The 115,343-nt window shown below is 41.9% G+C and carries 97 protein-coding genes, 10 tRNA genes and 1 pseudogene (1 of these 108 running past the window's edge); 58 read left to right on the top strand and 50 right to left on the bottom strand.

What is annotated here, in order from left to right; all coding sequences use genetic code 11:
- The 3 genes from L4D78_RS08455 to L4D78_RS08445 form a co-directional block, all read left to right on the top strand.
- Positions 1-19, top strand: a tRNA-Gly gene (locus L4D78_RS08455); it begins 57 nt to the left of the window's first position.
- Between the two features lie 81 nt (positions 20-100).
- A tRNA-Leu gene (locus L4D78_RS08450) sits at positions 101-187 on the top strand.
- 9 nt (positions 188-196) lie between these two features.
- Positions 197-270 (top strand) — tRNA-Cys (locus L4D78_RS08445).
- A gap of 60 nt (positions 271-330) precedes the next feature.
- Here the strand turns inward: L4D78_RS08445 and L4D78_RS08440 are convergent.
- Positions 331-1,353: a PTS sugar transporter subunit IIC gene (locus L4D78_RS08440; RefSeq protein ID WP_428466498.1), complete on the bottom strand. Its 1,023-nt coding sequence runs from the start codon at positions 1,351-1,353 to the stop codon at positions 331-333.
- A gap of 1,020 nt (positions 1,354-2,373) precedes the next feature.
- Here L4D78_RS08440 and L4D78_RS08435 point away from each other — a divergent pair.
- The 10 genes and pseudogenes from L4D78_RS08435 to L4D78_RS08390 all read left to right on the top strand — a co-directional run bounded on the left by L4D78_RS08435 (position 2,374) and on the right by L4D78_RS08390 (position 10,364).
- Positions 2,374-5,265 (top strand): pyridoxal phosphate-dependent class III aminotransferase, encoded by a 2,892-nt coding sequence (locus L4D78_RS08435; RefSeq protein ID WP_428466497.1) that lies wholly within the window; start codon positions 2,374-2,376, stop codon positions 5,263-5,265.
- Between the two features lie 80 nt (positions 5,266-5,345).
- A complete protein-coding gene (locus tag L4D78_RS08430) occupies positions 5,346-6,590 on the top strand; it encodes a carboxynorspermidine synthase (RefSeq protein ID WP_428466496.1) in 1,245 nt (414 codons plus the stop codon).
- 341 nt (positions 6,591-6,931) lie between these two features.
- Positions 6,932-8,071, top strand: a complete 1,140-nt coding sequence (nspC, locus tag L4D78_RS08425) for a carboxynorspermidine decarboxylase (protein ID WP_428466495.1) — start codon at positions 6,932-6,934, stop codon at positions 8,069-8,071.
- A 218-nt stretch (positions 8,072-8,289) separates the two neighbouring features.
- Positions 8,290-9,231 carry an MBL fold metallo-hydrolase gene (locus L4D78_RS08420; RefSeq protein WP_428466494.1) on the top strand — a complete coding sequence of 314 codons (942 nt, stop codon included), beginning with the start codon at positions 8,290-8,292 and terminating at the stop codon, positions 9,229-9,231.
- A 17-nt stretch (positions 9,232-9,248) separates the two neighbouring features.
- A pseudogene (locus L4D78_RS08415) lies at positions 9,249-9,581 on the top strand (carboxynorspermidine decarboxylase); the annotation flags it as partial.
- A gap of 189 nt (positions 9,582-9,770) precedes the next feature.
- Positions 9,771-9,844 (top strand) — tRNA-Cys (locus L4D78_RS08410).
- Positions 9,845-9,865: 21 nt separating this feature from the next.
- Positions 9,866-9,941, top strand: a tRNA-Gly gene (locus tag L4D78_RS08405).
- Between the two features lie 81 nt (positions 9,942-10,022).
- Positions 10,023-10,109 (top strand) — tRNA-Leu (locus L4D78_RS08400).
- Between the two features lie 9 nt (positions 10,110-10,118).
- A tRNA-Cys gene (locus L4D78_RS08395) sits at positions 10,119-10,192 on the top strand.
- An 85-nt stretch (positions 10,193-10,277) separates the two neighbouring features.
- Positions 10,278-10,364: transfer RNA gene (locus L4D78_RS08390), tRNA-Leu, on the top strand.
- Between the two features lie 138 nt (positions 10,365-10,502).
- Here the strand turns inward: L4D78_RS08390 and L4D78_RS08385 are convergent.
- Together L4D78_RS08385 and L4D78_RS08380 are read right to left on the bottom strand one after the other, a co-directional pair.
- Entirely contained in the window at positions 10,503-12,212 is a 1,710-nt protein-coding gene (locus L4D78_RS08385) for a pyridoxal phosphate-dependent decarboxylase family protein (protein ID WP_428466493.1), read from the bottom strand.
- Positions 12,213-12,368: 156 nt separating this feature from the next.
- Positions 12,369-14,279, bottom strand: coding sequence for a methyl-accepting chemotaxis protein (locus tag L4D78_RS08380; protein ID WP_428466492.1), 1,911 nt, complete (start codon positions 14,277-14,279; stop codon positions 12,369-12,371).
- A gap of 456 nt (positions 14,280-14,735) precedes the next feature.
- Between L4D78_RS08380 and L4D78_RS08375 the strand changes: the two genes are divergently transcribed.
- Both L4D78_RS08375 and L4D78_RS08370 read left to right on the top strand, forming a co-directional pair.
- On the top strand, positions 14,736-15,539 hold the full coding sequence (locus tag L4D78_RS08375) for a MetQ/NlpA family ABC transporter substrate-binding protein (protein WP_428466491.1): 804 nt from the start codon (positions 14,736-14,738) through the stop codon (positions 15,537-15,539).
- A 255-nt stretch (positions 15,540-15,794) separates the two neighbouring features.
- Positions 15,795-16,757 (top strand): DHH family phosphoesterase, encoded by a 963-nt coding sequence (locus L4D78_RS08370; RefSeq protein WP_428466490.1) that lies wholly within the window; start codon positions 15,795-15,797, stop codon positions 16,755-16,757.
- Between the two features lie 176 nt (positions 16,758-16,933).
- On the opposite strand, the gene L4D78_RS08365 is transcribed toward L4D78_RS08370, so the two are convergent.
- From L4D78_RS08365 to L4D78_RS08350, 4 genes are all read right to left on the bottom strand, one after another.
- Entirely contained in the window at positions 16,934-17,530 is a 597-nt protein-coding gene (locus tag L4D78_RS08365) for a hypothetical protein (protein WP_428466489.1), read from the bottom strand.
- 331 nt (positions 17,531-17,861) lie between these two features.
- Positions 17,862-20,075 carry a heparinase II/III domain-containing protein gene (locus L4D78_RS08360; protein ID WP_428466488.1) on the bottom strand — a complete coding sequence of 738 codons (2,214 nt, stop codon included), beginning with the start codon at positions 20,073-20,075 and terminating at the stop codon, positions 17,862-17,864.
- A gap of 1 nt (position 20,076) precedes the next feature.
- On the bottom strand, positions 20,077-20,628 hold the full coding sequence (locus tag L4D78_RS08355) for an acyltransferase (protein WP_428466487.1): 552 nt from the start codon (positions 20,626-20,628) through the stop codon (positions 20,077-20,079).
- 59 nt (positions 20,629-20,687) lie between these two features.
- Positions 20,688-22,466: a sodium:solute symporter family transporter gene (locus L4D78_RS08350; protein WP_428466486.1), complete on the bottom strand. Its 1,779-nt coding sequence runs from the start codon at positions 22,464-22,466 to the stop codon at positions 20,688-20,690.
- Between the two features lie 176 nt (positions 22,467-22,642).
- Here L4D78_RS08350 and L4D78_RS08345 point away from each other — a divergent pair, with 176 nt between their 5' ends.
- A complete protein-coding gene (locus L4D78_RS08345) occupies positions 22,643-23,554 on the top strand; it encodes a LysR family transcriptional regulator (protein ID WP_428466485.1) in 912 nt (303 codons plus the stop codon).
- A gap of 40 nt (positions 23,555-23,594) precedes the next feature.
- On the opposite strand, the gene L4D78_RS08340 is transcribed toward L4D78_RS08345, so the two are convergent.
- The 8 genes from L4D78_RS08340 to L4D78_RS08305 all read right to left on the bottom strand — a co-directional run bounded on the left by L4D78_RS08340 (position 23,595) and on the right by L4D78_RS08305 (position 30,473).
- Entirely contained in the window at positions 23,595-24,434 is an 840-nt protein-coding gene (locus L4D78_RS08340) for a LysR family transcriptional regulator (RefSeq protein WP_428466484.1), read from the bottom strand.
- Positions 24,435-24,712: 278 nt separating this feature from the next.
- The gene (locus tag L4D78_RS08335) at positions 24,713-24,877 is read right to left on the bottom strand and encodes a hypothetical protein (RefSeq protein WP_428466483.1); all 165 of its coding nucleotides are present in this window, start codon (positions 24,875-24,877) and stop codon (positions 24,713-24,715) included.
- Complete coding sequence (locus L4D78_RS08330; protein WP_428466482.1) at positions 24,874-25,950, bottom strand: DUF3179 domain-containing (seleno)protein; 1,077 nt, start codon at positions 25,948-25,950, stop codon at positions 24,874-24,876. The genes L4D78_RS08335 and L4D78_RS08330 overlap by 4 nt, the downstream gene beginning before the upstream one ends.
- Before the next feature lie 364 nt (positions 25,951-26,314).
- Positions 26,315-27,811 carry a tripartite tricarboxylate transporter permease gene (locus tag L4D78_RS08325; protein WP_428466481.1) on the bottom strand — a complete coding sequence of 499 codons (1,497 nt, stop codon included), beginning with the start codon at positions 27,809-27,811 and terminating at the stop codon, positions 26,315-26,317.
- A gap of 9 nt (positions 27,812-27,820) precedes the next feature.
- Positions 27,821-28,273, bottom strand: coding sequence for a tripartite tricarboxylate transporter TctB family protein (locus L4D78_RS08320; RefSeq protein WP_428466480.1), 453 nt, complete (start codon positions 28,271-28,273; stop codon positions 27,821-27,823).
- A 72-nt stretch (positions 28,274-28,345) separates the two neighbouring features.
- Positions 28,346-29,272, bottom strand: a complete 927-nt coding sequence (locus tag L4D78_RS08315) for a tripartite tricarboxylate transporter substrate binding protein (protein WP_428466479.1) — start codon at positions 29,270-29,272, stop codon at positions 28,346-28,348.
- A 14-nt stretch (positions 29,273-29,286) separates the two neighbouring features.
- Positions 29,287-29,766, bottom strand: coding sequence for a hypothetical protein (locus L4D78_RS08310; protein WP_428466478.1), 480 nt, complete (start codon positions 29,764-29,766; stop codon positions 29,287-29,289).
- Positions 29,767-30,281: 515 nt separating this feature from the next.
- A complete protein-coding gene (locus tag L4D78_RS08305) occupies positions 30,282-30,473 on the bottom strand; it encodes a hypothetical protein (RefSeq protein ID WP_428466477.1) in 192 nt (63 codons plus the stop codon).
- Between the two features lie 333 nt (positions 30,474-30,806).
- On the opposite strand from L4D78_RS08305, the gene L4D78_RS08300 reads away from it, so the two are divergent.
- Entirely contained in the window at positions 30,807-31,655 is an 849-nt protein-coding gene (locus tag L4D78_RS08300; RefSeq protein WP_428466476.1) for an enoyl-CoA hydratase/isomerase family protein, read from the top strand.
- A 9-nt stretch (positions 31,656-31,664) separates the two neighbouring features.
- Here L4D78_RS08300 and L4D78_RS08295 read toward each other — a convergent pair whose 3' ends face one another.
- Complete coding sequence (locus L4D78_RS08295) at positions 31,665-32,273, bottom strand: LysE family translocator (RefSeq protein WP_428466475.1); 609 nt, start codon at positions 32,271-32,273, stop codon at positions 31,665-31,667.
- Between the two features lie 366 nt (positions 32,274-32,639).
- On the opposite strand from L4D78_RS08295, the gene L4D78_RS08290 reads away from it, so the two are divergent.
- The gene (locus L4D78_RS08290) at positions 32,640-34,121 is read left to right on the top strand and encodes a YfcC family protein (protein WP_428466474.1); all 1,482 of its coding nucleotides are present in this window, start codon (positions 32,640-32,642) and stop codon (positions 34,119-34,121) included.
- Between the two features lie 283 nt (positions 34,122-34,404).
- Here L4D78_RS08290 and L4D78_RS08285 read toward each other — a convergent pair whose 3' ends face one another.
- Positions 34,405-36,648 carry an acetyl-CoA hydrolase/transferase C-terminal domain-containing protein gene (locus tag L4D78_RS08285; RefSeq protein ID WP_428466473.1) on the bottom strand — a complete coding sequence of 748 codons (2,244 nt, stop codon included), beginning with the start codon at positions 36,646-36,648 and terminating at the stop codon, positions 34,405-34,407.
- A gap of 325 nt (positions 36,649-36,973) precedes the next feature.
- Here L4D78_RS08285 and L4D78_RS08280 point away from each other — a divergent pair, with 325 nt between their 5' ends.
- The 3 genes from L4D78_RS08280 (at position 36,974) to L4D78_RS08270 (ending at position 41,015) form a co-directional block, all read left to right on the top strand.
- A complete protein-coding gene (locus L4D78_RS08280) occupies positions 36,974-37,333 on the top strand; it encodes a phasin-related domain-containing protein (RefSeq protein ID WP_428466472.1) in 360 nt (119 codons plus the stop codon).
- Positions 37,334-37,408: 75 nt separating this feature from the next.
- Positions 37,409-39,076 carry a wax ester/triacylglycerol synthase family O-acyltransferase gene (locus tag L4D78_RS08275; protein WP_428466471.1) on the top strand — a complete coding sequence of 556 codons (1,668 nt, stop codon included), beginning with the start codon at positions 37,409-37,411 and terminating at the stop codon, positions 39,074-39,076.
- Positions 39,077-39,287: 211 nt separating this feature from the next.
- Complete coding sequence (locus tag L4D78_RS08270) at positions 39,288-41,015, top strand: hypothetical protein (RefSeq protein WP_428466470.1); 1,728 nt, start codon at positions 39,288-39,290, stop codon at positions 41,013-41,015.
- Between the two features lie 66 nt (positions 41,016-41,081).
- Here the strand turns inward: L4D78_RS08270 and L4D78_RS08265 are convergent, their stop codons facing one another.
- Complete coding sequence (locus L4D78_RS08265; RefSeq protein ID WP_428466469.1) at positions 41,082-41,348, bottom strand: acyl-CoA-binding protein; 267 nt, start codon at positions 41,346-41,348, stop codon at positions 41,082-41,084.
- Positions 41,349-41,701: 353 nt separating this feature from the next.
- On the opposite strand from L4D78_RS08265, the gene L4D78_RS08260 reads away from it, so the two are divergent.
- From L4D78_RS08260 to L4D78_RS08215, 10 genes are all read left to right on the top strand, one after another.
- A complete protein-coding gene (locus L4D78_RS08260; protein WP_428466468.1) occupies positions 41,702-43,339 on the top strand; it encodes a GMC family oxidoreductase in 1,638 nt (545 codons plus the stop codon).
- Between the two features lie 220 nt (positions 43,340-43,559).
- Positions 43,560-44,672 carry a PGAP1-like alpha/beta domain-containing protein gene (locus L4D78_RS08255; protein ID WP_428466467.1) on the top strand — a complete coding sequence of 371 codons (1,113 nt, stop codon included), beginning with the start codon at positions 43,560-43,562 and terminating at the stop codon, positions 44,670-44,672.
- 61 nt (positions 44,673-44,733) lie between these two features.
- Positions 44,734-45,492 carry a metalloregulator ArsR/SmtB family transcription factor gene (locus tag L4D78_RS08250; protein WP_428466466.1) on the top strand — a complete coding sequence of 253 codons (759 nt, stop codon included), beginning with the start codon at positions 44,734-44,736 and terminating at the stop codon, positions 45,490-45,492.
- Positions 45,493-45,547: 55 nt separating this feature from the next.
- Complete coding sequence (locus L4D78_RS08245) at positions 45,548-46,042, top strand: phosphatase domain-containing putative toxin (protein WP_428466465.1); 495 nt, start codon at positions 45,548-45,550, stop codon at positions 46,040-46,042.
- Between the two features lie 219 nt (positions 46,043-46,261).
- Positions 46,262-47,263, top strand: coding sequence for an ArsJ-associated glyceraldehyde-3-phosphate dehydrogenase (locus L4D78_RS08240; protein WP_428466464.1), 1,002 nt, complete (start codon positions 46,262-46,264; stop codon positions 47,261-47,263).
- Positions 47,264-47,365: 102 nt separating this feature from the next.
- Positions 47,366-48,598 (top strand): organoarsenical effux MFS transporter ArsJ, encoded by a 1,233-nt coding sequence (arsJ, locus tag L4D78_RS08235; protein ID WP_428466463.1) that lies wholly within the window; start codon positions 47,366-47,368, stop codon positions 48,596-48,598.
- Between the two features lie 85 nt (positions 48,599-48,683).
- Positions 48,684-49,337: an HAD family hydrolase gene (locus tag L4D78_RS08230; RefSeq protein WP_428466462.1), complete on the top strand. Its 654-nt coding sequence runs from the start codon at positions 48,684-48,686 to the stop codon at positions 49,335-49,337.
- A gap of 66 nt (positions 49,338-49,403) precedes the next feature.
- On the top strand, positions 49,404-49,670 hold the full coding sequence (locus L4D78_RS08225) for a hypothetical protein (RefSeq protein ID WP_428460513.1): 267 nt from the start codon (positions 49,404-49,406) through the stop codon (positions 49,668-49,670).
- 508 nt (positions 49,671-50,178) lie between these two features.
- Positions 50,179-51,294: an alanine dehydrogenase gene (gene ald / locus L4D78_RS08220; protein ID WP_428466461.1), complete on the top strand. Its 1,116-nt coding sequence runs from the start codon at positions 50,179-50,181 to the stop codon at positions 51,292-51,294.
- A gap of 359 nt (positions 51,295-51,653) precedes the next feature.
- A complete protein-coding gene (locus tag L4D78_RS08215) occupies positions 51,654-52,040 on the top strand; it encodes a universal stress protein (RefSeq protein ID WP_428466460.1) in 387 nt (128 codons plus the stop codon).
- 176 nt (positions 52,041-52,216) lie between these two features.
- Here L4D78_RS08215 and L4D78_RS08210 read toward each other — a convergent pair whose 3' ends face one another.
- Both L4D78_RS08210 and L4D78_RS08205 read right to left on the bottom strand, forming a co-directional pair.
- Positions 52,217-52,864: a murein L,D-transpeptidase catalytic domain family protein gene (locus tag L4D78_RS08210; protein ID WP_428466459.1), complete on the bottom strand. Its 648-nt coding sequence runs from the start codon at positions 52,862-52,864 to the stop codon at positions 52,217-52,219.
- 532 nt (positions 52,865-53,396) lie between these two features.
- Complete coding sequence (locus tag L4D78_RS08205; RefSeq protein ID WP_428466458.1) at positions 53,397-56,564, bottom strand: chitinase C-terminal domain-containing protein; 3,168 nt, start codon at positions 56,562-56,564, stop codon at positions 53,397-53,399.
- A gap of 428 nt (positions 56,565-56,992) precedes the next feature.
- Between L4D78_RS08205 and L4D78_RS08200 the strand changes: the two genes are divergently transcribed.
- Positions 56,993-58,225, top strand: coding sequence for an EAL and HDOD domain-containing protein (locus L4D78_RS08200; protein ID WP_428466457.1), 1,233 nt, complete (start codon positions 56,993-56,995; stop codon positions 58,223-58,225).
- A 111-nt stretch (positions 58,226-58,336) separates the two neighbouring features.
- Here L4D78_RS08200 and L4D78_RS08195 read toward each other — a convergent pair whose 3' ends face one another.
- Complete coding sequence (locus L4D78_RS08195; RefSeq protein ID WP_428466456.1) at positions 58,337-58,999, bottom strand: YccT family protein; 663 nt, start codon at positions 58,997-58,999, stop codon at positions 58,337-58,339.
- Positions 59,000-59,176: 177 nt separating this feature from the next.
- Between L4D78_RS08195 and L4D78_RS08190 the strand changes: the two genes are divergently transcribed.
- Positions 59,177-59,935: a sulfite exporter TauE/SafE family protein gene (locus tag L4D78_RS08190; RefSeq protein WP_428466455.1), complete on the top strand. Its 759-nt coding sequence runs from the start codon at positions 59,177-59,179 to the stop codon at positions 59,933-59,935.
- A 76-nt stretch (positions 59,936-60,011) separates the two neighbouring features.
- Here the strand turns inward: L4D78_RS08190 and L4D78_RS08185 are convergent, their stop codons facing one another.
- On the bottom strand, positions 60,012-61,202 hold the full coding sequence (locus L4D78_RS08185) for a class I SAM-dependent methyltransferase (RefSeq protein WP_428466454.1): 1,191 nt from the start codon (positions 61,200-61,202) through the stop codon (positions 60,012-60,014).
- A gap of 401 nt (positions 61,203-61,603) precedes the next feature.
- Between L4D78_RS08185 and yccX the strand changes: the two genes are divergently transcribed.
- Entirely contained in the window at positions 61,604-61,876 is a 273-nt protein-coding gene (yccX, locus tag L4D78_RS08180) for an acylphosphatase (protein WP_428466453.1), read from the top strand.
- A gap of 61 nt (positions 61,877-61,937) precedes the next feature.
- On the opposite strand, the gene tusE is transcribed toward yccX, so the two are convergent.
- Positions 61,938-62,267, bottom strand: a complete 330-nt coding sequence (gene tusE / locus L4D78_RS08175; RefSeq protein ID WP_428466452.1) for a sulfurtransferase TusE — start codon at positions 62,265-62,267, stop codon at positions 61,938-61,940.
- Between the two features lie 137 nt (positions 62,268-62,404).
- Positions 62,405-63,058: a Bax inhibitor-1/YccA family protein gene (locus L4D78_RS08170; protein WP_428466451.1), complete on the bottom strand. Its 654-nt coding sequence runs from the start codon at positions 63,056-63,058 to the stop codon at positions 62,405-62,407.
- Between the two features lie 356 nt (positions 63,059-63,414).
- Here L4D78_RS08170 and L4D78_RS08165 point away from each other — a divergent pair, with 356 nt between their 5' ends.
- Together L4D78_RS08165 and brnQ are read left to right on the top strand one after the other, a co-directional pair.
- Entirely contained in the window at positions 63,415-64,131 is a 717-nt protein-coding gene (locus L4D78_RS08165; RefSeq protein ID WP_428466450.1) for an SDR family oxidoreductase, read from the top strand.
- A 289-nt stretch (positions 64,132-64,420) separates the two neighbouring features.
- Positions 64,421-65,695, top strand: a complete 1,275-nt coding sequence (brnQ, locus tag L4D78_RS08160) for a branched-chain amino acid transport system II carrier protein (protein WP_428466449.1) — start codon at positions 64,421-64,423, stop codon at positions 65,693-65,695.
- A gap of 36 nt (positions 65,696-65,731) precedes the next feature.
- Here brnQ and L4D78_RS08155 read toward each other — a convergent pair whose 3' ends face one another.
- The 5 genes from L4D78_RS08155 to L4D78_RS08135 all read right to left on the bottom strand — a co-directional run bounded on the left by L4D78_RS08155 (position 65,732) and on the right by L4D78_RS08135 (position 71,223).
- Positions 65,732-66,478: an amino acid ABC transporter ATP-binding protein gene (locus tag L4D78_RS08155; protein WP_428466448.1), complete on the bottom strand. Its 747-nt coding sequence runs from the start codon at positions 66,476-66,478 to the stop codon at positions 65,732-65,734.
- Between the two features lie 34 nt (positions 66,479-66,512).
- Positions 66,513-67,634 carry an amino acid ABC transporter permease gene (locus tag L4D78_RS08150; protein ID WP_428466447.1) on the bottom strand — a complete coding sequence of 374 codons (1,122 nt, stop codon included), beginning with the start codon at positions 67,632-67,634 and terminating at the stop codon, positions 66,513-66,515.
- Positions 67,624-68,790, bottom strand: coding sequence for an amino acid ABC transporter permease (locus tag L4D78_RS08145; RefSeq protein ID WP_428466446.1), 1,167 nt, complete (start codon positions 68,788-68,790; stop codon positions 67,624-67,626). The genes L4D78_RS08150 and L4D78_RS08145 overlap by 11 nt, the downstream gene beginning before the upstream one ends.
- Before the next feature lie 87 nt (positions 68,791-68,877).
- Positions 68,878-70,074 carry an amino acid ABC transporter substrate-binding protein gene (locus L4D78_RS08140; protein WP_428466445.1) on the bottom strand — a complete coding sequence of 399 codons (1,197 nt, stop codon included), beginning with the start codon at positions 70,072-70,074 and terminating at the stop codon, positions 68,878-68,880.
- Between the two features lie 222 nt (positions 70,075-70,296).
- Entirely contained in the window at positions 70,297-71,223 is a 927-nt protein-coding gene (locus tag L4D78_RS08135) for an SPOR domain-containing protein (RefSeq protein WP_428466444.1), read from the bottom strand.
- A gap of 271 nt (positions 71,224-71,494) precedes the next feature.
- On the opposite strand from L4D78_RS08135, the gene L4D78_RS08130 reads away from it, so the two are divergent.
- The 4 genes from L4D78_RS08130 (at position 71,495) to L4D78_RS08115 (ending at position 74,146) form a co-directional block, all read left to right on the top strand.
- Positions 71,495-71,582, top strand: a tRNA-Ser gene (locus tag L4D78_RS08130).
- A 126-nt stretch (positions 71,583-71,708) separates the two neighbouring features.
- A tRNA-Asp gene (locus L4D78_RS08125) sits at positions 71,709-71,785 on the top strand.
- A 369-nt stretch (positions 71,786-72,154) separates the two neighbouring features.
- Positions 72,155-73,165: a patatin-like phospholipase family protein gene (locus L4D78_RS08120; RefSeq protein ID WP_428466443.1), complete on the top strand. Its 1,011-nt coding sequence runs from the start codon at positions 72,155-72,157 to the stop codon at positions 73,163-73,165.
- Positions 73,166-73,171: 6 nt separating this feature from the next.
- Complete coding sequence (locus tag L4D78_RS08115) at positions 73,172-74,146, top strand: alpha/beta fold hydrolase (protein WP_428466442.1); 975 nt, start codon at positions 73,172-73,174, stop codon at positions 74,144-74,146.
- Positions 74,147-74,234: 88 nt separating this feature from the next.
- Here the strand turns inward: L4D78_RS08115 and L4D78_RS08110 are convergent, their stop codons facing one another.
- The 8 genes from L4D78_RS08110 to ebgR form a co-directional block, all read right to left on the bottom strand.
- A complete protein-coding gene (locus tag L4D78_RS08110; protein WP_428466441.1) occupies positions 74,235-76,520 on the bottom strand; it encodes a cytochrome c peroxidase in 2,286 nt (761 codons plus the stop codon).
- 507 nt (positions 76,521-77,027) lie between these two features.
- Positions 77,028-78,251 (bottom strand): L-lactate MFS transporter, encoded by a 1,224-nt coding sequence (locus L4D78_RS08105; protein WP_428466440.1) that lies wholly within the window; start codon positions 78,249-78,251, stop codon positions 77,028-77,030.
- 338 nt (positions 78,252-78,589) lie between these two features.
- Positions 78,590-78,826 carry an HP1242/YdcH family protein gene (locus L4D78_RS08100; RefSeq protein ID WP_428466439.1) on the bottom strand — a complete coding sequence of 79 codons (237 nt, stop codon included), beginning with the start codon at positions 78,824-78,826 and terminating at the stop codon, positions 78,590-78,592.
- A gap of 127 nt (positions 78,827-78,953) precedes the next feature.
- Entirely contained in the window at positions 78,954-80,177 is a 1,224-nt protein-coding gene (gene gltS, locus L4D78_RS08095) for a sodium/glutamate symporter (protein WP_428466438.1), read from the bottom strand.
- Positions 80,178-80,810: 633 nt separating this feature from the next.
- Complete coding sequence (locus L4D78_RS08090; protein WP_428466437.1) at positions 80,811-81,146, bottom strand: hypothetical protein; 336 nt, start codon at positions 81,144-81,146, stop codon at positions 80,811-80,813.
- Positions 81,147-81,269: 123 nt separating this feature from the next.
- Positions 81,270-84,416 (bottom strand): putative bifunctional diguanylate cyclase/phosphodiesterase, encoded by a 3,147-nt coding sequence (locus L4D78_RS08085; protein ID WP_428466436.1) that lies wholly within the window; start codon positions 84,414-84,416, stop codon positions 81,270-81,272.
- A 220-nt stretch (positions 84,417-84,636) separates the two neighbouring features.
- Positions 84,637-86,058, bottom strand: coding sequence for an amino acid permease (locus L4D78_RS08080; RefSeq protein WP_428466435.1), 1,422 nt, complete (start codon positions 86,056-86,058; stop codon positions 84,637-84,639).
- Between the two features lie 422 nt (positions 86,059-86,480).
- Positions 86,481-87,455 (bottom strand): transcriptional regulator EbgR, encoded by a 975-nt coding sequence (gene ebgR, locus L4D78_RS08075; RefSeq protein ID WP_428466434.1) that lies wholly within the window; start codon positions 87,453-87,455, stop codon positions 86,481-86,483.
- Between the two features lie 586 nt (positions 87,456-88,041).
- Between ebgR and galE the strand changes: the two genes are divergently transcribed.
- The 10 genes from galE to L4D78_RS08025 all read left to right on the top strand — a co-directional run bounded on the left by galE (position 88,042) and on the right by L4D78_RS08025 (position 97,855).
- Positions 88,042-89,052 carry a UDP-glucose 4-epimerase GalE gene (gene galE / locus L4D78_RS08070; RefSeq protein ID WP_428466433.1) on the top strand — a complete coding sequence of 337 codons (1,011 nt, stop codon included), beginning with the start codon at positions 88,042-88,044 and terminating at the stop codon, positions 89,050-89,052.
- A gap of 138 nt (positions 89,053-89,190) precedes the next feature.
- Positions 89,191-90,246: a UDP-glucose--hexose-1-phosphate uridylyltransferase gene (locus L4D78_RS08065; protein ID WP_428466432.1), complete on the top strand. Its 1,056-nt coding sequence runs from the start codon at positions 89,191-89,193 to the stop codon at positions 90,244-90,246.
- Positions 90,247-90,270: 24 nt separating this feature from the next.
- The gene (gene galK, locus L4D78_RS08060) at positions 90,271-91,446 is read left to right on the top strand and encodes a galactokinase (protein WP_428466431.1); all 1,176 of its coding nucleotides are present in this window, start codon (positions 90,271-90,273) and stop codon (positions 91,444-91,446) included.
- A 30-nt stretch (positions 91,447-91,476) separates the two neighbouring features.
- On the top strand, positions 91,477-92,538 hold the full coding sequence (galM, locus tag L4D78_RS08055; protein ID WP_428466545.1) for a galactose-1-epimerase: 1,062 nt from the start codon (positions 91,477-91,479) through the stop codon (positions 92,536-92,538).
- A gap of 458 nt (positions 92,539-92,996) precedes the next feature.
- Complete coding sequence (locus L4D78_RS08050; protein WP_428466430.1) at positions 92,997-94,169, top strand: MFS transporter; 1,173 nt, start codon at positions 92,997-92,999, stop codon at positions 94,167-94,169.
- Complete coding sequence (locus L4D78_RS08045; protein ID WP_428466429.1) at positions 94,162-94,920, top strand: ferritin-like domain-containing protein; 759 nt, start codon at positions 94,162-94,164, stop codon at positions 94,918-94,920. The genes L4D78_RS08050 and L4D78_RS08045 overlap by 8 nt, the downstream gene beginning before the upstream one ends.
- Positions 94,913-95,515, top strand: a complete 603-nt coding sequence (locus L4D78_RS08040; protein ID WP_428466428.1) for a hypothetical protein — start codon at positions 94,913-94,915, stop codon at positions 95,513-95,515. The genes L4D78_RS08045 and L4D78_RS08040 overlap by 8 nt, the downstream gene beginning before the upstream one ends.
- Positions 95,508-95,807 (top strand): pyrimidine/purine nucleoside phosphorylase, encoded by a 300-nt coding sequence (locus L4D78_RS08035; RefSeq protein WP_428466544.1) that lies wholly within the window; start codon positions 95,508-95,510, stop codon positions 95,805-95,807. Before L4D78_RS08040 ends, L4D78_RS08035 begins: the two co-directional genes overlap by 8 nt.
- Positions 95,800-96,816, top strand: coding sequence for a Gfo/Idh/MocA family protein (locus L4D78_RS08030; RefSeq protein ID WP_428466427.1), 1,017 nt, complete (start codon positions 95,800-95,802; stop codon positions 96,814-96,816). Before L4D78_RS08035 ends, L4D78_RS08030 begins: the two co-directional genes overlap by 8 nt.
- A 10-nt stretch (positions 96,817-96,826) precedes the next feature.
- Positions 96,827-97,855, top strand: coding sequence for a sterol desaturase family protein (locus L4D78_RS08025; protein WP_428466426.1), 1,029 nt, complete (start codon positions 96,827-96,829; stop codon positions 97,853-97,855).
- A gap of 95 nt (positions 97,856-97,950) precedes the next feature.
- On the opposite strand, the gene L4D78_RS08020 is transcribed toward L4D78_RS08025, so the two are convergent.
- The 3 genes from L4D78_RS08020 to L4D78_RS08010 form a co-directional block, all read right to left on the bottom strand.
- Positions 97,951-99,279 carry a heavy metal sensor histidine kinase gene (locus L4D78_RS08020; RefSeq protein WP_428466425.1) on the bottom strand — a complete coding sequence of 443 codons (1,329 nt, stop codon included), beginning with the start codon at positions 99,277-99,279 and terminating at the stop codon, positions 97,951-97,953.
- Positions 99,280-99,289: 10 nt separating this feature from the next.
- Positions 99,290-99,970: a heavy metal response regulator transcription factor gene (locus L4D78_RS08015; RefSeq protein WP_428466424.1), complete on the bottom strand. Its 681-nt coding sequence runs from the start codon at positions 99,968-99,970 to the stop codon at positions 99,290-99,292.
- Positions 99,971-100,040: 70 nt separating this feature from the next.
- The gene (locus L4D78_RS08010; RefSeq protein ID WP_428466423.1) at positions 100,041-100,418 is read right to left on the bottom strand and encodes a DUF3316 domain-containing protein; all 378 of its coding nucleotides are present in this window, start codon (positions 100,416-100,418) and stop codon (positions 100,041-100,043) included.
- A gap of 223 nt (positions 100,419-100,641) precedes the next feature.
- Between L4D78_RS08010 and L4D78_RS08005 the strand changes: the two genes are divergently transcribed.
- A complete protein-coding gene (locus tag L4D78_RS08005) occupies positions 100,642-101,406 on the top strand; it encodes a DUF481 domain-containing protein (RefSeq protein ID WP_428466422.1) in 765 nt (254 codons plus the stop codon).
- A gap of 16 nt (positions 101,407-101,422) precedes the next feature.
- Here the strand turns inward: L4D78_RS08005 and L4D78_RS08000 are convergent, their stop codons facing one another.
- Entirely contained in the window at positions 101,423-102,037 is a 615-nt protein-coding gene (locus L4D78_RS08000) for a LysE family translocator (protein ID WP_428466421.1), read from the bottom strand.
- Between the two features lie 277 nt (positions 102,038-102,314).
- Between L4D78_RS08000 and L4D78_RS07995 the strand changes: the two genes are divergently transcribed.
- On the top strand, positions 102,315-103,232 hold the full coding sequence (locus tag L4D78_RS07995; RefSeq protein WP_428466420.1) for a DMT family transporter: 918 nt from the start codon (positions 102,315-102,317) through the stop codon (positions 103,230-103,232).
- A gap of 93 nt (positions 103,233-103,325) precedes the next feature.
- Here the strand turns inward: L4D78_RS07995 and soxR are convergent, their stop codons facing one another.
- Positions 103,326-103,790, bottom strand: coding sequence for a redox-sensitive transcriptional activator SoxR (gene soxR, locus L4D78_RS07990; RefSeq protein WP_428466419.1), 465 nt, complete (start codon positions 103,788-103,790; stop codon positions 103,326-103,328).
- A 201-nt stretch (positions 103,791-103,991) separates the two neighbouring features.
- On the opposite strand from soxR, the gene L4D78_RS07985 reads away from it, so the two are divergent.
- The 3 genes from L4D78_RS07985 to L4D78_RS07975 all read left to right on the top strand — a co-directional run bounded on the left by L4D78_RS07985 (position 103,992) and on the right by L4D78_RS07975 (position 105,270).
- Entirely contained in the window at positions 103,992-104,225 is a 234-nt protein-coding gene (locus L4D78_RS07985; protein ID WP_428466418.1) for an RNA recognition motif domain-containing protein, read from the top strand.
- 188 nt (positions 104,226-104,413) lie between these two features.
- On the top strand, positions 104,414-104,590 hold the full coding sequence (locus L4D78_RS07980) for a CCGSCS motif protein (RefSeq protein ID WP_428466417.1): 177 nt from the start codon (positions 104,414-104,416) through the stop codon (positions 104,588-104,590).
- 152 nt (positions 104,591-104,742) lie between these two features.
- A complete protein-coding gene (locus tag L4D78_RS07975; RefSeq protein ID WP_428466416.1) occupies positions 104,743-105,270 on the top strand; it encodes a chorismate mutase in 528 nt (175 codons plus the stop codon).
- Positions 105,271-105,395: 125 nt separating this feature from the next.
- On the opposite strand, the gene L4D78_RS07970 is transcribed toward L4D78_RS07975, so the two are convergent.
- Both L4D78_RS07970 and L4D78_RS07965 read right to left on the bottom strand, forming a co-directional pair.
- Entirely contained in the window at positions 105,396-105,989 is a 594-nt protein-coding gene (locus L4D78_RS07970) for an HD domain-containing protein (RefSeq protein WP_428466415.1), read from the bottom strand.
- 30 nt (positions 105,990-106,019) lie between these two features.
- The gene (locus tag L4D78_RS07965; RefSeq protein ID WP_428466414.1) at positions 106,020-107,018 is read right to left on the bottom strand and encodes a substrate-binding domain-containing protein; all 999 of its coding nucleotides are present in this window, start codon (positions 107,016-107,018) and stop codon (positions 106,020-106,022) included.
- A gap of 203 nt (positions 107,019-107,221) precedes the next feature.
- Here L4D78_RS07965 and L4D78_RS07960 point away from each other — a divergent pair, with 203 nt between their 5' ends.
- Entirely contained in the window at positions 107,222-107,554 is a 333-nt protein-coding gene (locus L4D78_RS07960; protein ID WP_428466413.1) for a tRNA-binding protein, read from the top strand.
- A gap of 214 nt (positions 107,555-107,768) precedes the next feature.
- Positions 107,769-109,031 carry a DUF5666 domain-containing protein gene (locus tag L4D78_RS07955; protein ID WP_428466412.1) on the top strand — a complete coding sequence of 421 codons (1,263 nt, stop codon included), beginning with the start codon at positions 107,769-107,771 and terminating at the stop codon, positions 109,029-109,031.
- A 66-nt stretch (positions 109,032-109,097) separates the two neighbouring features.
- On the opposite strand, the gene artM is transcribed toward L4D78_RS07955, so the two are convergent.
- The 5 genes from artM to punC all read right to left on the bottom strand — a co-directional run bounded on the left by artM (position 109,098) and on the right by punC (position 113,490).
- Positions 109,098-109,769 carry an arginine ABC transporter permease ArtM gene (gene artM, locus L4D78_RS07950; protein ID WP_428466411.1) on the bottom strand — a complete coding sequence of 224 codons (672 nt, stop codon included), beginning with the start codon at positions 109,767-109,769 and terminating at the stop codon, positions 109,098-109,100.
- Positions 109,766-110,437, bottom strand: coding sequence for an arginine ABC transporter permease ArtQ (gene artQ / locus L4D78_RS07945; protein ID WP_428466410.1), 672 nt, complete (start codon positions 110,435-110,437; stop codon positions 109,766-109,768). The genes artM and artQ overlap by 4 nt, the downstream gene beginning before the upstream one ends.
- 3 nt (positions 110,438-110,440) lie before the next feature.
- Complete coding sequence (locus tag L4D78_RS07940; protein WP_428466409.1) at positions 110,441-111,172, bottom strand: arginine ABC transporter substrate-binding protein; 732 nt, start codon at positions 111,170-111,172, stop codon at positions 110,441-110,443.
- Between the two features lie 81 nt (positions 111,173-111,253).
- Entirely contained in the window at positions 111,254-111,982 is a 729-nt protein-coding gene (gene artP / locus L4D78_RS07935) for an arginine ABC transporter ATP-binding protein ArtP (protein ID WP_428466408.1), read from the bottom strand.
- Positions 111,983-112,281: 299 nt separating this feature from the next.
- Entirely contained in the window at positions 112,282-113,490 is a 1,209-nt protein-coding gene (punC, locus tag L4D78_RS07930; RefSeq protein WP_428466407.1) for a purine nucleoside transporter PunC, read from the bottom strand.
- Positions 113,491-113,595: 105 nt separating this feature from the next.
- Between punC and punR the strand changes: the two genes are divergently transcribed.
- Positions 113,596-114,498, top strand: coding sequence for a DNA-binding transcriptional activator PunR (gene punR / locus L4D78_RS07925; protein WP_428466406.1), 903 nt, complete (start codon positions 113,596-113,598; stop codon positions 114,496-114,498).
- 93 nt (positions 114,499-114,591) lie between these two features.
- Here punR and L4D78_RS07920 read toward each other — a convergent pair whose 3' ends face one another.
- Positions 114,592-114,825, bottom strand: coding sequence for a DUF2986 domain-containing protein (locus L4D78_RS07920; protein ID WP_428459051.1), 234 nt, complete (start codon positions 114,823-114,825; stop codon positions 114,592-114,594).
- Positions 114,826-115,343: the final 518 nt, after the last annotated feature.

Genomic DNA, 115,343 nt, shown 5'->3' with positions numbered 1-115,343 from the left:
AACCCGATGTGTCGCTCCAAATTAAAATCTCATTGCTCATGTGGCAGTAAGATACAGATGGTGTTTAACTTTTCAGTTAGCGCATCGCGAGAAATTGCGTGCCCTGGTGGTGGAATTGGTAGACACAAGGGATTTAAAATCCCTCGACGTTCGCGTTGTGCCGGTTCAAGTCCGGCCCGGGGCACCATCTATTAAAGGCGCGTTGGCAGAGTGGCTATGCAGCGGATTGCAAATCCGTGTACCTCGGTTCGACTCCGGGACGCGCCTCCATATATAAGAAAGCCCGATACGAAAGTATCGGGCTTTTTTGAATTTTATCTAGAACGAATATTAGCCATTTGCAAATTGTTGTAGTGGTACCCTTTTGGCCAATAGGCTGCTATAGATACGGCTCCCGATTACACCACCTATTAACCCTGCTATTGCCGCGGCACAAACAGCAATGAACAGTGTTTGTGGCTCATTGAAGGCAATAGAGGCCAGTAACCCTGGTATAGGGGCTGCACTGCCTGGCGCATCATTAACAATGCCGAAATAGGCGGCAATTGTGCCCGCTAATGCACCACCGATAAAGTTAGACATAAAGATAGGCACAGGGTTTCGAGTAACAATGTGGGCTTGGGTTAAAGGTTCAAGCATGACACTGATCGTATTGCTGGATTTGCCCAGTTTTAATGTGTGGAATATATAACCGTTAGTAAAAGAGCCACCGACACATGCAATGGCCGCTATCCCCATCGGCAGGCCTGTGAGCCCTAGCATGGCTGTCAATGCCATTGAACTTAGTGGTGAAGTGCAAACCATCTTAATTAAGCCACCTAACAAAAAGCCCATCGCAAGTGGTGATAGCAGTGTTGCCTCTGTGATCATGCTTGCGAGCGTGCCCATTAATAAATCAAGCCCTGGGCTGATGAAAATACCCAGTAGCCTTGCTAGTGGGGCCAAGGTGAGTACGCCTAAAATGACGTCAACGCCTTCAGGTAGGTATTTTTTGAAAAGTGGGGCAGCAAACGAGAATAGGTAGCCTACAATAAAGCCTTCTAGAATGCCCAGATTCGCCATTGCTAAGCCAGTTACGATTGCAAATACGGGCTGAACACCCACACGCAGCATGACCAATGTTGCGGCCGCAACCCCGCCCATACCACCAACCATATTGCCAAATTCGGCAAGGTAAGTGATCCCTAAAAGGTTACCCATAACATATTTATGAATTGCTTCAACCAAAAAAGTCGCAATAGCGGCATCCGCGAGCCCACTCATGGCAGCACTACCATTTGGGGCTTTAAAGCTGAATAAAGAAAATAAGCATAATGCTGCAATCAATGCAGCAATTCCCAGAATAATTTCCATATTAATTCCTTGCTAATAAAAACAATGTAATAACAGGTGCTAATAAAGGTTAACCGCCAGGATCAGGGGTAGATAAGAGGTTATATATACTAATAGGGTGGGAGAGGGTATTGCTTAGCAGACCGCAAGCAAGTAGATATCCTCAGGGTTGCGTATTAATGTTCGAGCGAAATTGCGCAAAATTAACGTATAACGATGTCATAACTAAATCATCCCGTTAAGCAAACAATTATTACGGTAGCATAATAACTCAGGCTGAATTTTGAACTACTTCATGTTGTTTTGCTTATGGAAGGCTTTGTGGTTAATCAATCTAATTATTCAACCAGTTTCAATGTCAAATCTTGGCGTTGAATAGAGTTGTAACATTTGTAAATAACACTTGGCATGCACATTCTCAATGTGTTAGTTTTCGAACCAATCTCAGACTTGAATGATCTGAGGCATAGGTACTGTGTTGTATTCAGGCTGATTGCCGCATAGTACGCCGTAGGTACTAACAATATGATTCTTGAACCAAGAACATATTTTAGTAGAAGGGCATTAATGCGCTGTCCTGCAAAATGAGCAGGGGCATATTGAAGGAACCCAACGTGAAAGCGATGACATTATCTATATCTATTAAAATCAGCTCTGTCTTACCCAATTACAGTATTATTACTGAGCCTTGATCTTCCTGATCACAAAGAATATGAATTCCAATGTACTGAAATGATAGCAGTTATCGATTTTTGACATTTAAATTATGTCTTTAAAAGTGTTTGCTCGTTATCCGTTCGTAGATTGAACTTTATGCTGTGAGCCACAATCGTATGATGGAACAGCATTATTCCCTGTATTGCATGTAAACGTTGCATTTATATCACAATGAGTTTTATGTAAAACATCTACTTTCAGATGCTTAGCCTCTGCTTAATAGCGTCTGGAATGGTGAGTATTGAGAAATATCACCGATAAGATGATGTTTATTTATGTGAAAATCATTGATAGATATGTGCAACATGATGAAACGGAAAAATCATGAGCAACGTATTAAACCTTGATGAATTGAAGCTGGCCTCGAATGTGCCTGTCGTCCATGGGATCTACGATTTAACACCAGATGAGTTACTTCTTAGTCAAGAGCACTATGAATCAGAAGTGCGTTCATATCCGCGTCGATTACCATTAGCGATTGCTAAAGCATCGGGCGTTTTAGTTGAAGATACGCGTGGTCAGTTGTTTTTAGACTGCTTGGCCGGTGCGGGTACTTTGGCTATGGGGTATAACCACCCTGAAATCAATCAAGCGATCATCGATCAGTTACAGGCGGGTCTTCCTTATCAAACGCTTGATATGACGACACCTGCAAAAGATAAATTCATTAAAGAAGTGATTGGTTTTCTACCCGATTATTTCTCGAAAGATGCGTGCATTCAATTTTGTGGCCCGTCAGGTGCCGATGCGGTAGAAGCGGCCATCAAACTGGCTAAGCAGACGACAGGTCGTAACACCATGGCTGCATTCCATGGTGCATACCATGGCATGACAAATGGCACGATGGCGATGATGGGCAACCTGAACACCAAAGCACGTCGTCAGGGTTTGATGTCAGATGTACACTTTTTACCTTTCCCATACAGTTTACGTTGTCCGTTTGGCATGCATGGCGATGAAGGGGCTAAACAAAGCCTTCGCTATATTGAACGCATGCTATGTGATGATGAAAGTGGTGTACAAAAGCCAGCAGCGATCATTGTTGAACCTGTTCAAGGTGAAGGGGGGGTGATCCCTGCACCAGCGTTCTGGTTGCAAGAGTTACGTCGAATCACCAAAGAGCACGGTATTTTACTGATCTTTGATGAAATTCAATGTGGTATTGGTAAAACGGGTTATAACTTCGCCTTTGAAGAGGCCGGTGTCGCACCGGATATCCTGTGTTTGTCTAAAGCTGTCGGCGGTGGTCTGCCGATGTCGATTTTGATTTTTAATAAATCAATTGATACATGGAATCCGGGTGAACACACAGGCACATTCCGTGGTAACCAGTTAGCTATGGCGACGGGTGCAAAAGCACTTGAAATTATTCGCCGTGATAACTTAGTGGAGCACGCACAGAAAGCTGGCCAGTATTTCCGTGAAGGGTTAGAACGTATTGCACAGTACACTAGCTGCATTGCAGAAGTACGTGGTAAAGGCCTAATGCTTGGCATGGAAATAGTTAAAGCAGATGGCGCTAAGAATAAATTTGGTGAGCCAGAAGCCGATCCAGAGCTAACAATCGCTATTCAGCGTGCAGCACTAGAGCGTGGATTGATTATTGAGAAAGGCGGCCGACAAGGTTCGGTATTGCGCTTCCTTCCTCCGCTGATTATTAGTTATGAGCAGATTGACTTTGCACTAGAGGCATTAAGTCAAGCCGTCCTTGCTACGGCAGGTCCTGCAACCGTGAATGACATTCACGTTGAGAGTAATGATTGGCATCAACACTTTATTCAAACGGGTAAGGGTGGTTCAGATGCGTTTGAATCGGCTTTAAACCAAACAACTCAAGCATTAAAATCAGTATTTGAAAATACCGATACCCCATACTCAGGTATCGAACCACAAGTATTGAAGTCAATGATTAACAATATTGACTTAGACAACTCACAGATGCCTTTGGATCTCGTGATTGAGCAAGTGGGTGAAGTGATCGCCAAAAACTCAATCATGGTACAGCACCCACATTGTATCGCGCACCTTCACACGCCGCCGTTACTGCCAGCGATTGCTGCTGAAGCATTCATTGCTGCATTAAATCAGTCAATGGATTCTTGGGATCAGGCGAGCGCTGCAACGTTTGTTGAGCAGAAGGTTGTCGACTGGCTTTGCGGGCTTTATCAGCTTGGTAATGCGGCTGATGGTGTATTCACCAGCGGGGGAACGCAAAGTAACCTGATGGGCCTCTTACTTGCTCGTGATTGGGCGGCAGACACCATCTCTGGTCACAGTATCCAACAACTAGGCTTGCCTGAGTATGCTGCAAAAATGCGTATTCTGTGCTCTAAAAAATCACACTTTACGGTTCAAAAGTCGGCTTCTCTAATGGGGCTGGGTGAGCAAGCTGTTGTTTGTGTTGATACCAATCCTGATGGCACTATTAAATTAGCGTCTTTGGTCAAAACCGTTGAAACCCTAAAACAAGATGGCTTATTGCCGTTTGCGTTAGTCGGTACTGCAGGTACGACCGATCACGGTGCTATCGATGATATAGCGGGTATGGCCGATATCGCACAGCAGCATAACCTATGGTTGCATGTCGATGGCGCATACGGTGGCGCACTTATCTTAAGTCGTCACAAGTCTCGATTGAATGGCATCGAACTGGCTGATTCAGTCAGTGTTGATTTTCATAAAATGTTCTATCAGCCGATCAGCTGCGGTGCTGTTTTGGTTAAAGATAAAGAGCATTTTAAATACCTACTGCACCATGCAGATTACTTAAATCGTGAAGATGATGTACTGCCGAACTTGGTGGACAAATCGATTGCAACAACCAAGCGTTTTGATGCATTAAAAGTGCTGATGACTATGCAATGTGTTGGCCCTAAAGCACTAGGGGCAATGTATGATCACTTGTTGAATCAAACGCAGCAGGTTGCTGATCTTATAAATACATCAGCAGAGTTTGAATTGTTGGCCGATCCGGCATTGTCGACGGTGCTATTCCGCTACATTGGTCTTCAGCAAGAAGCGAATATCGACCAGTTAAATAAACAACTACGCATTGATGCACTCGTGCAAGGGAAAGCAGTATTGGGTGAAACGGTGGTAGACGGTAAGGTTGCACTGAAATTTACCATTTTGAACCCTTGTCTGACGATGTCAGATTTTGAATCATTACTGAAAGAAATTAATAACGTTGCAGCTCAAATCGAGCAAGTAGCTTAAAAATGAACTGAGCCAAGTCGCCATCGATGAATTTGGCGTCTTGGTTTATTGATAGATTTTACAAACGGAAAATAGATACTATGGCAATTCTACAGATTGGTGCTGGTGGTGTTGGTTGGGTTGTTGCGCATAAAGCAGCTCAAAATAATGAAGTATTAGGTGATATTACGATTGCCTCTCGCACACTTTCAAAGTGTGACAAAATTATCAACTCCATCAAGGGTAAGAATAACCTTAAAGACCCATCGAAGAAGCTTGAATCTCGTGCTGTTGATGCAGATGATGTTGATGCATTAGTGGCATTGATTGAAGATGTAAAACCTGATCTTGTGATCAATGCTGGTCCTCCATGGGTAAACATGACCATCATGGAAGCGTGTCTTCAGGCTAAAGTATCTTACCTAGATACATCTGTTGCTGTTGACCTTTGTTCAGAAGGTCAGCAAGTACCACAAGCTTACGATTGGCAATGGGCTTACCGTGAGAAATTCGCTGAAGCGGGTATTACTGGTATTCTAGGTGCTGGTTTCGATCCGGGCGTGGTAAGTGTATTTGCTGCATACGCTGTGAAGCATTTGTTCGATGAAATCGACACCATTGATGTTATGGATGTGAACGCAGGTGATCACGGTAAGAAGTTCGCAACTAACTTTGACCCAGAAACAAACATGCTAGAAATCCAAGGTGACTCGTTCTACTGGGAAAACGAAGAGTGGAAACAAGTACCTTGTCACTCACGTATGCTTGAGTTTGATTTCCCTAATTGTGGTTCTCATAAAGTTTACTCAATGGCGCACGATGAAGTTCGCTCAATGAAAGAGTTTATTCCTGCTAAGCGCATCGAATTCTGGATGGGCTTTGGTGATGCTTACCTAAACTACTTCAACTGCATGCGTGATATCGGCCTATTGAGCCCAGATCCACTCACATTGCACGACGGTACTGTTGTTCAACCGCTACATGTACTAAAAGCATTGCTGCCTGACCCTACATCACTGGCGCCGGGTTACACTGGCTTAACGTGTATCGGTACTTGGGTGCAAGGTAAGAAAGACGGTAAAGAACGCAGCGTGTTCATCTACAACAATGCCGACCACGAAGTAGCTTACAAAGATGTAGAGCACCAAGCGATTTCTTACACGACGGGTGTACCGGCGATCACGGCAGCATTACAATACTTCCGTGGTAAGTGGGCAGAAGCTGGTGTGTTCAATATGGAACAGCTAGACCCAGATCCGTTCCTAGAAACAATGCCTGAGATTGGTCTTGATTGGCATGTTCAGGAATTAGAAGTCGGTCAGCCTGACATCAAAATCCTGAAATAATTCTGGTTATTTGAGGCAATAGCGGTGTCAATCGTGCTCATTTACGTTCGTAAACTCCGCGCGATTTCCTTGCTCTTGTCTCAAATTCCTACGAATTATAATCAAAAAATATAAATAGGCGGTTTATGTTTACTGCCTTATTTACAAAGTAATATCAGAAGGGAGCAGTTATTGCTCCCTTCTTGGTGAGACTCTTAATTCGGTTGTTCTGTCGATCGGAATGAGGGACTGTTGAGAGTCGATATTTTCCTGTTTTGTCCTGTCTGAACGCAGTGAGTTACAAAATAGGGAAATATTGAATCCAACATCCTTACAGACACAACTTGAGTGTGTGAGAAAAAATGACATTTAAGAAAGAAGAATTAAAAACCCCTTACTTCATGATCAATGAAGATAAGCTGATTGCTAACTTGGAAAAAGCCAAGCTGCTCAAAGAGCTTTCAGGTGTAAAACTGGTATTGGCCCTGAAGTGTTTCTCGACTTGGGGTGTGTTTGACATCATTAAGCCTTATCTAGATGGCACCACAAGCAGTGGCCCAAATGAAGTCAAGCTTGGCTACGAAACCTTCGGGGGCGAAACACATGCCTACAGCGTGGGTTACAGTGCCGATGACGTAAAAGAAGTGGCTGATATCTGTGATAAGTTAATTTTTAACTCTCAAACCCAGTTAGCCGCTCATCGTCATCTTGTTGAAGGTAAATCATCAATTGGTTTACGTTTAAACCCAGGAGTTAGCTATGCAGGGCAAGATCTAGCAAACCCTGCACGTCAGTTTTCCCGACTTGGGGTACAAGCTGATCATATTAACCCTGAAGTATTCGATTCAATCAACGGCGTTATGTTCCACATGAACTGTGAGAATAAAGATGTTGATGCATTCACAGGCTTGCTAGATTCGATTTCAGAAACGTTTGGCGAGTATTTAAATAAGTTAGACTGGGTGAGCTTAGGCGGCGGTGTATTCTTCACATGGCCGGGTTATGACATTGAAAAACTAGCGGCTGCCCTGAAAGCGTTTTCACAAAAACATGGCGTACAGCTTTACCTTGAACCGGGTGAAGCAATCATCACGAAAACGACAGATTTAGTGGTGACTGTTGTTGATGTGGTAGAAAACGGTATGAAAACCGCCATTGTTGATTCAGCGACTGAAGCACACCGACTAGATACGCTAATTTACAATGAACCAGCATCAATAGCAGAAGCTGCAGATAACGGTGAACATGAGTACATTATTGGTTCGTGCTCTTGTCTTGCTGGAGACCAATTCTGTGTCACTCAGTTTGCACAGCCATTGGAAATCGGCCAGCGTCTGCATATTTTAGACAGTGCAGGCTATACCATGGTGAAGCTGAACTGGTTTAATGGCCTGAAAATGCCATCGATTTATTGTGAACGTAGTACGGGTGAAGTCCAACGCTTAAATGAGTTTGGCTACGACGATTTCAAGCGTTCGCTGTCACAGTGGTCGGTCCACTAAATTTAAAATCAATTTCGTTTACAGCTTTATATAGTGCCAGCATTTTTTCATGTGCTGGCATTTTTTTTTGCTTATTTTGATTTAAGTGCGATTTAAATCTGTAATTTGCTCGAAACTAATTAATATATTAATTAAATCTGATTGCCTGTTGTAATGTTAAATTTTTGTAAATATAGTAGTTAATATATTAACTACTATGATATCAAAGAGGAATTTACGTGAAAACACTACTCATCTCATTAGCTTTCATTATCGGCTTGGCTTCGGTACCAGCTGTCGCCCGAGAGGAAGCGGCACCAACGGTAAAGTTGATCACTTTGGGTACGAAAGGCGGACCGTCTTTACTAACGAGTAAGCGTTTGGCTCAGTCAAATGTACTTATGGTTGGCGAGGATGCATATTTGATAGATGCAGGCTACGGGGCTAGCTTACGTTTACTAGAGGCTGGGATTCCACTCAGGAACATCAAGGGTATTTTTCTAACCCACCTACATTCAGATCATATTTTGGATTACCCAGCATTGTTAGTAAACGCATGGTCAACGGGCCTCAAGACGCCTATTCAAGTATTCGGTCCTGAAGGCATCGAGAAAATGCATGAGGCATCATTGAGTGCATTTGAAATTGATATTGACCAGCGGATTGACTTTGAAAAACGCCCGAATCTATACAATTTGGTAACTGTTGCTGAAGCCACGGCAGGTGTCGTATTTGATAATGGGACGCTAAAGGTCAGCGCGATGGCCGTTCCACACAGCCCATTCGAGATGGGAGAGGCATTCGCCTTTAAGTTTGAGGTTGGCGGGAAAACAATCGTGTCTTCTGGTGATACTTCGTACTACCCTCCATTGGCAGAGTTTTCAAAAGGGGCAGATATCTTGTTGCATGAAGTTGTTTACCCTGAAGGCGTTGCAAGGCTTGTAAACCGTATTAATGGCTCGGGTGGCGAAGATATCGCGAAAGCAATTCTTGTTCACCATACGTCTGCTAAAGATGTTGGAAGAATCGCCCAGCTAGCCCAGCCCAAGAAGCTGGTTCTGACTCACTTGATCCCTGCTGATGATCCAAACATTACTGATCAGATATGGATTGATATGGTTAATGAAGAATACCAAGGTGAGGCTATCGTAGCTAAAGATGGTATGGAGTTTGAGCTGTAAGAAATAACACTGCATATGAGCTTAATGAGGCAATTCTTACGAAAATAACGGATTTAGTAGTGACTGTCGTTGATGAGGTGGATAACGGTGAACATGAGTACATCATTGGTTTGAGCTCTTGTCTTGCTGGAGACCAATTCTGTGTCACTCAGTTTGCACTGCCATTGGAAATCGGCCAGCGCCTGCATATTTTAGACAGTGCAGGCTATACCATGGTGAAGCTGAACTGGTTTAATGGTTTGAAGATGCCATCGATTTATTGTGAACGTAGTACGGGTGAAGTCCAACGCTTAAATGAGTTTGGCTACGACGATTTTAAGCGTTCGTTATCACAATGGTCAGTAAGCTAATACAGCGATCAAAATTCAATGAAATCAATGAGTGGTGATATGTTAGCCATTCATTGGTGTTATTTTGTGTTGATGTGATGGAAATTGACCGTTTAATATTTTTTATTGTGTTTTTCGTTGACTCGCCGCGTAAAATCAGTAAATTACACCACATACCGCAGCGGGGGAGACCTCACTGGGTGTTAAAATGGCGCGTTGGCAGAGTGGCTATGCAGCGGATTGCAAATCCGTGGACCTCGGTTCGACTCCGGGACGCGCCTCCATTCTCTTATTGAGAATATAAAGCGACACTAGCTCAGTTGGTAGAGCGCAACCTTGCCAAGGTTGAGGTCATCGGTTCGAACCCGATGTGTCGCTCCAAATTAAAATCTCATTGCTTATATAGCAGTAAGATACAGATGGTGTTTAACTTTTCAGTTAGCGCATCGCGAGAAATTGCGTGCCCTGGTGGTGGAATTGGTAGACACAAGGGATTTAAAATCCCTCGACGTTCGCGTTGTGCCGGTTCAAGTCCGGCCCGGGGCACCATCTATTAAAGGCGCGTTGGCAGAGTGGCTATGCAGCGGATTGCAAATCCGTGTACCTCGGTTCGACTCCGGGACGCGCCTCCATTCTCTTAGTGAGAATCAAAATTTGGATGTATTGCTTTTGTGATACATAAAGATGGTGTCTTATCATCGCAAGAAAGAATTGCGTGCCCTGGTGGTGGAATTGGTAGACACAAGGGATTTAAAATCCCTCGGCGTTCGCGCTGTGCCGGTTCAAGTCCGGCCCGGGGCACCATCTATATAAAAAGGCTTACCGAAAGGTAAGCCTTTTTTGCATCTGGCTTATAAACACCTTCATTAATCCAACTTATTATAAGTAAGCCGTTGATCATCGAATCGATTAGAAACGATGACCAACGACAAATGTCCTACGTTAGGATTTACGCTGAATATTCCGAATAAACTCATCGATTTGAGTGCGGCTGGTGGCCGGGTTCATGAATACGGCTTTTTCGCCAGGGATATACGAATACTTACCGTGGCGGTTGTAGGCTGAGCGAGAAATAAATTCCACCCAGTTTGTATAAAGACCGACTTTTCCGCGCTGATTAAATACCTCACGGTGCCATTGACTATTACGCTTGAGTAATTCGCCATACTCTGGATTGGTCATACAGTGTTGTTCTTTAGCAAACTCGGCATCGACATCGCTGACCCACTCAGGGTTGTACAGCTTGAACCCAACACTTGGTCCTTGATTTTCAGGCACCATGACCTTTGCGTTACCTAAGCCGAGTAGTTGCTGACGGAAGTAGTTTGCGTTTTGCAGGCAATGAGCAAGAATGATTTGGTAACCCTCAATGCCCATATACTCAAGAGCGGCGTAGGCACCAAAGACCCCCACAGCGCCACGAGAACATTCGATCGTAGACTGTAAGTGGGTTTGGCCTTGAAGATCATGTTCGAAGTACGAGAAGTTTTCTGGGTCGTTTTCCAGCGCTTTCATGTCGTCTTTGTTTTTGATCATCACCAAACTCGACGTATACGGTACATAACCCCACTTATGAAAATCAACCGTGAACGAATCAGCGTACTTCATTTCGCTGAATTTTCTGACAGTTGACTCCAAGCCTTTGAGAGTTACAGGGTTAATGTCGAGTGGATTACGTGAAAAATCATAATCAAAGAAGAACATCATTGACCAACCGACCGCTGCATCAACATGGATATGGGGTTTAACGTCTACCTGATATTCTTCACATAATTGATTACGTAGGTCATAGACTTGCTTAACGCTATCAACGGCAAACGTGTCTGTTGTACCCGTGGTCAGCATGATAGTCGGCACACGACAGTTAACGGCAAAACAAGCACGAAGTTGACGTTCAAGATCATTGATGTCCATTTCATGGCTGTCTGTCACTTTAATTCGAATCGTTTTATCGCGAATATCGATACCAAGTAGTGAAAGGTTGGTGATGTTAGAATAATGACCACCTTGAGAGTTCAGAATACGGTAATCGGGGCTTGAAGCGAGCCCATTGAATTTCGCATTAGGTAACGATTTACGAATACCGAGCAGGTAGCCGTAAAGATTACAAAAAGTACCCCCTTGAGTGAAAAGGCCGGTGCATTGCTCGGTATCATAGCCAACTTGTGTTGCGATCTGGCGAATGACTTTCTTCTCTAATTGATCCGCCATGCCCGCATATTCGCTGTAGGCTAAGTTAGGATTAGCAAGCGAGCAAAGCATTGAACCATAGATGGCAGGATCCGCAGGCATGGTGACAACGTTTTCTACCGATGATGGGTTCTCCCAATCTTTCGATAGTGCAGCCGCAAAGGCGAGAAGTTCGTCACCTTGACCGTTCGGTTGAATACGCTGCTGCGGTATCGATGATTCCGTCAAGATACGTTGGTGAAGAGCATTACCATTAGGATAAGCATTGATACGATCGCCGGGTAAGAGTCGGCTGCGACGAAATTCTGTCATAGCGGCAAAGCCGGGCTCAGCAAAGACAGGCCATTTATTTGGATCGCGGGAAAAGTAATCCGAAAAGACATCTTGGTGAAGTTTTTGGAAAGTAGGGGAAAGCAAGTTTGCGTCGTGTTCTCCGAGGAGCGACAAACAAGATACAGCCATTGATAAAACCTATAGATTGACGATAAATACGCTGAGAGCGTTAAATAAAAAGACAGGATGAATCGAAAATGAAAGATAAACGTCTTAATAAAGGCGAGACGTTATGATTCAGGCACTGGATTACTTCCAGTGCCTAGATACCGTTTTAAGGGTTATTTATTTCAGTTTAAATTGCGTGACTAAACTGAGTAGTCCTTGATTGGCTTTAGCAACAGAATCTGTGGCTTTGACCGTTTCTTGTCCGCTTTGTACTAAGGTATTTACAATGTCTCTGATGGTGAGCATGTTTTGGTTTACCTCATTACTGACGACACTTTGTTCTTCTGCAGCTGTTGAAATTTGTGTACTTAACTGCTCGATTTGATTCACCGATAAGCCCATTTGGTCTAAGGTTTCGGAAACCTCAGACGTAGTATTGGCCGCCGATTGGCAACGTTCTTTTGTATTGTTCATTGCTGTAACAACGTTATTTGTGCCTTGTAATAATTTAGCCAACATCTCATTGATTTCAGACGTGCTCTGCTGTGTACGCGCCGCTAATGCACGAACTTCATCGGCCACAACAGCGAATCCCCGTCCTTGTTCGCCTGCGCGTGCGGCTTCAATCGCGGCATTCAAAGCCAATAAGTTGGTTTGCTCTGCAATGTCACCAATAACAGAAAGTGTCGCGTTGATTTGATTGGCATCTTGATTCATGACTTGAATACGTTCAGACATGGCATCGACTTCATCAACCAAACTGCTCACACTACTGACGGCATTATGCACAACAGCTTTTGATTGATCGGCTTCAGCATTGGCCGCTTGCGTGATTTGCGTCGATTGTACGATGTTTTCTGCCACTGAAATTGCGGTCTCGCTCATTTGTGATATAGCGGTTACAACCTGTTCAGTTTCGTGCGAATGCGTGAGAAGTTGGCTTTCATTCTGTTTAGCGTTTGTGCTTAACTGCTCGATATTTGATGAGATCAAAGTGGATGAGTCGACGACTTTCAGCATCATGTGTTGCAAATTACTGACAAAGTCATTAAAGCCGTGACTGATTTGTCCCAAATCATCATTACTATGCACGGTGAGGCGTCGGGTGAGATCACCACTGCCTTTACCAAGATCTTGAACCGCGCCTTTAAGCTCGATGAGAGGGCGGTAAAGGTGACGCATAATCATGATTATCGCGATAACACTCACGAGAATCAGTACTAAAATAAGCATGATTGAATCTGAAACCATTTCATTCACACTCGTAAGTGCCGTATCTTCATCAACGAAGATCATCAACGTCCACGAAACATCGTTTGAGAGGTTTATACGAGTGAAATACCCATGCATTTGAGTGCCGAGGTAGGGAATGAGTAAATTACCGTTAGAACGGCTTTTAAAGCTTTGTTCAAGCTCGATAAAATCAGAGCTGACTTGTGATGGGGTTTTGCCGATATCGGTAGGATCATCACTCGCAATAAAAATGAAATTATTATCGACTAAAGTTGCCGCACCACCTGCAAAACGGAACTCATTGACTTTTTGGGTTATTTCCCCAAGTTGTAAATCGCCTAAAAGAACCCCAACAAACTGACCGTTCTCATACACCGGTGCTGCAATACTGATGACGGGATTATTGGTGACTGAATCGGTATAAATATCGGTTAGTATAACTTGCCTTTGTTGTTTCGCTTGAATGTACCATGGACGTTGCTTGAATTGCTCAGAGACAGGGAAAACACCATTATCGCCACCGTGAGCGGCATAGGTACGGCCATCATCGTAGGCGATAGCCGCATTGTTCAAATTACTTGAGGCCGCTAACAGCGTAACTAAATTGATATTCTCTTGCTGTGAAAGATCAGCTGAAAAAAGTTTGGCGCTGTGATCAATAGCGCTTATTTCATCTTTTACCCAAGTTTCAATTTCGGAGGCTTGGGAATATAAGGTACTCATGGTCGTCTGGGTTAGACTATCAACCATGTATGTTTTTAAACTGTGGATGTTGATAGCACCGAGAACAAATAACGAGCAAGCCACCAAAGCCGCAACACTGAGGTTAATTCTTGCTTTAAACCCTAGCCTCATAATATTTCCTTGTAATAAAACACTTGGTATAAGCAGTCTATGTAGGTCACATATATGCATAATGGCGTCGTTATATCAGACTGAAGTGAAAGACGGTTATAGCTAATCTACTAAAGTGTCAATAATGCGATCTTAATCCATATAATAAGTTTCAATGGAGTGTTTTTTAGGCATTTATGACTGCTTTATGTCCAGTTTTATAGTGTTTATAATATGCTTTTAATTTTATTATGAATTTTATGTATCGTTCGGCCGTTCGTATCTTGGTATGTATGTAGTGTTTAGTGTGGATTAAATTACTGTATTTTATATTCGACGTTGGAATAAATTACGCCTTTTAATCATGCCTCTCACGATAGAATCGCTTGAATTGTAAAGCACTCTGTATATTATGGACGTATGGATGTCTAAAGTGGTAGGTATCTAAAGCTGTATCTGTTTATTAAAGGATTAGTCATGAAGGAACATGCCAAGATGAAACGATGGATTCTATCTATAATCGCCTGTGTGAGCTTAGCGGCTTGCGGTCAAAAGGATGATTCGATTATCAAAATAGGAGCGACCTCAGGGCCGCACGCTCAAGTTGTTGAGGCTGTAGCGAAAGAGGCACAAAAACAAGGCGTGAACATTGAGGTTGTTGAGTTCTCAGATTATATCACCCCAAACGCGGCTCTGGCCGATGGAAGTCTTAACCTTAATAGTTATCAGCATTTACCTTTTTTGCAAAACTACAATAACGGGAACAATGCCAATCTAGTATCTATTGGCGAGTCAATACTTATGCGCATGGGGATTTACTCTAACAAACATGCCTCTCTAGCCGAGCTACCTGAAAAAGCCAAGATTGCCATTCCCAATGATCCAACCAACGGTGGGCGAGGGTTGCTCCTTCTAGAAGAGGCACAGTTGATTACCTTAAAACCTGACGTTGGTTTTACAGCAACGCTGCATGATATCGTTGATAACCCAAAAGGTTTTAGGTTCGTTGAGGTTGAGGCCGCTCAATTGCCGAGAAGTCTTGATGATGTTGATGCCGCCGCTATCACGATGAACTATGTAATGTCTGCGGGGCTAAACCCACAGGAACAAGGTTTGTTCTTAGAAGCAAAAGATGCACCATTAGCGGTAATGGTTATCGCAGCTCGAGAAGACGAGAAAGATAACAGCGACTATCAAAAAGTGGTTAGCATTTTTCATTCTCAGCCGATAGCTGAATTTATGCAAGAAGCCTTTAATGGCACGATTGAGCCAGCAAGTTAATATGCTCTTTGACTTGATGTAAATAAAGCCCCAAATGATTGCTGAATTTTGGGGGCTTTATTGTATTAGAGCCCTCCATTTTCACGTAAAGACGATAATCCGCACGCAAATATCAAGCTTCTAAAGCACCCCCAATTGGTTAAGTGTCTAATATTCTCGTTACGGGTAATAATTGGTTGATAAGATAACGATCTGTATTATATTTAGCCTTGTACTACCACGTTACTTTGGGCTTTATACAAACTTAGGAAGAGTATGCATTACGATATTTTTAATGGTGATGCCGATGGCATTATTGCTTTACTGCAATTACGCTTAGCTGAACCCAAGCAAAGCACATTGATCACTGGTGTTAAGCGAGACATTAAACTGCTAGAACAAGTAGTCGCGAAAGGTAATGTAACGTCAGTAACAGTATTAGACATTTCGATGGAAAAGAACTTACCTGAATTAGAGCGCTTATTAGCGCAAGGTGTTGAGGTCTTTTACTGTGATCATCACCGTTCAGGAGAAATTCCGGCCGCTAGTAACCTTGAAGCATTAATTAACTTAGATGCTGAAGTCTGTACCAGCTTATTGATTAATGAAAAACTCAATGGCCAGTTTGTACATTGGGCGATCGCTGCTGCTTTTGGCGACAACCTATATGCTGCCGCTTTGGTTCTAGCTCAGCAACAGAACTTTACTGAAACTGAGATAGCGTTTTTGAAAGAGCTTGGCACATTAATCAACTATAACGGTTATGGTGCATCGCTATTTGACTTACATATAGCGCCTGCTGAGCTTTATACCTCACTGATGAAATATGAGAACCCATTTGATTTACGTGAAGATCAAAGTTCTCCGTATTACTTGTTAAAAAAAGGCTACGAGCAAGATTATAAAAATATAGCAGCATTAACTGCTATTCATGATGACGATATTAGCCGGGTATTTGAATTGCCCTGTGAAGCGTGGGCAAGGCGTATAAGTGGTGTCTTTAGCAATGAATTGGCAAACCAACAGCCAGATAAAGCACACGCGGTGTTAACGTTAAATGCAAATCAAGACGATTATACTGTCAGTGTTAGAGCACCGTTGAATAACCGAACTGGGGCTGATGAAGTCTGTACTCAGTTTAAGACCGGTGGTGGGCGTAAAGCTGCTGCTGGAATCAATGCACTAGCCCTTGAAGATAAGTCTAGGTTTATCCATATCCTTTCTAGTCACTATATGTGAAAATTCATCTTTTTAGTTACCCATAGTACTGGTGATAGAGCTTTTTACCCGTAAATTCATTATTTGGGAAATGCTTCTATCATCAGCGAATGGTTCTTATAGCCTTTCTGTAACAATGAATTCAGCACACAGCTGAAATGCTGGTCGCTATAGTTAGTAGACTCATTGCTTTCACTCTACAAAAACGTTTTTCTCATCGCTTGAGGTGAAATACTGAAACGAATAAAGAAGGTCTCCACATCAGTTTCACTCAGCCTTGGCACGTAAGTAAAGTCTACTGCGGCTCCGATTGAGGGGATAAGCACAAAGTGCAAATATGGAATGACTTGAAGTTGGTTTTGCATATGAATTTCTTTTGTATCACCAGTATTCAGTGATACTACACGTTCACCTCTGCGCTCATAAGCCAGCATTAATTGGGCGCTAATACGACCATCGAGAAAATCAGGTCTATAGCGATAACCCACTCCAACTTGGAATAATCGTTCTTTAAATGAATCTTCCATTGTCCAAATGCCAATCACTGGCTTCCAATTTTTATCTCCAAAAAAATACTCTATGCCGATACCATTATGAACCTCAGAATAATCATAATCATCAGTTGCAAAAGATTTACCATGATGGCTCCAACCACCAAATTTTAGCTCTAGTCCATTTGCATATGAGAGGGGTGAAAAAAGAAAAATTAAACCACAAGAAAGTAATAACAAAATTGAATTCATGTTAAATATAGTTAAATTACCATCATTAATAGCATGATTTAATTTCTTCATATGCTCATCCCTGATGCTATATGCATTTAATGTAATTAAAATATGGGCTATAGTGTTTTTTATATTTCACCAAGAATGATTAAACTAATCACTCTAAAATATCAATAATAAATTTATTTCACTTATATGTTCGATTAAATATTATTCTATATTAAACTTATTAGAAAAGGCGTAAATTGCAAATTTATTCATCAATTTTCTTGTGATGCAAGCGATGACGTTTGCTGAGTTTGATGTTTGCRAAGGTAACATTGATAGGGGTGGAAGAACCACCTAAAAGTTTTTTTAGGTGGTTCGAATTTAATTGTTTTTATTATGCTAAAATTATTGTTTATTTATTCGATACTATGATCTGGCTCTTGGCTGATAAGTCAATTTCAATTTTTTCTTGCTCGATAAAAACGTTAATGGTTCTATTATCTTCAATAGTAAATAAGAAAGGACGCTTCTCGCAACAGCCAAGAATGAGATGCTCTTCTTGCTTAGCGAGTTCCCATTCAATGTGATTTATATCCTCGCTTGCATCAGAGATAACGGCTTCACTGTGGGAAGGGTCATTATCATAACCAAATGCTAAAGTAGGAGATACGTTTTTATGATTGGCTAAACTGATTGTATATGTATTTTCATACCCAGTAAGAGAGATATAATTGCTTGTTTTCTCTGCTGCTAAGGGTGAGTGAAGTCTCCACTGTATAGGCTTAGCTTCTTCAAGCTGGATCTTGTCGCATACCATTAGTCCTTTATCTGCGACGAAGACGATGGTGCGAATGAAGCTGACTACATCCCGGTATGCCTTGCTAAGATCTATTTGCGCGAGATACCAATTATTGCCTGACTGACTTCTGATAACACTGGCCGTTGCTGACTCGTCATCAAGGATCTGCCCAATACCACCTATTAAGGGTAAGTTATGTGCTTTCGTTGTTCGAGTCCATTCGCTGTGGTGACCACTACCAAACCGGTACCCATAGCTACCACTTGGCGTGAGTACATTGTCGCCTGAGTCAATCAGTGTGATGTTACCTTGGTCAGCGTGACGGTGTGAACTATTACCAAATTGACTTGCTCTAAAATACAATGACGACTCTTTCCATTTCACATTGCCGAAGCCAGCAAAGTTATAGAACTTGCTATAGAGACTATCTGCAGCCGTTTCATTACTGGTAGTAGTCGCTGGTGGGTTATTTAAGCATTCAATTTGTTTTATGGTTGGAATTACATCCAGCAAATGTAGCTCGTAGGTATCAATATTTACTTCTAATGCTTTACACATATCGCGTGAAATTTTGTTACCGAAACGGTCTGCATATATGCGTAAAGGGTTCTGAGCAAAGAAACCCGGCCATTCAACGCTGTTATCCCGCTTACACCAAAAACCGTCACCAAATGGATGAATGTCTTCATCACTGGCGACGAAGTCCATCGCAAACTGATGATAGTTTTTGTAGAAAGGGTGATTGTAAAACGAAAAGCCGCTAATGCGCTCTACAGTAAGGAAGAAAGGGTGCTGCCACTTGCTGTAAGATGACGAATAAAAAGCCCCCTCAGCCCAACTTCCGTCTTCACCACCATAAAATGGAAGCACGCTCCGGTATATCATTAGCGAGTATTCTAACCAACGTGTACAGACATCGCGTTCAAATTCTTTATGAAGCGCTAATGCCGCAATACCAAGATAGGCTGGAAGGCGTGAGGTATGCGAATGCCCTGGGTATTGCTTAAACATATCCTGCTCTAACCGTTCCTCCATTTGGTAGGCCATACGAATGAGCATCGGTCGAATGAAATCTTTTTCGCTATCAGTCAATAAAGGGGATAGCCAGTGGTAGGCTAAATAGAGGTTTCTTGATAATGAAAGTCCCACTTCGTCACCCCATGTGCAAGGGCGTAATAACGAGGCTGGGCCTTCAGGGCTCCATTCAGCTAAACGAAGTAACAATGAGACAGCTTGACGGCCACTTTCTTCTTTACCCCAAATTTTATAGAGAAGGGTTAATGCCATTAAGTCTCGGTCGATCCAATTTCGTACATTTGCAATCGCAGTACGTTTACCTTCTTCTTCTCCACGGCGGTAATGAGTTGGGTAGGTGATAGCATTGATATCAGCTAAGGCCGCGGTATTCTGTAGCTTGCTTAAAGCGGCCTGAGAGGCATTGCATACCTTGCTTATGTCCTCGTCAAAATACATTAAGAATTGATCTTTGCCATGACAAAGTTCAAATAACTCTTGAGCTGTAGGCGGTAAATAGTTTTCTGTATCATCAGAAACACTGAAAGTTAGCCATTCCGAGACTTGATTATTTATATCGGTAACTCGCCAGCGATATTCACCGCTTGATAATAAAAATGGGAGCTGGAAAGGAGAGGATACGTTAACCCATCGCCATTGAAGTTGTTTTTCAACATGCTCAAGATCGATAGAGTATGTGTACTCGTATTTTTCCTGAGGCCAATTAAAGCGCGGTGGATTAACCGCCGATGGTTGTTGGTTTTTCGGGGATACAAAAACTTGAAAATCGTGGTGTCGGTCTAAAGACAACATGCTAAACCTCCTCTTTATACCAGTGATACTTGCCACTTTTAGGATCAATTTTTCCAATTTCTTTCGCTGGTGTACCTGCCACAATGGAATAAGGTTCCACGGTTTGTGTGACCACAGAATTGGCGCAAACTAATGCACATTTACCGACGGTGACACCGGGTGTAATGACGACGCCAGACGTTAACCAAACACCATCCTCAATGCTTACTTTTCCTTTTTGAAGGTTACTGCGAGCACTGAAATGGTCGGTTTGCGGATCGTATAAGTGGTTGGATGCTACGATCGAGACGTGTGGACCAATCAAGACATTCAGACCAATAGATACATCACCGTTGATATAGCTATAGAGACCAACATACGAGTTTTCACCAATTTGGTTGTCACCAATTCTCACAATGGCGCCTGGTGCAACTCTTACCCCAGAGTTGTTGAAGCCGATGATTTTTGCTCTTGCATTGTCATCTTCGAAATTATTACTTTGGGTGGTGTAGAGGGTGAATTTTCGAAATTCTTCATCACTGAGTTCACCACCAAATCGTTGTTGTACTGACATGTCTTCCCCAAAGAGGCAGGAACAACGTTCCTACCTCTAATACTGATATATTTATTTGATTAAGTGTTTGATGTTGCAGCTTCTAGTTGCGGTGCCGTTTTAATTGTTCGTAGGAGTATGAATCCGATGAGTCCTACAATACCCGCGACAATAAGGAACAGTGCCTTACCCCATAATGGATTAGGAACAAACGCTAGCATCGATAAGAAAACCGAAGCGGTAAGTAGCATTTTTCCAAGCATATCGTGCTGTTTGTTATCCATTGCAATGCTTGCTTCAGAGTCTTCCACGACAACTTCAGTATCGACGTTGTTGAAGAATGTATTAATTTCAGCGGCACGTTCTGGCGATGGTTCTTTATAAAAGAATTGAGAAAGTACAAAGAACGGTAGTGTGATAGACATGTGTCCAATAACACCCATTGTTACCGATTTCATTTCCGAGAACTCACGAGCAGAGATTGGAGTATCAAGGTTAAAGAGTGTTTCAATTGCCTGCGGTGTTATACCAAATGCGATGATTGCAGATACACACATACCAACGAGGATCGTACCCCAACCAGCCCAGTCAGGCGTTTTACGTATAAAGAAGCACAGGATTGAAGGAATAAGAACAGGGAAGCCAACTAATGTGCCTACAAGCATCATTAGGTCAAATAAGCCAAACTCTTTCAACGATGTTAAGAATAAACCTGTCACGATGATGATCACACCAAATACAGCCGTTAGTATTTTACTTGCTAGCATTAGGTGTTTTTCAGAGAAATCTTTACAGAAGTAAGGTTCATAGACACTTTTAAGAATGATACCAGCATTACGGTTTAGGGCTGAATCCATCGATGACATTGTTGCTGCAAACATTGCAGCTAGCATTAAGCCGACCATACCAACTGGCATTTCACGTTTTACAAAAATGTAGTAGGTAGCATCTGCAATATTATTACCTAGGCCATCAAGTCCCCAAGTTGTGATATCTGGATAATTTCCCGCAACGAACCATGCCGGCAGGAACCACGTTAGTGGACCAATGATCATTAATGAACAAGCCAGTAGCGCCGCTTTACGTGCGTTTTTAGTATCTTTTGATGCAATGAATCGGTAGGAATCGACCATGTTGTTGGTACTAAAGAACTGTTTAACAAAAATACAGATAAACCAGCCAACAAAAAGGTAAGTGTAGCTATAACCATCACCAATAAGTTGTTGAGTTGGAAGACCGACTTCTAATAAGTTACCAACACCACCTGACTTCCAAATTGCGACCATAGCAGCAACAAATGTCATCACGGTAATGATGATCATCTGCATGAAATCAGAAGCAATAACAGCCCAGCTACCACCGACTAGTGACATGAATAATACGACTAAACCTGCACCAATAATTGTTTGTTCAAGTGGTACCCCAATAACGGCACTTGTAAAGACAGCCAAGCCATTAAGCCAAATCGCGGCTTGTAAGACACTAAGCGGTACATTTGCCCAAGTGAATACTTGCTCATTGGTTTTACCAAGGCGTAGCCTTACTCCCTGTAAAGGACTAATCACCCGCATTTGACGAGCTTTCGCAGCAAAGAAAAGATAATTACAAAAGTAGCCTAATGCGTTTGCGAAGAAGACAACTGCGACGGACATACCACTGGTTAACGCTTTCCCCATAAGACCTGTGAAGGTCATTGCACTTAGCGCCATCATAAAAGCACTTGAGCCAACCATCCACCAGAGCATTCGGCCGCCCCCTCGGAAATAATCACTTGTATTGGCTGCTGCAGAGCGGAATACCCAGCCTAAGCTCATGAGAAAGGTGAAGTAAACCAATACAACAATAATATCTATATCCATGTGTATGTTCCTGTAGTAATAGGGCAAGTAAGCAAGATCTCTCCCTTTTGTTCTTGTTGGCGGGATGCATACTAATGCTTGAGACTTGATGCACGTTTCACTATAAAGATGCTTACATATCAGTGGAAATAATATTAATGTATAACAATAATACAAATGATGAATAAGCAAAGTGAATGGACATAAAAACACTCAAAACGTTTGTGACTGTGGCGAAAATCAAAAATTTCTCGGCGGCAGCCAGAGAGCTCCATACGGTACAGCCGACAGTCTCTAGGCATGTGTCAGATCTTGAAAGTGAGCTTGGTGTAAAATTATTTTTACGAACAACACACCAAGTAGAGCTGACTAAAGCCGGTGATGCATTGTTGCCTGAAGCGTTAAAAATCATATCAAATGATAAAAGGGTTAAAGATCTTATTCGTCAATCAAATGATAGTGTTGAGTGTCAAATTAATATTGGTTATTTAGCAACGGCAAGCTCATTTTTCATGCCAAAGTTAATTAATAGTTTTAGTGCGTCTCATACAAATGTACTGACTACTTTGCATGAAATGACAGCTCAAGAACAATATGAAGCGCTCATTGAAAACAAAATAGATATTGCCTTTTCTCGGCGTCAACCCAAGCTTGATGGCAATCTATTTAATGTTGAAGAGATTTATATTGATAGGTTGGTGGCAATCGTACCGAAACATCACCCGCTAGCAAGTGAAAAAAGTCTAAGTATTAGTGAGTTACGTGGTGAAAAATTTATTCTCTTCCGCCGGGCGGAATGGACAGAGATGTATGAACATATTTTGCATTTATTTCAAGAAAGTGGCTTCTCTCCTAATATCACTTTTCATCCTGATAATATGAGAAACCTAGTCACTTCAGTATCTTCAGGGCTTGGTATTTCAATTGCGCCAGAGTGCATTAAGTTTATCGCGCAGGAAAACTGTGTTTGTATTCCGATCAACGAAATTAATTTAATTTTGCCATTATATATTTACTACAAACGCACTGGCTCTAACGCCCAACTTCTCGATTTGGTGAAGACATGTAAAGAACATGCCCCTATCATTCAAAATATGCTTCTATCATGATGTTATTGAGAGTACTTACTTTAAACACTGGTTTAGTGGTTTAGCTTTTTTGAGTAATCGCGGTCTTTAAAATCTGTCGCTTTGCTGTGTGGAAAGGGTCATTTGCATAACGTCGATGATAGATCATGAATAGCCTCACGGGCTTCATTTTAAAAGGGTAATGATGAACTCGAAGGTTGAGCTTTGGCGCTAATTTCTCTGCAATTGAACGAGGAGAAGAAGCGATATAATCGCTGACAGAAGAAAGAATTAACATACTAGATAGAGAGCCCGTTTCAATCTTTACTTTACGCGGCTCAACAGGCTTTTCAGCGAGATTGTTGATGGTATTGGTATTGTTTCGAGTGAATTTTAACGCGATGTGTTCTTCTGAGAAATATTCTTCTTTTGTCATTTGAGCATGGATTCTGGGGTGATCTAACCGTGTTAAACATGTCGGCTCTTCTTGGTGGAATTCTTCCACAATAAGCGAATGTTGCCTACTAGACATGACATCGATAACTAGATCGACCTTTTGCGTGTAGAGGTCATCAAAGATAGCTTTTTCTTCTAATGGCGTTTCACTTAGCTTAATTCCTTCTATATGACTGACTAGGTGCAATACCATTTCACTGCAATAGACAGTAAGGGACTCTTGTTGCGTACCAATGGTTTCTAATACGGTAAGCGGCAACTCAATCTTATTTGCTAACGCAACTGCGGCGCCTGTCGGTGAGATCCCTCGTCCATCTCGAACAAAGAGGGGCTTTCCAACAAAATTTTCGAGCCTCTTTAAGGCTGCGCTCACTGCTGGCTGAGATAAATCTAATTCTTCAGCGGCAACAGTAATGGAAGTGTGTTTATAGACACTCAAAAAGGTTGTTAGTAAGTTCAGATCCACAGTTGTTACCCCATTAACCACGTATTTTTAACGTTGTCTGAATCCCATTAATTCTAGTTCGCTATAGGGGTTTAATGAGTGAGTTTTTCAAGTGATCTAAGCTAACTGCTTAGGTTTAGGGCACCCTGAGGATAATTGAAGGTGAAAGATGGGGGCTGTGCTTTGTATGGCGTTTGTATTTGTATCAGTGGTTAAGGGGAGCGACTGATAGGTAGAAACTATTCTCAACCCATCAGCCGTATACTTCGAGTGCCTACTTAGATGTATTTATCTAGTTGCTAGTCTTGAACATGTTTAATAAATAACGAAACGTCATCGGTGTTTAACTCTGGTGTATCTATTTGTTGATGGTGCTGCCTTATCATTAAACGCTCGTAGGGTTGGTCAATATCTGTCATCGACACGACTAATGTACACATTAAAGCAATGATTAAATGTTTCATTTTAGTACCTCTGTGCCGGGAAAAAATTGAGACCAAATACCGAAATGTATACCGTTATGGGTAGGAACTTGTTCACCTACGGCGTTTAAAAGCCTTACCACATCACCATCGGTAGATATTGTTAATACATCATCGTTTAGTTGAAATTCAAAGCCGTCATTAGCACGAGCAAAGTCAGGGTCAATTGCGATTTGTTGTTTGCCATTGTCGTAACCGAACACCTCTATTTTAGGATTAAGTCGTGAATCTATAAGGTTTAACGTATCGAACATAAAATTAGGGTTATTAATATCACGCTGATCTTGCAAGGGTTTTTCGAACAACCCAAGTAAAACATTGTCTATTAACCTTTCCATTCCATAGATGTATACCTTGGCATCTGGGTACATATCTTTCGCTTTCTCCCAATCCATTTGAGTGTTTGGGTGAACCGTGGTCGAGTGGTCAGTAAACTCTGATTGCATGGTAATTTGTTGGATAGCAGTGCCATTTTTTACATCTTTAAAAATAAGGTTGTTATGTACTTGGCCGAGTACCTGTAGGTCAGAGTTTCCTAGACCATAATCAGTCTCTACGACCATCGGGAGATTAGATAGACCACAATATGTTATCGCATAACCAATGCCTTCAGATTCCCAACCAGCAACATGAGGTACCTGAAGGTGGTAGCGAGGGAAGATTCGAACCTCACCATTGATTTCAGTGACATAAACGCGTGAGTCTTCTTCTGGGATCAACATGTCAGCATCCTTGACGGAATAATACTTAGCGTTCAGCTGCTCTGTCGGGAATGCCGTCGGCATCGCAAAAGACTGTGCCCAAAAGGTTATGCCAACCCCCATAGAAGCAAGTCCTAGCCAGATTGGTTTCCAGAATTTACCGCGATAGTTAGCAATCCAAAGCGTAATTAATGCGATGATTTGGATAGTCCAAAACAATGGCATATAGCGGTAGTAGTGAAGTAACCAGTTTCTTGGTACACCGATAACCTGACCAGGCTCTGTCATTAGCACAACACAGAAGATGGCAATGATTGCGAGCGTAAAGGCATATAAATTAAAGAGAATCTTCATACTAATATCCTATGAGTGCTTACATTTAACCAATCCGGGTTAAAGGACACTTGCGAGTAAGTAGCTAGCGCATGAATTGCGATCCTAATGAGCTACACCGTTAGTTATTCAAAGACACCTTGGTTGTTTGTCACTTTAATTCTGTAGGGTAAGTGGCTGTGTCTTTATGGTTGGTATTTGAACACTTGAGGGCTGGGGGATACATAAGGCTAGCTATGGTTAATACATAATTTGAGGTGATGTTTTGTGGGGGAGGGTATGCTTGCTGTCAATGTCTGGGGGGCGGTTATAACTCTTGGTAGATTTAAGTCAGCATGGCTTGGGCTATACGCTAACCCAAGCCATGAGATAGGACGCTATAAAGTTATTGGTGTACAACGTCGCTCTTAGCTTGTTTCTTCTTCAGCTTTATTGTTGAGTAGACTGAGAACATCGCTAAGACAATGAAAGCCAGTGCGATTGGTCTTTCGTATAAAAATGACCAGCTACCTTCATACATCAATAATGATTTTCTGAGGTTTGTTTCCGCCATTGGCCCGAGAATAATGGCGAGCAGTATGGGCGAGGAAGGGATCTCCATTTTATTTAATACAAAGCCAAGTAAGCCAAATGAAATTGCAATAGCGACATCAAACATTGAGTTGTTTATTGCGTAGGCACCAATTACCGATAGGAAAATGATAATTGGGATCATAATGATCTTTGGCACTTCAATGATACGGCAGAAAAAACGGATGCCGACTAAGCCGATAATTAGCATGACAATGTTAGCAACAAGCATTGAGCTAAATACGCCATAAACGACTTCAGGGTTTTGGCTAAAGAGCAGTGGGCCAGGGGTTAACCCTTGCACAATCAATGCACCAAGCAAAACAGCGGCAACAGCATCTCCTGGAACACCAAGTGTTAATAGGGGAACTAACGAGCCACCTGTTACACCATTATTGCCGGCTTCAGCGGCGGCTAAGCCCTGTACAGAGCCTTTACCAAACTCATCAGGATTCTTTGCGGAACGTTTTGCCTCGTTGTAGCAAACGAACGCGGAAATATCAGCACCAGCACCCGGAACCGAGCCAATGGTTGTCCCCATTAACCCACTTTTTACCGCCGTTGGTAGCATCGCTTTTAGATCCGCTTTGCTCAAGAGCTTCTGGTCAAATTTCGGTGGTGCGCTTTTCTTTTGTGCATGTAGTTTTTCTAATTGATTTAGCCCTTCGGAAATAGCAAATAAGCCAATCAATACGGGTATAACGTTAATACCACTATAGAGGTCCATTACATCAAAGGTAAAGCGTGGCACGCTGCTAATAGGATCAAGTCCGACGGTCGATATCAATAGCCCGATAGTCCCGGCAAGTAAGCCTTTTAAGATGTTTTTTGAAGAGACGCTGGCAATAATGGTTAAGCCAAAGAGTGCCAAGGCAAAATATTCTGGCGCATTAAACTTGAGTGCGAAATCAGCCAGTAAAGGCGCAATCGCGATTAACACTATGGTACTGATTAAACCGCCTACAAAAGAAGCAACGGCAGATATACTGAGTGCTCTTGCGGCTTGCCCTTTTACGGCTAACGTGTGGCCATCAAGTACCGTTGCCGCAGAGGCGGGTGTACCGGGTGTTTTAAGTAATATTGCCGCAATCGAGCCACCATAGATGCCACCGATGTAGACGCCAATTAGCATTACGAGTGCAGCCGTTGGTTCCATACCAAATGTGAAGGGGAGCAAAATAGCGACCCCCATTGTTGCGGTTAAGCCAGGTAAGGCACCGAGAATAATTCCACCGAGTACCCCGAAAATCAATACAGGGAAAACGCTTGGGCTAAAGGCCGTAAAAAGACCTGTCATTAAATGTTCTAGCATAACGGCCTCTTAAAAAATAATGCCTTCAGGAAGTGCAATTAAGAACACTTCACCGAATAGGTAGTAAACAGAAAAAACAAAAACGGCAGCCACGACATAATAAAGTGGCTTCTTAACGTTGAAGTAAATAAGGTAAAAGATGAAAGCGATAAGACTTGCAAAAAGATAGCCAATAAAATGAATGAGTAGTGCGTAACCAATGAGAAAAATGACACCAAAAACAGACAGTTTAGAAAAAAGAGAGTCTTCAACGTCGAGTGCTTGTTTGTTCATTTTTATTTTGTGTTGAACGAGCAATACACAACAGATAACAATTTGTGCAATAACAACAACCATAGGGAAAAACCGAGCATCGACACTGGCATCTTGAAACATCGGTTTATCAAATTGGCTAATAATAAATAATGCAGCCGCACTTAATAAAATAATAAGGGACGGGAAAAGAAAGTTTCTATTCAGCATAGAATCTATCCTTATGTTGAACATGATTATAAGAATAGAGCCAACAAACGATGGTTGGCTCTAGGACGGTGATTACTTAATTAGAGTGCCAAGTGCTTGCGTATCTTCGTAAACGAACTGAGTAAACTCTTCAGTATTCAGGTTATGGATAGTCATCGCACCTGTTTCCATGAATGATTTAAATTCTTCACTCGCCATTGCTGTATCAAATGCTTTGCCAAGAGTTTCAATGACGTCATCGGGTGTGTTTTTCGGTGCCCCAATACCACGCCATGTACCTGTTACAACATTAATACCTTGTTCTTTTAAAGTTGGAACATCTTTAATGAAAGAGATGCGTTCGTCAGACATTACACCAAGTGCTTTTAATTGACCTGAACGTAATTGAGCAATGGATTCACCAGGCGTAACCATAGTGACATCAGTATGATTGCCTAAAACCGCAGGGATAGCTTCAGAAGCGCCGTTATAAGGAATCGCATTGAGTTTAATGCCTTGGTCTTTTTCTAATGCCATCAAATAGAAGTTAGGGGCCGCTGTTGAAGCAAATTTAACTTTACCTGGCTCACGTTTCGCTTCTTCGATTAAATCATTAATTGTGTTGTATGGGCTGTCAGCGGCAACAAGGACAACCGCAGGGTCAAGGTTTACCATCCGAATCAGCTTAAAGTCATCAGCATCGTGTCTCATCAACCCCATTTGAGGAAGAGAAGCAATCTCACGAGTAACTACCGTTAGTGTATAACCATCTGCACGTTGTTGGGCACCAAAGCTCATTCCAACAGCGCCTGCGCCACCCGTACGGTTCATGACAGCAATATTTTGGCCTAATACATCTTTTGCACTATTTGCCAATGTTCGACCAACAGCGTCAGTACCGCCGCCAGCACCAAATGGAACAACTAAGCGAATGTTTTTACTTGGGTAATCTGCTGAGATTGCAGAGGCTGAAACAAGTACGCCTGCGGTTACCATTGCTGCTTTTAAGAATTTATTCATAGCTTTAGACCTTATTATTTTTCAAATCGGTAAGTTTGAGTAGGGTTATTTATTTTTGTAGTTTGGTAGTCATTCATCGTAAGTTGCTCTATTGCAAGCGCAATCCAACCGCTGATTAACATGTCGTACCATTGCTGAACGCCGCTACAGGCGACAACGATATTGCCGTAAACAAAAGAGCCGTAATAAAGCACATCATCATCATGAAGAGAGCTTGGGTGAATGGTTTGGTGGGAAATATTCGCTTGAGAATCTCGCCAAGCTTGCTGTGCTTTTTTTCTAGCGAGTTGATCGAAGGGGATCGTCCATGCATCAGGCTCACCAATAGACGTTTCAACCAATATTGCTTCTTCGAAGCTCGATTCCCAAGGCTTAACTTGAGGGTTCATCACTACGATATGGAGCTCTTGTCGATTAGTCCGTGTGAATAGACGTTCGATCGATGGTCTAACTATTTCAATCGCATCTAAGACAATATCCTTTTGTGTCTTCATCCTAATATTCCAATCCTTTGACTCAATAATATACGGCCAAAGTATTGTATTATTATATGTTGATCAAAGGGTGTTCGGGGAAAATGATATATCCATCACTTTAGTGGGTCTAACTTTATGATTTTGATCACTTAATTTTGGGTTTGTTTGGTTTTGCATGATGATGTTTATCACTATTTATTATTAATTAAATAAATTAATCAATAATAAAGTAATACAAATGGTGATATTGATCGGACTGCACTGAATATTGCTAATAAAACAATGACTTGGCGGGTGGGTGTATTGCTTTCAATAATGATGTTTCTTTATAGCTTCAATTTAAGTTATTTATTGTTTTTGTTGAAAGATTACAGATATATTTAATTTTTTATAAGAGGGAATAATGAATGGGGAAGCAGTTATTAATGTTTATAAAGTCATAGATATTGAAAAGAGTGGCTAAAATATTACGGGTGAAGTTGAAGGGAAGCAATACGTACAGTTTCCCTTCAAAATTAACATAATGCCTTTATTTAGAGTAAACCAGCTTCACGTGCTTGGTGTAACACTGCTGGCTCAACGGCCGCATAGGCTGCATCCCATAAGGCACCAATAAACATGCGTTCTTTGCCTGTTGCTTGACGCTCAAGTTGGTCAAGTTTATGCAGTTCCTCCAAAGTTAGCGGCTGGGTAAAGAGTGCTTTAGCCATTTCTAAATATTTCATATACATAACTCCTAAAGTACTAAATTGAGTAATTTTCTGAGTTCTGATCAGGCAACTTTTCAATTTAGGCACTTAGAAGGTAGAAATGAGTAAGTAATTGAGTATCTGAGTAATACCGTATCGTTATGTGATTGAAGATGTTGTGACCCAATTCAAAGTGATGGTTTTTTATACAAGCTGTTGAGGGGTTGGGTCACAGGCTTGTTCATTCCCTGTGCTGATAGACGATAGACCTAACTACGTGATACCGAGATCTCAATTACTAAATGTTAATCTACTGTAAACGTTAGAGCTGTAGTAGAGTATTTACACCAATATTTTTAAGGATAGAAAATGTTGAATGATCTTAATTTAAGTCATATTGCAGCAAGCCACCTAGATAACAGATTAGAGGATGGTGTGCTGACCATTACGATGAACCGTCCGAAAAAACTAAACGGTTGGACAATGGAAATGATGGCTGCCTTTAAAGAAGTTTTCTCAATTGTGAATAGTGATGATGCCGTCAAAGCGGTGATCTTTACAGGGAAGGGGAAGTATTATTCCGCTGGTGTTAATTTAGGTGGATCGCTTAAGTTAATGCCTCCGAAGCAACTTCATCAATTAATAGTGAAAAATAATCAGGCTTTATTCGAAACATTTCTTCATTGTAAAAAGCCCTTACTGATAGCTGTTAATGGTCCAGCGTTAGGGGCTAGTGTTACGTCCGCTACTTTAGCTAATGGTATCATCGCCTCTGAAAGTGCTACATTTTCGACGCCTTTTGCAGCCTTAGGTATAACGCCTGAAGGTTGTTCTAGCTTTCATTTTCCGCGCTTAATTGGCGATCAAAATGCCCTGCGTATGCTAGGGAGTGAAGGGTGGAAGCCTAATGCGGAAGAGGCGTTAAATATCGGTTTAGTTCAAAAGGTTGTGCCAGAAAATCAATTAATGTTTGAGGCTGAGTCCATTGCTAAGAAATGGGTCACGGATAAGGAGCAACGTCAGTTTCTTGCGGGTAGTAAATTGGACGAACTTAAAGCGGTGAATGCTAAGGAGTCAAAGCAACTTGCAGATTCATTCTTAGGTGCTGATTTCTTAAAAGAACAATCACGCTTTTTTTGGCGTAAGAAAAAATATGCGCCATCAGCAATGTTCTTTTCATTGTGTGTACTAAGGCCGATTTGGTCACGCTTTCTGTGATTATATTGTCTATTTAGCAAGTTCAACAAAGTTATAGGTACCAAAGAAGCAAATAGCTAAGCCACCAAGCAATTGTAAATAGAAGGGGAAGGTGACAGCTTCTTCGTGTTTCTTTAATACGCACCCAGAAATCGCGAGAATACATTGAATAAGCAAACTACCTATAAAAACAGCCCCTGCAAGTTGTAGGGCAAAAGAGACATCGAGCTGTTCGTTAGAGTGACCAATGAAAGCAGACAGAGCGATGATGGCGATTGGGTTAGCTAATGTAAGATAGAATGTTGAGCGAAAGCCCATTTTTTTCTTTTTATAATAAACCTTTGCCAGTAGTTTCGTATTTTTAAGGGCGTTATACATGACATAAAAACCCATTATTATCAGTATCCATGAAGACATTAAAATAATTTGGAATTGATAATTAGCCATGTTGTTAATGATTAAAGTACCAATGATGAAGCTAACTACGGCATAACAGTAGTCAGCTGCTGCCGCACCGATAGCGCTGCGCACGGCAGCAAGGTAGCCATGATGCATGCCATTGTTTAAAACCAAAATCGCAATGGGGCCAACAGACAAGGATAATATAAGACCAAATAAGACTGCTTTCATTACTTCCATAAATCCCTCCCTCTCAGCTCGAGAATTCAGATCACCAGTAACGACTCATCGTTTTATTTTAAGCATAGCTACGAAAAGTGAAGCTGCTCAATAGAGATGATGAAAATCTCATTTGTTCAACGTGTTGATCATCAAGGGTTAACCGATACCTAATCGACGCTTTCATTGGCAAAAAGAGCATATTCTACGAATTTAAATGCATTAATTTGCCGTCATGGTGCATAAAATTTCATGTGACAATGTTCACAATTGACAGATTGTATACTTCTTGTGGCACGGATTGCATACTATTCTGCTCAAATGTTAAGGAGATTTAACATTTAAGTAACCAAATTTACATCGTCTTTTATGAAAATGAGGGTAGACATGGAAGCGCAATCAAATGGTAGTAAAGATGGGGTTCTGAATAGCCACCATCCAGAAGATCAGCAAAAAGAGCAGGGATCTGGTAAATGGGAGATGCCAGATATATATATCATTTTAACATTTATGATATTGATTGTTTCTGTTTTGACTTATGCCATTCCAACAGGGAAGTTTGACCGTATTACCCTAGAAAATGGTCGAGAAACTGTCGTAGCTGGATCATATCAATTAGTTGAAGCTAGCCCTGTTGGTGCGATGGAAGTGGTCACTGCCATTCCGCGAGGGTTAAGTGAGGCTTCTGTTGTCGTTTTCCTCACGCTATTAGTTGGTGGCTCAATTGGTGTGTTACAACGAACTGGTGTCATCAATTACGGTGTAAACCTACTGATTAAGCAGTTAGGTTCGGCAACCTACCTTATGGTACCAATATTGATGATTGTGTTTGCTGCCGTTTGTTCTTTTATCGGTACGCCAGAGCTTGGTATCGCATATCTACCGATAGTTATACCGTTGATGTTGCGCTTAGGCTATGACTCAATGACCGCTGTCGCAACGGTATTGATCAGTTGTACGTTTGGCTTTGCGTTTGGTATTACGTCACCGACGAATGTAGGGCTCGGTCACATGCTGGCAGAGCTACCGATGTTTTCAGGGGCTGGATTTCGTGTAATGGTACTTTCTTTAGTCATGATTGTTTCTGTTGCATATGTGGTGTTGTACGCGCGCAAAGTGAAGGCCAACCCGCAATCAAGCGTGACTTATGATCATGATGTAAAACTGAAATTAACGTTACTTGGCAAGGGTGACGAAAAAGACGAAAGTGAACAGCAGCCAACAACCCGTTTGAAAATTGCAGGTTTGGCAACACTCGTCATGTTTGTTGGGATCATTGCATCAACGTTAAAGTTTAGGCTTGGCTTTTATGAGCTTTCAGGGCTATTCATGACGATGGCGATTATTACCTCGATAATTATCGGCCACCGAGGTAATCAAATTTGTGAAAACTTTAACACAGCTTTTCAGGGGATGCTTGTTGGTGCGTTGATAACAGGTGTAGCAAGAGCCGTTTCTGTTGTTCTTACCGATGGACAAATTCTTGATACGATTGTATACAATCTGTCTGAGATGCTAGGTTCATTACCAAACTCTGTGACTTCGATAGGTATCTTACTAACTCAAGCCGTTTTTAACTTCCTCGTTCCGTCTGGAAGTGGACAAACATTACTGACGTTACCGATTTTATTGCCATTAGCCGATCTGATTGGTTTAACACGTCAAATCGTTATCCTTGCGACTCAATGGGGAGACGGCATAACGAATATCTTATTCCCAACGTCTGGTTACTTTATGGCAATTTTGGTAATGGCAAAAGTTGACTATATGAAGTGGGTTCGATTCTTCTTACCATTATTAGGCATTGTGATTACGATTTCGATTGGTTTTTTACTTGTGGCACAAGCAATCGACCTTGGGCCTTTCTAATGAAAATATGACGGTTTAAAAAAGTAACAAGGAGGCTTTTAAGCCTCCTTGTTTTATTTAACTTCTGGTACTTTTTGGGGTTTTATTGGTTGGTCACCAATAGTGGTTTTTCCTGGGCATATACGCTTAACTGGGCATTTCGGGCAGCCCCATATTGCAGCGTATGGGCATAATGACAACTTCCTATCGTTCTTAGACATTGAACACCTCGCTTTTATTATCGATGAATACAAAAGAACCCACTGAGACGAGCTCAGTGGGTATAGTTGGTTTAACGTAGCGATTATTTAATTAGTTCTGCTATTAATAATTTTTGCGTTATCTTTTCTTCAAAACTGGCTGGCTTATCTAGGCCGATACGTTTGAGTAGGGACTCGATGTTGTGATCGGGTTTTGGTGATTTCATCGCATTGGCAATTGCTTTGATTTTACCTGAGCTAGTCGCGGTTTTTGATTTAAGTGCTTTAAGGGCTTTACCCAGTTTTAGCTCTTGATCTGTAAAGCTACAGCCGAATGGGAATGGGCCAAATAAGCCTTGATCTGTATATTTTTTATAGAATGCTTGAATCGCTTCAGGCGTGTTATTAGCGTACGCTTTTGGTATTTGGTAATCCTTCGCAACTTTACCAGCGGCTTTTGCATCGTCCAGTAATTGCTGCTGGAAGCGAGAATCTGCAATTCTGATCAGTTCAGTATAAACAACGTGATCCGGCTTGCCGCGTAGATCAGCAATACCATATTCAGTGATTACAATATCACGTAACTGACGTGGAATAGTATTGTGTCCATAGTTGAATAAAATATTCGATTTCAGCTTGCCATTACGGTAACTGGTCGCACGGATCTTGATGATCGAGCGTGAATCTCGCATTTGGTGCGACTGTGCAACAAAGTTATATTGGCCACCAACACCACTGACAACTTGACCATTCTCTAATGCATCAGAAATAACCGAACCATCGAGCGTAACCATCATGCCTGAGTTGACAAAGCGTGCGTGTTTACGTTGCGCTTGTTTGATTTGCTGGTTACCAAGCATATGATCGTAAAGATCGTTAACGTAATTTACACTCGTCATGCAGAACTTTGTGTGGTCGTCTTCGGTTAGATTATTTAGATCGGCATAGAAGTCTTTTGGTCCAATAAAGAACGCGCCATGCATAACAACGCCGCCAATGAGTTTCTCACCAAGGGCATTTTTTTCTATCCATGCCGATGTATCAGCGTTGGATAGGTTAGCGGAGACTGATTCTTGTTGAGCGATCAGCTTGCCATCAACCAATTTTACATACGGTTTAAAAATTCCTAAGCGCTTAAGGTAGCTAACATCATCAACAGATAGTGCTTCATTTATCGCACCATGCTCAAGGAGTGCTTTTACTGTCGCGATAGATACGTCAGTGGTGATCTCTTTCTTATTCAATAGTTTTTGAATTGTAAGATCTTCAAAGACTTCACGTTTCAAAATACCGGCTTTATAAAGGTGCATAAAGCCATCAACCATCAATTCGCTACAGCCATATAAGCCTTCGTCAAATTGGTTGTTATCGCCAACCGTTTTGGTTACTGGGAACTTATTTGCGATATCAAGATCCGCCAGCATGGCAGTGTAAGCTCGATTATCTTGATGGCGGACCAAGGCGCTATAGGTTAGCGCGCTACTGAGTGAACCAATACCGACTTGTAGCGTACCGCCATCTTTAATTAGGCTACATGAATATAACCCTATTAAATGATCTTCAGCTGAAATGCTGGCATGAGGCGCGGCAAACAGTGCATAGTCTTTATGATTGGGCTTGCTGTTACTGTCGAGGATCATGTCAAATTCAGTGTCAGCGACTTCAGCGTGGTTACACATGAATGGCATGTTGGTGTTCACTTCACCAATCAGCGCGACAGATCTCCCTTCTGCTTTTAGCCGATCTAGCTCGGGAACAAAGTCTAGCGCTAAATCTGAATTACTACACAGACTATAAGTGGTTACGTCGTTAATTGTGCGTTTAGCGACAAGCTGACCAACAACATTCACACCTTTTTCAAGCAAATCACGCACTGCGTGTGTGTAATTGGTACTGGTATAATTTTGCTGTTGAGGTGAGTTCATGAAGCTGCCCGCTTTAAAGAAAAACTCACTCACTTTGATGTTACTAGGGACTTTTCCTGCACGGAGATCCATCATGTAGTCAATATCAGGTACACCGTCAAACTCTCTAGCAACAAACGGTTCAAGGAAGTTGCGTTCTATTTTACTTTTTCCAACAGGCTTTTCTAAAGAGATCCCCGTCTCTATCCGTAGAGATATGGTTGGATCTGCTTTTGCTCTTTGATACAGCGCATTAACAAAGTTGAGGGGTTTACCAATTGCAAGAGGGACACCAACGACGATATCTTTTCCTACTGTGGCAATAATATGGTCAACCATTTTTTCTGCGTCATCAACAATCGGTGCTGGTAACTTTGTTGTACTAACAGACGCGACAAGATTATTAGCACGGAACTCTGAATCGACTAATTCTAATACTGACATAATGCATTCCTTGTTCAATTATATTCATTTAAGTTCTTATAGTTATCTCCCCATTGTTCATGTCGAACTTAGAGCCTTCACTCTAAGTTTGCTTAAAAGGCGATTTTTATATGGGATTGGTGATAGTTGTCACAATCAGCAATTTGTATGCGTGATGAGCATACAAATCTGGGAGGTAAGGTGTTGTATCCAATATTATGACTGGAGCAAGGATGTGTGAGTGGGCTAGCAATAACTCTTTGGAATTAGAAAGAATGATCTAATTTATATTGATAGGGTTGAATAACTGAATATTTCTATTTCGCTGAATGCTAAGGATTAGACAATGATTAACCCTATGAAAATGATGGACAGCGTGAAGTCTGTTACTCAAGTTGGTGAAGCTTCTGTACGTAATGTTGTGTTGGCGGGCCTTGGTGCTTATAGCAAAGGTTACGAGCAAGCGGGTATGGCACAACACATGTTAACCAAACGTTTTAACGATCTTGTTGATCGCGGTGGCGATGTTGAAACTGAGTTAACTGAACGCGTACACAATACTAAAAAAATGGTATTTGGCCGTGCAGAATCACAAATGAACCAAGCAATCAATACAACATGCGGTATTGACCGTGACCGTATGAGCGACTTCGAAGAAAAGATTGATCGTCTTCAGGCTGCAGTCGAAAAACTTACTGAAAAATAATAGCTTTACCTATGGCTAGCGATATATGCAATCGAGGCAGATTCATCGCCAAGCAAAAAAGAAAAGGAACACGTTATGCCAAGTTTGTCTCTGCTAGACTTTAGCTTCATTGCATTTGAAACGGCCAAAACGCCGATGCATGTCACTGGGTTGGTTATTCTAGAGCCGCCAGAAGAGCATGCATCGACGTATGCACAAGATTTATATTCACATTTTTTAAAGCAGCCAGAAACCGTCCCGCCATTTAATTGGAAGCTCAACTGGTCACTAACCGGTAAACCGAGTTGGACAACGGTACGTGATGTTAATTTGGAAGATCACCTGCGTATCACCATGCTTCCTTCACCAGGAACTGAGCAACAGTTGCAGCAAGTGGTTGGGCGCTTACATAGCCAAGTACTCGACCGAAGCCGACCAATGTGGGAAGTGTGGGTGATTGGTGGGCTTGAGAATGGCCGAGTTGCATTGATGCTGAAAATTCATCACTCAATGGCGGATGGTGTCAGAGCAAGCAGCTTGTTTACCCGTAGCTGCGCCGATAATCTTGAAGACTCTTATTCAAAGCCGATTTGGCAGTGTGATCTACGTAAAAGTGCTAGCCAGCGCCGAGAAGAAACGCATCTAACCGACATGGTTGTTAAGACAGCGATGGCTGCATCGAAGCAAATTTCATTAATACCTTCAATGTTCCGCTTAGGCAGTAAATTAGCACTGAAAGCTGTGAACCTTAAAGACTGTGATTTGAAAATTCCGTTCACAGCACCTAAAACACCGTTTAACTTGAGCCCGAAGCGTAGCCGTGCCGTTAGCCTTGGTCATTTTTCGATTGCGCAACTTAAGCATGTAAGCCGAGTAACTGGCGCATCAATGAATGATATTTTGTTCACAATTAGTGATATAGCGTTAAATCGCTATTTAAGTGACAGGGCAATTTCATTACGTAAACCGTTAGTCGCTATGATGCCAATGAACTTAAGGTCAAAAGGTGACAATGCGACGAAAGGCAACAAAATGTCAATTGGTCACGTAGAGCTAGGGCGCCCACATCTATCAGCATTGGATCGCTTAGAAGCGATTCAGCATGCGACGCAAGATCTAAAAAATGAAGCACTGAATATTTCGCCAGATGCTTATGTGAACTATTCACTGTTGGTGAACGGAGCATCGCTGCTAAGCGGTAAGTTTGGCTTAAATAATTACATTCCACCGGCGAGTAATATTCTGATCTCAAACGTGCCGGGTGTAAAAGAAAAGTTGTATTTCAATGGTGCAAAAGTACTAGAGCAATACCCTGTTTCTTTGTTGATGCCAGGGCAAACACTGAATATCACTTTCTTCAGTAATGCGGGCATGATGTACTTTTCTCTTGTTGCGTGTAATCAGTCGTTACCTGGCTTTGAGGCGATTGCTGGTTATATGTGTGAAGCATTTGCTGAAATCGAACAAGACGTTATGGATACCGCCGCAGAAGCAATCGCTGAACGACTCGATTTCCAGCAGGATAGCTCGTTCGCGGTAGAATTGGCAGTCGAAGCGGCACAAGACGGTACAGCACCGGAAGATGCAGCATTTGAACGACTATTTCAAGAAAAGCAGCAAAAAGTTGAAGAGCTTGAAAAGCAGTTAGTAAAATTAACTGAAATGTTGTCAGCCACAGTTGATATTGACCCTGACTTACCCGCTAAAAATCAAGATCAGCTTGAAGATGAAAAACAGTTGGATAAAGTCAGCCATGTAGGTTGATTGGATTAAATAATTAGGCACTGGCTTGTTTAACACTATGTTATACAAGCCTTTTTTATGTGCTTCTGTTTGTGCTGAAAATGACTCACTCGTAATTGCAAGCAGTATATTACTTTGTGATACCTCGTAAATTCTTCACGGTGAACAAACCTAAATTGTTAACGTATATATCATGTATGGGTGTTTTTTGAACGCTCAATAGGAATTGAATATGAATGTTAGCAAGGTTGCTATTGCAATATCTGCAGTATTATTACTCTCTGCTTGTGGAAGTGATAGTCAAGAAGCTGAAGATCGGGAGACAGACGTTTCTACTCCCACAGCACCAATTGATACCGATAATGATGGTATTGCAGATACAGAAGATACTGATGATGATAACGATGGCTACGAAGACGACAAGGACAACGAACCGCTCAAGCCACTTGTTATTCCTACAACGCTTAATGCTTGTATTACTAGCCTTCCAGATTATCCAACGGCGAATGGAGCTACGGCTTTAGACAGACCTCAATCTAGGCTATACGATATTGCCAGAGTGAATGCCATTACCAGTGAGCCTTATATATACTCTCAGTCTGAAATCGTTGTTGGTGAACGTACTGGCCTGCCTAACGGTCTTTTGGCTGACAAGAACATAGAGATAACACAAATTACAACCGCAGACCCTAGTGCTTCAGTGGATCAGTGGAACCCATCTTTCGAACATAGTTATATTGATGCCGATAGTCGTCAATATATTGGTAATCAAGATGTATTTAGTCGTTGGTGGGCAACGAATGTAGATACGAATATACCCGCGGACTTAACACTTAACGAAGTAACCAGCTATTGGGTTGATCGAATCGATCGCTACGCTCCACAGCAACCGAACAGACAGAGTGATTTAACCAAGACTTACCGTGGTAAAGATATAATTCAAACAGCCACAGGTTTAAGGGAAGTCTGTGTCGTTGAAGCAACAGCCACACTCGATCTTATTGACAATACCGGAGATACAGCAGTATCGGTATTACATGTGATTGAGGATGAAAAAAGTTATATCGATGCAAATCATGTTGTGCAGTTGTCTGAGCGATCATACTTGGAGTATGACCCAGCAGATTTAGAAAACCCGACGTGGGGTTATACAGATTATCGTAAAGAGCTAGTTGGCTTAATTGAAGATGAGTTACTGTATGGCCGTGACCCTGTCACTGATAGGGTGCCAGAAGGTGAATTTTCAACCATGGAGCAATGTTTAGCGAGTTTGCCAGACAGTGATTATGTTTCATCGCCAAATGAAAGTATTGAATACATTATGAGTCGCTATAACGCTGAGACTGGCGGTGCTCAAGATGCAATTTATACGACGGTTGCAAACACCGGTGAGGGCGTTAGCTGGAAAGGGCATGAGAACCTCAACACGTCGCAATTACATGGCGCATTTTTTGATTATCAGAACCCATCAGCATTACCATTCTATGAGTTTACAGAAACATACTATGAAAGTGATGAAGGCCTAATGGTTGGTTTCGAAGCAACAGAAAATGGAGGAAATTACATTGCTTGGGGCTCAGAAACACTATCAAGTAGTCTTTTATCTGCTACGGGTAGCTATTTGATGCCTGAAGTAAGACTAAACCATGTGAAGCCGTTAAATGCGACTGCAGAGCGAGCCAGCTTTATACAAGTTGTGAACGATGTATTTGCAGGCAAAGGGACAGCTTGGGACAGTGAGTCAGGTTCTGAGATACCTGCCTGTAAGCATTATCGTCGCTGGGAGGCAGCATTCTACCAAGAGGATGGTACTGTAGCATTGGATGGAGACGGTAATCCGATCACAGAGTTCTTTGATGAGACTAACTACTACGATAATCGAGGGCTCATTCATCGTCTACGCTCTTCAGATAGTTGGAGTTATGAAGACTGGATGCGAATGTTGATCAAGACTAATTAATATCTTCGTTCAAACAAAAAGGCCGCATAGCGGCCTTTTTATTGGTTCAAACTATTTTACATAAGCTTATGCGTACGAAGCGGTTAACTCTTCTACTTTAGCAACGTATTTTTGCATTGCAGATTCAGAATCCATACCTTTAAGACCTTCCCAAGCTTCAAACTTAGCACCGCCTTTAAAATCAAACATACCTGGACGCTTACCGTGTACATCGCCATCTGTGGCTTGCTTATAAAGAGAATATAGTGCAAGTAATTCGTCATTAGATGGACGCTTAGTTAGCTTTTTAACGTCTGCTTGAGCTTGTTCGAAACTTGCTTGTAGATCTGACATGATTGTTCCTTAAAAATTAATCCTAGCCAGCCTGTTGGCTGTGCATGATGACCAAGAAGAAAATAGATATGCTTAGTCAACGTTATTTCATGTAATAAGTTTATAAAAGTAGCGCTGATTTACTATTCCTTGAACAAATACAATTTACACTGGTACGAGCTCCTGTCTGTAATTAAATGTAAAAAGTTTTATATGGATCACTCTTTATTTTTTGATGACACGCTTTATAAGGCTTATATGTATAAATTACATTGTGATTAAAATACACTATGCTTATTGCGAGAGCATAATTGTAATAAAGACTGGGATATTTATTTGGCTGGCATCAAATAAGGTATTTTCGAGGGATTGTTATGTATGACTTTATTATTGTCGGGGCGGGCTCAGCAGGTTGCGTTCTTGCAAATAGATTATCATTAGATCCAGCTATCAGTGTTTGTTTAGTGGAAGCCGGGCCAAGAGATTCAAGTCCAATCGTGCATGTACCATTGGGTCTTATTGGTATGATGCACTCAAAAAAAATGAATTGGCGCTATTACACCGAGCAAGAACCCGCTCTTCAAGGGCGTAAGCTGTTTTGGCCGAGAGGAAAGACGCTGGGGGGAAGCTCATCATCCAATGCAATGTGCTATATCAGAGGCCATGCGACAGACTACGATGAGTGGGAAAGCCTTGGTAACAAGGGTTGGAGCTATGTTGATGTGTTGCCCTACTTTAAAAAATCTGAGTCTCAAGAGCGCGGAAGTAGTCCATATCATGGTACTGATGGCCCTTTAAATGTCGCCGATTTAAGGATCCGAAATCCCCTTTCAGATGCTTTTATAAGAGCAGCAAAACAAGCAGGACACCGCTTAACACAAGACTTCAACGGTGATCAGCAAGAAGGGGTTGGCTACTACCAAGTAACTCAGAAGAATGGTCAACGGTGCAGTAGTGCTGTGGCCTACTTACGTCCAGCAGAGGAGCGCCCTAACTTAACGGTTATCACAGATGCACTGACAACTAAGGTGCTTTTAGAAGATAAGAAAGCCGTTGGTATTGAATATAAAAAAGATGACCAGCTGCACACGATACACGCAAAGAAAGAAGTCATCTTAAGCGGGGGGGCAATCAATAGCCCGCAAATATTGATGTTATCTGGCATTGGAGAAAGATCTGAGCTTGAATCTGCTGGTATAGAGGTTAAACATCATTTGCCAGGAGTAGGGAAAAACCTTCAAGATCATCTAGATGCATTGGTTGTTACTCGTGAAAGAACATTTCATTCGGTAGGCTTTTCTCCGGTTGCCTTACTGCGATCGATTAAAGGATTAGTTGATTACATTCTGTTTAGAAAAGGCAACTTTACGACGAATATTGCAGAAGCTGGTGGGTTTGCGAAGACCAAATCAGACCTCGAAAAATCAGATGTACAGTTTCACTTTTCACCCTGTTTTCTTGATAATCATGGACTTAACTTGCTGCAAACGGTCCGTCATGGTTATTCCTTACATGCGTGTAACTTAAGGCCGAGTAGCCGTGGAAGCCTGACCATCGGTAGTCGTGATCCTGCTGTGCCTCCTGTGATTACCGCTAACTATTTAAGCGACCCAGCAGACATACAAGTCATGGTTAAAGGCATAAAGCTCTCACGAGAAATTTTAAAACAATCGGCATTCGACCATTATCGTGGTGTTGAAGTATTCCCAGGTAAACAGGTGCAGACAGATGAAGCGCTCGCATCATTTATTCGGGAAAAAGCAGAGTCTATTTATCACCCTGTTGGTACATGCAAAATGGGTAGTGATGAACAAGCTGTAGTCGATGATAAACTTAAAGTACACGGTATATCAGGCTTACGTGTGGTCGATGCTTCAATAATGCCAACATTGATTGGTGGGAATACAAATGCGCCAACTATTATGATTGGTGAAAAAGCATCAGATCTTATTCTGACAGATATTAAAAATAAAAATAAATCGGAACTTGAATTAAACAATTGTGCTGCATGATTGAATTTTTAGCGACATTATTATGTTAATGTCGCTTTAATTTAAAATTGGAATGCATATTCTAATTTATATTACTATAATGATTTGCCGATTATTGTATATAATAAATGTATTCTGCTTGTGTTCGTTTTATATTCTACAATTAAATTCTATTGTTTCTACAGCCATTAATGCATAAGATAAGTTATGGGCTTTTAAAGTTTGTATTGAGGCTGGTAGTATGATTTCAAAAAACAATTTAGGTAAAACTTTTCAGAGCCTCAAAGATGAGCTTTCGAGTAAAGTATTTGAAAATACTGAGCTTGCGAAAGAGAAGATGACACAATTTTTTGAACAAGGAATGCCTCCCGCCCAAAGTGAGGCATTTCAAGCGGTATTGAATGGCGTCATTGGTGATCACTTAGAGAGAAATAACAGCCGTTTAGCTTCAAGAATGGCTTTCTCAGACCAAAACCAGACGCTAAGTGATAGCGCTACGGTTCTGTCCACTCAACTACCGGATGCATCAAGTCGTATCATCCTTTGTGTGCATGGTTGGTGCATGGCTGATAAAGGGTGGCAGCGGAAAGGGCATGATATGGGTCAGTCACTAGCCAGTTCAGGGTATACGCCCATTTATTTACGTTATAACACGGGTAACCATATTTCACTCAATGGTGAAGAGTTTGCTTTCCGTTTAGAAAAGTTGGTTCAAGCATGGCCGTGTGAAGTTACTGAACTTGTGATTATTGGCCATAGTATGGGAGGGCTGGTTACGCGTAGTGCTTGCCATTATGCAGAAGAGAATCAGCTAGGTTGGTTATCAGTATTACAAACCTTTATCACGCTAGGCACGCCGCATAATGGTGCCCCATTAGCCCAACTAGCATGTTGGATTGATGATCTTGTTGCGAATACGCCACAGTTGAAATTGATCCAAAAAATCGGCGAGATCCGAAGCAGTGGTACGAAAGATTTAAGTAAAGGTTACACCCAACATATCGATTGGCAACAGAGAGACAGCGAGGATGAGCAGGTTGTTGACGACCTACCGTTTTCACGGCCTATATTACCTGTAAATACGCATTGCTATGCAATCGCCACGTGTTTAGGCAAAAACCTTAAAGATGACAATAACCGCCGTCTAGGTGATGGCTTAGTACCGGTTAAAAGTGCACTTGGTGAAAGTACGAAAGGCGTGATGGCATTGGCGTATCCTGAAGAAAATAAATGGGTCGCTGGTGGAATCAATCACCTAGATTTGTTGAGCCACCCTAGGGTTATAGCAAAAGTAAAAGAATGGGTATTGCTAAATACCATAGATCACCCATCTCGATTCATGGCATTAAAATAAAACTTATAATATCCGCTTTTTCATATATAATGTTTTCCATATATATGAAATGGCGGATCACATGAAACGTATTCTCTTCTTATGTACGGGGAACTCTGCTCGTTCACAATTAGCGGAAGCTGCTATGAGACACATGGCAGGCGATCATTATGAGGTTTTCAGCGCAGGTATGAAACCTGAGCAGGTTGACCCTCGTGTATATCGAGTACTTGCTGAAAAAGGTATCAATAGTGATAATTTACACAGCTTGTCAGCCATCGAACTTCAAGACCAACACTTTGACACGGTGATCACGCTATGTGATAAAGCCAGTAATGAATGTGCCTTGTTTCCAGACTCTGATGCGTTAATACATTGGGATTTTAAAGATCCTAAGCCGCTTGCCGGTGATACTCCTTTCCGAGAAGCATTAGCAGGGCTTCAAGCCAGAATGAGCCTTTTCCTTATGCTTAATGGCACAGAGCAGTGTTCTGTTATTGGCCCTGTGGAGCTGTTCAAAATTATGAGCGATCCTCTTCGCCTACGAATATTAATGCTAATTGAAGATGAAAAAGCGTTAAGTGTTAGCGATCTTGTTGAAGTGCTTGGAGTAAGCCAACCGAAAGTGTCACGTCATTTAGCTTTACTCCGGGATGGTGGCGTACTTGAAACACAGAGGGAAGGTTTATGGATTTTCTACCGGTTATCGGTACAGCTACCCGTTTGGGTTCAGCATACCTTAGCGACAGTGCGAAATGGTAATCCGGGGATGATTAATCAGGAAAAGCTAAAATTAAGCCAGATTGCCGAGCGTAAGAAACCGACACGATCGTTAGCTTAATGCCAAAGCTTATCAAATTTATTTAATGTTATTTTTATAATTACAGGTACAACATATGTCTAACATGCATCCATTCTGGACACTCCCACTTGCTGATAGCGGTAAATTATTGCTGACCCCTTGCCCTGGAACGAAAGAAGCAAGCTTACAAGAATCGTTACTTGAGCTTAAAGCTGCAGGTGCAACAGCGGTATTTACTGCGCTTGAGCCGACAGACCTTCCTAATGATGGCCTTGTGAAACTAGCTGAAGCATGCCAAGAGTTGGGTATGAAGTGGTATCACTTACCAATCGAAGATGATTGTGCTCCTGGCGCGTTATTTGATGCTAACTGGGCGGAAGCGAATAAAGCAGCGCAAGCGTTACTTGATAAGGGTGATAGTTTAGTTATTCACTGCATGGGTGGTTCAGGTCGCACAGGACTGATTGCTGCTCGTATTATGCTGTCTCGCGGTGCTGAGTTACAGTCAACGATCACCCAAATTCAAGCACTTCGTCCTGGTGCATTTACTCGTCAACCACATATTGATTACATTCAAAACTACAAGTAATCATATTGAAAGACTAAGATCGTATTAAAGACCCTGCCTCGGCAGGGTTTTTTTATGTGTTTTTTAGGAAGAAAGTAGCGATAAGTCGTCACGATAAGGAAAAAAATGAACTTTTACGAAAAAGATCTGGTAACTGGCATAAGCTATAGTTAATATATCTGAAAAATCATATATACGAAAAATCGTATGTAATATCGTAAGTATTGAGGACATTGTGTTATGGCTATTAAAGTGGGTATCAACGGTTTTGGTCGTATTGGCCGTTTAGCGCTTCGTGCAGCATTCGATTGGGAAGAAATCGAATTTGTACAAATTAACGATGTAGCTGGCGATACCAAAACGTTAGCCCATCTACTTGAATTCGATTCTGTACAAGGACGATGGAATCATGCCGTTACTTCAGACGGTGACTCAATGCTCATTGGTGATAGCGTTATCCGTTGTACCCAAGAGCGTGATATCGATGCAGTTGATTGGTCTGGTTGTGACGTCGTGTTGGAAGCAACAGGGGTACACCGCAAGGTTGAGCTGCTCAATAAATATTTAGCTCAGGGCGTTAAGCGCGTTGTTGTTTCTGCACCAGTAAAAGAAGCGGATGTGTTGAATGTAGTTGTAGGTGTAAACGATCATCTATTTGATGCTGATAAACATAAAATTGTGACAGCAGCATCTTGTACGACGAACTGCATTGCACCTGTTGTAAAAGTTATTCATGAAAAACTAGGTATTGAGCAATCAACATTTACGACAATTCATGACTTAACCAATACACAAACTATCCTTGATGCACCGCATAAAGATTTACGTCGCGCACGTGCTTGCGGTATGAGCTTGATCCCGACCACAACAGGTTCAGCGACAGCTATTGTTGAAATTTTCCCTGAGCTTAAAGGCAAAATTAACGGCCACGCAGTACGTGTACCACTAGCCAATGCTTCTCTAACGGACATTATTTTTGATGTGAGCCGTGATACAACAGCAGAAGAAGTGAATGCGATGCTAAAAGAAGCTTCTGAAGGTGAATTGGCTGGTGTATTAGGTTTTGAAGACCGTCCGCTTGTATCTATCGACTACAAAGGTGACCAACGTTCGACTATTGTAGACGCGCTATCTACCATGGTTGTTAATGACCGCATGGTAAAAATTTATGCTTGGTATGATAACGAAATGGGTTACGCGACTCGTACCTCTGAACTAATTCGTAAAGTTGGTTTAGCATAATACTAAACAGAGCTATTTCTCTGTGAATGTAATTCCCTATAGGCTCTGCATTTCAATCAAGTGTAGAGCCTAGTTTAAATAAGACAGTAGTGAGCATTTGTCATGATAAAGGCATTCTCTAACCTTTCCAAAGACGTCCGTCAGTATGCATTGGTTACCTTTAATTATTGGAACTTTACGATAACTGATGGTGCGTTACGCATGTTGGTCGTGTTGCATTTTCACCAGCTAGGGTACTCTTCATTACAGATAGCTTCGCTATTTTTATTTTATGAATTCTTTGGTGTTGTCACGAACCTGATAGGTGGCTGGCTTGGAGCAAAACTGGGTTTAAACCGCACGATGAATGTGGGGTTAGGCATGCAAGTGTTTGCCCTATTGATGCTAGCTGTACCCACGGCATACCTTACCGTGCCTTTGGTGATGTTTGCACAGGCCTTATCGGGTATAGCAAAAGATCTCAATAAAATGAGTGCTAAGAGCGCGATTAAAACCCTTGTCCCGAACGACCAGCAAGGGGCGTTGTATAAGTGGATTGCGATACTGACAGGTTCGAAAAATGCGTTGAAAGGTGCGGGTTTCTTTATTGGCGGATTATTATTGACCGCAATTGGTTTCCAATACGCTGTAGTGGCAATGGCCACAGTGTTGCTGGTTGTGCTTGTCATGAGTCTGACTTGGCTTGATAAAGACATGGGAAAAGCAAAACAAAAAATTAAGTTTTCGCAAATCTTCTCGAAAAGCGGCAGCATTAATATCCTGTCCGCAGCGCGTATGTTTTTGTTTGGCGCACGTGATGTATGGTTTGTTGTGGCGTTACCACTGTACCTCAGCCAGGTATTCGATTGGGATCATACGTTAGTAGGTAGCTTTTTAGCCGCATGGGTAATTGCTTACGGCCTTGTTCAAGGTATCGCACCTAAAATAACCGGAAAAGCAAAAGGCGTTGTGCCTGATGGACGTGCTGCAATGGGGTGGGCGGGGCTACTTGCATTGGTCACAGCTTTAGTAGCTATTGGGGTACAAGCCTCATGGCAGCCTGAATTGACGATTGTTGTCGGTTTATTGATTTTTGGTGCTGTCTTTGCGATTAACTCATCGCTTCACTCATACCTTATCGTGAGTTATGCAAAAGACGATGGCGTGTCTCTGGATGTCGGCTTTTATTACATGGCAAATGCCATGGGACGTTTAATAGGTACGATCTTGTCGGGTTGGGTATATCAAGTCGCAGGCCTTGCTGCTTGCCTGTGGATTTCATTTGCATTCCTTGCTATCACGACGGTTATCTCTCTTTGGCTCCCTGCGCACCCTAAGGTAGAAGTCGCCAATTAGTTATAGATAGCCATTCGATAAAAATTCAGAATGATGACTGCCTAGTATATGATACCGTCCGTCAAGAAGAATGATGGAGAGTTCAATGCAGGCAGTTTGTTTTGATTTTGATGGTACGCTAGTTGATTCGGAAGTTTTCCATGCCGAAAACTGGTGCGATTACCTGCAGTCTTTAGGTGCCGATTTCTCGGCGACCACTTTTCTTCGTGATTATGCTGGTGTGCCATGGGTGAAAGTGGCAAAGGCGTTATATGGGCATTTTTCACTATCAGTTAACCCTGATGTGATGGTGACCGAAATGGAACGGCTCACGCATCAAGCCATTATTGAAAAAGGTATTCCGCCTAAACTCGGTGCTGAAGAAATCCTCAAGCGGTTACATGGTACATTACCACTTGTGATTGTGACTGGCGCCCCAAGGGGTTATGTTGAAGGTATTCTAGGGCTGCATGGCTGGCTGGATTATTTCGATCATATATTTTGTGGTGAAGACGTACCAGCAAACAAACCCGCACCAGACATTTACCAATTGGCTTGCCGAACATTAGGTGTTCAGTCGCATCAAGCTGTTGCAATAGAAGACAGTTTAACAGGGGCTCATTCTGCGACTTCGGCAGGTTTGAGGCTGGTTGTCGTAAACGACACTCACCCCATAGGCGATCAACTAACGCCTTATTGCTATCAAACGTTGATTGATGCGCAAATTGGTCAAAACCAATGGCTTATTGCTTCAGGCTAATTAGCTTTTGGTTAACAGGTTATAGTTACATTAGAAAGATATTCCTTTTAACGAAGTAGGCAGAAAATGGATAACGAAGAAATCATGACTGGTGAGATGCTAGTCGAGACGATTAAAAACCAGATTGAAGAAGGTAACCCAATTAAGGTTAAAGAAACCTTAATGCGTTTGATGATGACAGGCACACCACGTGAAGAAGCGATTGAAATGATGGCTTGTGCGCTTTCTGTTGAGGTGTTTGATGTTGCTAAAAATGACGCTTCCTTCGATTTAAAGCGTTACACAGAGAATTTAAATGCATTACCTGACATGCCGTGGGATTTTGAAGACTAGTAATAGTGATATGACAATCAAATTTTTCCTTTAAAGCCACTTATGTGGCTTTTTTGTTGCCAGTTGGTTGTGGGTTGTTTTTTATTTGGTATTTTGTTTGCGAGCTGCTGGCTGAATCATGAAAGGGGGATTGTGAGCTGGTTCTCTCTTTATATAGCTTTTTATGCTAAATATTTCGATCTTCCTCACTGTATTTCCTTCCAATTACGTCCATTTACCTCTTTATAGTCACATTTAACATAATCGCCAGTAGTTTAATAAACTGCTTAACTCGCATTGTGGTGGTGTTTATCACTGGTTAGTTGGGTTGATTGTAATATTCAGCTCTACTTTGGAGGTATAAGTTAGGATTTTAGTGTGTGACGCACGTCAAAAACGGGTTATTGTGCTACTTTAGAATAAAATATCAGTTTGTTTTGTTGTATATAAGTTAAAAAACGGTCACACATTCCAATCTTTTTTCATTATTGTGTATATAACTTCTAAACAAGGCAGCAAGGATACAAAGATGATTATTGGTGTACCTAAGGAAATTAAAGTTCATGAATACCGTGTAGGTATGGTTCCAGCATCCGTTAACGAAGCAGTTGCACATGGTCATAGTGTGTATGTCGAAACGAATGCAGGTGTTGGTATTGGCTTTAGTGATCAAGATTACATCGATGCAGGTGCTCAGATCCTGCCTACAGCAGAAGCTGTATTTGCCGAATCTGAAATGATTGTAAAAGTGAAAGAGCCACAATCGGTTGAGCGTGCAATGCTACGTGAAGGCCAGATTCTATTCACTTATCTGCACCTTGCGCCGGATCCAGAGCAAACTCATGACTTAATCAACAGTAAAGCTGTTTGTATTGCATATGAAACGGTAACTGATGACCATGGTCGTCTACCTCTTCTAGCCCCAATGTCTGAAGTAGCTGGTCGCATGTCGATCCAAGCTGGTGCTTTCGCTCTTGAAAAATCAAGAGGTGGACGTGGTATGCTGCTTGCTGGCGTTCCTGGCGTTGAGCCTGCGAAAGTGGTTATTATTGGTGGTGGTGTTGTTGGTGCTAACGCTGCGCAAATGGCTGTTGGTATGCGTGCAAATGTTGTTGTTCTGGACCGCAACATTGATGTTCTACGTAACCTTGATGCCCAGTTTGGTGGCGATGTACAGTGCGTATTCTCAACGAAAGATGCAATCGAGAAGCATGTGCTTGAAGCCGACCTTGTGATTGGTGGTGTTTTAGTCGCTGGTGCTGCTGCACCGAAGCTAGTTACTGCTGAAATGATCAAGAAGATGAAGCCTGGTGCTGCGATTGTCGATGTGGCTATTGATCAGGGTGGTTGTGTTGAAACATCGCATGCAACAACGCATAGTGATCCAACTTACATCGTTGACGATGTTGTGCACTACTGTGTAGCAAATATGCCTGGTGCTGTTGCTCGCACTTCTACTTTTGCACTGAATAACGTGACTTTGCCTTACATTCTTAAGTTGGCCAATAAAGGCTATAAAGCTGCTCTTCAAGAAGATAAGCACCTTCTAAATGGTCTTAATGTCTACCGTGGTCAAGTGACTTGCGAAGAAGTGTCTGAAGCATTGGAAATCCCATTCATTACACCAGCACAAGCAATTGCTTAACTTAGCGATGCTTTAAAACTAAACCCTTGCTAATGCAGGGGTTTTTTGTGTCTTATGGTTCTGATGCCAAAGGCCATTTAAGGTAATATAACGCCTCTATGAAAGCGTTTCTGACAGCTTCCTTTTACTCCCAATTGTTTTCATTCATCGTGTCGCAAAAACTGTCATCCAATCCGAACTAAGTACATATTGATGTCGCCGCTAAAGCCATGTAGCAATTAAAACGTAAGGGTTATGTCCTCTATTTGATTGAGAGTCAAGCCGCATACTTTATGGTTTTTCTTGGTTTCTGGATTAGAGTGTGCCTCTCCGATGCTAGAGTTAAGGTAAGCATATGGCAACGAATTGGATGAGAAGTGATGAGCTATAAGCACATATTAGTGGCGGTTGATTTATCTGAATCCAGCCAGACAGTTATTGATAAAGCGATCTCATTAGCTACAGGTACTAATTGCAAACTCTCATTTGTTTTTGTAGATGTTGATAGGGTGGTTTTGGCTCGAAAAGAAGAGCAGACATTACAACAAGAGTTACAAACACTGGCTGATCAGAGTGATTATCCGGTTGAAGAAACCTTAGTCGTTATCGGCGATCTCCATATAAAACTATCTACAATAGTTAAAAAAATGGATGTCGATTTAGTTGTTTGCGGCCACCATCATAAGTTTATGAGTCGTCTATTCTCATCTATCCCGAAGCTGGCAAATGCCGTAGAGGCCGACTTATTAGTTGTGTACCTTGACTAACGCCATTTTAAATTAGTTGAATATGCTTGATATAGAAAAGGGTCGTAACACTTGGAGATGTCTCCATTTACGGTTATTTACTGTGAACTGGAAATGGATTTTACTTGGAATTGAAAAAGAAAAAACAGTGATAATATTTATATCACTGTTTTATAATGATAATTGTTAATTTAAGTTTAAGCTGTTGCGTAAATAACACTTCCACCTTTAATCATATCAATAATTTCTCTAGATAGTTCTGTTGGTAAAGCTGGGCAACCCCAACTTCGGCCTAAATAACCATTACGTTTAATAAATGATTTCGTTGCGTATTCAGCACCATGAATAACGATGTAACGACGACGGGCGTTGTCATTCACACCATGGGTTAAACCATCTAAGCGTAAAGAGTAACCATTACCACCATAGTAGGTTGTATCTGTCAGGAACGTACCAAGAGAGGTTTGACGTGAGTCAACAGTGTTCGAAAAGCTTGTCGCCTGTTTTCCACCACTATTAACGCCATGCGATACAAATGTCTTATAAACCAGTTTGTTACGCTTTAGGTCTATTACAAAAAAACGTTCTTTTGTTGACGGTCTTCCGTAATCAATAATGGTTAGAAGTTGCTTTTGACGGCCTTCAGTTTCAAAGTAGGCATTATAGCCATCTTTAAATACTTGATAATTAATAATTCCTTCTAGTTTAGCTTCTTTATATACATGCTTAATGATGATGTCTGGGTTTGATTCCTTTGTATAAGATTGGGTGCTTACAACACTTGCAGATACGTGAATCGGAAGGGCAATCATTGCCAATAAAATAAGGTGAAGTATTTTTTTCATTGTCCGTGTAAAACTATTAATTGTGTGGTCTATGACGATAGTGGGGTGACTCTATCATAAAATTTGGAGTCTTTTATTATTTGGGAAAGGTAGGGTAGCAACAGGGCAAGACAAAAAAATCAGGTTTTATTTTATATATTTGATTAAAAAATCTTCTATTACAGATAATTAAAATGAATTGTTTTTTTATATCCTAATTAATCCTAATCGTATTCCCTAAATGCTAAATTGTGATTTTACTTGAATTCGATGACTATAATTAACTGTTTGTTAAGCACAAAAAGTTAGAAACATTTTGTAAATATTGAATTATCAGTCTTTAAACTGTTTGGTTGAAAAATGAGCACAATATCTCGTTTTAATCTGACTTAGAAAGTGATGTTAGCTAGGAGTGTGCATTTAATTTAATATTGTATAGGTTATGTAGTAGCTTTAAAGTGATCGCAACCTATATGTAATGTTCTGATAGCTAACCAATGAAATGGAAAAAGCGCAGGAAATAGCCTGCGCTTTGGTGTTTTAATGATGAGAGTTAGATATTACACACTGTTGCCCAGCTACCATCACTACCAGGTGTAGAGCTTGTCCACCAATTTGCCTGATAAACCACGCCATTGTGAATGACCTTATCGCCTTGATTGGCGTGGCTTGGATTACCTGCCCAGTCGGTCTGCGGCAAGTCAGGGTAAGTACTTAGGCCAGCAGTATCACATGAACCACCATTATCGCCGCCACCGTTATTACCGCCGCCATTATTTCCACCACCAGCGGCAATATCACCTAGTGGCAGATCAGGTTGTTCGAACTTAAAGGCGTAGTCTTTACCATTAATGTTGACGCTATAGTTCGCAGGGCCTGAAATTGGTAGGTAGTAAACCATATCAAGTTCATATGTGCCGCCAGCTGGTAGGCTCTTCCAGCTAGGAAGGCTAAAGGCTGCACGGTGCATTGGACCATCTAAACCACCAACATTATTTGCACGAGTATGCCCTGAAGATATTACTGTTAGCCCGCCACCAGATTGATCTTTCGCGTTATCAGGTGCAGAAACAGGTATATCAAACTGGAACTCAGTTCCCCCAGGGATCTCTTGTCCAGTGTTGTTGGTAAAGGTAACTTTCGGGTTTATTGGGTAATTTTGGTCACCGACTTTAAAGCCTCCGACAGAAACAGTTATATCAAGCGCTTCTGTTGGGATGGCTCCTGTAGCCACTTTATTACCATAAGGTGTCGCGGATTTGAACTTGTCATATATTGCTTTGGTCATAGTGTTACCCATATGGTACTCACCATTACCTGTCTTACATGCGTTCTCTGTCGCATCGATTGAAGCGGTACGATTGCCGTTTGCATCAAGTACGTAACAGCTATAGTCCCCTGCAAGTTCCCAGAACATGATACCGCCGATTTCTTTATCGATAACGTAATCAGCTTTTACATTGATAGAGGCTTTATCTTCGGTTGACAGGAAGACTTGTTTCTCTGCGTTCCAAAGCCATGGTGCAACAGCTACATCATCGTAATGACGTGTATAGCTACCTACAAGCTTGTCTTGTGGATCGTTAACAGGATCTAAACCATAGGCTGAGGTATAACTGCCGAAAATGCCTTGAGCAAGGTTCATAACGTGCCACATAGGGTTTGAGCCTGCGCCCATTTCTTGCCCTAGCGAGTTTTTGTCATGCCACATGTTGTCAATACCAACAGCACCATGGCCACAGTTATTCTTCTCACCTTCACCTGTGCCCGGAGCACAATCGGCTTGGTTTGGCAGGGCAGCACGTCCCCAAAGGCCGTTTTCACCCCCAGTTACGCCTTGCCAGCCACGGGTGTAATAAGGAACACCAATGTTAATTCGTCCTGCTGGCATTGAACCGCGGAAATAGTGGTAAGCCCAGTCAGTATTGAGGTAACCAATACCACCGTAGGCTGCTGTGCCGTATACATTCCATTGTGCTAGTTCAGAATCTTTACCTGTGTCGTACAAGGCGGCATTGTGACCGACGTGGTCATTCCAAGCACCATGCAAGTCATAAGACATGATATTGACGTAATCAAGATACTGGGTGACATCAAATGTTTCCATACCACGTAGTAGATAGCCAGATGACGGTGCGGCAATCGTTAGCATGTAGTGAATACCATCTGTAGCAGATGCGCTATCTAGCTTCTCACGCAAGACCTTCATCAGTACCTGATACGATGCCCATAGGTGAGGGCGACGTGGCTCCATAAATGCCTTGTCATCAGGGTTACCAGCACCCGCCATGGATGTTGGATATTCATAGTCAATATCTAAGCCATCAAACTTATACTTACGCATCATTTCAACAGCGGAGTCAGCAAATGTCTGAATACCTGCGTGATTGATACTACCGTCAGCATTGGTTGTCATGGTGTAGAAGCCACCGTCAGCAATACGGTCGCCATTTGGTCCGAAGTGTCCGCCAGTTTCTGCCCAGCCACCAATAGAGATTAATGTCTTAACGTCGTGTTTAGCTTTTGCTGTGGCAAGTGCCCCGAAGTGGCCCTTGAAGCCAAGCGCAGGATCGACTTCAACACCGTTCCATTCCATACCCACTGCTGGGTTAGTTGGGTCGGTAACATCACCAACATTGACTTTACCATCAGTACCGATACTGACGAATGCGTAGTTGATATGGGTCAGTTGCTCCCACGGGATGTCACTGACTAAGTACTGAGCCTGTGGGTCGTCACCAGCACGCCAACTTGTGAAGTAACCGATAACACGGCGAGGGTGATCTGCCCCCATGAGTTCACGGCCTTGCTCATCATACGTTGTACAGTAAGGTACGTTGACCCCTTCAGTTTGGTATAGCCCATCGGGACGACAGGTCTGGGTCGTTACTCCACCGTTTACAGTTAGCGTAATAATGGCTGAATCAGAGGTTCCACCAAGATTATCGGTGGCACGAGCGTAAACGTTAATACTACCTGCTTGTGTCGGGGTATAAGTCAAAGTATAGGGAGCAGTGGCAGCTGTGCCGACTAAGCTGCCATTTGCGAAGAAATCAACTTTATCTATTTGACCGTCACTGTCTGAAGCTGAAGAGGTTAAGTTGACTGCACCGCCAAGCTCAATGGTCGATGTTGATAATGAAAGATCAACATTGGGTAAGTTATTGGCTATATCTTGCACTGAAATAGACAGAGAGGATTCAGTAGTTGCACCTTGGTCATCAGTTGCGACGACTTTTAGGGTGTGTTGGCCACTTTCTGCTGGCCAATTGACGGCAAAAGGTGCTGTCGTTACAGATGTGATGAGTGATGAACCTACGTAGAACGAAACACTGGCAATACTGCCATCGGTATCAGTCGCATCTGCAGAAATGGTAAGAATATCGCCGGTAAGGATTTGGTCGGTACCGGCCGGTGACGTGATTGATACAACAGGTGGCTGATTGACAACACCTGTTGAGCAATCATCAACGAACGACCATTCTTGGAATGAACCAGAATTCGTACTTGGGTTATTGCCTTGGCTCCACCAATTCGCTTGGTAGACTTTGTTCGACTCCTGAACCTGAGCACCACCAGAGTATGACGCAGTGCTGCTCCATTGATCGACTGTGCTGCAGTCCATTGCAGCCTGAACATTGAATGCCGTGAGGCATGAAACAGCGAGAGTGCTGAGCTTAAATGCTCGGCTAAACGCCTTTCCTTGTTTCGAATGGTTCATTATTCATCCTTAAGTTATTGATATTAAAAATTGTATTGACGTAAATCGGCATTCAATATCTTTTGTTTTGCCGTGAACCAACTATAGGCAACATGCTGCTATTAGCATCGACTTTTATTCTTATTTCCAAAATAACTCGCAAAAAAATGTTAATGATATGTAACATTGCTCGTGTTGTTTTGCACCGAGAACAAAGTTGCCGAGCTGTTAACGATAAATTTGCCAGTAAAAATACATCTGTAAATGTGATGGAAGTGACATTGTTATAAGTAAAAAGGATGGAACGAGGATCACAGGTTTGACTTAGGTAAGAACTGTTTGTATAAATCGGTAGATAGATAGGATGTTTCTTATTGGTCACAAGCTCACTTCATGGATGACGACGAAAGGGAAATAGCTAAGTGGTCGGAACCACTAGCGGATTAATCATGGAATACTCAGCTGTACGCCAACCAATATACAATGCCAGAAAAAACAAAGTTGCTTTTCAAATTAGCTTTTGGAACAGTGAAAAACCAGCACTTCAAACAATACCTATAACAATATTTGACGATCAATCAGATCCTAGAAAACTCAATGAGCTGATAAACCGTTCAGGGTTAAACCAATATGCTGAAAGTAAGACACTTATTATTTCTTTTCAACGTGTCGCTCTTCAACGCTTGTTTAATTACTTCTTCTCATCTCATGGCTTAGTCATAGAGGTTAATGAAAGCGAACGTCTCGATGATGAACTTTTGGTGTTATTGAAGGCGGGCCATAAACTTGGTTATTCGATCATAATTAACGATAAGGCCTTACTGCCGGGAAATGAAAGGTTTTTAAAATTTTGCAGTCATGTGAAGGTGAGTGCGAAGAGTCAAGATATGGCTACTATTGAGCAGCTAACCTTGAAAGCAAAATCACATAACTTACGTGTAATTATCGAGCATATTACTTCAGATGAAGAGTTTGAGTACTATCGGAACTGTAAAGCTGATTTTTATAAAGGCGATATCTTCTCTAAACAAAACGTAGTTGAAACACGTTCTAACAAGTTGCATGAAGGTGCGCTACTAACCCTATTTCAACATGTAATGGCTGAAGATTATTGCTATGCCGAACTTACCGATATCTTAGCCGCAGATGCAAAGCTTACGCATAAACTACTTCATTTTCTAAATTCAGTCATGCATGGACGAAAAGGTAATATTTACTCAATTAAACAAGCAGTTTGCTTTATGGGTGAAAACAAGATGAGAAAGTTTGTTTCTCTTCTTACGACACAAGAGCTAACAGTGACTCGACCAGAAGATATTTACCAACAATCAGTAAGTCGAGCACGCTTTTGCGAGCTAATAGCCATCAATTCAGGCTGTAACCGCTCCATTGCAGATAAGGCTTTTTTAACGGGGTTATTTTCAAACTTACCTGAGATGTTAGGCCTTGATATGGAAGAAGCGATTGATACGATGAAAATTCATCGTGATATTAAATTGGCCTTACAAGGAAAAGAAAGTAATTTAAAGCATTATATGGATATGGTCATTGCATATGAAAAAGCCGATTGGCAGGTTTTAGAGCGCTTGGTTGAGAAAGGGCGTTTGTCAGCAGGGCTATTGCCGAGGCTTTACCGGCAGATGCTACAAGAGGTAAGAACCGAAACTTTTATCGTTAGCTAGTGATACTAATTAGGTATATTCTTTCTCTGGCAATTCGATAAATTAAAGAGCCGCTTAACTAAAATGTCCAATTTAACGGGGTCACTTCAGCATACGGCTCTTACTTAATGCTTATTCGGCATTAATTTTAGCTTTGAAACGTTGGCGTGTCGCTTCATCAGCTTGTTCATACCAGTAGTTCAGCATATTCTCTGATACATTTCTGGTTTGAGATGCGTTTTCAGCTGTTTTAGCTGGTGACGTTGCTGCTGGAAGTTGGGTTGGCGTTGCAGTAACTGCAGGTAAAGTTGAAATCGTTGCTGCAGAAGCGACTGCCGCGACTTTACCTGATTGGTTGTAGGCTGCAATCTCAGCTTCGTAGTCACGACCAAATTGTAAGCCATGTTTTATCAGTTTATCTTGCTCGAAGCTGATATTTTCACCGTTGCTATTAATCAGCATAAAGTTAGGCGATTTATTAAACTTGCGTGTATCTTGAGCGGATCGTAGCTTAGGGAACTCTAACTTTAAGGTTTCATCAGCTTCATTAAACTTCATGATAATGACATCAGATTTGAAGATTTGATCATCACCATTTTCACGGAAAGTACCTTGGTAGCGGAAAGCGACTTGGTTTTCACCGTTCTTTAGTGTTTGAGTGTCGTTGCCATCAGCTTCAGTGCCGTTAATCAGTACCAGCTCAGCGGGAAAAGGTAGCTCAAGCTTTACATCAGCAAAAGAAGGGAAGCTAAGGCTGCATGCTGTCATTGCAATTAGCGCAGTGCGAAGTTTCATAGGTGTTCCTTGAAAAATATGATTATGACAAACAGACTGTTTCAAATTGTAATCACAGCAGTCTGGCGCTTTTTACCTGAACATAGGCTGAATCATAGCGACTATCGAAATGAACGTAATAATAACAAAGTAGAATTTATTCGCCTAGCCACATTATAGAATCAAGGAATGATCTCAATGGATATAACATTACTGCATATAGTAATGCTGGTTGTAACGGGTTTCCTAGCAGGAATCATTAACACTTTAGCGGGGGGAGGTTCGAATTTAACATTGCCAGCGCTGATGGTAATGGGGATGCCCGCTGAAGTGGCAAATGCCACCAATAGGGTGGGTGTAGTGGTTCAAGGACTAACGGGCTTAATAGGGTTCAAGCGGCATGGGAAGCTAGATAGTACTGATACTGGCCCTATCATGGTGCCGACAATTATTGGTGGGCTGTTAGGGGCCGTTGGTGCGGCTTATGCCCCTTCTGATTGGATAAAGCCGTTACTGCTTGGCACAATGCTAACTATGGCATTAGTGATTTTACTAAAGCCGTCAGTTATTGCGCCTTCGTTAGGGACAGAGCCTAGAAAGGTACGAGATACTCCAAGTTCATGGTGGGGGTTAGGCATCGCCGGATTTTACGGCGGCTTTGTCCAAGCCGGTGTTGGCTTTGTATTGATTGCAGCTTTGGCGGGTACATTGCGATATGACCTCGTTAAAGCGAACGCCCTGAAGATGCTGTGCACACTGGTGTTTACCGCTGTTGCTTTAGGGATATTTATCTTTGAGGGGCTAGTACTATGGGCTCCTGGGCTCATACTTGCAGCGGGTACGATGGTTGGCTCACACATTGCCGTGAAGTTTGCCATAAGTGCGAAACCTGAAACGTTGAAATGGTTTCTATTTGTGATGACATTATTTGGCTCTGTTGCCGCAATGCTGATGTAGTCACATTACCAAATAGACTGCTTTCAGGCATAAAAAAACCAGCATAAAGCTGGTTTTTTTGGTTGCTTGTTTGTCGTTATTTAACGTAACAAGCGAAGCCTTTTAGGTAGAAACCTTCAGGGTAAGCACTGTCTAGCGGGTGATCGGCAGCTTGGCTGAATCGCTCAATAAACTGTACTTCACGGTGTGCATCTAATGCTGCATCTGCGATGATCTTTTGGAACAGGTTATTGTCCATAAGGCCAGAGCATGAGTAAGTTAGTAGCGTGCCACCCGGATTCAGAATTTGCATCGCCAACATGTTGATGTCTTTGTATCCACGACAAGCACCGACAAGCTGAGATTTACTTTCAGCGAATTTCGGTGGATCCATGATCACGACATCAAATTTCTCGCCACGCTCACGGTATTCACGTAGAAGCTTGAATACATCTGCATTCAAAAATTCAGCATTTTCGATCGGGTAGCCGTTCATTTCAGCATTCATGCGTGCGGTATCAAGCGCAGGTTGAGAAACGTCAACGTTAACAACTTTACTTGCATTCCCTTTAAGCGCGTAAAGGCCAAAGCCGCCGGTGTAGCTGAAGCAGTTTAGGACACGTTTTCCATCAACGTATTTTACTGCGGCTTCACGGCTATCACGCTGATCAAGGTAGAAGCCTGTTTTGTGACCACCAACGATATCGACATTAATTTTAACGCCATTTTCTTCAATAGTGACAAACTTCGGTGGCTCTTCACCAGAAAGTACGCCAGTACGTTGCTTAAGGCCTTCTTTTTTACGAACTGAGACATCAGAACGTTCATAAACACTACACTCTGGGTAGCAAATATTTAGGGCTTCGATAAGTGCGTCTTTTTGTACTTCAGCACCTGCGCTTAAAAGTTGGCATACTAAAAAGTCTTGGTAGCGATCGATTGTGATACCAGGAAGACCATCAGACTCAGCCGCGATAAGGCGGTAGCCTGTTAAACCATCACGTGCCGCGAGAATATCGCGTAAGCCTTGGGCTGCTTTTAGACGTTTTACAAAGAAATCAACATCAATCGCTTCGTTACGTTCAAAAGTCCATACTCGAACGCGGATCTGAGATTGCGGTGAAAAGGCACCACGTGCTAACCATTCACCCTTATTATCGAAAACATCGACGGTTTCGCCAAGAGAGGGCTTACCCTCAATGCGTTGAATACCACGAGAGAAAACCCAAGGGTGGCGGCGGCGAAGAGATTTTTCACGGCCTTTAACCAGATATATTGCAGCTGTCATGACATGCCCAGTATGGATGTAGGAATGGTCGCGTATTATGTTGTTGATACCGCGGAAAAGCAACTAATCAGTGGATATACACGGCCTCAGAGTACAATGCCGTTGAAATTGATACCTTAGAGCCAGTGAAATAGCGTAAACCCTAGAAATAGCCCCTGCAAGGCAACGAGTTCTGTGATGCACCGATTACCAATATCGATAAGTGATATATATAACAATATAGAAGCACTAGCTTGGTGATCTGAAAGAATATTGGCGGTTGTTTGTAACTGCTATGTCGTGATTTCAATACGTTGCCTATGGGCAGTGTCGACTAAAATGGAATGTATGTTGAAATTAGCGAAACTTAACGGCTAATTAAATTATTCATCTGGGAATCTATAGAATCCTCAAGGAGACATATGTCGGATATTTGCGTAAAAGCACTGATTACGGGCATGGTACAAGGGGTGGGCTTTCGGTTTCATACCGCTCATGAAGGTTTGAAGTATGGATTAGCCGGGTACGCAAAAAATTTACCGGATGGGAGCGTGGAAGTATTGTTGTGTGGTCATGAAGAGCAGGTGGCACAATTATTACATTGGCTGAATGCTGGCCCTAAAACATCAAGAGTGGATAGTGTTGTAGCAGAAGAAGTATCGTGGCGGCACATCGATGGTTTTGAGATAATGTGACATGCGTTAGGTATGTTAGAGATATAAAGGCGAGCCTAAGCTGCTCGCCCCTTATCGATGATTAAATACACTTCACGGGTTTAGGCAAACCAGCAAGCTTTGTTGCTTGCTTAGCAGGCCCTTTCGGAAAGAGTTTATAGAGATAACGAGAGTTACCTTTTTCTTCACCATATTTTTTAGCCATGGCTTTGACGAGCATGCGTATGGCTGGTGAGGTATTAAACTCTTTATAAAAGTCACGCACGAAGTGAACGACTTCCCAATGTGCTTCCGTCAGGGTGATTGCTTCTTCTTCTGCGAGGAGAGGAACAAGCCCTTCTGACCAATCATCAATATTTTTTAGATAGCCATGTGCATCGGTATCTATTTGTTTGCCGTTGAGTTCAAGCATGATAAGCCTCGGTATTTGGAACGGGCAAAGAATAGTGACTATTGAACAAGGCTGCAAGTACCTGATACAAAAATCCAATAGTAAAAAAGCGCCTTTCGGCGCTTTTTTTATTCGTTAGTATTTACGACGATTAATGATTAATCGTTATTACCCATGATACCTAGAATTTGAAGCAGGCTTAGGAATAGGTTGTAAATAGAAACGTACAGCGTCACTGTCGCAGAGATGTAGTTAGTTTCACCGCCACGAATAATGTTCTGTGTTGTAAGCAGGATAGCTGCAGACGAGAACAGAACAAACATGCCGCTAATGGCAAGAGATAGCATTGGCATCTGTAGGAAGATATTTGCTACAACAGCAACGATAATCGCAACGAAACCAGCAAGGATCATACCGTTAAGGAACGATAGATCACGCTTAGTAGTTAATGCGTATGCAGAACAGGCCATGAAGGTCAGTGCTGTACCACCAAGAGCAGGAACAATAGCTTGACCCATACCAGCGCCAATGTACATGTTCAAAATTGGCCCAAGGGTGTAACCCATGAAACCCGTTAGAGCGAAGGTAAAGACAATACCTAGACCACTATCACGGTTCTTTTCTGTTAGGAACATTAAACCGTAGAAGCCAACCAATGTAATGATCAAGCCTGGGTGAGGCATGTTCATCGCCATCGACAAACCTGCGACAACGGCAGACCATACAAGCGTTAGCGATAGTAGAAAATACGTGTTACGTAAAACTTTGTTAGTAGGGATACTCCTACTTACAATGGTATCAGATGTATACATACAGGATTAACCTCTAATGACGAAAACTGTTTACAGTTACAGCAGAGTATCAAGTCAGCAACAAGTTCACAAGTCGGGTAAATCCTGACTTGTTTAAGCAAGTAAAACAATAAGCTACCGATTATGGCTATAACGTCTGTAACTCCATTATAGCCAAGGGGATAAATGCTCATAAGGACAAACATGTAACAAAGGGTGAATTACGTGCTTTGTGACGCTGTTTTTGATCACGAAAACCGCTCATTACCCTCTAATTTTTGCTTATAAAGCAAAACAGTTATGCAGCTGGATATATGGTTTGCTTTTTATGATCGCATTATCGTGTTGTTCAATATTCACGAAATAAAGACAACACTATGATTGATAACCAGCTAAAAACAGCGACGGTCGCTGCAGCATTTTCTGTTACCGCCCAAATTATTATCGAAAAGCTTATCGCATCAGGTACAAGGGTCGTTGCCTATGGCCGCAAAGGTGATGAAGAACGTGTTGAAGCGCTAGAAGCAAAATACAACGGCAAGCTAACTGTTCTGTTAGGCAATTTAGCGGATGAACTGGAAAGTAAGCAACTGCTTCAGCAAACATTAGATATTCTTGGCACTATCGATGCTCACTATCATTGCTCTGGCGTGTTTACTTGGGAACACTGGGAAACGATTGAAGTACGTAAAGTAGCTGAGTTATATGAAGCCAACTTTCTTACTGCATTTGTATTTGGCCGTGAAGTGTATAAAGCGATGAAGCTTCAAAAAGGTGGCGCAATGGTGTTTGTGTCTGCACGAGATACCATCAGGAATATCCAAGCGGGGTTCGGGCCATATATGGTTTCAAAAATGGCGTTAAATGGCATGGTTGAAAGTATGGCAGCTGAAGGCTACGAGTATGGTATTAAAGTGAATGCTGTATTGCCGACTGTAATTAATACGCCTGTTAACCGAAAGGTAATGCCTGAAGTGGCACCAAATGGTTTTGTTGATCCAAATGAAATGGCAGATTTTATGATTGAAATTAGCCAGCCATCGAAAACGAACTTAAGTGGTTCGCTAATCGCATTTAGCTCAAGTATGCAGTAAGAATCAAGTCCGCTTTATCGCGGACTTTCTTTTGCTTGCTTAATAAAACAACAGTCAGCAAAGTGGCTATATACATTGGTGTTAAATACATCTAAGTTAAGTCCATTACTTAATCCGAGGATAGAACAATGTGTTGTGAAAATATGAAAAAAATCTGTTCTGTCGTCAATGTCGTCGTGGTCATTATCAACCTACGCTGACATTTATTCATTTCGTCAGCAAAGCTGGCGGATTGAGAACCTACAACACTTCCTATCTATAGCTAGCTGACTAAAACAAGGCTAGCACATTGAAAAAAACTGAACTCATTGCCATCGGCTTTATGACATTTGCACTATTTCTTGGTGCAGGTAATCTTATATTTCCTCCACTGATGGCACAGCAAGCCGGTGAAAATTGGCTGATTGCAATCGCTGGTTTTCTGGTTACAGCTGTCGGTATCCCAACACTCTCGCTTGTTGTATTAGGTAAACTGCCATCAATGCATGAATTAACGGCAGGATTACCGCGTTGGATGGACCGTACCTTTTGGGTAGCAACATTAACAACACTGGGACCGGCATTTGTATTACCCCGTGCTGTTACCGTCGCGTATGAAATGGGCATTAAACCTTTTGTCTATGACGATCATCTCTTTCTATTTTCCATTTCATTCTGCGTTGTATCTCTGATGTTTGCCTTAAAGCCCGGCAAGATGGTTGATTACATCGGTAAGATCATGACACCAGCGATGATTGTTATGTTATCAACACTGGTTATTGCGGCTCTTTTAAATCCGCTTGGCACAACGACAGAGGCAGTCGGTGTATTTAAAGATCAAGCTGGGGTGAATGGCGTTATTCAAGGTTATATGACACTGGATGGTGTTGCTTCGGTGGCATTTGGGTGGGTGATTATTCGTACTATTCGCAGTAAAGGGGTCACGAAGCCTTCCGATATATCAAAATACAGTAACTGGGTTGCGGTAATTTATGCGGTGTTAATGTCTATTTGTTATGTGTCGATGGGGTACTTAGGATCAACGTCTTCAGATGTTGCTATCAATGCGACGAATGGTGGTGAGATTTTAACGCTATATGCGGCAGGTGAATTTGGTACTGTAGGGCAATTACTACTCGCGGTACTTACTATTGTGACTTGTCTAAGTACGGTTGTAGGCCTTACAAATGCAAACAGCGAATATTACAATCATACGTTTGGTATGCCTATGCGGACTACCTCTATCATTATCATCGCACTAACTGCTGTCGTGTCGAATGTTGGTCTAGAGACAATCATAGAACTGAGCCTTCCGGTCATTTTAATCTTATGTCCAATTGCGGTTACGCTGATTGTAATTAATGCGACATTACCAAAGTCCAAGTGGCATAGTATTGCTGTCGGTGTTGCCGCTCTTTTTGGTGGTGTTGATACGTTGAATATTTTGGGCATGATGCCTGAAGGTGAGTGGACGTCGATATTCCCGCTTTATAACTCGCACATGAGCTGGCTGTTACCTGTGCTGGCTGTGATCTTTATAGCGAAACTGATGAGATACAAAGTGAATCAAACCGTAAGTGCTTAATATTTAATAGAAGCGGGGTTAGGCCTCGCTTCTGTTTTAGTGAAGGATCTGATTTAAAAATAATTGTGTACGGTCAGACTCTGGATTATCGAAGAAGGCCTGCGGTGAGTTTTCTTCAATAATTTCCCCCATGTCCATGAAGATAACCCTATCCGCAACTTGGCGGGCAAATCCCATCTCATGCGTTACGCAGATCATAGTCATCCCCTCGTTGGCTAATTCGACCATGACATCAAGTACCTCTCTGACCATTTCAGGATCAAGCGCCGAGGTTGGCTCATCAAATAGCATTATTTGTGGTGTCATGCACAGAGAGCGAGCAATAGCGACTCTCTGTTGTTGGCCACCTGATAATTGTCCGGGGTATTTATTGGCTTGTTCTGGAATTTTAACACGCTCCAAATATTGCATAGCAATCTCAGAGGCTTCTTTTTTCGGCAGTTTTTTTACCCAAATGGGTGCAAGCGTGCAATTTTCTAATACCGTTAAATGAGGAAAAAGATTAAAGTGCTGAAAGCACATGCCAACTTCTTTTCGTACTAGTTCTATATTTTTTAGATCACTGGTGAGTTCGTTACCTGCAACAATAATATTGCCTTTTTGGTGCTCTTCCAGCCGATTAATACAGCGAATTAACGTTGATTTACCAGACCCTGATGGTCCACAAATTACAATTTTCTCACCTTTATTCACTGTTAGATTGATATTTTTAAGGACATGGAATTGTCCGTACCATTTGTTGACGTCATCCATCGTGATCATAGCTTGTGTCGATTTTGTCATGATAAAGCTCCTTACTCTAAGCCATTCGGTGGCATCAACGTTTGTGACCCGTATGAAGTTTTCTCTCTAAGAAAATGCTATAGCGCGACATGCCAAAGCAAAATACCCAAAAGACCAAGGCAACAAACACATAGCTTTCAGTGGCAAATCCCAGCCATTTCGGATCGGTATTCGCGGCTTGGCCAATGCCAAGTACATCAAACATACCAATAATCAGTACTAAGCTTGTATCTTTGAATAGGCCTATGAAGGTGTTAACAATAGAAGGAATTGTGATTTTTAAAGCTTGCGGTAAAACAATAAGATACATTTTTTTCCAATAAGTTAAGCCTAATGCATCAGCTGCTTCATACTGTCCTTGAGGTATTGCTTGAAGTCCCCCCCGGACGACCTCGGCCATGTAGGCGGCACTAAATAACACGACACCAATTAGTGCTCTAAAAAGTTTATCGGTCTCTGCTTCGGCATTAAGAAATAAGGGCAACATCACTGATGCCATGAAAAGTACTGTGATGAGCGGCACCCCTCGCCATATTTCAATATAAACGGTAGATAAACTACGAATAATCGGCATTTCAGATCGTCGGCCGAGGGCTAACACAATACCTATGGGCAGGGAAACGACAATACCGACGATCGCGATGACCAACGTAACGAGTAAACCGCCCCATAAGTGGGTTTCAACAATAGATAGCCCCCATATCCCCCCATAGAGTAGTGCTGCAATGAGGAAGGGATAAATATTAACGAAAAAGAGCCATATCCATTTTCTGCCCGGTGTTTTTTCATAGGCGATAAGCGGCAAAAAGAGAGCAAGGGTAAAATAAAACAATTGCGGGCGCCAAAGTTCATCTTGAGGGTAAAAACCGAACATGAATTGTTCAAATCGTACCTTGATAAAGACCCAGCAAGCCCCTTCACGCGAGCAAGCATCACGAGTTGTTCCTACCCAGTCTGCATTAATAAAAGCCCATTCAGTGATACTCCAAATTGTCGTAATAGCGTAATAACCCAAAACAAATGTCACAATGGTATTAAACGCGTTAGAAAAAAGGTTATGTTTCAGCCAGTTTATAACACCAATACTACTGGCTGGTGGTGCTTGATCCGGTTGAAAAACGTGCTTTCGCTGATTGGTACTTTTATCATCGTTCAATGAGAGCCACCTTTTTGTTATAGATGTTCATCAGCATTGAGGTAAACAGGCTAAGGCTTAAGTAAACCGCCATTGTCATCGCGATTATCTCTATTGCCTGCCCTGTTTGATTTAATGTTGTGCCAGCAAAAACCGAGACGAGGTCAGGGTAACCAATCGCCATAGCAAGTGACGAATTTTTGGTTAAATTAAGGTACTGGCTTGTGAGGGGAGGAATGATAATTCTTAAGGCTTGTGGGATAACAATTAGGCGTAGCGTTTTCCCTTCAGGTAACCCAAGCGATAAGGCTGCTTCGGTTTGGCCGTGGCTGACAGCGTTGATGCCTGAACGGACTATCTCGGCAATAAATGAAGCGGTATAGATACTTAAGGCCATTAGCAAGGCGGCCAGTTCAGGAATAATCCCAATGCCACCTTGAAAATTAAAGCCTTTCAGTTCTGGGTATTCAAGGTGTATGGGTTGTCCGGTAAGGAAAAAACTCAACAGTGGCAAGCACACGATAAGGGAAAGAGAAAATAAGAGGATAGGGTATTGCTTCCCGCTTAGCTGCTGTTGCCGTTTTGCATATAGGGTGTAGATAACCGAAAGTATGATGGCCGTCATTATCGCGACGGTAATCCACCCCGCACCCGGTTCGAAAATAGGTTTGGCAAAATATAGGCCACGCACATTCAAAAATAAACCGTCACCAATCGCCATGCTACTGCGTGGAGAGGGAAGCGCCTGCAACACGGCAAAATACCAAAAGAAAATTTGCAGCAGTAAAGGAATGTTCCGAAAAATTTCAATGTAAACAGCAGCGCAACGGCTGACTAGCCAATTGGAAGAAAGGCGTGCGATACCGACGACGAAACCAATAATGGTTGCGAGTATCACCCCGAGTACAGAGACCAGTGCAGTATTCAGTAAGCCGACAAAAAATGTTCGGCCATAGCTAAATGTCTCATCATAGTCGATGAGCGTTAAGCCTATTCCAAACCCTGCTTCTTGCGATAAAAAGTCGAGCCCTGTTGCGATGCCTCGTTGCTCAAGGTTTGTTAGTGCATTGCCGACGATGGTGTAGACGAAAAAAAATAAGATAAAAACGGCAATGGCTTGAAAAATAATTGAGCGAAAAAGAGGGTTATACAAGAGGTTTGCTTTCTTTGCAGACAAAACATCACATCCTGTTGTGGGGTTAAGCAAATTGATTTAAATGAGATTGCGGGGAACATAGCTCCCCGCAAGATACGGTGTTAACCGCTAACGAATAGGTGGGGCGTATTGCAGGCCACCATCAACCCATAAAGCATTCACACCACGCTTTATCTCCAGAGGAGAGCTCATGCCAACGGTGCGTTCGAAGCTCTCGCCGTAGTTGCCAACCTGCTTAAGGATTTGGTAACCCCAGTCATCATTCAGACCCAGCCCTTTGCCTTTCGGGCCATCTTCACCGATAAGGCGGCGAATATTAGGGTCATTCGATTTTTTCATGTCATCAACATTATGCGAAGACACACCAAGTTCTTCAGCATGTAACATGGTGTTGTGCGTCCATTTCACTATATTGAACCATTGATCATCACCTTGTCGTACAACGGGGCCTAATGGTTCTTTTGATATGATTTCAGGCAACACGATGGCCATTGATGGATCTTGCAAGTTAAGGCGTAAGGCATAAAGCCCTGATTGGTCGGTTGTAAGGGCATCACATCGGCCAGCTTCAAACCCTTTAACGGTTTGTGCTGCCGTGTCAAAAACAACAGGGTTATATTTCATTTCTCGGTAGCGGAAATAATCAGCAAGATTTAGCTCGGTTGTGGTGCCTGATTGCACACAGATAGATGCGCCATCAAGCTCAGTCGCACTTTCAACCTTGAGATCTTTGTTGATCATAAAGCCTTGACCGTCGTAGTAGTTAACGCCAGCAAAGTTGATACCCAAGGCCGTGTCACGGTGAAGTGTCCATGTCGTATTACGAGAAAGCACATCAATTTCACCCGATTGAAGTGCAGTAAAACGCTCTTTTGCCGTAAGAGGAATGTATTTCACTTTTGATTTGTCGCCTAACGTTGCAGCAGCGACTGCTTGGCAAAATTCGACATCGAGACCTTCCCATTCGCCTTTCTCATTAGGGTTAGAAAAACCAGGTAAGCCCGTACTAACACCACATTGAACATAACCTTGATTTTTAACTTTAGCGAGGGTATCTGCCGTAGAGCCACCTGCAGAGAGTTGTTTTTCTAGTTTGGCGATTTTTTCTTCTAGTGCAACTGTGTCACCTGATAGCTCAGTCGAAACGGATGTTCCTGCACTTGCAAGTTGCTGTTCTAATGACTCGATTTTTGACTGTAATGATTGGATCATTTCTTTGTCTTGACTGCTGCCACTCTCACCACAACCAGAGAGTGCAAGAACAAGAGATGAAACAGCGAGGGTATATGAAATGGGTTGGTTCATAGCTACGTCCTGTCGTTCCTAAATCAAAGAGGAAAAATCTTTAAAAGGCATAAACCAAATGGCTTACTTTTATTTTGGTTTGATAAAAGTATAGAAACACTTTGAAATACTTCTAGTTAACAATTTTATAACGTTCGATTTGAGGGAGGGTAAGTGTGTTTTATATGCACGACGAAGGTCACATCATCGTGCATAACTGAGTCTTTAGGATTTAGGGAGGAGCTAACTATTTTCTGCGACGCATGCCGTATAAAGTAATGCTAATGGGCGGTATTCGTCGTACTTACCGTTACGTAAGTTTAATGTTTTGATTTCACCTGTGTATGGGTTAATCGTATCTGACCAATAGCTGTTGGTGATAGGCCAGTGGTTCCTTAGGAGAAATCGTTGGCCATATGTTTGTAGGTGTTTAAGCTCGTCATAGGTTGGTAACCTTAAACCAAATCGTTCACACCATTGGCCAGCACTCTGAATATTGGTTCGTGACCAATATTGCTCGTTTTCTTTTACAAAGGCGGGCGGAAGCGTTTTGTCTGATTGAATATTTTTAGGCTGATAATATTTAATATTATTAAATGTAAATGAATAAATGGCGGAGTCTAAGACAACACGCTCTTCAATCAGTGTTTGCTTACTCACCGGAACAGTTTTTGTTGTGGGACTTTGTTCTTCTTCAGCAGCGGCTTGCAAAATAGGCGCTAGTTGCTTAGCACTAGCTTCTACAACGATTGGCCGCTGGGTTTGCCTAATAAACGTGCTCTTAACGTCGATGTTTGCAAGTTTTACTTTCGCACTTTCTGCTTGAGTATGATTATTAAACGGCCCAATTAAGCAGCGGTATTTGTTCCCATCATTAATCAAGTAACTGCTCGCAGGAAAAGTACCTGTAATGGAAGACGAGAATTTTTTTGCTGGTATGGCTTGGCTGTAATTACACTGAAGCCAAAAGCTGCCCTGATGCTGTTGCGGATCTCTCCCCCATAGCCCAGTACCGATATCACATTGTTCATTAAGGCGCTGCCAGCCAGACGTTAACGGTGTAGCCGAGCAGGTTAAAATATCGTTAGGCTGCGGCTTTGCAAGCGAAGCTGGCACAGAAGACAGAAAGATGGCGCTATATAATAGCGTCGCGCTGAACTTACTTAACATCGTGTCACATACTCTAAGAAATAGTATCCCTGCCTAATAAGAACATAAAAATGATCATAAGAAACGGTTACTAAATAGATATTGATCACAAAAAAAGAATTGCTCATTAAATGTTATAAATACCGTTATCAAAAATCTTTTAAATCAGAATACTAGCACTGTAAGTAGTCGATTTATTGCGCGTGCAGGTAGATGTTTGTTCTGTTGTGGGTTTTATAAGAAATAAGACTTTACAGCGAAAAATGAAAATCGTATTATTCACCGCAATTACGGAGAGATGGCTGAGTGGCCGAAAGCACCTGACTTGAAATCAGGCGAGGGGCGACCCTCCTAGGGTTCAAATCCCTATCTCTCCGCCACATTCTAAGGGTCAGTAGTTATACTGGCTGCTTTGCATCTGGGAACGAGGGTTCAAATCCTCCATACCCAGAGCGTATCCACCACATTCTACAAGCCGGGTTAGTTACCGAGCTTGGCAAAGAATTGGAGCGGTAGTTCAGTTGGTTAGAATACCGGCCTGTCACGCCGGGGGTCGCGGGTTCGAGTCCCGTCCGCTCCGCCACTACAACGAAGCCTCAGCAGAAATGCTGGGGCTTTTTTGTATGCGTTGATTCTGAGTTCGCCCTTCGGTCGAATGAGTCCCGCTGGAATGCCAGCCCAGCCGTTCCGCCACTGCAACGAAGCCTCAGCATAAATGCTGGGGCTTTTTTGTATGCGTTGATTCTGAGTTCGCCCTTCGCCGAATGAGTCCCGCTGGTGCGCCAGTACAGGTCTGGCTTCTCTGCCACTTGTCAGTACATCAAATATGATAGGGCTACAACCATCAAGGTTAAGTTTTTCTTAAATGTGTGTGCAGTATATTTAAATTTAATTTACCGAAAGTGTGAGGTATTTTTTCAGTATTACATCGCTAACGGTTAGGGGAAGGCGTATGGCCGGAAAACACATTTCATACGCAGTGCATAATGTCGAGGGGTTGTCTGTTGACTGCCAAGATATTGCAAAAGTCGCACTGGTCACTGAAGGTGGTGGCCAGCGAGGTATTTTTACTGCCGGGGTGCTTGATGCATTCTTAGAAGCTGAATTTAATCCATTTTCGCTATTAGTCGGTACATCTTCTGGCTCGCTTAATCTTGCTTCTTATATTTGTGGCCAACAGCGGCATGCATATCGTGTGATTACTGAAGCAACGACGACCCCACATTTTTTTGATATTTATCGATATATTTCTGGTCGTGAGGGGCTGAACCTTGATTGGCTAATTGAACAGACCCAAACCAAACTTGAGTTGGATTGGCAGCAAGGCCGTGAAAATATGCGCCATCGTACCGTACTGGCAACGGCAAGCAGTATTGATTGTCATCAGGCATCATATTTCGATCTTGCTATTGATGACTGGAAGTCCTCGCTTAAAGCATCGTGTGCCATCCCTGGATTAAATCGTCAGCCTATATATTCAAAAAATGAACATTGGGTTGATGGTGGATTGTACGCACCAATACCAGTGCAAGAAGCCTATAACCGCGGCTTTCGTCATATCGTTGTGATTCGTACCGTGCCAATAGAGCAGCACTTTGACCATTGTTGGATGGCGAGTATTAAACGTGTACTAGGAAGAACAAAAGCTGCGAATATGATTTCAATGCTTTTGGAGCACGAGGATAATTATCGCAAGACTCAGGACTTTCTTAATAGTCCGCCAGATGACGCCACTATCTATGAGATCCATCCTCGTACTAACTTGAAATCTAAACTTATTGGCAGTGACTTGAAGGCACTAGAGACTGATTATAAAAAGGGTTATCACTCTGGCCGGTATTTCTTTAATACCATTGGTCGCCATTTTTCACTCGACACCATGAATACTGTAAATAATGCCTTCACTGAGGCGAATGAGTTTACTGAGAAAAACATGAAGACCAGATTTATGCATAGCAGGTAATTAGTGATGAATTCAGTATGTAAGTTGGAACTTGTTACCAATGAAGCGGTTTTTACCCAGTTAATGGAAAATGAAATTCATCAGATGTGGCAGCAACGTATACAGGGGGAGTTTGCTGGTGTCGACGGGATACCTATTCGTTGGACCAGTATTACTCACTCCGAAAATCGTGCCTGTATTGTGGTGGTTAACGGGCGTAACGAGACTTTCTGGAAATATCAGGAACTGTTTTATGAATTAAGCCGACAAGGGTTTGATATTTATGCACTGGATCATCGTGGGCAAGGGGCGTCTGGTCGTTTAACACCAGACTCTGAATTAGGGCATGTGACTAACTTTGATAATTATGTCATGGATCTACACACCTTCGTGACTGATATTGTTCAATTAGAAAACTATCAGCAACGTTATCTGCTGGCTCATTCTATGGGAGGAGCGATTGCGACTTTGTACCTTGAGCGCTTTAATCCGGCTTTTAACGCAGCTGTACTAAACGCCCCCATGTTTGGTATTCAAATGCCGATAATGGTGAAAAGGGTAGCGGCATCACTGGTTAAGTTTATAGAACAGCGCCAAACTAAACCACGCTATGCGATGGGGCAAAAACCTTATGTGGAAATGCCATTCAAGCAAAATGATCAGTCGCAAAGTGCGGTAAGGTATGCGTGGGGGAACTGCTTGTATCAACAGCATCCTGAACTACGTTTGGGGGGAGTAAGTTCCCGTTGGTTATGGCAAGCTGTAGAAGCGGCAAATCATTGCGTGCGTGAGGCGGATAAAATTGAAGTACCCGTGTTATTGCTCCAAGCGAGTAGTGACACCATCGTTGATAACCAAGCGCATTATCGTTTTATGGCGGAAGCGGGACAGTGTGAGCTAAAAGTTATTGGAGAAGCTCGCCATGAGCTGCTTATGGAAAAAGATGCAGTACGAAATCAAGTGCTAAATGAAACGATACTGTTTTTTAGTCAGCATACCTAAATATTTTATGGTGTAGATTTTGTTCTATAGCGACAAACGAAAGCCCCTGCATATTGGCAGGGGCTTGATTTAGTTTTGCAAATTTACACTAGCGGTATACGTTAATGTTCACCGTAGCAACATTCGACGCATTACCATCACTGTCTTTCACTTGGTAAGTGAAGCTAGCATCAGTATTACGAAGTGCCTGATAAGTGAATGAACCATTACCATTATCTGTTAGGCGACCATAACGAGCATTTGGTTCGCTTAGTAGTGTAACAGTCGATGGGTCTAGTGACGATGAGCCTGCATCATCGTTAGTCAGAACATTGAAGGTTACTGACTTACGATATTTCACCGTTACATTATCATCGTTTGCTGTAACGTCATTCGCCGATTCATAGAGGAATGGTTGTACAGGACCAAGGCCTTTCGCAGCACGTCCATAAGCACCTACAGCTGGAAGTTCAAGCCACTCATCAACAGCAATGCCATTGCCATCATCGATTACAGAGTACTCATCACCAACGGCACCATTTGGTACAAATAGCTGAGGACGGTCAAACGGTGCTTGTTCCCAACGCACGCGATCATCTGTCAGAGTTTTGAGGAACGCGACTAGCGCAGCTTTTTCTTCTTCATCTAAGTCAAGCGCAGTAATATCTGGGTCAAGATTAGATGTGTTGTCGCCAAAGCCCGTTGAGTCAGAGCTATCATCACCGCTACGGTTACCACCGCGGTTATAGAACTCAACCACTTCCTCTAGGCTTTTCATACTACCGTTGTGCATATACGGGCCAGTAAGTTCTACGTTACGTAAACCTGCTGTTTTCGCTGCACCATCAACGGCATTTCGCTCGTTAGGGTCGACGGGATCACCAGGATTTTCTTCAAAGGTATCCGGATCAACCTCGAAGTTATCATGTACGTCTTTACCCGCAGCACGGTCTTGCTCCTGACGAGTGAACGATAATGGGTTACCCCATGGGTCAACATCCCCGACAAGGAGGTCTTCGTCTGTTGGCGTTACGCCAATGTTGTAGAACCCGTTGTCATATAGCGCGACGTTTTCATCACCCATAAGCATACGTTCTACAAGGCCTTCTTCCGCATCTTCAGCGACCAAATCGCCAGCCGCACCTGTAAGCTCAGGACCATTGTGGCAGTTTGAGCACTTACCTTTATCAACAAAGATTTCTAAACCGTGTTTCTCTTGCGCGGTTAACGCATATTCATCACCATCCATAAAGCGGTCGAAAGGTGAGTCATCAGAGATCAAGGTTGCTTCATAAAGCTGAATCGATAAGCCCCAGAATAGGCTAAAGTTATGCTCCATTTGTTCATAGCCATCAATTTTACCACCGTAGCCCCATAGGTCATCAGCAAATGCTGCTTGAATCATATGGCGGTAGCTGGTTCTTAAACCATTATTTGGGCTTGCACTAAGTGGACCTAGCTCACTGTCATGTTTATCAACCAGTTGAATTCCAAGTGGTGTGAGGCGCAGAAGCTTTTTCGCCATTTCTTGGAATGCTTTGTTGGCACAAGTCATTTCAAAATCACTACCTGGAGGACCAACGGCCTGAGAAGCTGCACTTGAGTTAATCAAATTAACTTCTTTGAGGTCGATTTTACCGGTATAACGGTTGAAGTGCATAACACGTGCATCTTTGTTACGCGGACCAAACGGGTCGACCCCGTTAAAGGTATTATTAGCACGGCCATCCCAGAAGTTACGGAAATTAAAGATGGCATTGATGACCGTTGGTGTATTACGAGGTTCGACACGACGAGTGCCAATGTCATTGACATGGAAAATGTCTTTTACATTAATACAGCCCTCACGGCGATCACTAAACTGATTATCATAATCACTGCCAAAGAGATCATCGAACTCAGCGGAGTGAATACCTTGAGAAGAGGCTACATCATCACTGTTAAACAGTACTTCTGAGCTACGATCATCAGGATCCTCATACACACGGAATGGGAAATCGTCTGGCTTCAGCGTATAGTTTGGCCCGCCTTTACCTCCCGATAAGGTTGGATCAAAAATTTCACGCTTAGCTGGATCTGTATGCCTTAGCCCCGGACTTAATTGATTTTTAACCCGGTTATCAGCTCCTGCTGCAAAGTGACAGCTACCACAACTTTGGCCACGGCTACCTGCTTGCATGTCCCAGAACAGTGCCTTACCAAGCTTAATCGCCGCCTCTTCATCTTTTACATAATTTTCAAGCCCCGGCACGGGCGCTGGTTCAACCCCTTTTAAAGAAGCAACACTCGAAAAATCAACAGGTTCAGCGACTGCAAGCGTTGCTGTAAGCCCGAACGTGCTGGCGACAATTAACGCATTAAGCCGATGACGTTTATAGGTTTGTTTGTAATTCATCACTCACCCCTGACATCCATTTTTAAATTAAATGGTTTATTGAATAACGAGATAAATCCCGTGATATAAGGATGATTAAATCTGGCAGTCTCGATTATCACTTTTGTGATTTTTCTATTTTTACCAGATAATAAATTACTATTAAAAATTGAAATTAGACTTTAATTTAAGACAAAGAATTAACTGATCTGATTATTATTGTTAATGATAAAATTATCACATGTGATAATCAAAATTAAACACGTAAGGTGCTGAAATAAAAATGGAATATACTTCATGAGTCAAAAGCACTTTTTTGTCTATATAATGCAGCTGTTCATTTTTTGAGAAACTTTATAAAAATGATAACACTAATTAGTTTTAACTTTTTTGTTTTGGCTGGATGCAGAAGAACGAAATAGTTGTAATAACCTGCTAGCGGTGGGGAAGTAGGTAAAAAGTGTCTAACTAAGTGACAAAAAAAGCCTGACAATGTCAGGCTTTTTAGATGTTTGTTAACTTCAGTAATTAGGCGTGGGCTAATTTTTTCTCTAGTGCTTCTGCATCAACAGGTTTAGTGATGAAAGAAAGCAATACGTTAACTGCCATCATTACAGCACAGATGGTGTACGCTAGGGTATAGTTACCCGATGCGCCCATAGCAATAGCGGTAATGAATGAGCCAATGAAACCACTTACACCCCAAGCCGTGTATAGCACGCCGAAGTTTGCACCATAGTTTTTCAGGCCGTAGAACTCAGCAGTTAGTGTTGGGAATACCGCCAGTAGCGTACCGTAACCTACACCAGCAAGTGCAGCACCAACCATTAGCGTGAAGCTAGAGTCAAAGCTTGCAAATAGTGCCATGTTGATGCCCTGCATGATGAAAGCGATAGTCAGAGTACGAAGACCACCAATTTTGTCAGCTAGCATACCTGCAGCCACACGACCGCCAGAGTTAAAGATAGACAGAACAACAACTAGGAAAGCGGCTTCTTTGATGTTTGCCTGTTGAGCTGCGATCAAAGTGATGTTACCAATTACCATTAGGCCAGCAGATGAAGCAAGTGCAAACATTACCCATAGAGAGTAGAACTGCGGTGTTTTCAGCATTGCACGCCACTGAATGTCTACAGGCTTAGTTGCTTTTGCTTTGTAGTTAGCAGGGGCTTGTGGTTGGTAACCTTCTGGTGGGTTGGTAATCGTACTTGCAAGAGGAACAGCAATAAGCAGGATTGCAACACCTAGAATAAGGAAGCTAGTGCTGATACCAAAAGAATCAAGTAGAAGCGATGTAAGTGGTGCAAGGTATACTGCCGCTAAACCAAAACCAGCTGCAATTAAACCGTTTACTAGGCCTTTCTTCGAAGGGTGGAACCACTTCATTGCAGAAGGTGCAAGGCAAGCGTAAGCAAAACCGATACCAGCACCAGTCATAACGCCAAAAGTAAGAATTAGTAGCATTGGCGATGTCGCAAAGCTAGAAACAATCATACCTAGGCCAACCATTGTTGTACCAAGGATAAGGATTTTACGTGGACCCATACGGTCCTGAAGTACACCAGCTACCAATAGTGATAGAGCAAAAGTAATTACGGCAACTGAGTATGGCATTGAAGCGTCAGCATCTGTCCAACCCATATCGAGAACAAGCGCTTGCTTGAATACACTCCAAGCGTACAAAATACCCATGCACAAGTTGATACAGAAACCTGCAAGCAGGATCTGTTTGGCTTTCTCTAATTTATTCATTTTACTCTCAGTCACCACGACATGAGCAGCTATTCGAAGACGCTGGCTGCTACGTTAAAAAATTTTTGTCTTTATCAACAAAATTTGCATTGCTGCTAAAGGTGCGCGGATTCTAACAACATTTTTTTAATAGGAAATAGTGGGAAACATTCTGTTACAAATGTTTCTGCGGGTTCTTATTCTATTCATAATGATATTAACCAATTAATCCTATTTATTCAGAGGTTTATATTGGCTTGTGGTGCTGATGAGGCTTTGGTCAGAATTTGTAAATTGATATGCACTCCACTGCATTTTTGCAGTGGAGTTTGTGAATGAATAAAGTTTGAGGTGTGATCTTAATTCGAAAGAATGCTGAATAGTTTGTCTTTCAGTTGGAGGCGCTCAAGTTTGAGTTGCATGAAATGTTGATCATTTGTGGGGATGCTATTTCCTTCTAGACCTCTTATTTTATGGTCGAGGTGGTGGTATCTATCTGACATGTGCTTAAAATTTTCATCAGACATTTTAAGCTCTGTGATTTTGCCATGCATTTCTGGGTACTCAATAAAGAGTGCGTGATTTTCACCTAACATATTAATGACTCCGTATATCTGATTACTTACGGTGGGTGAGATATCAAACTGAGTATATTAATAATAGCTAGAGATAGCAGAAACAGAAAAGGCTAGGGTAACCTAGCCTTTGATACTTGAAGAAGTGCTATTGAATGAAACTGATATAGGTCTGCAGCACAATGAGGTTTGCAATATCTATAAAGAAGGCTCCAACAATGGGCACTACCATAAATGCCTGTGGTGATGGGCCATTACGTGATACAAGAGACCCCATGTTCATTACGGCAGTTGGTGTGGCACCCATACCAAATCCACAGTGACCGCCGGCAATAATGGCGGCGTCATAGGTTTTACCCATAAGGCGGAAAGTAATAAAATAAGCAAAGGCAGCAAGAGTCACCGTTTGCACCGAGAGAATAATAATCATCGGTAGGGCAAGTTCTAGTAACTCCCAAAGCTTCAAGCTCATTAGTGCCATGGCTAAGAATAGTGACAGTGAAATAGTACCTAATGCATCAACGGTTTCTTTGTTGATTTTGTATACTTTACTTGTTTCACAGATATTGGTGATAAACACACCGATGAAAAGTGCATACACAAAATCAGGAATACGAAGCCAATTAATTCCAAAGCCATCGACAACTTCTTTGACGTGAGCGGCACCCGCTACGCATATCAGCAAAATGAAAAGGACTTCGATACTGTTTTTCGATGTGATCCGATCTTCTTCGTGATCACTGTAGGTAATTAGATCAGGGTGCTCGATGTGATGTTTTTCACCCGAGCCAAATTCTGATTTCAGGTTGAATTTGTTAATCAAGCGCTGAGCGACAGGACCACCAATAATACCACCCATTACAAGGCCAAACGTCGCCGCCGCCAATGAAAGCTCAAGTGTTTGTAGCCCATACAAGTCTGCAAAGGTTTGTGACCACGCAGCACCGGTACCATGGCCGCCTGAGAGGGTGATAGAGCCGACCATCAAGCCAAGTAGAGGGTCTAGGCCTAACATCGTGCTTAGACTGACACCTACGGCATTTTGAATGATGATATAGAGTGTCGCGATTGCAAGAAATAGGAATACACGAGACCCGCCTTTTGCTAACAGTTTAAAACTTGCAGCAAGACCGACTGTAGCAAAAAACATCTGCATTAATGTGTCTTTAAGGCTTAACTTGAATGCAATATCGAAACCTTGTTTATGCAGGACAGCAATAAGTACTGCGACAATTAACCCTCCAACAATTGGCTCGGGAATGTTGTACTTTCGTAATACCTTAACTTTGCTATTAATGAAGTAGCCAAGAAAAAGCACAATAATCGCAATGAGAAACGATTCTAGTTCGTTTACTTGAATTAGTGTGTTCATGATTATGTCTTTTCATTGTTTTTTTAGAAGGTAATTTTACTCCCTAAAAAGACGGCTGCCTATATTGCTAACTGGTTCACAATAGTGTAGACCTGTCGTTGCATTTTTGTGGTGATTGTAGATTAGTGTAATGCCTTGTTTCTTGGCTTGTCTTACTTTTGCTTTGATTGTTACGCTGGTGTGTCTTGATGTGAGGTGGGCGAAATCAAGATAAAAGTAACGAGTGAAGTCTAAGCGCGATGAGTTTCGATATCTTCTTGCCATATATATCAGCAGGCTAACTGCCTTAATCTAGATGATGAAGTAAATTTAAAAGCATTATGACATAGGCATGACATGTAACTGACATGTTGCAGTGGTATATCGCTTGCTTGAATAATACTCTGGAAATAGCGAGTGATTGCTTATTGCACGTTTTGTTTGTGTATCACTCGATGTTTTTTTAAATTTTTTATACAAATATTTTTAAATAGATTCAATATGGTGAGTTTAAGCGTGGTTAGGTCGAAAAGTGAACAAATCCATAGTGTTAAAATGAGACAGAGTGTAAAAAAGTAGATGTTTGCTGATAGTTGCCTGTGGCGTAAATATGATAACGACCTGCTTTCGACTTGCAGGCCGCTCTATCGATGGTTAATTATTGCGCTTTTTAAGTTTTAGTGATTTACGCAGTTGATTAATGTAATCGATTCGCTCTGGATTTGCGGGTGCACTTTCATATTCAAGTTGTTGCTGGGCATGCGCTTCAGTTTCTGTGACACAGCGGCCATTCAAACGATAGTGTGTTTGTTTCGTTTCAAGTGTGGCTTGTTCAGACGCCTCTTCTTGTGCTTTTGCCAATGCTTCTCTGGCCAAGCTTTGGTTTGTAGGGTCTTGCACAACATGCTTGCGTCGAAATGTTGGACTTTGACCTTGCGACTGTTTGTCACGTTGTTTGATGAAATTATCTAAATGGTCACTGAAGCTCATAGTCTTACCTGTGTGATGCTTGTACTATGTTAAAGTTATAGCGGCTTGCTAAGAAAAGCAATCTGAAAGATCGGCCTTAGTTTACCGAAAGTAAAGTATTAGTGCACTCTAGGTATTTTTCTGCTAAATATTATTAGTCAGTATCTCTTCATCAGAGGCATAAATGTACAGCCTTTCAAAATCATCTATTGGTAAAGGCTTGCTAAAGTAGAAGCCCTGAAATTCTTCGACTCCCAGACTTGCTAGAAACGCTTCTTGTGAATCTGACTCAACCCCTTCGGCAACAACCCTCATATTAAGGTTATGTGCTAATTCAACAATAGAACGGGTTATTGTAATGTTGTCTTTATGCCATGGTAGGTCTTTAACGAATTCTCTATCCACCTTAAGAATATGAATAGGGAAGCGGCTTAGGTAGGCAAGAGATGAATAACCGGTGCCAAAATCATCAATAGCAATTTGTATACCGAGAGCTTCAAGTTTAACAAGCCGGTCTAAAGCCGTTTCAACATCCGACATAATAACGGTTTCCGTTATTTCAAACTCAAGGTGCTTGGGATCACACCCAGTTTGAATAATAGCCTTCTGTGTTGCTTCTACTAGATTAGAGTTTAGCAGTTGGCGTGCTGAGATATTTAAGGCGAAATTCAGAAAAACCCCCTGATCTTGCCAAGCTCTTAATTGGCTGCAGGCTTGCAAAATGAGTTGTTCACCTACTTCTATGATCAAACCAGAACGTTCTAGAATCGGGATAACGGTCATTGGAGGCTGTACCTGCCCCTCTTCATTTTTCCAACGCAACAAAGCCTCGACACCACAAATATCATGGGTGATAGAGTACACTTTTGGTTGGTAATATAATTCATAACGATCGCTACCAACTGTTTTTCGCAGTTCAGATTCAAGTTGTAGCTGTTTGATACTTTCTTTACCCATTTCATGGGTGTAAAAGCAAAAACGATTCCGGCCAGTATCTTTGGCGCGATATAGTGCAATATCTGCGTATTTACTGAGGTTCTCTGGTTGAGTTGTATCATCAGGCAATAAGCTTATCCCAATACTCACGGTGAGAAAAAGTTCGTTGCCATCAATCATGATCGGATAACTAAGCTGGCGGTTTATTCTCGTCGCTAAGTTAGCAATAATCGTCGGATCAACGGTTTTAGATATTAAAACCCCAAACTTGTCACCCGCCAGTCTGGCTAGAAAATCATGCTCTCTAATTGCATGCTGGAGCCGACGGGCGACAGTTTTAATAACATTGTCACCAGTATCATGCCCGAGTGAGTCATTAACTTGTTTAAAATGATCGATGTCTAAAGACATTAATGCAATGCAAGGCGCTGATTTATCGCTCAAGGCGAGGGCGTCAATTTTTTGCTGCAATAATGTTTTATTAGGTAGCTCTGTCAGTAAGTCGTAGTGGGCAAGTTTATGCAGGCGGCTTTCAAATAGAACTCTATCGGTTATGTCTTTTCCGGTCGAGATATAGTGACTTATCTTTCCACGGCTGTTCCTTATTGGGGAGATGGTCTTCTCTTCATAGACGATATCATCGTTAAGCTTACGATGAGCAATCATTCTCTGGATTGTTTTTCCTTCTTTTAGTTGGGTCTGCACATCTATGACTTCTCTGTCGCTTGTTAGGCTTTGCCGTAGTAGCACGTTTGATTGCGTGCCCACAATACCATGGGAAGTAACACCATTATGCTTTTCAAAAGACTGGTTTACATATTCAATGATCCCTCGGTTGTTAGTTATCAATATGGCATCAGTACTTTGTTCCAAGGCGCGAGACATACTTTTTAGTTTTTCTTCTCGTTCAATCCAGTAGGTAACATCGCGTAGATTAAGCAGTATCTCGCTGCTGGAGCTGTATGATGTCTCGATGGCTATGATTTCGATATGTTTCGTTTTTATGTTCTTAAGCTGGATTCGTGATTTTATTGAGCGATCACTTTTCATCGGTTGTTCATGGATAGCGTTAACAAGCTGTTCTATTTGCTTACGGGCTTGGAAGCCTCTCACTAATTTAAGTAGGTTACGTCCTGTTATATCCTTATCTGGAAGATTTAGGATGTGACGAGCGGCATGATTAATGGTGATGAGATTCATCTCTTCGTCGATAGTCAGCAAGCCATCGGGAACGTGTTTGAGGACCGTGGAGTACTTTAGAGCAACATCCTTTATTTCGAGATTAAGCTTGCGCTGGGCATGAAGCATTTGCAATAGGTGCCAAGATAAGACAATGCAGCCCGATACCAACGCCATAATCATGATACTAAATATAACGAATTTGAAGATCCGCTGTTGGGTAAAAGCCAGTTCGACAACGGCATTGGTCATATTTACGCGTGAAATAATTGTCCAAGGTAAGTCAGTACCTGAAAAAGGAAGGGTAAACGTTTCTTCACCAGAAAATGTATTACCTGAAAAGAAACGAGTATAGGTATAGAGGTAATCGCCATAAACAGCTTGCCCGCTTTGGGTCTCAAGGATCTCGTTCCATAACGCGGGGTGCTGTTGATAAAAATCAGGTTGGTTGGACTCAGAGTAGGAGGGCATAAATTGCCATTCGCTATCTTTTTCAGGGCCAAGTAGCCATTGACCATTACTATTTATTAACCAGCTTTGTGCATCGTTCCAGTGGTATTGGCGGTTAAGCTCACTGAGGTAGTCCTTTCCAAGGTAATTAAGTGAAATTAACCAGCTTTTCCCGTTAACTTTAAAGTGGCTTACAAATCTGAGCATGGGCTTTTGTGGCAATTCTACCTGGCCATTTTCAATGTTAAGATCAAATTGTGAGGTGTAGAAACTACCAGGGGGAATTTCTAGTGCTTTTTTAACATACGTACGTTGGCTTTTGTCTTGAAGCTGATCATTGGTGATGCTAACAGTTTGATCACCAAGCTGATTCACGCGGATAACCTCCATGCCATTTTCATTGATTAAGCGTACTTGGTCATAGTAGCGCCGTGTGCTGGAAAGCCTTTTGAACGTAGTGGTGAGCGTGTTTTTTTGCGTATCTAAAGGCACACCGGTTTCGGCAATTTCTTTGGCTTTGGCCGTTAAATAACGTAAATCATCAATAATGGGTGAAAAGTGCAAACGCGTAATATGAAGCGAGGCTTGGTGAGTACTGCGCTCACGTTCTTGAATACGTTGCTTGAGCTGCTGTATATCCTCGTTATAAATATAGAACGTTGCTGCTGTAGTAATAGAGAGCAGGGGAATTAACAAGGCTAAGAATCTGAGCAGCGCTATTTTCATACTTCTTCCGTGAGATATACCTTAACAGAGTTAAGTATAGCTACAATGCCACGTATTGCATATGAGCTTTCATGTTTAGTCTATAAAGTCATACATTGATCTCCTGATCTGTATTAATTTTTATGCATTATCATGATTTATGGCTTTTTATTTTGGCTATAAATAAAAAGACTCCACCAATAGCTCTGTATTGGTGGAGTTTGATTGGCGAAAAAATAGTTTAGTCAGCTACAGATTCTAGAGGCTGATTTTCAGGCGCTAGCGTTTTTTCATATTGGTTGTACTTCCACCATGCATAGCCTAGAAAGATTACAATGCCACCGACGTTGTAGAATATGATCGTCATAATATCTCCGCCCGTTGGAAATGTTGATGCAAAGAAGCCAATGGTGAAGATTACTATTAGTACTGATACCGTTGAGATACCCACAGCACGTGATCCCATCTTGAAATCACGAGGAAGGTGATCAAGCTTTAATCTCAGGTTTAGGTACGCAATCATAATAAACAGGGGAGGGAGCATGGAAGCAGCCGCTGTCATATTAATGATGGTGCTCATTAAATCTTGCACCGTATCTGAAGCCAATGTCGGGATAAACATTAGCGGGATTACAATGAGGAATTGAATCCATGCAGCGCGTTCTGGTACACCTTGCTTGTTTAGTGCTACGGTCTTTTCGCCAAAAATGCCTTTTGGGATCTCTGAGAAAAAGATTTTTACTGGTGTAGCAGTCCACATTAAGAGTGATCCGAGCATAGCGGTAAATGACACGATGCCAACAAAACGGTTCATGAGGATTTCGGGTAAGCCAAAATGTATCGCCATACCTTCAAATACTTGTACAGAACCACCTGTGAACTTTAATACTTCACGGCTAACAAAGACGTTGGCTAAAATAGAACCGACGGAATACAGTGCACCAATAAAGATACCTGCAATGATAATGACTTTAACAAAAGATTTTTGTCCGCCTTTTATATCATTGACATAAACCGCAACTGATTCGGCGCCGCCAGCAGCCATGAAAATCCAAGTGATCACACCTAAAAATGCCCAGTTAAATGTTGGTGTCATCGCCTCAATGGTTATTGGATCCGCTGGTTGGATTCCACCAAGTACTGCAGCGCCGGACAGAGCAATGTAAGAGAGCGTAAGCAGTAGCATTAGTGATGAGGTAATGGATGTGATTGGACCAAGTAGCCTTGCACCGTTGTTTGATACATACGTAGCGATAGCAAATAGAATGGTACTCAGTACTGCTGTAGTCAGCGGTGTGAAGATGTATTCATACCCCAAGAATGCATATGAAGCGTAGGCAATGATTCTAGGTAAAAGAGAAGTAAAGAAAAAGAGGTTAACAAACCAATAGGTATAAGCAGAAATGAATGCCCATCGCCCACCTAATGAACTTTTAACCCACGCATAGACGCCAGCTTCAGAGTCTTTGTTGAGTGATACAAACTCTGCAACAATCAGGCAGAATGGAATAAAGTAGAAAATCGTTGCAAGAAAAAACATGGGGGCAGACGATAGTCCAATCTCAATATTGTTGTTAATAATATTGTTGAAACTGTAAACAGCAGCAAAGGTCATCGACAGTAAAGCAAATTTACCTATCGTACCACGAGCAGATCCAGACATAGGTTTCTCCGATGTATCGCGTTTCATTGTAGGAAAGAAGGACTTGTTAGGTTGAGTCCAGTCATTTCTTATTCGTTATTGAATTTAGTTTTAGTGAAATTTTTTATTTTTATAAAAGCAGCGGCTTAAAAATCGATGCTTTGTGCCAATATCCTCTTGTAAAAACGAGGATGCTTCCATTGAGTCTAAAATTCTCTTTGAGCATGGAAGCGATTATCAAAAGGCATATTAGTTAAATATTTAGTAAAACAAAGCAGGAAAATGATTTACTTTTAACTCGATCGTGTTGAGTAAACAATTTTGTGAATGGGGTAACACAAAATAAAAACCAAGAGGAAAAAACTGTGATTTAAATCAAGGAGGGAAATGCGGTAAAAAAAACGGCGTCAGGACGCCGTTTATAAACTAACCAATTGAGTTGGTTATTTTGTGGTATCTCTTAGCTTTAATTTGCTTGGAACATACACACGTATAGGGATTGTTCTACCATCACGGCTCCGCTCTTGAAGTAAGTTGACACCTTGAGAGCCCATTAGCTCAGAGTGTATACGGAAAGTAGATAAGGATGGGAAGGTGAATTTTGCGGTTGGAATATCGTTGACGCTGATAAGTGCGATGTCATCAGGTATCGATAACCCTTTTTCATGGATGGCGCGCAAAACGCCGATAGCGATTGAATCTGAAGCAATAAACAATGCGCTAGGATAGTCGCCCTTAAGCATCTCTGTGGCTAATTTATAACCAGAGGAGCTTGTAAAGTCTCCGCGATAAATGTCTTTATTATTAACAACCCCCTTGAGCATGCCGTATTCATAAAAGGCTTGTTCTCGTATATCTGGCTTGTTGATATCATCCTGTCCACCAATAAAACCTATTCGGTCAACACCTTGTTCAGTAAAGAAATTGATCACTTCTTTGCTGATTTTAGTGAGGTCGATATCGACACAGTCAAATGAACGGTTGTAGTCGGTGTAGTCAACATAAACAATATTAGAGCTAACCGGTTTTACGGTTTCTATCTGCTCATCAGCCATTCCACCGACTAATAAAACACCGTCAACCTGTTTAACTTTATTACTGACTTTTCCTTCATAACTATTGGTTAACTGGATGCCTAAACGCTCACATTGAGTTTCTATACCATGTCGGATAGAGAGGTAATAGGGATCGTTGACTTCCGTATCTTGGCGATAGTTATAGATAGCCATGAAATGTAGCTTTTGTTTCTGCGAGGCTTTTCGAACGTGGCTGCTTTTATATTCTAGTTTTTCAGCGATTTCAAAAATACGTCGCTTAGTTTCTTCTTTTACACTCAAGCTCGGATCGTCGTTAAGTACCCGTGAAACCGTTGCTAGCGATACACTGGCCTCGGCAGCGATTTCTTTTAATGTGGCCATTGCGCCTCCAAATAAAACGTTACTGTGAGGAAAAGCTGAATAAACAATTGCAAAGTAACGTGTAATCCATTTGCTCCATAAATGAACCGTGATACAGAGCAAGTTAAACAAATAATTATTAAGATTATCTGCATTTTATGATGTTTTAGTAAAATTATCGATAGCGTTGAAGCAATGAGGTGGAATTTTGTTTGTTTTCCCCCTTCGTATAGTGTTATTTGTTTGTGATTATGGCAATGCTGTACGATAGGTAAATCGTTTACACTTGGTTTCACTTTCATGCTTCGGAGGGAATTAATACTGTATTGGAAATGAATTCTAATAGTAATTATGTTTAAATTCAATTCATTACTGCCAGATTGGTTATGAGGTGATGTGTTTTTTAATTATCTCATTTTGATCTTTTGATATGGATTAACAATACGTGAATGGTGGTAACGTTTACACTCTGTGTGTTCGATCACAGAAATCAACCAGCTTCCATTGGTAAACTTCTCGCCAGTTTAAGACATTGCCTTCATGCTACTGCGTAATTCACAAGAATAAACGGGGCTGGGTTTGTTGGTCGGGCATTCTGGAGAGATAGATGAAAGTATTAGTGACAGGTGGTATGGGGTATATCGGTAGTCATACCTGTGTGCAAATGATTGAAGCAGGTTTAGAGCCAGTTATTCTCGATAATCTATGCAACAGTAAAGACGCAGTTTTAACTCGTATTAATGATCTTACGGGCACTACTCCTGTTTTCTACCAGGGTGATATTCGCGACCGCGAAATCCTAGGCCAGATTTTTAGTGAACAGAAAATTGACTCGGTTATTCACTTTGCAGGTTTGAAAGCGGTGGGAGAGTCGGTTGAAAAACCGCTTGAATACTACGACAACAATGTACACGGCACCCTAATGCTGGTGGATGCAATGCAGAGCGCTGGCGTTAATAGCTTGGTTTTCAGTTCTTCAGCGACAGTGTATGGCGATCCGACTGAAGTACCAATCAACGAAAATACGCCAACAGGTAACGTAACCAATCCTTATGGCCGCAGTAAGTACATGGTTGAAGAGTGTCTGCGCGATATCCAATGCGCCGCTCCAGAAATGAGCATCACACTGCTTCGCTACTTTAACCCTGTCGGTGCACATCCGTCAGGCATTATGGGAGAAGACCCGCAAGGTATTCCAAATAACCTAATGCCATTTATCGCGCAGGTTGCCGTTGGTCGCCGTGAATTCTTATCGGTATTTGGTGACGACTATCCAACCCCCGATGGTACCGGCGTACGTGACTATATTCATGTTATGGATTTAGCTGATGGCCACATTGCTGCACTCAATGCCGTTGGTAAGAAGGATGGTTTACACATTTTCAACCTAGGCACAGGGAAGGGCAGTAGTGTTATCGAGATGGTAGATGCATTTAGCGAAGCCTGTGGACATGATATTGCTTACAAGCTATGTCCGCGCCGCCCTGGTGACATCGCTGAATGCTGGGCTGATACATCAAAAGCAGCACAAGAGTTAAGCTGGGAAGCGAAGTTCGATGTAAAAGCCATGGCTGCAGATACTTGGCGCTGGCAGTCAAATAACCCAAGCGGCTACTAATACCAACGCCAGATTGGCGTAATACGAATATTGGTACAACACGCATTTTAAACTGGGAAAGTTAGGCTCCCCCTGCTTTCTTTCTCGGCTTAACCTCAAATAATACGGCTCATTGTTGAGCAAAGAATCGAGAGTTTTATGTCTGATAATACATTCAATCCGGTTGACCACCCACACCGTCGTTATAATCCGCTAACGGGCCAGTACGTCCTTGTTTCTCCACACCGTGCTAAACGTCCTTGGCAGGGTGCAGACGAAACACCAGAAGTGGCTGACGATACAAAATACGATGCCGGCTGTTTCCTATGTCCGACAAATGCCCGTGTATCGGGTGATAAGAACCCTGATTATCAGGGAACGTATGTATTCAGTAATGACCACGCAGCATTAACGGTTGATACGCCAGACGCACCAAAATCAGATAACCCGTTATTTCGTTGTGAAAGTGCGCGCGGCTTAAGCCGTGTGATCTGTTTCTCGCCAGATCACAGTAAAACACTACCTGAGCTACCAGTGCCAGCTATCCGCAACGTTATCGATACTTGGAACGATCAAATTGAAGAGTTAGGTCAGGACTACGTCTGGGTTCAGGCTTTCGAGAACAAAGGGGCGACCATGGGCTGTTCGCAGCCTCACCCGCATGGTCAAATTTGGGCGAACAGCTTCCTACCAAATGAAATTGCACGTAAAGACGATAACTTGCGTGCTTACTACCAAGAAAACGGTACGAACCTGCTCGTTGATTATGCAAAATCAGAGATGGCAGATGGCTCTCGTACAGTGGTTGAAACTGAGCACTGGATTGCGGTTGTGCCTTATTGGGCGGCCTGGCCTTTTGAAACCATGCTAATGCCGAAAACGCATATTCGTCGCATGAATGACTTAACTAACGAGCAGCGTGATGATCTGGCGCTTGCGATGAAGAAATTAACGAGCCGCTACGATAACCTATTCAAGTGCTCATTCCCGTACTCAATGGGTTGGCACTATGCGCCGTTCTTCAAAGAAGGTGACGCATTAACTGATCATTGGCAGTTACACGCACTGTTCTATCCGCCGCTACTTCGTTCTGCCACGGTACGTAAATTCATGGTGGGTTATGAGATGTTGGCCGAAAGTCAGCGTGATCTGACTGCTGAGCAAGCAGCAGACAAACTACGCGCACTAACTGACATCCATTACCGTGAGCAATAAGCAGTAATTAGCAGGGATATAAAAATGACTAACCAAAAATCACAACTATTGATCGATGCTGTAAGCTCGTCATTTGAAGCGGTATTAGGCTACAAAGCGACACACATTATTCAAGCGCCAGGTCGTGTAAATCTAATCGGAGAGCACACTGATTATAACGATGGTTTCGTATTACCATGCGCGATTGACTATCAAACAATCGTTGCTGCGTCTTGCCGTAATGACAATATCGTTCGTGTTGTCTCTGTTGATTACGGTAATGAAACCAAAGAATTCGACCTGACGGAAGACATTACTTTCGACAACGACTGTATGTGGATCAACTACATCAAGGGTGTAGTAAAATGTCTGCGCGGTCGAGGTTATGAGTTTGGTGGCGCTGATATTTCTGTTAGCGGTAACGTACCACAAGGTGCAGGCCTTAGCTCTTCTGCTGCACTTGAAGTGGTTATCGGCCAAACTTTCAAAACATTGTATAACTTGCCTATCTCACAGCAGGAAGTTGCTCTAAATGGTCAGCAAGCTGAAAACGAATTTGTGGGCTGCAACTGCGGAATCATGGATCAACTGATTTCTGCAGAAGGCCAAGCTAATCACGCGTTACTAATTGATTGCCGCTCGCTAGAAACTAAAGCGGTTTCTATGCCTGAAGATATGGCAGTAGTAATTATTAACTCGAATAAGAAACGTGGCTTAGTGGACAGTGAATACAACACACGCCGTGAGCAGTGTGAAGAAGCTGCGCGCATCTTCGATGTAAAAGCATTGCGTGATGTCACTATCGAGCAGTTCAATGCACGTGTTTCTGACCTGGACGAAATGGTTGCGAAGCGTGCTCGCCACGTGATTACTGAAAACGACCGTACTGAAGAAGCGGCAGTTGCACTAAGCAACGGTGATATGAAACGTATGGGTGAGCTGATGGCAGAATCGCATGCTTCTATGCGTGATGATTTTGAAATCACAGTACCTGAAATCGACTTCATTGTTGACACGGTGAAAAAAGTCATCGGCGATCAAGGCGGTGTACGCATGACTGGCGGTGGTTTTGGTGGCTGCATTGTCTCAATCATGCCACCTGCGCTTGTCGATGATGTGAAAGCAGTACTTAAAGCGAAGTACGAAGCAGAAATGGGGTTGAAAGAAACGATTTACGTCTGTAAAGCAATGCCAGGTGCTGGTGAGCTGGTTTCGGCATAAAAGATAGCAATAAGGACTAATTCGATGATGATGCCAAAACACGTTGCTTCGTTGTACGAAACCATGACCCAACAGGCGGCCGTTGATGGTCGCCCAGCCCAACTATTTACGCTGCGCAATACCTCGGGTATGACGGCTACGTTTATGGATATTGGTGCAACATGGTTAAGCTGTACACTACCTCTAGAAAACACGGATCGTGAAGTTTTACTCAGCTACGCGACAATGGCGCAGCATAATGTGCAAACTGCGTACTTTGGTGCCACCGTTGGTCGATATGCCAACCGGATTGCCAACGGCCATTTTACTATCGATGGCACCGGGTATCAGGTCGATAAAAATCAAGGTGGGCATACGTTACATGGTGGTCCTAGTGGGTTTGATAAGCGCCGCTGGACGTTGAAAGAGCATACCGACACGGTTATATTGTTTGGTCTGGTTTCTGTTGATGGTGATCAGGGTTTTCCTGGTGAACTAACAGCGACGGTACGGTTTGAGCTAACAGAAAACAATGGGCTGGAGATTCAGTACGTTGCCGAGTGTGATAAAGCATGTCCGGTAAACTTTACTAATCATGCTTACTTCAACTTGATGGGGGCTCATACGGATGAAGACTGTTTAGCACATAGTCTGAGTATTAGTGCTGATAAGTTCGTCCCAACCAACGCTGAGGGTATTCCGACTGGTGAGCTCAAATCTGTTGAAGGTACTGGCTTCGATTTTCGTGAAATTAAAACCCTAAAGCAAGATTTCCTGATTGACGAAGAACAGAAGCTGGCAAATGGCTATGATCATGCCTTCTTGTTGTCAGAGCTGGTAACTGATGGAACTGCTATTGCAGTTCGTGCGACTTCACCTGATGAGTTAGTTACGCTTGAGGTAAAAACTACCAAACCAGCAGTACAGTTGTATACGGGGAACTTTTTAGCGGGCGAGCCAGCACGTAACGGCAAGCATATCATCCATCAAGGTTTCTGTCTTGAAACTGAATGTTTGCCAGATGCGCCTAACCACCCAGAGTGGCCGGGTAACAGCATTCTTCATCCGAGTGAACAATATAACCATACAACGACATATCAATTTGTATTTTAAACGTTGAGGTTACATTGTAACTATTATTGCAAGGCCCGCTAATAAGCGGGCTTTTTATTGGCTAGTGAACTGAAGTATTGTCCCTACGATAGCTGACGGGAAAAAAGATCGATTTCTGGTGATTTTCATATTAGCTTTACTTAAAACGTCCCGTTCTTATTCCATTAAATAATATGCAACAAGCATGCAAACCTGTAATCATTGTACTCGATCCTATCACTGTCAAATAAAAAACATATAAAATTAAAATCTTCTGCGTTTTACGTCATATTAACGTGATCAATATGGAAAAAAAGCTTCTTTTGCTGACGGATTATTGTTTCTATAAGTTTGCCAACCGGCAAATATATTTATGGATAGATTAGGGGGATTTATGGAATACCAACCAATTGGCACTCTTTAAATAAAACACAAAATGAAAGGTATGGATAACCATACCTTTTCACTTAAGGTTAAATATGAAAAAATTTATTAGTATAGGTTCAGGTGAGTTAGATACCTATCTCGACTATACCATTTTTAGCATTATTTCAATTTATGTGTTTTCGGCAACACCATTTGAAGTGGGAATATTAGGTTCATGCTTTGCTATTCCATTCTTTTTATTAAGTAAGACATTTGGTAAAGCTTTTGATATTGGAAATGTACCGAAGATAAGAGCCATTCTTTTCATTGTTAGTGGGGGATTGATGTTAGCCTTACCATTTTCAGAGTCAATGGTTTATTTATACATTATATTAATTGCTAAAATATCATGTCGCTGTGGAATTAATGTATCAAATCCGAAGCTGAATAAAAATGAAGAGGAATCTCAAAATTTTTATGAAATTAGTGGTTATATTGTCAATGTGAGTCGGATAGGGATCCCCCTACTTGTAACTTTTTTTTATAGCAGTATGGGACTATGGTCTGTCGTTATCTTGTCACTCTTACTTAACTTAATTGGTTTTGTATATTCAATTATCGATAATGAACAATATAATTTTGATGCTGACAACAGTAAACAGAGTGAAAATATTGCGAGATTCTCATTAAGGAAAGAGATGAAAGCTAAGCCAGAGTTATCATTGCTAATTTTGGCTTATACATTATCAAACCTATCGTTCTTCTTGAGTAATGATATGCTAAGTATATTTTTTGAATCTATTGGCGAATCAGCTGAAAGTGTCGGATATATTATTACAACGCTTGGGGTTGGAGGAATTATTGGAACCAAAATAAGCTCTGTGCTTATGGGTAAAGTAAGTAGCAATCATGTTTTTTTGTTATCTCTTATTGTGAATAGCGTTGTATTTAGTGCCTTCGGATTTCTAGATGAAACTCAGGTTAACGCATTCGTTTATTACTTCTTGATCTTTTTAACCGGTCTTGCTTCCGGTGTTATTTTTGTTTCATTCAGATTTGGTATAAGAAGGCTAGTTGACTTCGGAAACCTTGCAAAAGTAACGGGTGGAATACAAAAAATTTCATCCGTGATTGCTATTTGTATGCCAATACTGGGCGGGTATTTAGCGAATATCTTCTCAATTACCTTTACATTTAAGGTAACGGGGATCGCTTTATTTCTTGTCTTAATTCTCTGCTCTATCAAAATAGTTAATTTACATTCATCAAGGAGGGTAAATGCTTAAATGTGAAAATATGAGTGAGTTGTCTTTTTTAACCGCTGGCCACTACGATATCTACCTTAAAGGGAAAGAAAGACAAAATTGGGACAGGAACCTAGACTGGAGCCTCGCTGAAAATGATTTAGTACCTGAACACTTAACAGATACGGTTATTTCAGTTGCTAGCCTATCAGCACATGTTGAAGTGTTGGGTATGCAAAATGCGGCAGAGTTATTGGCTAACTGTGAAGACTTCGCCTTAAAAATTGGGTTAGGCCAAGCCGTGAACGATGAGGCTCGACATGCCGAGCTATTTTCAAAGTATGTAACATTAGCCAATGGTAATATACGTGATTTGTCGAAGAATACCGAAATATACGATCAGCACTTTTCGAGCTTGACGGATTTTGATGATATTTTTCTTAGTCATGTCTTTCTTGAAAATGGAGCATTAGAGCAATTCAATATATTCATTCAAGCTTTTGGTGCTGATAGCTTAATTGGTCAGATCTATAAAGGAGCACTGCAAGATGAAGCTCGCCATGTCCAAATGGGCATTAATTATTTTCGTGAACAAATATCAAAAAAACCAGATAAAGCAAAAAAAATAAAAGACCACCTTAATGAGTTTAAAAAAATATTGCATGTAAATGATGCTGGGGTGTATTGGCTTGCAGATATTAGTGGTAGGCCTTACGAGGAAATAAAACAACGTGTTAACAATCGCCAGTCTGGATTTATTAATAAGATCATTGAGGAAAAATGTTATGTTTAATGGTTATAAGTTGATTAAAAATGCCATCTCAGAAAGGGAAATTGAATTGATGTACCGTTACTTGGCCATTATGGATACTACCGGAGGGCTAAAAGGTAATACCGACTCAGAAAATGTACACATGTATTTTGCCGTCCCTTATTTTGAGGCAATGCTGAGCTACTATTCAGATCTGGTTTCAGAAGCTGTTGAGGAAAGAGTTTACCCCAGTTACTCTTTCTTATGGAACTATAAGGAAGGTCACCCTGTTGTTATGCATAAAGATAGGGACTCGGTCGATTATATTATCTCACTAAATATTAATAATAAAGGTGAGAACAATTGGGATTTTCTTATCGAAGATGAACGAATTCCAATGGATGCTGGCGATATTCTTATTATTAATGGAAAAGCGCTTAGGCATGGCCGTGAACCTTGCCCTTACACCAACCGACTTCAACTTATCTTATGCTATACCAGTGATGAAAAATTAAAATTTGACCGCCGTGAATCGCTTGGTGCTGACCCAATCCCTGAAGTGATAACAGACCCGTTTAAGACCGAATTGAATGTTGATGATAATTACGTCAAGGAGCTGTGTGAATATCATGTTTAATGAGACCTATAACTATCAAGATAGCTATGTGTTCTTTGATGGCAATGTCATCTTGCGTAACTTTAAAACAGACAACAATGAGCTGATCACTTTTGGTTTTATGCGTTGCGGTGAGTACCGATGGCTAGCTGATGAGCAAGAAACATTTCATATTGAATCCGGTCAGGCTGTATTTCTTGTCGATGACGATGAAGTAACCGTTATTTCACATTCAACCTTTGTTGTACCGAAAGGAAAAGAGTTTACCGTTAGGGTGTTAGAGCATTTAGATTACAGGTGTCAGTATGGATAGCATTGGGATTGTCGGTACCGGCCTGATGGCCAATGTTATTGCAGCTTCATGTTTAAAGATCGGGATCCCCATACATTCAGTGCTTTCACGAGATCTGGATTCGGCTCGATCGTTCGGTGAAAAATATAAAATTTCGCAAGAGTGTTGCTTTAGCAATGAACAGTCGTTTTACAGTGATACTGCGTTAAAAGCGGTATACATAGCGACCCCTACCGCGTTAAAGCATGGGCATATCAATCAAGCTCTTCGATACAAAAAGCATATGTTGGTCGAGAAACCGATTCCTACTAGCTTTCTGATGAATGATGTATTGAGCCAAGTTACTCAAAGTGAATTGATATTCATGGATGCAAGCCATTTTGTACACAATGACTTCATGGTTGAGTTACCGTCTTTGATCCATAACCATGTGGGTAATATTACCCGCATTGATGCTGAGTTTATCTGGCCTAGCAGCGATGATGGACACATAAAATTCAATCCATCCTTAGAGCCCAACGGGGCATTGGGCGATTTAGGCTGGTATCCGATCCGTATCCTGCAATCACTATGTGATTGTAACGACTCAATGATGCTTAAGTCGATATTGTTTAAAAACGTTCGAGATTGCATCGTGGGGTTCAATGCGATCGGTTATTCAGATAATACTATTTTTAATCTCTCGTCATCTTACCGTGGGGCGACGGTACGGCAAGGATTAGTTATCTCTGGGGACAAAGGGGAGATTCGGGTCAGTGATTTTGTCATGCCGTATTGTGGCTCTTTTGTATATGGGAAAACGAGGGATAGCCTAAAAGTGACGATCTCAAGTGGTTTTCTACCTCTTATTGAGAAGCAAGAAAAACATATAGCTTTCTCTGATCACCAACACCATCAAATGCTAAAGGGTTTCCAAAGCTACATGAGTAGTGGTAGGAATGAATCATTATCGGACTATCAGCACTTAATGCTAAGAACGATTGCAATGATGGAGCGGGTAAAAGAAAAAGCGATTGTTATTAACGTATAGAGAGGGCGTCATGTTGGATAACTTTATTGACGTTGTCTGGTTGGTCGAATTACTTCATCGTGCTTTACTGTCTGTAATCGAACGGCTGTATGTGTTTGTAGATCCAAGCCAAGGGCTATTCCTTGGCTACATTTTGTCCGCATTGGTTGTGGCTTTGGTGTTTCAGTCGTACAAGAAAAAATCGTTTAATCTGGCGCTGCTCACAAAAGATATAATAAGGTCCCATCGACTTAACTCGAAGTCTTCGATTGATGATGTAAAGCTGTATCTTGTCGATAAGGTATTACTGGGTTTTATTTATTCATTAATTCTATCTAGTGTTTTTTATGTCAAAGAGGTGGTACTCGGCCTTTTGATGTATATTAATGTGCCTACTTTCGGTGTTGAGGTGGGGTTTTTACTGAGTGGCTTATTAACACTCGGAGCCATCCTCGTGTTTGATTTTGCCACGTTTATTGAGCACTACTTAGCCCATAAGGTTAGATTTTTATGGGAGTTTCACAAGATTCACCATATTGCTGAGAATCTTAACCCCCTAACGGCTTATCGCTCTCATCCTGTGAATCAGGTGATGTTTGTGCTAATAGTCAGTTTATGTTCTGGCATATATTCAGGGGTGATTAACCATTTATTCCCAAGTGAACAGTTATACATCACCGTTGCTGGCCAGAATGCTTACATGTTTCTTTTTCTTATGATGGGGTTAAATTTGCAACACTCGCATATATTCCTTAAGTATCCTCCTATTATAAGGAATATATTAGTCAGCCCCGCTTACCATCAAATACACCATAGTAGCCTCAGTAAACACCATGATGTTAACTTCGGCTTCCTATTTTCTTTTTGGGATCATCTTTTTAAAACTCAAGTTATGCCAAACAAAGAAGAAAAGTTGGTGTTTGGTATTACTGGGGAAAAATATGAGAACTATTCAGGCGTGCTCAATATGTACATTACTCCCTTTAGAAGGGTGGCTCGTCGTCTAATGAAAAAGAAAAACACGCCAGCACAGACAGCGAAAAAACAGGCTGATTCTTAACTGGGCCATCAGACGCATAGAAGAAGCACTCAGTAGCTTCTTGGGAGTATAGGCGGGACAGCCGATATTTTGAAACCGTGGGCAGTCCCCCCTTTTTATTTAGGAATACTGAGTGAAAACACCGTCACATGATTGGAAGATGTTACGGTGATATCACCATGGTGACAGCGTGCAATAGATCGAGCTATAGCTAGCCCAAGCCCTGCACCCGCAGTAGCCCGGTGCATTCGTGCTTTATCCACACGATAAAAGCGCTCAAACAAATAGGGGAGGTGAGAGTGAGAAATGGTTTCACCTACATTGCGTACTGCAACTTCAACCTCTGACCCTAAGTTGTTAATGGATATCGAAATGGTTTCATTCGGGTCACTATGGCGAACCGCATTAGAGACGAGGTTGCCAACAGCGCGTTTTAGCATTTCTCTATCACCGTTTACCGTTGCATCTCCACTTAGTGTTAATGTTAACGCCTTCTCCTCACCTGCAAGTTCATAGTATTCCACGATCCCTTCAAGTAAATCGTACAGAGCAATATCAACGTTAGCGATTTGCAGCAAGTTGTGTTCAGACTTAGCAAGGTAAAGCATATCTGTAATGATTTTTGCTAATCGACTTAGTTCTTCCATCGTCGAAATTAAGCTCTCTCGATACTCTTCAGTATTTCTAGGCTTGGCTAGCATGACTTGGGTTTGTGTCATCATATTACTGATCGGAGTACGGAGCTCATGGGCAATATCGGAAGAGAATTCTGACAGTCGCTCAAACTCATGCTCCAGACGAGACAGCATATCATTACTCACAGTCACCAATTGCTGTAATTCATTAGGGAAAAGCTTGGGGTCTAACCTTAAATCTAACCTGTTGGTCGAAATCTTTTGCAGGTGGCCTTCTAGCTGTTTAACGGGAAGCATTCCTCTCTTTACAATTAGCCAACCAAGAAACCCGCTGACGATACTGGCAAAAAGCGTTGTCCAAAATAACACCGCTGTAAAGCTGTTTAAGAAATTCAGTTGGTGGTTAATATTAATCCCTAGAATGACGTAGGTATTGGCTTCTCTCTTTACCGAAAACCGGAAGGCTCGGAAAGTATTAGCCTCATCCGTCCAATCAAGTGTCGTGAGGTGTTGGTTTATGAGAAATGGTTGGGGAAGAGGCGTTTCTTGGGTTTGATATGTAACCCTACCTTCTTTGATTAACCAAAATTTTGTTTCGCCTAGTTCAAAGTAGGCGCCGTACTTTGCAATAAAATCATCTTGTAGTTGCAAGAGGTTAATCGTTTTAAATTTCTGTTCAGAATTGTATTTATCTTGCTGAAAAAAATGATGCTTTAACGAATATAGGGTAACGGTACTTAGCGCAAAAAGTACCAAAATAGAGGCGGTGAAAAATGAAATTATCAGCTTTGAGGAAATAGATTTAAACATTCATACTCCATTATTTGACTTCATCGAGCATATATCCCATCCCTCTGATGGTATGGATTAATTTGGGTTCATAGTTCTTATCAACCTTTGCTCTAAGGCGCCTAATCGCAACATCAATGATATTGGTGTCGCTATCGAAGTTCATATCCCAGACGATAGAAGCGATTTCTGTACGTGACAAAACCTCACCACGCCGACGCATAAGTAGTTCAAGTAATGAGAACTCTTTGGCTGTGAGTGTAATGGTATCGCCCGCGCGAATAACTCTGCGTTTAAGAAGATCGAGGTGCAGGTCGACAGCGTTAAGTGAATGCGCTTGGGGGACGGCATGTTGCTGGCGCTTTAGGGTGTTTCTGATCCTTGCTATCAGTTCAACGAAAGCAAACGGTTTTACGATATAGTCATCTGCCCCGAGTTCGAGGCCTTTTACCCGATCTTCGATTTGGTCTCGGGCTGTAAGCATAATCACTGGGGTTTCTATTTTGCTGGCTCTAAGCGTGGTTAGTACTTGCCAACCATTGAGCTGGGGAAGCATCACATCCAGAATGATAAGATCATAGTTATGGCTGGTTGCCTGGTAGAGCCCATCGACCCCATCACAAGATAGGTCCACAACATAGCCAGCTTCAGTCAGACCTTTTCTTAGGTATTCGCCTGTTTTAGGTTCATCTTCAATCAATAATAACTTCATTGAGTCGCTCTTTGCTCCAAGGCTCAACAAGCCGAGGGAGTATCCTTCTCCCTCTCTTGCAGTATGTTAACTATCTACCATCGTAGCTTAAGTGTTGGTATTGAACATTGACTGCACCTTGATATTCAATATGTCCCTGCTCATTCATAATTTCCTGTACGGTGATATAGCTGCCGTCCATGAGTGCCAACGATTTTAGTTCTTTAGGGTGAAACGCAGAGACTTTTAGCAGGGTGCGTAGTTCCGACGGGCTGCTTTGCTTAGCCACATTCAATAATTGCTGGCTTTCTGCATAGGCAGCTGCTTTGCTCTCCACTGCTTGGGTTACCAATGTCCGTTGGTTGGTTTCTATACTGTAGTTCCCTCTTGCATTAAGCGGTGTCGCCATTGCAGGGAGAGTGAACATAACCAGTGACGTTGCAACAAGTAATGATTTGACTGATTTCATAGTGACTTCCTCACGTTGTTTAACTTTATGTGAGAAATAATACGATTTAGAGTGTGACTTGAGCCGGACGAGAACATGACAATTTTGTCATGTTCTATCGGTAGCAGGCTTACTCGTGATTAATCAGTCACTTGTTTACAATGTACTGACAATTGCATTTTTGTGCTTCTTACAATGTTACCTAACCGTGAACATTTCCTGATAGCTACAGAGTCGTGCATTGATGAAAACAGTCTTGAAATCGAAGCCAATATTATTGGTTACCGCTATTCCCGCATTTTTGTTGCTGACGCCATTGGTGGCGTTAGCCAATGAGAATGAAATAGAGAGCCCATGGAAAGGTAATACCAAGCTGGGTTTCATCTTTTCTAAAACGACGTCACGTTCTCTATCGATAAATACGGGGGCAAGTTTGGTCTATGACAAGCAAGACTGGAAACAGAGAGGGGAGTTTTATACCTATTATACCAACGCTGCCGAAGGTGAGGATGGTACCAATAAGTACAATCTTAGCTACGGGGTACAGCACTTGGTTAGCGATGGGTGGTTTGTCTACGGCAACAATAAGTATGAGCATGACCAATATGCGACTTATCGTGATCAGTTAACCCTTGCAACAGGCTTCGGTGCAACATTAATTGATAACGAAAGGCGAAAATTATCTATTGGTGCGGGCCCGGGTTATCGTTTCTCGCAGCGGCAAGATTTTGATCCAGATTTGCCCAATAAAAAAGAAGATGAAGTGATTGCTAATGCCTTCATAGAAGGTGAAGCTAAAGTTAACGACAGATTCGAGTTTGGTGGCAAACTGAGTACCGATTACGGTGAGGCCAATACTTCAACCAATGTCAAAGCATACGTTAAAAACCAGCTGATGGAGGATGTATCACTGTTACTTGATCTTGAGTACATCTATAACTCGACCGTTGCTTCAGATCAAAGCAACGATGAGATATATAGCACTATCAGTTTGAATTATGATTTTTAGTTATGCGGGTATGCGACTATTTGTTACTTAACGCTAGGGCTCCTGATGCGCCAACCAGTAAACCACCACTGATTTTATTGACAATACTTAGCTTTTCGCTGCCAACTTTGACGATTTTACCTGCTGAAAAAGCGTAAACCATGACTAATGTAAAATCGAGTAAAGCCATAGTTGGACACATGATTGCCATTTGCAGTAGAAGTGGTTTCGAGGTATCGATAAATTGTGGAAAAAATGCTGTAAAGAACACAATTGCTTTTGGATTTCCTGCCGCAACCAGAAACCCCGACATAAACAGTTTAGCGTTAGATACTGGTGGAAGACTTTGATGGTTACCGACTTGTTTATTTGAGGAGAATAACATTTTTATCCCCATATAAAGCAGAGTCAATGCACCAGTCCATTTGATGATATTAAAGGCTAACTCTGAGTTCGCTATCACGACCCCGAGGCCAGCTGAAACGACAATCATTTGAATGAAGTTAGCACTGATATCACCAAGGCCTGTGAAAATGACTCTTTTTACACCAAAGTTAATAGAGTGAACCATACCTAAGAAGATGCTAGGCCCTGGTGTTGCAGTGAGTACAAGTGATGCCGCTACAAAAGCAAGCCAAATGTCAAAATTCATCGAGAAATCCTTTTCTGATTAAGGCTAGTTTTTGATAGTAGAGAAGTTATTTGCTTGCAGCAAGCGGCTTGTTCTTGCTTGTTGCGATAAAGTTATATAATTTAGATTTATACACTTAAGGGAAATTAAATGCTTTATTCTGTTACTTACCTCTGGCTCTTACTTTATATGCCTGTAGCCCGGTAGGTAATACTATGTCTGGCTACGAGTAAAACGTAGTCAGTATGCCTCACTTCCTTTTTCTCGTAGCCCAAAATTCAAATAGGGATATGTGAAAATGAGTACCTCACAAGAGCGAATAGAAGGTTCGATCGACTCAAAACGATATTTACGCGGTATGTGTCTTGCGCTACTTGGTGCTTTGCTGTTTTCGATTAAGCCTGTATTAATCAAAATCGCTTATCTGAATGGTGGTGATGCGACCTCTATTATGACGTTAAGGGCGTTGAGCTCGTTACCGATTTACCTCGTTGTTCTATTTCTACTTTGCCGAAATAATGAGGTGAGACAAAAGGTTCGATTACATGGCTGGCAAGCAGCGCTGGTCGGTATTTTAGGCTATTACTTAGCGAGCTATTTAGATATTGTTGCCTTGAGCTTTATTTCTGCACAATTAGAGCGTCTACTTATCTTTTTATTTCCTAGCCTTGTTGTCGCTATATCTTGGTTGTGGTTTGGTCAAAGGCCGACACGTTCAACGATAATTGCCGTTTGTATAGGTTATAGTGGTATTGCGCTTATTGTGGCTCATGATGTTACTTCTCTTGGGCAACAAGTTTGGGTTGGGAGTGCGTTAGCGATAGCTTCTGCACTTGTCTTCGCGATTTATTTAATACTTAGTAAAGGTATTATCGCCAAAATGGGGAGCCAACTTTTTACCAGCATCGGGATGGGAAGTGCGGGTATCGCCATTATATGTCACTTACTGTTGTCGGATTCTCAGGTTACGGAGTGGAGTTATCCACTAATTATATTGGGTATTACTCTTGGGATTTTTTGTACCGTAATTCCATCTTATTTAATGGCTGCTGCTATGGCAGAGCTGTCGCCAACGCAGTTTAGCCTAACTGCTAATATTGGTCCTGTTATAACGGCTTTGGCGGCGGTGATCGTGTTGGGGGAAGTGTTCACGGTGTTTCATGGCTTGGGTATGGGGCTGGTGGTGTATTCGGTTTATCACATTAACAAAAAATAAATGGCTAACTTAGTCTATATAGTGTTTGATTAAACAACCATTGAAGTTAACGGTTACTTCAATGGTTGTTATGAATGTTGACTGAGCCACTATTTATGACTTATCACCATCAGGGGGCCCTTCAATCAAATACCTTGGCCCGCTGCCATGTGATGAGACCTTATCTTCGGGGTTAAATAGCAGGCAGCCTTTCAACGATAAGCAACCGCAGCCAATGCACTTCCCAAGGTTATCGCGTAACCGCTGTAGTTCAAGGATCTTTTGATCAAGGCTACTGGCCCATTTTTTAGATAACCGTTCCCAGTCTCTTTTGGTTGGAGCACGGTTATCTGGTAGCGATGAAATAGCTGCTTGGATTTCATCAAGGGTGATACCAAGCTGCTGCGCTGCTTTGATAATGGATATGATCCGTAATGTTGCCGCTTGATAACGGCGTTGATTACCACTCGTACGAATTGAGTGAATCAGTCCGCGCTGCTCGTAAAAGCGTAAAGCTGAGGTTGCTACACCGCAGCGCTCGGCGGCTTCGCCTATCGTGAAAAACTTTTTCGCTACCATATGTATTCAACTTTAATCACCATAAACTTAACGTTAAGTTTAATTGTTGCTGGTGGTGATGTATAGGGTAAAAGAAAGCAAAGAAGTGGAGAGAAAAAGAACCACTTAAAATGGATAAAGAAAATAACACTATTAATTGCTTGGTTTGTACTAGGTTACCTGAGACAATCTCGTCGTAATTTTTATATCAAATGGTTCAATATGAAACTTTTAGTTCGCAACCTTGCGCGCACAACAACTGAACATGAAATCCGTGTTTTATTTACTGCTCATGGCGTTGTCGGTGAATGTAACCTTGTTTTAGACCAGGAAACAGGTCAATCAAAAGGGTTCGCGTTTGTTGAAATGCCAAACGAAGACGAAGCGAAAGCAGCAATCTCTAGTTTGAACCTTACTGCTGTTGCGAAGAGTAAAATTCGAGTAAAAGCAGCTTAAGCCCTAGACATTAGCTTGTTTAAGTATCGTGAAGCCAGCAATTATATTGCTGGCTTTTTTGTTTAGGTAAGAAAAGCACAGTCTGAACGTTAAATTAACATGGAGCAAAGTGCAGTAGTTGACTAATTTAGTCGGGGGATATAACATGCATTAAAAATGCAACTTAATATGTGTAAAGAGGTGTTCCAATGACTTTATCGTTTAAGAAAATCTTTAAAAAAGACGATGTGAAAAGTGAAAATACTGCAGTAGAACAAGCACCTGCAGTGGCTTCAGATTCAGATAAACAAGCAAAAACAACGAATACTGAGCAAAAGAAAGGTAAACACGGTGAGCCAGGCTTTTGTTGTGGTTCTTGTTCTTAACCGTATTAATTAGCGGGATCGTTTTGAAAAAAATAGTTGCTGGTATATGGCTAAAGGCATGAGACACTCCTCTCATGCCTTTTATTTTAATTAAACAAATTCAACATCTTGCAGTATCATTTTTGTTTTACTTACATGCATAAGGATTCGCTGTGTTTAAAACAATCATGTTATTAGGTTTTGCTCTGCTTTCTTTTAATAGCTGGGCTACAGATACAAAAGAACTTTTTTCTATAATTAATGAAAGACTTAGTTATATGGAGGATGTTGCTCTTTACAAAGCACAGAACCAAATTGCGATTGAAGATGTTAAACGTGAAAAAGTTGTCATAGAAAAAGCGGCGTCATCAGCTGAACAGATGGGGCTTGAAAGTGCATCTGTTGTACCTTTCTTTACTGCTCAGATTTCAGCAGCAAAAGCGATTCAATACCGTTATAGGGCAGATTTATTATCTAAGCCAAACACGGATAAGCCACGTGATCTAAAAACCGTCGTTCGACCTGCTTTGATAACACTCGGAAACCAGATAAATACAGAGGTTGCGAGTTACTTAACAGTCCATGGCAGTTTAAACGAGAAAGATTGGGCCAACTTTAAGCTGATTATTGATAGTCGTTATCTTTCAGAAAACGATAAAAAAATGCTGTTTAATGCCCTGAAAGAAATACGTCTTAACTGATTAAATTGAAAGGTTAAATATAACCTTTCAATTGTTTAGAGATACTAAAGGGCATTGAGTTGAGCGTATGATTCTTATCAACTCAGTGCCATTTTTGAAGTGTTACAGCAAACGTAAAGTCACGTTTAATCGTCTTTCAACCAGCCATTTTCTACGGCTAAATCAATTTGCTGTCTTGCATAATCCCATAACTTTGGTGTTACCTTTTCAAGGTACTCATTACGTTTAAGTACTTGTTGTTTTGAGACGCCATACTTAACCCAGCTACCACCATCATTTGCCATGTTTTGGATCAGCGGTAGGATACGATCCATTCCTTTGGCAAAGCGGGCATCAGGCGTCTGAGCTTGTTCAAATTCAATCCACAGCGACTTCATTGATTCAAATTGCTGCTCAGGCAATAAACCGAAGAGGCGATTTGCTGCTGAAAGCTCTTTTTCTTCTTGAGCTTCATGATCGGTTTGTTCGGCAAAAGCGAACATATCACCGGCATCAATTTCAACAATATCGTGTATTAGCAACATACTTACGGCGCGATTTGTATCGACGCTTTCTTCAACATAATCTTTCAGCACTTGAGCCATTAGTGCGATGTGCCAACTATGCTCTGCACTGTTTTCTTGACGGTTTTCGTCAGACTTTACCGTTGTTTTGCGATAAACAGCCTTCAGACGGTCGAGTTCTAGAATGAAATTAAGCTGTTTGTTCAAATTGATCATTGGGTTACTGCATCCTTGAAAATCAGTGGTTTAATTTTGAATGACAGAGCGTCTTCGTACCAGCGTAGGTACAAACATTCTTGGGTATTCGTTCTTGTTTTCAGCTTTTGCTAACTGTAGTGAAAGCTGAGCCGCTTGCTCTGCCATGATATTAATCGGGTAGCGTACTGTTGTCAGCTTCGGGTTCAGGTATTTTGCGATTATACCGTCATCAAAGCCAATAATTGAGACGTCTTGTGGTGAGCTTATACCGTTCTCATCCATAACAGATAAACACCCAGCTGCCATATAATCGTTATAGGTTGCGATGGCTGTTAATCCAAGGTTCTTAGAGAGTAAATTGGTCATCGCTGTTTCACCACCTTCTTCATCGGGGTGGCCATATTCGATGTAGTTTTCATCGACTTTAATATTGTTGGCTTGAAGAGCGTCAGTATACCCAGCCCGTCGTTGTTGGGTATCTTCAATATCGTAAGTCGAGCTAATATAGCCAATTCGTTTATGGCCATGCTTAATTAAGTACTCGGTCGCTAAATATGCCCCTTTATGGTTGTCGAGTGCGATACAGCGAGTTGCAATTTCTGGGATATAGCGATTTATGATGACCAGTCCTGGGACTTCATGAGCAAAATCAATTAATTCTTGATTGCTTAACCCTTTACTGTGAATGATTAGTGACTCGCAACGGCTATTTATCAGCAGTTCAATGGCCTCACGTTCTGTTTTTGCATCGTGATAACCGTTTCCAATCAGTACATGTTTTCCATTTTGGCGGGCAACGTTGTCGATAGCTTTCAGCATAACGCCGAAAAAGGGATCTGATACATCACCCACCACAACGCCTACCGTATTGGTTGACTGACTAACAAGGGCGCGGGCATTGGCATTAGGTCGATAACCTAATTCACGCATGGCTTTGGTTACAGACTCGACAGATGCTTTGCTTGCTTTAGGTGACTTGTTTATTACTCGAGAAACCGTGGCAACAGAGACCCCCGATAACTTAGCAACATCTTTAATGGTAGCCATAAGTGTTGTCCTATTCGCCTTTATTGTCCGTTTTTATCAATTAAGACTATTAGACTATGAGGGTGTAATAAGCGCAATAAACTTCATTATAATTCGTGGTTAATGAGAGATAGATCCCTTTAAAAACACGGTTTTGATGGTAGTGTAATCGTTAACAGTAAATTTTAGTAAAAGTTTAACCTAATAAATAAAGTGAGGAAAGCATGGACACTATTTCTTATGGCGATTTTGCGAAATTAGACATTCGCGTAGGCAAAGTAATTGAAGTTGCCCGTCACCAGAATGCAGATAAATTATATATTGTTCAGATAGATGTTGGTGAGCAGACACTTCAAACTGTCACTAGTTTAGTGCCTTACTATACCGAAGAAGAGTTAATGGGTAAGTCGGTTGTTGTATTGTGTAATTTGGCTAAGGCTAAAATGCGAGGTGAAACTTCTGAGTGTATGTTACTTTGCGCAGAGACAGATGATGAGTCAGAGAGTGTATTATTAACACCAGAACGCCTGATGCCAGCAGGCGTGAAAATCGTCTAAGCTACCGATAAGTAACAAAATAAGCCCCTCCAAGAATAAAGCCAGAAAATGTCTGGTTTTTATTACTTTTACGACCCTCCTACTGCCTATTTTTATCTATAATTCTATCAGTAAGTCCGTCGAGTAGCACTGAATGGTCATAAATAGCTAGCATTCCGACATCATATTCTATTTAAGAACAATTTTTCATGGAGTTAAGCCTAAAGGTGGTGCTATGAATAAGTTTCCTTACTTGATGCTATGCAGTCTACTCATTGGTTGCGGTGGTGATAGCGATAGTTCAGCAGATAGTGGTAACCCAAGCCAAGAAGGTAGCGCGAGAATCAATGGTACAGTAGATGAGATTTCTTATGATGATGAATCTTTAACAGTGAACAATAACCAACTTGATGGCTCAAGTGCATCGATTAGTTATCACGACAGTGCATTAGATTTCAACGCAGTAACAACAGGTATGATTGTTGAAGTGACAAGGCTAGGGAGCAGTGCTCAATCAATTAGCTTAGAGCCAATGACTGCTGGACCGGTAACGGGGGTTACCGATACGACGATATCAGTGAATGGCGTTGAGTACAATTATCCTGCGAATGGCCTAGTCGTCGGCGATTGGGTCATGGTATTTGCACAAATGCAGCCAGACGGTAGCAGGAAAGTCAGTTCAATCAATAAAACTGATGTCGGAACACTGGCTGAAATAGAGGGTACAATTTCTGCGTTAGACGAAGCCAACAGTGAGTTTATTCTGGCAACAGTGACGATTGATTATAGTAATGCGGTGATTGACGATAACCAGCCACTACAGAATGGCTTATGGGTTGAGGTATTTGGCCAGTTCGTGGATAGCCAGTTTGTCGCTTCATCTATCGATCCTAGAAATAACGATGACTTTAACGGTACAGAGTTAGAAGGCATTATTACTTGGGTCAGTGAAGATACATCGGAATTTGAAGTTGCTGGGCATATCCGCGTTCTTATCAATCAAAGTACGGTGTTTGATGATGGTTCGATCAACGATTTGAAGATCGGGGAAATTGTTGAACTTGATTTGGTTGAGTCAGACGGCAACCTTCTTGCGACCAAAGTTGATTTTGAAGACCGAATTGATGTACCGAATAATCTTGAATTTAATGTTGAAGGTGAAGCCAGTTACACCAATAGCCAGTTATCGATTAATGGCATTAACTTTGTTATTGATGCCAGTACTGAATTTGATGACGGGGTAACGCTGGGCAACTTAAACGGGCGGTGGGTTGAATTAGACGGTAAGGCGCTTAACGGTCAGTTTGTTTTGAAAGAAATCGAGCCAGAACGTAAAGACAATGAAATTAGCCTTGAAGGGCCTGTTGAAAATAATACGCTCTGGGGGTATACATCATCGACATCTTCATTGGCACAGTTTAATGGTCAATGGGTTGATATTGAGTGTCAGCGCGCGGCTAATAACGATCTTACACAGTGCCGTTTAGATCCTGATTAACGCTATTTTCTTTTTATCGATAAAGTAGAAGGCCTGCGGTTGAGCAGGCCTTCTCGTTTGCAGTGTTTATCTTGCCGTTTCAAACGCCAAAGCTCTTTTTTCAACTTGACGGAAAATAAGCGTGAGAAACCCATTAACCACGAGATAGAATGCGCCCGCGACACTGAATACCATTAATGTGTCATAAGTTTGGGCATTAATGCGCTGTGCATAACCCATGATGTCCATGATGGTAATCGTACTGGCTAGCGATGTCCCTTTAAACACCAAGATCACTTCATTGGAGTAAGCCGGAATTGCCCGTCTTATTGCATACGGTAATAGAACGCCGAGGGTGGGCTTTGTGCCCATGCCAAGGGCTCTGCATGCTTGCCATTGTCCTGACGGAATGGCATTAAATGCGCCTTTAAATAGTTGAGCACTGTATGCTGCGGTATTTAAAGCAAGTGCAAGCATTGCACAGAACCAAGGTTGACTAAGCCAATTCCACAATACACTTTCTCTAATTAAATCAAATTGACCCGGGCCATAATAAATTAGAAAAATTTGCACCAGCAATGGTGTGCCGGTGAAAAGGGTAATTAGACCACGGCTTAACCAATGCAATATTGGTGTACGTAAAATCAAGGTAAGCGTCATTAGCAGGGCGAGTAGACAGCCGACAAGTAGAGAAACCACTGTGAGTTCAATACTGGTAACAAGGCCTTCCATCAATTGCCAGACATGCTGTTCATTCATGCTGTCGCTCCTTGTTCGCTATATTTCTTTTCTATTACTTTCACAACGCGCTGCGTGATTAGCGTGATCACAAGATAAACAGCAGCAGCAGAGGCATACCAAGTGAAGCTCTCATGGGTTGCGGCAGCAGTAAGTTGTGCTTGCTTAAGCAAGTCGGTAACACCAATAAGGGAAACTAAAGCCGTATCTTTCAATAATACCAACCATTGGTTCGTTAAACCGGGTAGGGCATGACGAACAGCTTGGGGTAAGACGATACGGATAAATCCAGATACTTTACTAATACCAAGTGCACTTGCGGCTTCGCGTTGACCATTCGGTACGGCTTTTAATGCCCCCCGTAAAGTCTGTGAAGCATAGGATGCAAAAATGAGTGAAAGTGCAATAACACCAGATAAGAACGGGCTTACCTCAATATAGTTGCCAGTAATTAAAAATAGAACTTGGGTTGACCCAAAAAAAATGAAGAGGACAACGAGAAGTTCTGGTAAACCTCTTAAAAGGGTTACTAGGGCAGTGGTTGGCCATGAAATAACGCGATAGCGAGACATCTCACCACCGGCAAAGGCAATGGCCAATACTAAACCGACGACAACGCTAACAAGGCTTAGCTGGATGGTGACCCATCCAGCTTCCAATAGCGTCAGTGCATAACCTGATAACGCCATTTTTTACTCACCGAAGTATTTATCAAAAATCTGCTGGTACTGGCCGTTTTCTTTCACGGTTTTTAGTGCAGCATTCAGTTTATCGACCAGTTCTTGATTGTCTTTGTTTGTTGCAATGCCAAAGCCATTACCGAAGTACTCGGTATTTGTCACTTGATCACCGACATAAGCTAGGTTGTCATTTTTCTTGAACCATTCAGCAACGACGGCAGTGTCACCAAATACAGAATCAATTCGTCCATTTTGCATATCGATGAATGCATCTTGGTAGCTGGCATAAGGAACTGCAGTAACACCAACCATTTCATCCGTTAGGTAGCTTTGGTGTGTTGAGCCATTCTGTACACCAACACGCTTACCTTTCAGTGCTTCTTGGCTAGCAACTTTATCTTTAAGTGATACAAAAGCGGCAGAGTTATCATAATAGGCATCAGTAAAGTTTACGGCCTGTAGGCGTTGTTCTGTAATATCGATACCAGAAATAGCTGCATCATAACGACGGAATTTGAGTGCAGGAATTAGGCTATCAAAAGGCTGATTATGGAAAGAACATTTAGCATCGATAACATCACATAATGCATTTGCTAGATCGACATCAAAGCCTTGAATTTCGTTATTTTCATCAACGTACTCAAACGGTGCGTACGTGGCTTCCATGGCAAACTTAATTTCTTCTTGTGCTACAGCGTGGGTTGCAGCTAAACCAATAAGAGAGGCTAGTAGAATTTTTTTCATCGCGATACTCCATGCGTCGTTATGTGCAGCATCGCATTGAGTAATAACGATGCTGATTGGAAAATATAGTATTTATTTCAATTAATGCGCTAAGTACTCAGCAAATTCAGGTGTTGCTGGATTTGTGAATGCTTCATGTGTTCCGTGCTCAACGATGTGGCCTTTTTCGAGGTAAAGGACATGGCTGGCAATTTTTTTCGCGAATTCAACTTCGTGAGTAACCACAATTTGGGTAATACCCGTTTCGCTTAAATCTTTGATAATACTTACAACCTGATTGGTGATTTCAGGGTCTAAAGCTGCTGTTGGCTCATCAAACAGTAGCACCTCTGGCTTCATCATGAGTGCTCTAGCAATCGCAACACGTTGCTGTTGACCTCCAGAAAGCTGTAAAGGCCAAGCATCAGCTTTATCTGCTAATTGAAGAGTAGTAAGAATTTTTAACGCGTCTTGCGTGGCGTCTTCTTTACTTATTCCGGTGACTTTGACTGGTGCTTCAATCAGGTTTTCTAATACGGTTAAATGTGGCCATAGATTGTATTGCTGGAATACCATGCCAACTTTACGTCTTAACTTTAACCCGTCTTTTTCGTTAATCGTTGCTGTAAAGTTAAAGTCTTCATTGGCAATCTGTAGCTCACCGCTAGTTGCGGTTTCCAGCAAATTAAGCACTCTGAGTAAAGAGCTTTTGCCTGCGCCACTTGGGCCCAGTAACACTAAGGTCTCGCCTTCATTACAAGTAAAGTTCACATCGTGAAGTACCTGTGTTTCACCGTAGAATTTGTTTATTTGCTTTACTTGAATACTCATGCTCATTTACTGCATTAATCATCGCTTAGTGGCTATATTACCCACAGTGAGATCTTATGCAAGAAAAATGTATAAAAAATCCTTTCTGTTGCATTTTTGTTTAATGTTTGTTCGGCTTTTTGGTTGTAAAAGCGTTTAATTAACTGATTTTAAGCGGCAGAGTTAGAGTATGTGAAAAGGAAGGGGGGTTGATCGCGAGGGTGAGGTGACGAATTAGTCAAAATTAAATCATCTAATAAGCCAGATATAAAAAAGGCTACCAGATGGTAGCCTAATAATTATTCGTTTATATAAAGAGCTTATGCTGTTTGAGCAACAATGTCTGCTTCATTACGTGCTTTAACAACGAAAGCATAGCCGATTAAAGCAAGGAAGCCGGTAACGAACATAGCCGTTGTAACTGTCATTAGGCCATAAACTGCGAAGGCTGAAACCAGACCACTTGCAGCGAAACAAACCATGGTTTGTAGGAAGTTAAGTAAGCCAGCAGCAGTTGCACTACAGCTCTTAAAGTCTTCCAGTGCTTTGCTGATAATCAGCGGGTAGATTGCACCATTTGCAACTGCAAGGAAGCAGAATGGAATAAGGATTGGCCAAATTGTTTTCGGCTCAGTGTTAAGTGAAATAAGGAACATCACTGTTACGCTGGCAAAAAAGAGTTTTAGGATCCACGGTAGTAGTGTCTGGCTATCGTATTTATTTAGTAGCGCGCGACAACCGTAGCCACCCACAATAAAGGCAACAGTTTGTGGTGCGTAGCTTAGGCCAATATCAGCACCTGAGTAGCCCATGGCCGCCATTACGAAAGGTGAACCTGTTAAGTAAGCAAAAAATGCCGCAGAGCAGGCTGCAAAGATAATCATGTTACCAATGAATTTTTTTGAACTTAAAATTTGTTTATAGTCACGACGTAATTGAACACTGATTTTGTCTTGTTTTTTGTCTAAATTAGCGCTTTCAGTTTCTTTCATTGTCATAACGGCTAAAATTGCACCAAATGCAACTAGCGCAATAAAGATACTACGCCAACCGAGTTGATGTTCTAACATTGCACCAGCCATTGGTGCTAAAGCCGGAGACAACGCAACTAGCGGCATAATTGTCGCAAAAACACGTTCTGAAACTTTACCTTCATAGCGGTCAATAACAACTGCTTGCCATATTACTGTCGCACTACATGCACCAAGTGCTTGTGCAAAGCGTGCTGCTAGCATTAGCTCAACATTAGGCGCAAATGCACACAGTACAGAAGCAACGCTAAATAATGTCATACCGCCCAATAGTACTTTCTTTCGGCCAATACGATCTGACAGCGGTCCATAAACCAGCTGACCTAAAGCCATACCTAAAAGGAAGATGCTAAGCGTTAAACCGATAAGTGATTGTGAAGTATCAAAATCTGTTCTGATTACTTCAAAAGCGGGAAGGTACATATCTGTTGCAAGGAAGCCAAGCATACTGAGACATGCAAACCATAACATGGTGATTTTTGAAGGTTGGTTATTCATAAAAGGATCTTTTTGCTATTTTACTATTGCGGCAAGTTTATACATGGATTAAATACGTGTGAAACGGTAAAATTTCACCATTGCTTTCAAAAAATTTGATGTGATATGTTTTCATACAACGATCTGCAAGTTATTGATGTGGTTGCCCGCCGTGGCAGCTTTTCCGCCGCTGCTGAAGAATTGCACAAAGTACCAAGTGCAATCAGTTACACAGTTCGTGCGATGGAAGAGCGTTTAGCTGTCGATTTATTTGTCCGGTTGCATCGGCAGGTACAATTAACCCCGGCGGGAGAATATTTTGTTGAGGAAGCAAGGGGGCTACTCAAACAGATGGAGTTACTCCGTCTGCAAACTCAGCGTGTCGCAAATGGTTGGTCGAAAAGTGTATCAGTGGCATTAGATACCGTTGTACGTGACAGTCGGGTTAACACCCTCGTTCGAGACTTCTATCGTCATTTCCCCGATATTGAATTGCATCTAACCATGGAGGTATTTAATGGCGTATGGGATGCATTAGCTGATGGCCGTGCTGATATTGCTATTGGTGCGACGGCTGCGGTACCAGTTAGCGGCCATTTTGACTACCGCGACATGGGGGTATTAGAGTGGAAGTTTGTCGTATCTCCTGATCATCCATTGGCTAGCTGTGATTACCCTATACCTCCTGAAGAGTTAGCGAATTACCCAGCCATTTGCCTTGAGGATACTTCGAGACTACTACCTAAAAGGGTGACATGGTTGATGGATAACCAACGGCGTATCATGGTGCCTAACTGGCACAGTGCGTTTCAATGTTTAAAGTCTGGGCTGGGTATTACTGTAATGCCAGAGCATATGGCATTACCACGAATAGCAGCGGGTGAATTAGTTGAAAAAGCGTTAATTCATAAACCCGCAGTGAGCCCATGCTGTTTAGCGTGGAATAAGGAAAGCGAGAACCCTGCGATAAAGTGGTTACTGAACTACCTTGGTGATAGCGAGCAGTTGCATAGAGAGTGGATGCGTTAGTGGGATTAAGCAGTAATGAATATAACATTTAGCGAGAAAGCATACTTATATTGAAGTTAGTCACTTTCTCACTAAATCGTCTGACTGCAAGGGTTATGCAGTCGTATTATCGTCAGTCTGACTTTCTTCTGCATTGTTTGCTTCTGTCGTCATTTCGGCAGGCGCTTCGTTCGCATCAAGTGTCGTTTGCTGCGCAGCTTCTTCTGCTTCCATCTTTGCACGTTCAGCTTTAGAGATATAGCGAGGCTTATTGCTACGGTGCAATTTAGAATTTGTTTTCTTCTGCCTTTTCTTCAGCGCTTCGTTAATTTTTTTCTTGCGGTTCATGCGGAGACTCGTCGCTCAATAAAATGAGCGACGATTGTAACGACTCTATGGCTGAAGGCAAGTTTAATCCGCAGTACATACGCTATAGAGATTCTGTGAACAAACGTCGGTATATACATAGGAGCATAGGGCTCTACAGGTGCTCCATAAGCAAAGTTGAACAACTCTTGGTTGCTGTGGCCTTTTCATCACTAATTAAACGGTATTTACAGTGTTTTTACTGGTATTGGGAGAATTTTTAATCACAAAAGGAATAGTCAACAAGCAAAACATTTAGTTATTAGTCACTAAGGTTAAATGATAACAACATTGTTTTCTTAGTTTTATTTAAAATCAATTTAATTATTAGACAGTAACTAATACTCAATTTAAAAACATAGCTTGTAAGGTGAATGGCCACATCCACTTACTTAAGTGGTAACTACTAGCATGGTCAATTTTATTTTATGTCAAGATAACCTGACTTATCATAATTTGATATTTATAGTTATATATTTATACCGCTCGATTTATCTATG

Origin of the sequence: Photobacterium minamisatsumaniensis (assembly GCF_050336695.1) — a bacterium.
GTDB lineage: Bacteria > Pseudomonadota > Gammaproteobacteria > Enterobacterales > Vibrionaceae > Photobacterium > Photobacterium minamisatsumaniensis.
Note: the sequence above shows the minus strand (reverse complement) of the source record. Positions and strands in the feature narration are given on the sequence as shown.

What these genes read in the sequence shown, in the direction of transcription:
- L4D78_RS08350 (WP_428466486.1), bottom strand. Translation starts at nt 22,466, where the DNA reads ATGGATATAGATATTATTGTTGTATTGGTTTACTTCACCTTTCTCATG.
- L4D78_RS08090 (WP_428466437.1), bottom strand. Translation starts at nt 81,146, where the DNA reads ATGAGCTTCAGTGACCATTTAGATAATTTCATCAAACAACGTGACAAA.
- L4D78_RS08225 (WP_428460513.1), top strand. Translation starts at nt 49,404, where the DNA reads ATGGATAACGAAGAAATCATGACTGGTGAGATGCTAGTCGAGACGATT.
- L4D78_RS08205 (WP_428466458.1), bottom strand. Translation starts at nt 56,564, where the DNA reads ATGAACCATTCGAAACAAGGAAAGGCGTTTAGCCGAGCATTTAAGCTC.
- L4D78_RS08270 (WP_428466470.1), top strand. Translation starts at nt 39,288, where the DNA reads ATGAATGTTAGCAAGGTTGCTATTGCAATATCTGCAGTATTATTACTC.
- L4D78_RS08155 (WP_428466448.1), bottom strand. Translation starts at nt 66,478, where the DNA reads ATGACAAAATCGACACAAGCTATGATCACGATGGATGACGTCAACAAA.
- L4D78_RS08135 (WP_428466444.1), bottom strand. Translation starts at nt 71,223, where the DNA reads ATGTTAAGTAAGTTCAGCGCGACGCTATTATATAGCGCCATCTTTCTG.
- L4D78_RS08170 (WP_428466451.1), bottom strand. Translation starts at nt 63,058, where the DNA reads ATGTATACATCTGATACCATTGTAAGTAGGAGTATCCCTACTAACAAA.
- L4D78_RS07970 (WP_428466415.1), bottom strand. Translation starts at nt 105,989, where the DNA reads ATGATCAATTTGAACAAACAGCTTAATTTCATTCTAGAACTCGACCGT.
- L4D78_RS07940 (WP_428466409.1), bottom strand. Translation starts at nt 111,172, where the DNA reads ATGAAAAAAATTCTACTAGCCTCTCTTATTGGTTTAGCTGCAACCCAC.
- L4D78_RS08435 (WP_428466497.1), top strand. Translation starts at nt 2,374, where the DNA reads ATGAGCAACGTATTAAACCTTGATGAATTGAAGCTGGCCTCGAATGTG.
- L4D78_RS08295 (WP_428466475.1), bottom strand. Translation starts at nt 32,273, where the DNA reads ATGGAAGTAATGAAAGCAGTCTTATTTGGTCTTATATTATCCTTGTCT.
- L4D78_RS08305 (WP_428466477.1), bottom strand. Translation starts at nt 30,473, where the DNA reads ATGAAATATTTAGAAATGGCTAAAGCACTCTTTACCCAGCCGCTAACT.
- L4D78_RS08010 (WP_428466423.1), bottom strand. Translation starts at nt 100,418, where the DNA reads ATGAAATCAGTCAAATCATTACTTGTTGCAACGTCACTGGTTATGTTC.
- L4D78_RS08100 (WP_428466439.1), bottom strand. Translation starts at nt 78,826, where the DNA reads ATGTTAGGTGAAAATCACGCACTCTTTATTGAGTACCCAGAAATGCAT.
- L4D78_RS08065 (WP_428466432.1), top strand. Translation starts at nt 89,191, where the DNA reads ATGTCTGATAATACATTCAATCCGGTTGACCACCCACACCGTCGTTAT.
- L4D78_RS08440 (WP_428466498.1), bottom strand. Translation starts at nt 1,353, where the DNA reads ATGGAAATTATTCTGGGAATTGCTGCATTGATTGCAGCATTATGCTTA.
- L4D78_RS08330 (WP_428466482.1), bottom strand. Translation starts at nt 25,950, where the DNA reads ATGAAGATTCTCTTTAATTTATATGCCTTTACGCTCGCAATCATTGCC.
- L4D78_RS08265 (WP_428466469.1), bottom strand. Translation starts at nt 41,348, where the DNA reads ATGTCAGATCTACAAGCAAGTTTCGAACAAGCTCAAGCAGACGTTAAA.
- L4D78_RS08185 (WP_428466454.1), bottom strand. Translation starts at nt 61,202, where the DNA reads ATGACAGCTGCAATATATCTGGTTAAAGGCCGTGAAAAATCTCTTCGC.
- gltS (WP_428466438.1), bottom strand. Translation starts at nt 80,177, where the DNA reads ATGAACACACTAATTCAAGTAAACGAACTAGAATCGTTTCTCATTGCG.
- ald (WP_428466461.1), top strand. Translation starts at nt 50,179, where the DNA reads ATGATTATTGGTGTACCTAAGGAAATTAAAGTTCATGAATACCGTGTA.
- L4D78_RS08005 (WP_428466422.1), top strand. Translation starts at nt 100,642, where the DNA reads ATGAAAACAGTCTTGAAATCGAAGCCAATATTATTGGTTACCGCTATT.
- ebgR (WP_428466434.1), bottom strand. Translation starts at nt 87,455, where the DNA reads ATGGCCACATTAAAAGAAATCGCTGCCGAGGCCAGTGTATCGCTAGCA.
- yccX (WP_428466453.1), top strand. Translation starts at nt 61,604, where the DNA reads ATGTCGGATATTTGCGTAAAAGCACTGATTACGGGCATGGTACAAGGG.
- L4D78_RS08210 (WP_428466459.1), bottom strand. Translation starts at nt 52,864, where the DNA reads ATGAAAAAAATACTTCACCTTATTTTATTGGCAATGATTGCCCTTCCG.
- L4D78_RS08085 (WP_428466436.1), bottom strand. Translation starts at nt 84,416, where the DNA reads ATGAAAATAGCGCTGCTCAGATTCTTAGCCTTGTTAATTCCCCTGCTC.
- L4D78_RS08020 (WP_428466425.1), bottom strand. Translation starts at nt 99,279, where the DNA reads ATGTTTAAATCTATTTCCTCAAAGCTGATAATTTCATTTTTCACCGCC.
- L4D78_RS08015 (WP_428466424.1), bottom strand. Translation starts at nt 99,970, where the DNA reads ATGAAGTTATTATTGATTGAAGATGAACCTAAAACAGGCGAATACCTA.
- L4D78_RS08310 (WP_428466478.1), bottom strand. Translation starts at nt 29,766, where the DNA reads ATGAAGACACAAAAGGATATTGTCTTAGATGCGATTGAAATAGTTAGA.
- L4D78_RS08430 (WP_428466496.1), top strand. Translation starts at nt 5,346, where the DNA reads ATGGCAATTCTACAGATTGGTGCTGGTGGTGTTGGTTGGGTTGTTGCG.
- punR (WP_428466406.1), top strand. Translation starts at nt 113,596, where the DNA reads ATGTTTTCATACAACGATCTGCAAGTTATTGATGTGGTTGCCCGCCGT.
- L4D78_RS08280 (WP_428466472.1), top strand. Translation starts at nt 36,974, where the DNA reads ATGATTAACCCTATGAAAATGATGGACAGCGTGAAGTCTGTTACTCAA.
- L4D78_RS08165 (WP_428466450.1), top strand. Translation starts at nt 63,415, where the DNA reads ATGATTGATAACCAGCTAAAAACAGCGACGGTCGCTGCAGCATTTTCT.
- L4D78_RS08105 (WP_428466440.1), bottom strand. Translation starts at nt 78,251, where the DNA reads ATGAATAAATTAGAGAAAGCCAAACAGATCCTGCTTGCAGGTTTCTGT.
- L4D78_RS07965 (WP_428466414.1), bottom strand. Translation starts at nt 107,018, where the DNA reads ATGGCTACCATTAAAGATGTTGCTAAGTTATCGGGGGTCTCTGTTGCC.
- L4D78_RS08260 (WP_428466468.1), top strand. Translation starts at nt 41,702, where the DNA reads ATGTATGACTTTATTATTGTCGGGGCGGGCTCAGCAGGTTGCGTTCTT.
- L4D78_RS08240 (WP_428466464.1), top strand. Translation starts at nt 46,262, where the DNA reads ATGGCTATTAAAGTGGGTATCAACGGTTTTGGTCGTATTGGCCGTTTA.
- L4D78_RS08115 (WP_428466442.1), top strand. Translation starts at nt 73,172, where the DNA reads ATGAATTCAGTATGTAAGTTGGAACTTGTTACCAATGAAGCGGTTTTT.
- L4D78_RS08335 (WP_428466483.1), bottom strand. Translation starts at nt 24,877, where the DNA reads ATGAAACATTTAATCATTGCTTTAATGTGTACATTAGTCGTGTCGATG.
- soxR (WP_428466419.1), bottom strand. Translation starts at nt 103,790, where the DNA reads ATGGTAGCGAAAAAGTTTTTCACGATAGGCGAAGCCGCCGAGCGCTGC.
- L4D78_RS07985 (WP_428466418.1), top strand. Translation starts at nt 103,992, where the DNA reads ATGAAACTTTTAGTTCGCAACCTTGCGCGCACAACAACTGAACATGAA.
- galE (WP_428466433.1), top strand. Translation starts at nt 88,042, where the DNA reads ATGAAAGTATTAGTGACAGGTGGTATGGGGTATATCGGTAGTCATACC.
- L4D78_RS07955 (WP_428466412.1), top strand. Translation starts at nt 107,769, where the DNA reads ATGAATAAGTTTCCTTACTTGATGCTATGCAGTCTACTCATTGGTTGC.
- L4D78_RS08190 (WP_428466455.1), top strand. Translation starts at nt 59,177, where the DNA reads ATGGATATAACATTACTGCATATAGTAATGCTGGTTGTAACGGGTTTC.
- L4D78_RS08365 (WP_428466489.1), bottom strand. Translation starts at nt 17,530, where the DNA reads ATGAAGAAATTAAATCATGCTATTAATGATGGTAATTTAACTATATTT.
- artM (WP_428466411.1), bottom strand. Translation starts at nt 109,769, where the DNA reads ATGAATGAACAGCATGTCTGGCAATTGATGGAAGGCCTTGTTACCAGT.
- L4D78_RS08375 (WP_428466491.1), top strand. Translation starts at nt 14,736, where the DNA reads ATGAAGGAACATGCCAAGATGAAACGATGGATTCTATCTATAATCGCC.
- L4D78_RS08300 (WP_428466476.1), top strand. Translation starts at nt 30,807, where the DNA reads ATGTTGAATGATCTTAATTTAAGTCATATTGCAGCAAGCCACCTAGAT.
- L4D78_RS08120 (WP_428466443.1), top strand. Translation starts at nt 72,155, where the DNA reads ATGGCCGGAAAACACATTTCATACGCAGTGCATAATGTCGAGGGGTTG.
- L4D78_RS08345 (WP_428466485.1), top strand. Translation starts at nt 22,643, where the DNA reads ATGGACATAAAAACACTCAAAACGTTTGTGACTGTGGCGAAAATCAAA.
- tusE (WP_428466452.1), bottom strand. Translation starts at nt 62,267, where the DNA reads ATGCTTGAACTCAACGGCAAACAAATAGATACCGATGCACATGGCTAT.
- L4D78_RS08320 (WP_428466480.1), bottom strand. Translation starts at nt 28,273, where the DNA reads ATGCTGAATAGAAACTTTCTTTTCCCGTCCCTTATTATTTTATTAAGT.
- L4D78_RS07960 (WP_428466413.1), top strand. Translation starts at nt 107,222, where the DNA reads ATGGACACTATTTCTTATGGCGATTTTGCGAAATTAGACATTCGCGTA.
- L4D78_RS08285 (WP_428466473.1), bottom strand. Translation starts at nt 36,648, where the DNA reads ATGTCAGTATTAGAATTAGTCGATTCAGAGTTCCGTGCTAATAATCTT.
- L4D78_RS08140 (WP_428466445.1), bottom strand. Translation starts at nt 70,074, where the DNA reads ATGAACCAACCCATTTCATATACCCTCGCTGTTTCATCTCTTGTTCTT.
- galM (WP_428466545.1), top strand. Translation starts at nt 91,477, where the DNA reads ATGCCAAAACACGTTGCTTCGTTGTACGAAACCATGACCCAACAGGCG.
- punC (WP_428466407.1), bottom strand. Translation starts at nt 113,490, where the DNA reads ATGAATAACCAACCTTCAAAAATCACCATGTTATGGTTTGCATGTCTC.
- L4D78_RS08040 (WP_428466428.1), top strand. Translation starts at nt 94,913, where the DNA reads ATGTTTAATGGTTATAAGTTGATTAAAAATGCCATCTCAGAAAGGGAA.
- L4D78_RS08250 (WP_428466466.1), top strand. Translation starts at nt 44,734, where the DNA reads ATGAAACGTATTCTCTTCTTATGTACGGGGAACTCTGCTCGTTCACAA.
- L4D78_RS08215 (WP_428466460.1), top strand. Translation starts at nt 51,654, where the DNA reads ATGAGCTATAAGCACATATTAGTGGCGGTTGATTTATCTGAATCCAGC.
- L4D78_RS08230 (WP_428466462.1), top strand. Translation starts at nt 48,684, where the DNA reads ATGCAGGCAGTTTGTTTTGATTTTGATGGTACGCTAGTTGATTCGGAA.
- L4D78_RS08080 (WP_428466435.1), bottom strand. Translation starts at nt 86,058, where the DNA reads ATGTCTGGATCTGCTCGTGGTACGATAGGTAAATTTGCTTTACTGTCG.
- L4D78_RS08315 (WP_428466479.1), bottom strand. Translation starts at nt 29,272, where the DNA reads ATGAATAAATTCTTAAAAGCAGCAATGGTAACCGCAGGCGTACTTGTT.
- L4D78_RS08275 (WP_428466471.1), top strand. Translation starts at nt 37,409, where the DNA reads ATGCCAAGTTTGTCTCTGCTAGACTTTAGCTTCATTGCATTTGAAACG.
- L4D78_RS07980 (WP_428466417.1), top strand. Translation starts at nt 104,414, where the DNA reads ATGACTTTATCGTTTAAGAAAATCTTTAAAAAAGACGATGTGAAAAGT.
- nspC (WP_428466495.1), top strand. Translation starts at nt 6,932, where the DNA reads ATGACATTTAAGAAAGAAGAATTAAAAACCCCTTACTTCATGATCAAT.
- L4D78_RS08050 (WP_428466430.1), top strand. Translation starts at nt 92,997, where the DNA reads ATGAAAAAATTTATTAGTATAGGTTCAGGTGAGTTAGATACCTATCTC.
- L4D78_RS07995 (WP_428466420.1), top strand. Translation starts at nt 102,315, where the DNA reads ATGAGTACCTCACAAGAGCGAATAGAAGGTTCGATCGACTCAAAACGA.
- L4D78_RS08195 (WP_428466456.1), bottom strand. Translation starts at nt 58,999, where the DNA reads ATGAAACTTCGCACTGCGCTAATTGCAATGACAGCATGCAGCCTTAGC.
- L4D78_RS08025 (WP_428466426.1), top strand. Translation starts at nt 96,827, where the DNA reads ATGTTGGATAACTTTATTGACGTTGTCTGGTTGGTCGAATTACTTCAT.
- L4D78_RS08030 (WP_428466427.1), top strand. Translation starts at nt 95,800, where the DNA reads ATGGATAGCATTGGGATTGTCGGTACCGGCCTGATGGCCAATGTTATT.
- artQ (WP_428466410.1), bottom strand. Translation starts at nt 110,437, where the DNA reads ATGGCGTTATCAGGTTATGCACTGACGCTATTGGAAGCTGGATGGGTC.
- L4D78_RS08385 (WP_428466493.1), bottom strand. Translation starts at nt 12,212, where the DNA reads ATGGCTGTATCTTGTTTGTCGCTCCTCGGAGAACACGACGCAAACTTG.
- L4D78_RS08380 (WP_428466492.1), bottom strand. Translation starts at nt 14,279, where the DNA reads ATGAGGCTAGGGTTTAAAGCAAGAATTAACCTCAGTGTTGCGGCTTTG.
- L4D78_RS07920 (WP_428459051.1), bottom strand. Translation starts at nt 114,825, where the DNA reads ATGAACCGCAAGAAAAAAATTAACGAAGCGCTGAAGAAAAGGCAGAAG.
- galK (WP_428466431.1), top strand. Translation starts at nt 90,271, where the DNA reads ATGACTAACCAAAAATCACAACTATTGATCGATGCTGTAAGCTCGTCA.
- L4D78_RS08045 (WP_428466429.1), top strand. Translation starts at nt 94,162, where the DNA reads ATGCTTAAATGTGAAAATATGAGTGAGTTGTCTTTTTTAACCGCTGGC.
- L4D78_RS08355 (WP_428466487.1), bottom strand. Translation starts at nt 20,628, where the DNA reads ATGTCAGTACAACAACGATTTGGTGGTGAACTCAGTGATGAAGAATTT.
- artP (WP_428466408.1), bottom strand. Translation starts at nt 111,982, where the DNA reads ATGAGTATTCAAGTAAAGCAAATAAACAAATTCTACGGTGAAACACAG.
- arsJ (WP_428466463.1), top strand. Translation starts at nt 47,366, where the DNA reads ATGATAAAGGCATTCTCTAACCTTTCCAAAGACGTCCGTCAGTATGCA.
- L4D78_RS08000 (WP_428466421.1), bottom strand. Translation starts at nt 102,037, where the DNA reads ATGAATTTTGACATTTGGCTTGCTTTTGTAGCGGCATCACTTGTACTC.
- L4D78_RS08245 (WP_428466465.1), top strand. Translation starts at nt 45,548, where the DNA reads ATGTCTAACATGCATCCATTCTGGACACTCCCACTTGCTGATAGCGGT.
- L4D78_RS08325 (WP_428466481.1), bottom strand. Translation starts at nt 27,811, where the DNA reads ATGCTAGAACATTTAATGACAGGTCTTTTTACGGCCTTTAGCCCAAGC.
- L4D78_RS08110 (WP_428466441.1), bottom strand. Translation starts at nt 76,520, where the DNA reads ATGAATTACAAACAAACCTATAAACGTCATCGGCTTAATGCGTTAATT.
- L4D78_RS08290 (WP_428466474.1), top strand. Translation starts at nt 32,640, where the DNA reads ATGGAAGCGCAATCAAATGGTAGTAAAGATGGGGTTCTGAATAGCCAC.
- L4D78_RS08035 (WP_428466544.1), top strand. Translation starts at nt 95,508, where the DNA reads ATGTTTAATGAGACCTATAACTATCAAGATAGCTATGTGTTCTTTGAT.
- L4D78_RS08370 (WP_428466490.1), top strand. Translation starts at nt 15,795, where the DNA reads ATGCATTACGATATTTTTAATGGTGATGCCGATGGCATTATTGCTTTA.
- L4D78_RS08255 (WP_428466467.1), top strand. Translation starts at nt 43,560, where the DNA reads ATGATTTCAAAAAACAATTTAGGTAAAACTTTTCAGAGCCTCAAAGAT.
- L4D78_RS08200 (WP_428466457.1), top strand. Translation starts at nt 56,993, where the DNA reads ATGGAATACTCAGCTGTACGCCAACCAATATACAATGCCAGAAAAAAC.
- L4D78_RS08360 (WP_428466488.1), bottom strand. Translation starts at nt 20,075, where the DNA reads ATGTTGTCTTTAGACCGACACCACGATTTTCAAGTTTTTGTATCCCCG.